Raw genomic sequence first — 94,378 nt, 5'->3', positions numbered from 1 at the left:
CTCGCCGGGGCCGCGGGCGCGGCCTGGGCCGGGGCGGCCGGGGTCACCGCGGGCGCGGTGCCCTCCATGGGATCGCCCGCCGTGCCGGGAGTGCCCGGCTTGTAGTCGGCGAAGAAGTCCCACCAGGCACGGTCGACCGAATTCGGGTCCTGGAGGTACTGCTGGTAGATCTCGTCGACGAGCCACTCATTGGCTCCGAAGGCAGCGGCAGGGTTCTTGCCCTGCCCGTCTTCGTCGGTCGAGATGCTCGCGTTACTGGGGGACTGAGACGACACGGCGTGAACCGCCCTCTTCCGCTTCACAAGGTGATGGACAGCGGGAATCAAGGCTACGCCTACCAGGGCTTCAGGTGCAGGCCGGGCGTGCCATCGTCGTGCAAGTCACATCCGAAGGCGGGTTTCGGCGGCTGAAATGGCGGGAAACAAGCGGGGTTCCATGGCGTCGGGCAGCCGTCGGGAAGCGTCACGGCACACAACGGCCGGATGACGGCAGGGCCACGACCCGGTGGCCGGCCTCCGTCGAGCTTCCTCCGGCCTCCGTCCGCGTCGCCGGACCTCCGTCGCCGGTCCGCCGACGGGCCTCCGGCCGGGCCGCGGACGGGCCTCCGGCCGGTCCGCCGTCGCCGGGCGTCCGTCCGTCTCCGCCGGTCTCCGCCGGGCCTCGCCCGGCTCGTGTCCCGGCGTTCCGGCGCGCGTCGCCCAGGCGTTCCGGCGCGCGTCTCGGAGATCGTGCGTCAACAGTGCGAAGCGTACGTCAACCGTGCGCTCGGGTTGTTCCTGGAAGAGTGACGCGTATCAGACATCCGCGAACCGATTCGGCCACCCCGATCCGGCCGCCGTGCAGATCGACCGCCCAGCGCGCGATCGCCAGTCCCAGGCCCGTACCGCCGTCGCTGCCGGGGCCGTGCGGGGACGGCGCGGTGCCCCGGTTGAAGCGCTCGAAGACCCGGTGCCGCTCCTGCTCCGGGATGCCGGGACCCTCGTCCTGCACCTCCAGTTCGAGCGACTCGGACCCGCCGCCGCGCCGGGCGCGTACGGTCACCCGGCCGTGCGGCGGGCTGTGTTTGACGGCGTTGTCGATGAGGTTGGCGACGACCTGGTGCAGCCGCTCCGTGTCCGCGTGCGCGGTCAGTTCGGGCGGCGAGACATCCAGATGCAGATGCACGTCCGTACGGGAGTGATTGCCGGAGCCGGAACTCGTCGAGCGCCGCGCGGCGGCCAGATTGGCCTCCTTGAGCACCCCGGAGAGATACGGCCACACCTCGAAACGCTGGGCCTTCAGCGGTACGACGCCGTTGTCCAGCCGGGACAGGTCGAGCAGTGTCTCCGTCAGCCGGCCGAGCCGCTCCGTCTGGCGCAGCGCCGTCAGCATCGTCTCGTTGTCGGCGGCGGACACCCCGTCCACGACGTTCTCCAGCACGGCCCGCAGAGCCGCGATCGGTGTGCGCAGCTCGTGCGAGACATTGGCGATCAGCTCCTTGCGGTGCCGGTCCTCCGCCTCCAGGTCGTCGGCCATGCGATTGATCGTGGAGGCGAGGTCGCCCAGCTCGTCCCTGCGGTCGGCGCCGCTGACCCGGCGGGTGTAGTCGCCGTGCGAGATGCCCTTGGCGACGGTGTTCATCTCGTCGAGGGGCGCGGTCAGCCCGTGGGCCACGAACTGGGTGATCAGCAGGGTGGCGATCACCGAGAAGACGGTGATGAAGCGCAGCTCGGTATCGGTGCGCAGGGCCACCATCAGCAGACCGGTGGTGATGAAGACGGAGACGACGACCAGGGTGCCGAGCTTGGCCTTGATGGAGAACGGGCGCAGGCCCGTGCTCCCGGGACCGCCGGGGTGCGGGTCCGTGTGATGCGTGCCGCGGCCCGGGTGCGTGCCTCTGCCCGAGCCGCCGGAGCCTGGCCGGCTCATGGCGCGGGGGTCTCCAGCGCGTATCCGACGCCGTGCACCGTACGGATCCGCTCGGCGCCGATCTTCCGGCGCAGCGCCTTGATGTGGCTGTCGACCGTACGGGTGCCGGAGGCGTCCGCCCAGTCCCACACCTCGGCGAGAAGCTGCTCCCGGGAGAGCACCGCGCGCGGGGTGTTCGCCAGGCAGACCAGCAGATCGAACTCGGTGGGGGTGAGATGCACATCCTCGCCCCGCACCCGCACCCGGCGCTGCGCGTGGTCGATCTCCAGCTCGCCCAGGCGCAGGATGCCGCTGCGCGGGGTCACCGCGGCGAGCGCCGCGCGCTCCACCCGGCGCAGCAGCACATGCACCCGGGCCGCCAGTTCCCGCATGGAGAACGGTTTGGTCATGTAGTCGTCGGCGCCGACCCCGAGGCCGACCAGCATGTCGGTCTCGTCGTCGCGGGCCGTCAGCATCAGCACCGGCACCGGGCGCTGCGACTGGACCCGGCGGCAGACCTCCAGGCCGTCGAAGCCGGGCAGCATCACATCGAGGACCATCACGTCCGGCTGCCAGGCCTCGGCCGCGTCGACGGCCGCCGGGCCGTCCACCGCCGTCTGCACCAGAAATCCCTCGGCCCTCAGCCGCGCGGCGATGGCGTCGACGATCGTGGCGTCGTCCTCGACGACCAGGACCCGGCGCTGGGCGCCGGGCGTGGCCGCGACTCCGTTGTGGCTGGTGTGTGTCTGCTCCATCGCCCCGCCCCTGGTACGCGTTCCGCGATCCTTGTTCCCGCGATCCACATTCCCGATGCGGATGTGGATCGATGTGTGTGGTGCAGCGTAGAGGCAGCGGGAGGTTTCCGGCTACGCAGTGCGAACACCGAGATGGACCACGTCGGGCAGGCCCCGGGCAACCCGGATCTCTTCCTCCCGTACCCCGGTGAAACCGGCATTCCGTAACGCTTCGCCGAAGACGGGCGACGGCCGGGCCGACCATACGGCGAGTACACCGCCGGGTTTCAGCCGCGCGCGGCAGGCGGCCAGCCCCTGCGCCGAGTACAGATTCCCGTTGCCCTCGGTCACGGTCCAGTCCGGTCCGTTGTCGATGTCCAGACAGAGCGCGTCGTAACGCTCCGTGGCGGTGTGCGCGTACTCCACCAGTTCGGTGTGGAGGATCACGGCCCGTGGATCGGCGAGCGCGGCGGCCGAGATCCGGTCGAGCGGACCCTCGCGATGCCAGTCGATGACGGCCTGCTCCCGCTCGACGACCACGATCCCGCCCCAGCGGGGATCGGCGGCGGCGTGCGCGAGGGAGAACCCCACCCCGAGCCCGCCGATGAGGACGGACGGCCGCGGGCCGGGCGTTCCCGGTCGCGGTGCGGAACGTGTACCGAGGAGCGTGGCCAGCGCGGCATCGATCAGCAGACGCTCGGACCGGCCGTCCGAGGTGTCCATCAGGAAGCATCCGTTGGCGATGATTTCCAGCCGTTCGCCGCGCTGTCGCAGCACGATCTCGCCGTACGGTCCGTCGCGGCGGTCGAGGGTGACGGGAGCGGAGTCCGGACCGGGGACCGAGAGGCGTACGGAAGTGGCGGATACAGGCATGCGGACCTCTCCGTCGGTGGAAGACTTGGCCAACATCCTGGTGCGGAGAACGGGACCGGGACAAATCGTTTGCGGCCCGCGAGGCCCGGCCCCGGCCCGGGACCCGGGACCCGGCCCCGGGACCTGGCCGCGGATTCAGCGCCCCTCGGTGTCACGGGACCGGTATGTCGTCGCAGTCGTCGGCGGCCAGATAGCGGGCGAGATAGGCGCGGCTCCGCTCGGCGTCCAGGGCCTCCAGCCGTTCGAGGAGGGCTTCGGCCTCAGGCCACCGGAAGTGCCGGCTCGGGGCGAGCCATTGATGTACGGCCGCGTCGACGGCGGCCCGCTCCTCTTCGGAGTGGTCGGATCCGCTCCAACCGCACTCCTCGCGGAAGTCCTCCAGGAGGAGCGCGCCGACCGCCCAGTTCGCGTAGTACGCGGGATCGGGCAGCCGGTCGCGTACGGCCAGGTCGGCGGGGGCCGGCAGCCGCACCTCCCCCGCCCGGAGCGCACGCGGGCCCTCGATCCAGCGGGCGGGCGCGCCGGGGACCCCGCGCAGTTCGGCGTTGGCACCGGCGAGCGCGGCCGAGACGGCGGGCAGCAGTTTTCGGTTTACCTCCGTCACACACACCCGCGGAACGCCGTCGTCGCAGACCAGCCGGGCCGCTTCCGGGTCCGGGTCCGGGCGCCACACGGAGTCGCCGGTCCGCGCGATCGGGACGGCCGCGAGGACGGCGAGGACGAGGGGTACCAGTGCGACGGCACGGCGCCGGGCCGCGTACGCCAGAAGCGCGGCCACCGCGAGACCACCGGTCCAGACCGCGCTCGCCGGTGCGAACCACCACACCGGCCGGTCCCAGAGAAAGGAGTGGTCGAGGCCCGGATCGAGCCACCGGGCGTCCGCGTCGGTGTACATCGGCAGGGCCAGACCGACATAGGTGACGACCGCGAGCGCCGGGGCGGCCAGGCGCCAGGGGACCAGCCGTCCGGCCACGAAGCCCAGCACACCGAGGGCGGCGATGGCCACCGCGTCGGCGACGACCAGTGAGACGAACGGAGGAGGCCCGCTCGCGTACGGCCAGGTCGCCAGCAGACACCCGCTCGCACCGATGAGGTATCCGATGAGCGGCCAGAGCGCGGCCGGCGCCAGGGCAGGCAGTGTCCGGCGCAGCCGGGTGCGGGGGAACGAGGTCCACAGGTCGCCGGTCCCGCGCCGCCGCTCCCGGCCGCCCTGCCAGCAGCCGGCGGCGGCGGCGACGGGCCCGCAGAGCAGCAGTCCCACGACACGCAGCAGATCAGTGGTGTCCGTCCAGTGCCCCTGCCATCGCGCCACCTTGGGATACATGGTGACCCAGATGGTCAGGGCGACCGCCGCCCCGGCCCAGGGACCGATGCCTCGCAGCAGTTCGGTGCGCACGGGCCGGACGGACCGCAGGCGTGCGGGGACGCGGTCCTCCCGGGTGTCCGGGGCGGCGTGACCGCGCGGGACGCGGGAGGTGTCGAGGGCGCTCATCGAGTGGCCTCCTGGGCGGTCCCGGAAGCGCCGGCCCCGGACGCGGCTGCGGAAGCGCCGGCCTCTGACGCGGATCCGGACACGGTCCCGGCCGGGGGTCCGGCCGGGGGTCCGGCCGTAATCCCTGACGCGGATCCCGCCGCGGCACGCCGCGCCCGGATCGCCCGTACCGCCGCCGTGTAGCCGCGCTCGATCGGGTTGTCGCCGGGCTCGCCCGTCCCGTCCCCCAGCGCGGTCAGCTCCGCCGTCGTACCGCGGAACGCGATCCGCCCCGATTCCAGCAGCACCACCTCCGAGCAGGCAGCCGCGACATCCTCCACGAGATGGGTGGAGACGATCACGGTGGAGTCGGCGCCCACGTCCCGGAGCAGTTCCCTGAACTCGACGCGCTGTTCCGGATCGAGTCCGGCGGTCGGCTCGTCGAGCAGCAGAAGACCGGGCTCGTTGACGATCGCCTGGGCGATTCCGACCCGGCGCACCATGCCTCCCGACAGGGTCTTCACCTTGGCGTCGATACGGTCCATCAGCCCCACCCGGTCGACCGCGCGCCGCACGGCCCCGGGCACCTGGGGCGCGGGCATCTCCTTGAGCCAGGCCACGTACGAGACGAACTCGCGGACCGTGAAGCCCGGGTAGTAGCCGAATTGCTGCGGGAGATAGCCGAGCCGCCGCCGTACCGCCGCGCGGGGCCCGTGCTCGGACACATCCCGGCCCAGCAGCTCCACCTGCCCCGCGGCGGGTGCGGCGACCGTCGCCAGCACCCTGATCAGGGAGGTCTTGCCCGCGCCGTTCGGACCGAGCAGTCCGTGCACGCCGATGCCCAGGCCGAGATCGACCGCGTCCAGGGCGACCGTCCTGCGGTGTCTGACGGTCAGCCCCCGTACCGCTACCGTGTCCGTCGCTTCCACGCCTGTTCCCCTCTCACTTCTGTCATTTCCATGGCGTCTGTCACTGCCATGGCGCTTCTCCGCTGTGCCTTCGCCGTGCCTCTGCCGTGCCTCTGCCGTGTTCCCGCCGTCTGTTTCCTGTGGTGTTCGCCCGTCCTCACGCGCGCCCCGGGGCACCGAGGGACGGGCGGTCGAAGGACCGCCGCCGCAGGACCAGCAATCCGGCGCACACCACGGCGCCGGCGGCCCAGCCCCCCTGCGCCTCGGCCCCGGCGAGACAGCGCGTCAGATACGCGGACAGCTCGGCCACCGGGAACGGCCCGACCTCCGCGCCGCCGTCCCGGCGCGCCGTCGCCAGCAGCGATCCGGCGATCGCCGCCCCCCACGCCGCCCCCACCGCCCCGGCCGCCGTGCGGCAGCCCACATAGGAGCCGAGCACCAGCGTGGCCAGCGTCAGCGCCAGGGCCGGCAGCAGCCAGGCCGCCGCGCCCGGCACCTCCATCGAGGGCACCGGGGACACCGAGGGCATCGAGGGCACCGAGGGCACCGAGGGCGCCGGGGACGCCGAGGACGGCAGCAGCACTCCAGCCAGGGTCAGCAGGGGCAGGCTCATGGCCAGGACCGCCGTCGTACGGGTCAGGAGCAGCCGCAGTCCGCCGCCGGGGGTGGACGCGCCGATCTCGTACATCGGGTCCGCGTGTTCCCCGTACGACACCGCCACCCCGGCCAGCGGCAGCAGCGGTGCCAGCGCCAGCAGGAGGGGGCGCGCCCCCGCGAAACCGGCTCCGTACGCCAGCGCGACCGCGCCTGCGGCCACCAGCACCACGGCCACCAGCCAGGAGCCGCGCAGCGCGGGCCCCGCGGCCCACAGGACACGGGCCGTCAGCCCGATCCGCGCGGCGGGCGGCGCGGACCTCACCGCCGCCGCCAGCACCGCTTCCCGTACACCGGCGAGCACCGGCCCCGCGGCCCCCCGCCGCACCGCCGCCGACACCAGGACGGCGCACGCGCCGCATGACTCGATGTGCTTCTCCAGCGACCAGGCGTCGGGTTCCGGTGCCGAACCCGTGGCATACCGGACGGCCAGCGCGTCGTCCACATGCCAGGCGCTTGTGCCGGGCTCGCCGCCATGCCCGCCGCCGCGTTTCCGGCCGTGGTTCCCGCCGTGCTTCCCGTCGTACTTCCCGTCGTGCTTCCCGATGGAATTCATGCCGTGCCTTCCGTGGGCGTGATCCGGTCCAGTGCGGCTCGTAGCTCCCTGCGGGCGCGCGTCGCACGGGACTTGACCGTGCCTTCCGGTATGCCGAGGAGCTGAGCGGTCTCGCGGGTGGTCAGTCCGTCGACGACCGTGGCGCGCAGCACCTCGCGCAGTTCGGGGGAGATCCGGTCGAGCGCGGTGCCGACGTCTCCGTACTCCAGTCCCGCCAGCACCCGCTCCTCGGCGGAGGGCGCGAGGGGGCGTGGCTCGTACGGCGGCTCCGCCCGGTCCCCTCGCCCGGCCCGTGCCTGTGCGCGCTGGGCGTCGACCAGACGCCGCGCGGCGATCACCCACAGCCAGCCGCCCGCCTCGCCGCCGTGATGGGCCGCGGCCGAGCGCCATACGGTCACGAAGGTGTCCTGGAGGACCTCCCTCACGGTCTCGGGGTCCTGACACCGCCGCGTCAGCCGGGCCAGCAGCCAGCCGGCGTGCCGGTCGTACAGCAGGGCCAGCGCTTCCGCGTCCCCTCCGGCGACGGCACGCAGCAGCGCGCCGTCGTCGCGGTCACCCTCCACGGGGCGGAACAGTCTCACGCCTCTCTATCGCCGGCACCGGCGCCGGCGGTTCACGGCCCGCCGGAACCGGATCGCGCGGGGAGGGATCCGCGGGTGAGGGGCCTGCGGGTGAGGGCCTGCGGGGAGGTCAGGAAGGGAGGGGTACGGCCGCGACGACGCGCTGGAGGGCGGGTACGGGCTCGGCGTCGGAGATCGCGACCTCGTGGTCCGCGTGGTTGATGGCGTAGACGAAGGCGTCGGGGGCGGGCCGGTCGAACATCACGCGCGGGAGCCGCTCCAGGCCGGACGCGTCGAGGGCCCGGCGCAGTTCGGTGAGTTCGGCGGGGCGCAGCTGACCCGAGCCGGTCGCACGGCCGGAGGACAGGACGGTGTACGCCCCGTCGTTGTTCACCTTGACACTGTCGTGACGGCCCGCGATGCCGCCGGACCTGGTGACGATGACGAGGGTCGCGTCGGGCGACGGGGAGGGGGAGCGGGCGGGCGTGCCCGACGCGGGAGGAGATGTGGGCGGTGCCGTGGACACCGACGCGGAGGGGGGCGCGGGGACCGTCGGGGCGGCCTGGCCGGTCGTAGCGGCAGGCGGGGTGTCCGCACGGTCCGTACCGTTCCCGCCGCATCCCACGAGCAGCAGAGCCGGCACCGCCGCCGTCAGCAGCGTGCCCGCCAGGACCCGTCCTGTCCGTCGCGATCCCAGTCGCAGCCGCATCTGGCCAACTCCCCGTCCGCCGCCCGTATCCCGGCCCCCCGGCGCCGAGCATGCCGAGGGTGTCCCTCCCGGCAAGCTCTGCCCCGTCGCGCGGCCCATCACGCACGCGCGGGCTTCCGCGCACGCGCGGCGACGGGCGATGGCCGCACTGACAGCCGAGGGTCGACGGGGCCGGGAAGCTGTGGCCGTCCCGGCGCGTTGAGCGCACACCACCCTTCGTCGGAGGCCGTTTCCCTGGGGTGGCAGGGCGATCGCTCAGAGCGAACGCGGCCGGGGGAACATCCTGGGACTCACAAGCATTGAGTCGGTATAGCTCAACTTGACTGCCGAAGGGGAGATCATGGCTGCCATGTCCACACCGCTCACGCTTCCCGTGCTGCCGCTCGACGACGAGGTCGTGCTGCCCGGCATGGTGGTGCCTCTCGACCTGTCCGACACCGAGGTCCGAGCCGCGGTGGAGGCCGCTCAGGCCGCCGCGCGCGCCGGCGACGGTGGTACGGGCAAGCCGAAGGTGCTGCTCGTGCCGCGCATCGACGGGGCCTACGCCGGGATCGGTGTGCTGGGGACCGTCGAGCAGGTCGGCCGGCTCTCCGACGGAGATCCCGGCGCGCTGATCCGCGGCCGTGGCCGTGTGAGGATCGGCGCCGGTACGACCGGGCCCGGCGCGGCCCTCTGGATCGAGGGCGTGAGTGTCGACGAAATCGTCCCCGACCCGCTGCCCGGCTCGGTCACCGAGCTGGTCAAGGAGTACAAGGCGCTCGCCACCGACTGGCTGAAGAAGCGTGGCGCCTGGCAGGTGGTGGACCGCGTCCAGCAGATCGAAGAGGTGTCCACCCTCGCCGACAATTCCGGTTACTCCCCCTTCCTCTCCACCGCCCAGAAGGTCGAGCTGCTGGAGACCACCGACCCGGTGGCCCGGCTGAAGCTCGCCACCGAGCAGCTCCGTCACCACCTCGCCGAGCAGGATGTCGCCGAGTCCATCGCCAAGGACGTCCAGGAGGGTGTCGACAAGCAGCAGCGCGAGTTCCTGCTCCGGCGCCAGCTCGACGCCGTACGCAAGGAACTGCGCGAGCTGAACGGCGAGGGCGACGAGGACGAGTCCGGCGACTACCGGACCCGTGTCGAGGCGGCCGATCTCCCCGAGAAGGTGCGGGAAGCCGCGCTCAAGGAGGTCGACAAGCTGGAGCGCGCCTCCGATCAGAGCCCCGAGGGCTCCTGGATCCGCACCTGGCTGGACACGGTGCTGGAGCTGCCCTGGAACGAGCGCACGGAGGACGAGTACGACATCCGGGGCGCGCAGACGGTCCTCGACGCCGAGCACGCGGGCCTGGAGGACGTGAAGGAACGGATCACCGAGTATCTGGCCGTGCGCAAGCGGCGCGCGGACCGCGGTCTCGGCGTGGTCGGCGGCCGTCGCGGCGGCGCCGTGCTGGCCCTGGTCGGACCGCCCGGGGTCGGCAAGACCTCGCTCGGCGAGAGCGTGGCGCACGCGATGGGCCGGAAGTTCGTCCGGGTCGCGCTCGGCGGCGTACGGGACGAGGCGGAGATCCGCGGCCACCGGCGTACCTACGTCGGCGCGCTGCCCGGCCGTATCGTCCGGGCGATCAAGGAGGCCGGTTCGATGAACCCGGTCGTCCTGCTCGACGAGATCGACAAGGTCGGCTCCGACTACCGCGGCGATCCGGCCGCGGCGCTGCTCGAAGTCCTGGACCCGGCGCAGAACCACACCTTCCGCGATCACTATCTGGAGGTCGAACTCGACCTGTCCGACGTGGTGTTCCTCGCCACGGCGAACGTCCTGGAGGCCATCCCGGAGGCGCTGCTCGACCGTATGGAGCTGGTCAGGCTCGACGGCTACACGGAGGACGAGAAGATCGTCATCGCCAGGGACCATCTGCTGCCCAGGCAGCTGGAGCGCGCGGGTCTGGAGCCCGGTGAGGTCACGCTGGCGGACGAGGCGCTGCGCAAGCTGGCGGGGGAGTACACCCGGGAGGCCGGCGTGCGGAATCTGGAGCGCGCGATCGCCAGGCTGCTGCGGAAGGTCGCGGCCGAGCACGAGCTGGGCGACCGCGAGCTGCCGTTCACCCTCGGCGCCGGCGATCTGCGCGGGCTGATCGGCCGGCCGCACCATGTGCCCGAGTCCGCGCAGGACCCGGCGGAGCGGCGTACGGCGGTGCCGGGCGTGGCGACGGGTCTCGCGGTGACCGGCGCGGGCGGTGACGTCCTCTATGTGGAGGCGTCGCTGGCCGACCCGGAGACGGGCGGATCGGGGCTGACCCTCACCGGACAGCTCGGTGACGTGATGAAGGAGTCGGCGCAGATCGCGCTCTCCTTCCTCCGCTCGCGCGGCGCGGAGCTGGAGCTGCCGGTGGCCGATCTCAAGGACCGGGGCGTGCACATCCACTTCCCGGCGGGCGCGGTCCCGAAGGACGGACCGAGCGCGGGCATCACGATGACGACGGCACTCGCCTCGCTGCTGAGCGGGCGCCTGGTCCGTACGGACGTCGCCATGACGGGCGAGGTCTCGCTGACCGGTCGTGTGCTGCCCATCGGCGGCCTCAAGCAGAAGCTGCTGGCGGCCCACCGCGCGGGCATCACGACGGTCGTGATCCCCAAGCGCAACGAGCCCGACCTCGACGACGTCCCGGCCGAGATCCTCGACAAGCTCGACGTCCACCCGGTCACCGACGTCCGCCAGGTCCTCGACCTGGCCCTGTCCCCGGCCGAGGTCCCGGTCGCGGCGGCCGCCTGACCGAAAACCGCCACGAACCCGCGACGAGTACGAACCCGCGACGAGCACCGCACAAGCGCCCACGGCCGGAACCCGCACCAGGGTTCCGGCCGCGGGCGTGCGATCCGCGCCTCGCAACGCGGCCGCTGACGGCGGGCCGCCGCGGGCTTCTCGCGAAAGGGGACACGGCGGCCCGCCGGCCGGTCCAGGGGCAGGACCGTATGGCCGGCCTTCAGGACCGGGTCCGTTCCTGCCTTGTTACGCTCGCGGGCATGAGCGTGGGGTTCGATGTCGGGGAAGCGCTGGCCGGGGTGCGGGGCAGGGGTGGGGCCTGGGGGTTTGTGCGGGGGTTCGCGCAGGGGTGGCGGGTGCCTCTGCGGACGGGGGACGGGTACGGGGAGGGGGAGATCGCCGATGCCGAGCGGCGGCTCGGGTTCGCGTTGCCCGTCGCGGTGCGGGAGGCGTACGGGCTGTTCGGGCGGCGGGGGGATCTGACGAGCAACCAGGACCGGCTGCTGGCTCCCGGGGAGCTGGTGGTCCGGGAGGGCGCGCTCGTGTACCGGGTCGAGAACCAGTACGCCGCCGAGTGGGGCGTCCTTCTCGCCGATCTCGACCAGGACGACCCACCGGTGCACGTCCGTGGGGCCGCGGGGTCTCCCGGCCGCTGGCTGCCGTTCCTGGACCGGTTCTCGCTCGCCTGTGTGGAGATGGTTCTCGCGGAGTCGGTCTTCGGCGCCCCGGACGGTCTCGGCGACAACCGCCATCTCGACGGCGTCGACGCCGGGGACATCGCGTCGCGCTACACCCGTGTGCCCCTGCCGGACTGTCCGCTGTGGGCGGTGGACGGCGGGGTGACGCGATGGTTCAGCGCGCCCGGCGTACTGCTGCGGGAGGACGCGGGACAGTGGCTCTGGGTGCTCGCCCGGACCGGGAGCGCCCTGGCGCGGGTACGGAACGAGCTGCCCGGCGACTGGCTGCTGTCGGTGCGGTCCTGACCGCGGCCGGTCCTGACAGCGGGCCGGGCATGACGGCAGGCCGCTCATGACAGCGGGCCGCTCATGACGGTGCGGTCCCGGCCGGCCTTCCGTTCCGGGCGGGACCGCGGACGGGACCGCGGGTGAGGCAGGGCGCGGGGTCAGCCGTTGGCCAGGGCCTGGACCCGGTCCAGGGCACCGTTGAACCTGTTGTGGTCGCCGACGATGGGGCCCGTCGAGGTGTACTGCCAGATCGTCTGGAAACCCCAGCCCGCGGGCAGTTCGCCGACCGAGCCGCCGTAGCGGGGGATCCAGAGCGGATTCGTGGAGGCGAAGCCCGGGTAGTTGCCGGTGCACGTCTTCCACCAGCTCGTGGCCGTGTAGATCAGCGCGTCGCGGCCGGTGCGGGAGCGGTAGGTCTCCAGGAAGTCGCCGATCCAGTCGACCATCTGGCCCCGTGTCTTGCCGTAGCAGGCCGCGCCGTACGGGTTCCGCTCGATGTCCAGCACACCCGGCAGCGTCTTGCCGTCGCGTGACCAGCCGCCGCCGTTGTCCACGAAGTAGTCGGCCTGGCTCGCGCCGCTCGAACCGTCGGGGGCGGCGAAGTGGTACGCGCCGCGGATCAGGCCCGCGTCGTACGCCCCGTTGTACTGCCGCGCGAAGTAGGGGTTCTTGTAGGAAGTCCCCTCGGTCGCCTTGGTGTAGGCCCAGTCCACCCCGCTGCTCCACAGGGCCACCCAGTTGACGTTGCCCTGGTGCCCGGAGACATCCACGCCCTCCGTCTGCGGGGCGCGGTCCGTACGGGGCGGATCGCCCTGGCCGTCGTGTTCGATGATGCCCATGCCCATGTAGGCCGTGCCTCGTGCGGGAGCAGAGGCGGGGGCGGGGGCGGGAGGCGGCGGATCCGCCGGGATGTCGGCCGCGCTCGCCCCATCCGGCCGGGCGAGGAGGAGCGCGGGAGTGGTGAGGAGGGCGGCGACCGCGGCGATGAGAGCGCGGCCGGCCGTTCCGGATCTGTGCACGGGCATTTCGTGCCTCCGAGGACCTCGTGGGGGAGGGCGTGAACCGGGTGACATGGGGTGGGGATGGACATGTCACTCATAACGCTACGCATGCGGGCCAGTTGACGGAAGCACGCCACGCGGCCGCTCCTGGAATAAACCTGCGAAATACTGGCCCGGCCGCGGCACGAGCTGTCGGCGAAAGAAACTTTCAGGGGCGGAAAAGCGCGCGATGGGTGCTGACGTGCACGGGAGTGGTACGGGAAATGAGCCGGAGCACGGCCGGTGGAGTGGTGTGGACCAGGAATTCCTGTCCCTGGAAAGGGAATTGGCGGTCTTTCTCCGCCGCGCCCGCGCCAGTTCCGGGGAGATGGCGCGCGAGGTCCATCCCGAGCTGGAGCCCGGGGCGTACGGACTGCTCGTACGGCTGGACGAGACCGGCAGCCAGCGGGCCACCGAACTGGCCGCGTACTTCGGGGTCGGCAAGGCCACGATGAGCCGTCAGCTCCGGGTGCTGGAGATGCTCGGCCTGGTCACGCGCGAGCCCGATCCGGCCGACGGGCGCGCCTGGCTCATCCGTATCACCGACGAGGGCGCGTCCCGCTTCCAGCGGGTCAGGAACGCCCGCCGTGAGCTGTACGTACAGAAGCTGGCGGACTGGGACCGCGCGGAGATCTCCGAGCTGGCCCGGCTGCTCCACCATTTCAACGAGCGCGCCGAGAGCTGAGACGCGCCAAGAGCTGAGACGCGCGGAGGCGTGCGGGGCGCTGACGGGCGCGGGGCGCGGAGGCGCTGGGACGCTGGGACGCGCGGGGCGCCGGCGGGCGCGGAGGCCGTGACGCGCCCCCCGGGCCGGGCCCCGGCCGTCCCTGTCCACCGGGCGGTCGGTCCGCGCGTGCCGCGTCGCCGCCCTTCCCGTCACAGCTCCACGTATGTCACCGTCGCGTCGTCGCTCGTCTTGCCCCTGCGGAACGTCACCCCGTCCGGGTCCGCCCACTCCGCCGCCCTGACCCGGTCGATCAGCTCCTGTGGGCCGTTCTTCCGTACGAGCGCCAGACAGTCCGCCCAGCCGCCCTCCTGGAACACCTCCACCCAGCGGGCCGCGCCGTCCGTGAGCGCGAGCAGGGACCGTACCTCCGCCGTCGGCGTACGGCCCGTCACCGCCTTCGCCGCGACCGCCGGGTCGGCCGCCGCCGTGAAGAAGCCGCCCTCCGCGTTGCGCAGGGCGTCCGCCGAGGCGACCGAGCGCAGGACCTCGCGCGGGACGCGGTCCAGCCGGTCGTCCAGCACCGCCCGCACCCCGCCGTCAGGCGACTCCAGCAGCAGTGTCGAGTCGGACAGGACCAGATGTTCGACCTCCTCCGCGCCCCAGCGCACCAGTACGACGGTGGCCTGAGGGGTGCGCACGTGAGAAAGGTCACATGTTTCGCGATGTGCGTCCGCCGTACGGGTGATCGATACGCCGAGGACCTCTGCCAGTGTCATATCCCGGCGGGAACCGGACAGTTCGGCGAGTGCTCCGCCGAGCCGTGAGGTGAACCAGGGCACACCATGTACACAACCGTCTTCCCCGGCCGGCGGGGTCACCCCGTCCAGGACGACCAGTGTTCCGCCCCGGCCGGCGGCGGGCAGAGCCACGGATGTCCAGTCCTCGTTGGGCCTCGCGGCGGCCCCCGGCACGCTGGCCAGTTCGATGCGCATGATGTCCAGTCTGCACGATTCCCCCGGCGGACCGCATGACTCCTTCACGGTCTCTGCACGCACTGTCGATGGACTCGTACGGCCTGGTCAACCACTGTCATTCGGTCAGAATGAACGCCGAACGGGACCGGGGTGGGATGAGAAAGAGCGCATCGGGAAGCTGCGGGCGCGCATCCTGCCAAACCATGCCCAGAAGGTCCACCCGGCACGCCAGGTTCCGGCTGGGCCCCGGCTGGGAAGAGTTGTTCGCCAACTCCTCCGTGATGTTCACTCGTTCAGGTGGCGGAGCGGCCGATACGTGCCCCCCTCGCACATGCGCTGGAATGGTCGGAAGCCGTACCAGGGGTGGGGGCTCTCTCGATGTGACCGGTCGTCACCTCCGCTTCATGGGTGAACGAGTCAAGAATGCGAGCACCGGTGCAGAAAAAGCGGCCTCGGGGTAACGGTGTCACGCGCGGCGGGGCGACCAAGGCTGAGACCGGCAAGGCCACGGTAGGCATGGCCGAGACGGGCAGTACGACGACGGACAGCGCCGGAACGGCAGGTTCCACGACCGGTCTGCCCGCTGCCGCCCCGGCCGGGGGCGGTACGGTCCGGGAAGGGCGCCGTGTGCGGGTGCGCAGCAGGCTGGTCGCCGGTGTCGCCGTCCTGGGCATCACCGTCGTCGCGGCGGGCGCCCCCGCCGTACTGAGCGCCTCCGCCGAGCTGAACGACGCCCAGCGTCTGGTCACCCTCGCCGAGCTGAACCAGCGGGCCGTGGTCCTGGCCCACTCCCTCGCGGACGAACGCGACGAGATCGTCGTCTTCATCGCCGCGGGCCGCGAGGAGCAGCCGGCCGGCACGGACTCCGGGTCCGGTTCGGCCGACGGTGACAGCGGTGACAGCGGTGGTGACACCAGCGGTGACAGCGACACCAGCGGTGGCGACAAGGGCAAGCACACGATCTCCGACGCCCGCAGCGTCCGTGTCGACCGCCAGATCGACGAGATACGTACCGCCGCCTCGGCCTCCCCCGGTCTGCTGCACGACCTCTCGACCGTCCCCTCCATCCGCCGTACCGCCCTCACCGGCAAGGGTTCGGCCATGGAGGCGTACCGCGCGTACTCCGACGTCATCGCCAAGCTCCAGGCGCTCGCCGACGAACTGGCCGAGAAGACCCCGCCCGAGGCCGCCGACGGCACCCGCGCCCCCGGCGCGCTCGGCCGCGCCGTGGAGCAGGCGTCCGCCTCCCGCGGTCTGCTGCTGGCCGCGCTCGCCGTGCCCGCGCCCACCGACACCGCACCGCAGTACGACCCGATCACCGGACTCCTCGTCGAGCCGCCGGCCGACTCGGACAGCAAGAAGAACGACCAGCTGCGCGACGAGCTGAGCGCCACCGCCCAGCAGTCGCGGGTCCGTGAACTCGCCGCGCTCGCCGACTTCGACCAGACCGCCGACAGCGAGGCGCGCGAGTCCCTGACCGCGACCGTCACCGGACCCGATGTCAAGACCGCCGAGGGGTATCTGACCCGGCTCACCGACCGGCCGGAACTCTCCGACTCCGACCGCGAGGCCGACCAGGAGAAGGTCGACTCCGCGCTCTCCGCCAGGATCGACCAGATGCGCGGCGTCGAGTCGGGACTCGGCTCCAGCCGGCTGGAGCGGCTCGAACTGCTCCGCGACGACGCCGTCACCGGTCTCGAACTGCGGATCGCGCTCCTCGGCGGCTGTCTGCTGATCGCCGTCGGGGTGTCCACCGCCGTCGCCCGTACGCTGACCAGGCCGCTCGCCGTCGTACGGATCGGCGCGGCCCGGCTCGCGGCGGCGCCGCAGACCGAGGAACCCGTCAGGTTCACCGGCCGCAACGACGAGTTCGCCCAGGTCGTACGGTCCCTCAACGGCCTGCACGGCAAGCTGCTCGATCTCTCCACCCGGGCCGAGACGCTCGACGGCGACCGCGCCGATCTGATCGCCGCGCGCGAGAAGGTCGTCGCGCAGCGCGCCGAACTCCAGGAGCGTACGGCCGAGATCGGCGCCCAGCTCCAGCGGCTGCGGCACACCGTCCACCACACCTTCGTCAATCTCTCGCTGCGCACGCTCGGCCTCGTGGAGCGCCAGCTCGCCGTGATCGAGGGGCTGGAGGAGCGCGAGCAGGAGCCGGAGCAGCTCGACACCCTCTACAAGCTCGACCACATGGCCACGGTCATGCGCCGGCACAGCGAGAATCTGCTGGTGCTGGCCGGCCACGAGCACGGCCACGGCTCCAACGGGCCCGTCCCGCTGGTCGATGTCCTGCGCGCCGCCGTCAGCGAGATCGAGCGGTACGAGCGGGTCACGATCCAGTCGCTGCCCCCGCACGCCCAGGTGGCCGGGTTCGCCGCGGACGACCTCAGCCATCTCGTGGCCGAACTGCTGGAGAACGCGACCTCCTTCTCCCCGCCGGACGCCGAGGTACAGCTCTCCGGCTGGCTGCTGGAGGGCGGCGAGGTGATGCTCTCCGTCCAGGACCAGGGCATCGGTATGTCCGCGGACCGGATCGCCGAGCTGAACGCGCGCCTCGCCGAGCCCGAGGACGCCAAGGACACCGGTGAGTCCGAGGGCGTCGAGGGCCGGGCGAGAAAGCGGTACGGCGGCGACATCGAGGGCGAGGGGCTCGGACTGCGGGTCGCCGCGCTGCTCGCGGCGCGTCATGGCGTACGGATCGAGCTGCGTGAGCATCAGCAGGGCGGTGTGGCCGCGGTCGTCGTACTCCCGCAGGCCCTGCTGCCCGCCTCGCCGCCGGCCGGCGCACCGCACCAGGCACGGACGGCGGGGGCGGCGCCCACGCTGCATCTGCCGGGGTCGGCCGCGGAGGCCAACTCCAACGCCCTTCCCGGGCGTTCGGCATCGGACCCGCTGGTCGCGGCGGCGGAGGCGGCGATCCGCAAGGCGGAGTCCGGCGGGACGGAGCCGGAGAGCTCCGGCGCCGAGCAGACGCCCGAGCCCCTGCCCGCGCCGGAGTCAGGCTCCGGGTCCGGCTCCGGGGCGGACGAGGTCACGGCGTCCGAGTCCGAGCTTGAGTCCGCACCCGAGTCCGGGCTTGAGTCCGAGCCCGCGTACGAGTCCGAGCTTGAGCCCGAGCGCGAGTCCGGGCGTGAGTCCGCGGCTGTGCTTGAGAGCGCGTACGAGCCCGAGCCCGAGCGGGGATTCGAGCCGGATCCGGAGCCGGAGAGCGGATACGAACCGGCCAAGGCCGTCGCCGTACCCGGGACCGCGCCGCTGCCCGGCCCGTACGCCATCGGCCCCGAGCGCCATGAGCGCGTCGCCGACGGTGAGCCCGGGACCGCCGGCACCGATCAGGACACGTTCACGATGCGGCTGCCGCACCGGCCCGGTGCGCCCAGGACCCCGGACGCGACAGCGGCCCCGGACCCGACAGCGGCCCCGGACCCGACAGCGATCCCGGGCGCGACAGCGGCCCCGGACGCCGTCGCGGACCCGGACAACGACTCCGACCCGGGCGACTTCCCCGCCCCCCGGCGGGAACGCATCACCGACAAGGGGCTGCCCAAGCGCACCCCCAGGACTGTCACACCCGCCGCCGCGCCCACCGGGCGCTCCGGCAGTGTCGACCCGGAAGCCCTGCGCCGCAGGCTCGGCGGCTTCCACCAAGGCGCGAAGGAAGGGCGACGCGATGTCGAGGCCGAACTCACGGAGCAGATAGCGCCCACGGCGTCGACCGAAGCACATACCGAAGAGGCGGGGGAAACAGTCGAGGAGGCACGCAGTTGACTGCGACCGGCACATTCGGACTGAGCAGCGAAGCCCGCAACCTGCAGTGGCTGTTGAGCAACCTCGTCGAGGAGGTGCCAGGAGTCCACTCGGTCGCCGTCGTCTCGTCCGACGGACTTCTGCTGCTCTCCTCCGACCCGGGGCAGAACACCGAGGCGGTCGCCACCGTGCGTCAGGAGGGCCCCCGGGGCTCCAGCGCGGATCTGGCCACCATCGTCTCGGGCATCGGCAGCCTGACCGTGGGAGCGGCGAAGCTGATGGACGGCGGCGGGGTCAAACAGACCATGGTTGCCATGGAGGAGGGCAGCGTTTTCGTCATGGCGATCAGCGACGGCTCGCTGCTGGGGGTGCACGCCACCCCCGACTGCGACATGAGTGTGGTCGCGTACCACATGGCGCTCTTCGTCGGCCGCGCCGGACATGTACTGACCCCCGAACTCCGCGACGAGCTGCGCAAGTCGATGGAGTCGACGGAGAGCGCCGAATGACGCCCCCCACCGAACCGGGCAGGCGGCTCCCCGTACGCGGCGGGGACCGCAGGCCGGCCCGGGTCCGTCCCTACTCCCTGACCGGCGGACGTACCCGTTTCGGGCATGTCCTGCTCGTCGAGACGTTCGTCGCCGCGATCGAAGCGGCCGACGAGCGCAAGGAGTTGACGGACGGCGGAGCGTCCTCCAAGGTCATGCCGGAGATACAGGCGATTGTCGAGCTCTGCCGGCGCATGCGTACAGTGGCAGAGGTGTCGGCGTTGCTCAAGATGCCGCTGGGGGTGGTCCGGGTGCTGCTCAGCGACCTGGCCGACCAGGGAAAGATCCGTGTGTACGGGACCGGGTACGGAACCGGCCAGCCCGACCACGCACTGCTGGAAAGGGTGCTGAGTGGACTCCGCCGTCTCTGACGCCACAGCTACCGCTGGTGTCACCGCTGCCACAGGCGTGACGAGCGCCTCGGGCGTCACCACCGCCGCCGGTGTGACCGCCGCCGGTATGACCGCCTCGGGTGCGACCGCTTCGCGTGTCATGCCCGCGCCGTTCGTGACCGAGCCCGAAGAAGAGCTCAAGGCGTGGCAGATGGACCGTACCCGCGCGCCCATCGCCACCAAGATCGTGGTCGCGGGCGGCTTCGGCGTCGGCAAGACGACCTTCGTCGGCGCGGTCTCGGAGATCCCCCCGCTCCAGACCGAGGCGCTGATGACCCAGGCCAGCGCGGAGACCGACGATCTCAGCGCCACGCCCGACAAGGTCACCACGACCGTGGCGATGGACTACGGCCGTATCACCCTCGACAACGACCTCGTGCTCTACGTCTTCGGCACCCCGGGCCAGGAGCGCTTCTGGTTCATGTGGGACGACCTGGTGCGCGGCGCGATCGGTGCCGTCATCCTCGTCGACACCCGGCGGGTCTCCGACTCCTTCCCGGCGCTCGACTACTTCGAGAGCTGCGGACTGCCCTATGTCGTCGCGGTCAACCACTTCGAGGGCTCCGAGCCGTTCGACATCGATGACGTACGGGACGCGCTGACCATCCCGGACGAAATCCCCGTACTGATCATGGACGCGCGCCAGCGGATCACGGTTGTCGAGTCGCTGCTCACGCTGGTGCGCCACGCGCTCGAATCCTCCCCCGAATAGCATCCGGCGGGCCGGCAGGCGCTCGGCGGGCCGCCGAGCGCCCGGCAGACCGATGGCGCCCGAACTCGCAGCACGTACGCAAACGGAGAACCCGCCATGCGGAAGATACTCGTCGTCGGAGCCGGCCAGTCCGGGCTTCAGCTCGCCCTCGGCCTCCAGTCGCGTGGGTACGAGATCACCCTGATGTCCAACCGCACGGCGGACGAGGTCCGGTCCGGCCGGGTCATGTCCACCCAGTGCATGTTCCACACCGCGCTCCAGCACGAGCGGGATCTCCAGCTCGGCTTCTGGGAGTCCCAGGCGCCGAGGATAGAGGGCCTCGGCGTCTCGGTCACCGCGCCCGACTCCAGCCGTGCCGTCGACTGGGTCGCCACGCTCGACGGATACGCCCAGTCCGTCGACCAGCGGGTCAAGATGGCCGGCTGGATGGAGACCTTCGCGCAGCGCGGCGGCCAGCTCGTGATACACGGCGCGGCCGTCTCCGACCTGGACTACTTCTCCCGTACCTACGATCTGGTGCTGGTCTCCGCGGGCAAGGGCGAACTGGTCTCGATGTTCGGCCGCGACGCCTCCCGCTCCCCGTTCGACGCTCCGCAGCGCGCGCTCGCGGTCGCGTATGTCCACGGTCTCGGTCCGCGCCCCGAGCACCCGCACTACGACGCCGTGCGCTGCAACCTGGTGCCGGGCGTCGGCGAACTCTTCGTGATGCCCACCCTCACCACCTCGGGCCGTGCGGACATCCTCTTCTGGGAGGGCATACCCGGCGGTCCGCTCGATGTCTTCCGGGGCGTCAAGGACCCCGCCGAGCATCTCTCGCTCACCCTGGAGCTGATGGAACGTTTCACGCCCTGGGAGTACGCGCGCGCCACGAAGGTCGAGCTGACGGACGCCAACGCCACGCTCGCGGGACGGTACGCGCCGACCGTGCGCCACCCGGTCGGACGGCTGCCCGGCGGCGGTCTCGTCCTCGGTGTCGCCGATGTCGTCGTCGCCAACGACCCGATCACCGGACAGGGCTCCAACTCGGCTTCCAAGTGCGCCGCCTCGTATCTGGAGTCGATCGTGGCGCACGGCGACCGGCCGTTCGACGAGGCATGGATGCGGTCGGCGTTCGACCGGTACTGGGAGACCGCGCGGCATGTCACGAAGTGGACGAACGCCATGCTGGGCGTACCGCCGGAGCATGTCCTCAACCTGATCGGCGCGGCGGGCGGGCTCCAGCCGGTGGCCGACCGGATCGCGAACGGCTTCAACGACCCGGCCGACTTCGAGAACTTCTTCTACGAGCCCGAGAAGGCGAACGCGTATCTGGCGGAGGTCGGGGCCGGGGCCGGAGCGGCCTGACCGCGCCCGCCCGTACTGCCCGCACGGCCCGTACTGCCCGTCCGCCCGCCCCGCTTGAGCCGCCTGGCGCCGCCCGTCCGTCCGTCCGCCCGTCCGTCTCCGCGCTGTTCCGTTTCTGCCGTCTCTGCCGTTCCTGCCGCGCGTCAGCCCTGGTTGTAGCCGGTGTCCGCGCCGTCCATGGCGCCCTCGGGCAGTTCGGGCGGTGAGTACGCCCCGGGGTTCAGGGAGCGGGCCTCGGGGTCCGGTCGTACGGCGCCCAGCAGCGGGTTCGCCGCGATCGGGGAGACCTTGACACGGGCGCCGGGGCGGGGCGCCTGGATCACCATCCCGTCGCCGAGATAGATCGCCACATGGGTGGCCTCAGGGAAGTAGATCACCAGATCGCCGGGGCGCAGCTCGCTCAGCGAGACCTGGGGGAGTTCGTGCCACTGCTCCTGGCTGGTACGGGGGATGGCCACCCCGGCGCGCGACCAGGCCTGCTGGGTCAGCCCCGAGCAGTCGAAGGTGTCCGGCCCCTCGGCGCCCCACTCGTACGGTTTGCCGATCTGCTCGGCGGCGTAGCGCAGGGCCTCGCCGCCCCTGGCCGACGGCGCTCTGCCCGCCTCGCCCCCGGGCGCTCCGGGCGCCCCGGACGCTCCCGGGGGCGAGGCGGCTCCTCTTCCGATGCCCTCACCGAGCGCGCCCGAGGCGAGCAGTTCGCGCTGGGCCTTGTCCGTACCGGCCTTCTCCAGCGCGGCCACCGCGGCGATCTGCCCGCCGCTGAGCGAGGCGAGCAGCTTCTCCACGTCCAGGAGCCTGGACCTGACCATGTCGCGTTGTTTGCGCTGCTTGGTGGCGAGCGACTGCTGCCTGCCGAGAGCCTCGCGGGAGGCCGCCGCCAAGGCGGCGGAGTGCTTCTCGGTGCTGGCGAGCCGCGCCATCGTACGGGCTCTGTCGCGTGCGGTGCGCTTGAGCAGATGGCTCTCGTCCAGGGCGTGCCGCGGGTCGGGGGCGAGCAGCAGCCGCAGATAGCCGGAGAGTTCGGACTGCCCCTGGTACTGCTGACGGGCCAGCCGGCCAGCCTCGCTGCGGCTCAGGGACAGGGCGGTACGGGCCCGTGCGAGGGCGGCGGTGAGCCGCTTGGTCTCGGCGCGCTGCTGGGCCAGTTCGCTCTCGGTGGCGTTGAAGGCCTCCGTCGCCCGCTCGGCCTGGCGGTAGAGGAGCTGGAGCCGGCTCAGCATCTCGGAGACGGTCCGGGGCGGGGAGGCGTCCAGGGCGGCGGCGTCGGCGGGGCCTCCGGCGCCGGCGGCTCCGTCCTCGGCGGGCAGCGGATCGCCGCCGCTCTCTGACGCTGCGTCAGGCGCGTCGGTCCCGCCCTCGGTCCTGGCCTTGCCCTTGGTCTTGCCTCTGTCCTTGTTCTGGGACGGGGAGGGGGACTCCGACGCGGAAGCCGAGGCGCCCGCCGCTTCGTCGCCCGGCTCCGCGACCGCGTGCGACGCGAAGGGCACCCCGGCGAGGACCGTCGCGGTGGCCAGTGCCGCCGTACAGACCGCGCGCACCAGTCTTCCTGACATGCCATCACCTCCGGTTGCGGAACGGAGAGTCCAGCACTAGGCGATGATGAGGTGAGATGACGTACGAATACCCCATAAATGGGCGGGGTGGCGCAACAGCATCACCCCCCTGAGGGACCACGGCGGGATCGTGCCACGGCTCCGAGTGCGAGTGCGAGTGAGGCTGCGGCTGCGGCTCGGGTTGCGGTTGAGACCGCCGGCGTGGTCGCGACCGTGCCCCCTACGGCGGGGCCCCTACGGCGCCCCGCCGCCCGGTTTCGACCAGGGCCATTTCAGCGTGCGGCGCTCACGGCCCGTGGAGACGTACTCGTACTTCCACCCGCGCTGGAGCCCAAGTCGCTTGCTGTAGCCCGCCGGTGCGCGCCGGTAGGTGTGCACGGTCGGCGGCCCGCCGTCCGCGTCGGGCACCGGGATCTCGTACCACTTGGGCGGATGCCCGGTCGGCCCCGTCAGCACGGGCAGTACGCGTCCGTCCATCGGACCGCCGACAAAGAGGGTGTCTTCGCTTCTCACGGGCCCAGTCTCGCTCAGCCCGGCGGAGAAGGGCTCCCGCGCCGCCCGCTCCCGCGCCGCCCACCACTCCGGACTCCGGCACCCCGGTGTCCCCCGAGGCGTCCGGGCGGGCCCAGCGACCGGCCGGTCCGGGTGTGTCCGGGAAGGGGATGGGTTTCGGTGACGTACCGCCGTCGGCCGTATGACGGACCCGGACGCTCCCGGGTTCATGGACGTCCGCCGGCGCCGGGAGAGGCGCCGGATTCCGTCCCCCGGCCGGCGCCGGGTCGGGCGGACGTCGGCTCCAGGCCCTGGGCGGCCCCGTTCACCCTGGGGATCACCCGGTGGGCCAGGGTGGCCACGGGGCCGTCCGGACGCTCGTACGACATCAGCGCGTCGACGGCCCCGGCGGTCTCCTCGTCCGTGGCCGCGGTGGTGACCAGGAGCGCGATGAGATGGTCGATCAGCCAGTCGCGCAGTTCGGCGGCCGGCGGCTGCTTGCCCTCGTCCAGCCATATCAGCGACGCCGATTCGACGGCCGCGATCCAGGTCCGCACCATCATCCGCAGCCGCGCGCCCGCCGGCTTCCGCGCCGGCCGGCCCGTGGCCGGTCCGCCCGCGGCCACCCGGCCCGTGCCGATGTGGAGCAGGATCTGCTCGGCCGCGGCCCGCCGTACCTCGTCGACCATCGCGGTCGTCCGGGACGTCTCACAGACGCTGCCGCCCTGGAGCAGCGCGCTGAATCCGGCGCCGTGCTGGTCGACGAAGGCGAGATAGCGGTCGAGCACACGCCCCAGCCGCTCGGTCGGCGGGCCCACCGGCGGTTCGGTGAAGCACAGTTCCAGCTCGTCGGCGGCGGAGCGGAGCGCCGCCTCGTACAACTCCTGCTTGCCGCCCCGGAAGTACCGGTAGACGAGCGGCCGCGAGACCCCGGCCGCCGCCGCGACATCATCGAGGGAGACGTCCTCGGGAGCCCGGTGCGCGAAGAGCGTGAGCGCCGTGTCGAGGAGCTGCGTACGGCGCTCCTCGACGCTCAGCCGTCGGTACGCGGGTGCTGCGGGGGCGGTCATGTCGGCAGCGTAACCGCCCCCGACGGCCGGTCGGGCCGCGGAGTGAGGCGGACGGAGAACACCGCGTCCATCAGTGCTCGGTCCGTCGGCGGCCATACGGACGAACCTCCGAATGCGGCGCATCACGCGCGTTCGGACGGCACGATGGTCCCTATGGCCACCCCACACACAGCTGTTGCCGACCGAGCGGCCGCCCGTCGCAGTCTCGAAGGGCTCGCACTGGGCGATGCCTTCGGCGAGCGCTGGTTCCCGCTCTTCCGCGAACGCCCGCGCGCCTACGCGGAGATCAAGGCGCGGCTCACGCCGCAGGAGCTGGAGTGGCACTGGACGGATGACACGGCGATGGCCCTCGCGATCCAGGGCGTCCTCCACGAGCACGGCGCCATCGTCCAGGACCGGCTGGCCAGTTGCTTCGCACTCACCTACGACGCGGATCCGGCCCGTGGCTACGGGCACGGTATGCATGTGCTGCTGCCCGCCCTGCTCCCCGAGCCGGAGAGCTGGCGCACCCTGGCCCCCGGCCTGTTCGAGGGCGGCAGTCTGGGCAATGGCGCGGCGATGCGGGTGGCGCCGCTCGGCGCCTGGTTCGCCGGTGACCTCGAACGCGTCGCCGAACAGGCCGTCCTCTCCGCCGAGGTGACCCACGCCCATCCGCAGGGGATCGCGGGCGCGGTGGCGGTCGCCGTGGCGGCGGCGCTGTCGGTACGGTCCGAACTGTCCGTGGCGGCGGTGGCCGAGGCCACGCCCGAGGGCCCGGTACGGGACGGTCTCGCGCGGGCGGCGGAACTGCCCTTCACCACCGAGCCGTGGAAGGCCGCCGATGTGCTCGGCAACGGCGGGCGGATCCGCGCGGACGACACCGTGCCGTTCGCGGTGTGGACGGCCGCCCGCCACCGTGACGATCTGCCGGCCGCGCTCTGGTCGACGGCCGAGGGCTTCGGGGACGTGGACACCACCTGCGCCATCACCGGGGGCATCGTCGCGGCCCGTACGGGGACGGGCTCGGTCCCGGCGCAGTGGCGGGAGCGCCGCGAGCCGCTGCCGTAGGGTCTAAGGGGCCGTGGGGGCCGGGAGGGCCTTGCGGGGCGCCGGGGGCGCCGGGGGCGCCGCGTGTTTCTCCGCCACGACAGCCATGTCGAGCAGGGACACATCCGCTCCCCGTGCCGCGACCAGTTGCAGCCCGACCGGGCAGCCGTCCGCCGTGAAACCGGCCGGAATGCTCGCGGCGGGATGCCCGCTCAGATTGAACGCCCAGGTCAGTGCCGTGGAGTAGAGCTCGCCCGGCCCCTCGTGCCCATGTGGCCGGTTCGGGGTGACCGGGGTGAGCAGCAACGGCGTACGCGCGAACAGGGCGTCGAGCCTGCGGTCGTTCTCCGCCCGCACCTCCGCGGCCCGTACCCCGGAGCCCCCGGACTGATCGCCGCCGCGCACGGTTGTCCAGGCCTCGCACGGATCGAGGAGTACGAACGGCTCGGTGAGCGCCGACGGCCCGTCCGGCGTGAGCGGGCCGCCCGGTCGTACGAGCCGTACCACCCCCGCCGCCACCAGCCGCTCCACCGCCGCCCCTACCACCCCCGCGACCTCCGGGTCCGGCCGCGCGTAGCCCAGATCGGGGGAGAAGACCGCCGGCACCGGCAGAGACACGGCAGCCGGTGCGTTGTACAGGGTGTCGTACGTGGCGTCGTACATGGCGGCGTACGTGCCGGGTATGCCGAGCACGCAGCGCAGGAACGGCCGTGCCTCCGCCGCCGACCGTGCCAGTACGCCCGCCGAGGCCAGCCCCGTACGGTCCGGCGACGGCAGCAGTCCGTTCGTCGTCTTCAGACCGAACACCCCGCACCAGGCGGCCGGGATCCGGACCGAGCCGGCTCCGTCGCTGCCCGTGGCCAGCGGCACCATGCCGGCCGCCACCGCCACCGCGGAGCCCGCCGAGGATCCGCCGGGGGTACGGTCGGCGCGGTACGGGTTGACCGTACGGCCGTGTCTGCCCTGCCCCCAGGTCTGCCAGTACGTGCCGGGCCCCGGCACCGCCGTCGAGCCCACCGGCACCGCCCCCGCCGCGATCAGGCGCTCCGCCGCGTACGACCGGATCCCGGACGGCCCCTTCACCGCGAACGGCACCCCGGCGAGGGGCAGCCGCCCGTCCACCGCGCGTGCCCGTGCCCGCGCTTCGTCGTCCCACACCTCGATGAACGCGCACAGCCGCGGATCGAGCCGTTCGATCCGTGCCAGCGACTCCCCGACCCTGTCCGTCATCGGCACGTCCTCAGGCACGTCCAGCGCCATGTCCAGCGCCATGTCCAGAGGCGCGTCCTCCGGCGTGTCCCCAGGTATGTCCACAGGCATGTCGCCCCCTTGTCCGTCGTCCCGCCCGGTCTCCTCAGTCTCGCAGCGCCTCCTCCATCACCGCGCGTGCGATCGGCGCCGCGGTCCCGCCGCCGCTGATGTCCGCGCGCCCGGCCGCCGCGTCCTCGACGACCACCGCGACCGCCACGGCGGGACGGACCGTGTCCTCGGCCTGCGCCCAGGCGATGAACCAGGCGTGCGGCAGAGCGGAGTTGTCCACCCCGTGCTGGGCCGTCCCCGTCTTCCCGCCGACCGTCACCCCGGGAATGCCCGCCTTCGTCCCCGTACCGTCCCTGACCGCCTCGACCATCATCTGCCGTAGCTGCTGCGCCGTGGCCGGGCTCATCGGCCGCCGGTACATCCGCTCGCCCGTACGGGACACGATGTCGCCGTCCGCGGTGGTGATCCGGTCCACCAGATAGGGGTGTCTGAGGTCCCCGCCGTTGGCGACCGCCGCCGCGACCATCGCCATCTGGAGCGGAGTGGCCCGGGTGTCGAACTGCCCGATGGAGGACAGCGCCAGCTCGTCGTCGCTCATCCGCGTGTCGAAGTGGGAGGCGGCGACCCGGGAGGGGATCGTGAGCCCGGCGTCGTTGAAGCCGAACCTCTCGGCGGTACGCACCATCCCGGCCAGCCCGACCTTCACCGAGAGCCCGGCCATCACCGTGTTGCAGGACCATTTGATCGCGTACGCGAGCGACGCCCCGCCGCAGCCGACCGCCTCGTTGGGCAGTCTGGTCCGCGTCCCCGGCAGGACGAACGGTTCCCCGATCCCGGTCGGGGCGTCGGCTTCCCTGACCGTCCCCGACTCCAGCGCGGCCGCCGCCGTCACGATCTTGAACGCGGAACCGGGCGGATAGGTCTGCCGGATCGCCCGGTTGAGCATCGGCTGGGTGTCCTGCCCGGTCAGCCGGGTCCACGCGCCGGTGACCCCGCTGCCGGTGCCCGACAGCCGCCCCGGATCGTACGAAGGACTGCTGACCAGCGCCAGGATCCGGCCCGTCGTCGGCTCGATCGCCGCGACCGCGCCCCGCCGCCCGGCGAGTCCGTCGTACGCGGCCCGCTGCATCGACTCCTTGATGGTGGTGACGACCGTGCCGCCGGGCTGCCGGCTGCGGGTGAGGTCGTTCCAGAAGGGGAGGGGCGCGAGCATCGGCTCCGTACCGGAGAGTACGTCGTCCTCGGCGCTCTCCAGCAGTGTCGTGCCGTACGTCTGGGATGCGTAGCCGGTGACGGGCGCGTACAGCGGTCCCTGGGTGTAGCCCTGCTCGTAGCGCAGCAGCTCCCGGGTGTCCTTGGGACGGGTGACCGTCTTGCCGTCGACGATGATGTCACCGCGCGGCTGGGCGTAACGGAGCACGGAGGCACGGCGGTTGGCGGGGTTCCTGTCGAGGGAGTCCGCCTCGATGATCTGGATCCTGACCGCGTTGAGCAGCAGGGCGACGAGGAGCAGCAGACAGAAGAGGGCGGTGCGCCGGATATGGCGGATCACTGGTCGTCCTCGCGGATCAGCGGGCGTCCTCCAGGGTCCAGGATCGCGGGTGCCACGACTCCCGTCTCCTCGGACTGGGACTGGGACGGGGACAGTTGCTGGGGATGGGGATGGGGCTGGGGTTCGGACAGGGACTGTGACTGTGACTTGGACTGTGACTCGGGCCCGGACCCGGGGCGCGGGCTGCGGGCCGAGTCACTGAGCCGGATGAGCAGCGCCACGATCACCCAGTTGGTGACGACCGACGAGCCGCCCTGGGCGAGGAACGGCATGGCCATACCGGTGAGCGGGATCAGCCCCATCACCCCGCCCGCGATGACGAACACCTGGAGGGCGAGGATCGAGGCGAGCCCGGTGGCGAGCAGTCGTCCGAACGGGTCGAGCAGCACCAGCCCCGTACGGTAGCCACGGGCGACCAGCAGCGCGTACAGCATGAAGATGGCGGCCAGTCCGACGAAGCCCAGCTCCTCGCCCGCGGTGGCGAGGATGAAGTCCGACTTGGCGGCGAAGCCGATCAGGATGGACTGGCCCTGGCCGAGCCCCGTACCGAACAGCCCGCCGGCCGCGAACGCGAAGAGCGACTGGGCGAGCTGGCCGGGTCCGCGCCCCTCCTCGATGGACGCGAACGGATGCAGCCAGTCCTCGACCCTGCTGTGCACATGCGGCTCCAGCGAGCCGACGGCGAAGGCGCCGACCCCGGCGAGCAGCAGCCCCACGGCGATCCAGCCGGTGCGTCCGGTCGCCACATAGAGCATGATCACGAAGAGCCCGAAGAAGAGCAGCGAGGTGCCCAGATCCCGTTCGAGGACGAGGACCATCACACTGATCAGCCAGATGGCGACGATCGGTCCGAGGACTCTGCCGGTGGGCAGATGGAGCTTGCGGATCCTGCGCCCGGTGTAGGCGAGGACATGGTGGTTGGCGGCGAGATACGCGGCGAAGTAGACCGCGAGCAGGATCTTGGCGAACTCACCGGGCTGGAAGGAGAGCCCGCCGAACCGGATCCAGATCTTGGCCCCGTTCACGGCGGGATAGAAGATCGGCACGATGAGCAGCACCAGCGCGGTGGCGACCGAGAGATACGCGTAGCGCTGGAGCGCGCGGTGGTCGCGCAGGAACACGACGACGGCGATGAACAGCGCGACGCCGAAGGTGGACCACACCAACTGGGTCGGCGCCGCGATGCCGTTCGGGGTCTCCAGGTCGAGCCGGTGGATCAGCGCCAGGCCGAGACCGTTGAGGAGCACCGCGATGGGGAGCAGCAGGGGGTCCGCGTACGGCGCGCGCAGCCGGACCGCGATATGGGCGAGGAGGGCGAGCACGCCCAGCCCGACGCCGTACCGGACCGCGCCGGGCGGCAGCGTGCCGTACTTGCCGAGGCCGACAGCGACATAGCCGAAGACGGAGATGAGGACGGCGCAGACGAGGAGGGAGAGTTCGACGCCGCGGCGCTTGTGGAGGCCGGGCTCGGGCGGGGGAGTGTCCCCCGTCGTTGCGGTCATGGATCGAAACGTAGCAAGGCGGCATGCCTTATGTCCGTTTATGCGGAGTCGTAAAGCATGCCGGGCTCACTTCGGGCGGATGCGGGTGTCAGCTCGGGGCGGGGTACGGGGGCGGGCGCGGGGCTGGAGGCGGGGCTGGTGGCGGGGCCGGGCGCGGAGCCCGTGGTGGTCCGTACGGCGCCGGTCGCGGCGAGGGGTGTGCGGGCGAGGAGGGTGCGGGCGAGGGGTGTGTGGGCAAGGGGTGTGCGGGCGAGAGGTGTGCGGCGGGGCGCGGTGTCAGCACCAGTGCGGTGTCTCGCCGAGGCTGCGGATGTACTTGGCCGATCCCCAGGCCCAGCTGCCGTCGGCGAGGAGGTACCAGCGGTTGTTGCCGTCCACGTTGCCGCCCTCCACCTTGCAGAAGATACGGACGATGTCGCCGTACTCCAGTTCGCCGACGACCCTGCTGCTGCGCGTCGGCTTGTCCCGGAGGAGGAGACCGGTCCTGGCGACGACCTTGCCTCTGTATCTGCCGCCCGCCTGGTCGCCGCCGCCTCCCTGGGCGCCCGTCTGAGGCTTCCCGGGCTCGGACTTCCCGGGCTCGGACTTCCCCGGCTCGGACTTTCCGGGTTCCGGATTCCCGGCCTCCGCCTTCCCGGGTGGATTGTCCGCAGGGTCGGTGGTCGCGGACACGGCGACGGTGGGCTCGGCGAACGCGGACGCGGCGAAGGCGGGTGTGGCGGAGACCGTGGCGAGAGTCGTGGCGGCGAGCGCGGAGACGGTGAGGACGGCGGCGGTACGGCCGAGCGAACGCACGGGCATGGTGACTCCTGGGACCTGAGGGCGAGGAGCCGGTGATTCCGGCATATGACTCGCGTGGTTCACGCTAGGTTCGCTACTCAATGTCCGCAATCGCTGACTCTGGGTGTTCGTACCATCCGGCTCCGACAGGACTCCCATGGGGTTCTCGACGCGTTCCCGATGGGTTACCGGTGGATCCCCGCCGGACTTGCCGCCGGCCTTGCCGCTGGGCTGCCGTGGGCTCCGGTGGGGCTCAGTGCTGGTGGGGGTTCCGCTGCGCCGTCCGGTCGTACGCGGCGTTGCCACCCGTCTGGCCGGTGCTCTGGGCGAGCAATTGGTCCGCCTGCTCCTTCGTCACCTGCTGCTCGGCGCCGCAGAACGTGCACTGGGTCGCGTACTTGGTGGAGAACGCGAAGAGCGGCACGAAGAACAGCGTGAACTTGGTGACGCGTTTCTTGAGCGTGTGCGCGGAGGGGTTGCCGCAATGGCCGCAGACCAGCGTCAGTATGGCCAGTTGGTAGAGATAGCCCTTGGTACCGAAGATGATCATCTGAGCGATTCCTTCCGCGAGAGACGCGCCCGGCGCGGGAGCGTCGGGGAGAGTCTGCTCCCTCTACCCAGATTGCCGTACGGAGATGACGGCGGCGGTGGCGGGCGGCGGGCGGTGCGGTGGCGGGAGCCGTGGCGGCACCCGGCGGGCGCAGCGGTGGCGGGCGGCGGGCGGGGTGACCTATTGCCTCCGCGGGCCCGTGACTGTTCCCATGGTGGCAGTGGGGGTGAGGTGGCATGACGATCCGATTACGGGTCACGCCGGTCCGTTTCCGGGGCCGCGACCGGCTCTTCGTGAGCAGGCCGGACGGCACGGCCGTCGCCTGGTACGACAGCGCGGCCGACGCGGGCGGCTCGGCCGACGCGGCCGGTGCGGACGGCTCGGCCGGTGGGCGGATCAGTGTGCTCCCCGGGGCGGCGCGCGAGGATGTGCTGGCCGCGCTCGCGCCGTACATCACCGGCGAGGTGGCCGTCGGGCCGCCGCCGATACCGACGCCGGCCGATCTGGACCGGCTCTCCCTCCACCCGGACGACGACCTCGCGCCCAACCGTCCGGGCGAGGCGCTCCACGCGGAACTGGACGCGTTTCCGGCGTCCGAGCCGCGTGGGTGGTTCCGCCGGGGCACCTGGCCGGCGGACCCGTATCACGGGGATCCGCGAGCCGGAGAGCTCCTCGCCCAGCGACTCCTCGGTGACCACCTCGACCGGCTGGAGGGCGCGGGCTGGCGGGTGCTGCACTCGATACCGCTTCCCGGGGCCGGCGCCGGCGCCCGTATCGATCATCTCGCGATCGGCCCGGCCGGCGTCCTGGCCGTACGTACCCTCGCCGCGCGCGGGCGGCGGGTCCGTATCGCCGACCCCATGGTCCGTACGGGCCGTGCCGAACCGCGGCCCGAACTCCGCTGGACCCGCCGCGCGGCCGAGCGCGCCTCGTTCGCCCTGGCGACCGCCGTACGTCCGGTCCTCGCGGTGGTCGAGCCGTCCCGGCGGGGCGCGCTGCCGTCCCCGCCGGACGTACGGATCCTGCGGGACGCCGAGATCCCGACGCTGGCGTCCCTCGGGGGCGTACTCAAACCGGCGGACATCGAGGCCCTGTACGCGACGGCCCGCGACCGCCGCACATGGCTGTCGGTGTAGCGGCGCGAGACAGTCAGGGGCTACGTCTACGTCCCCGCGTCCCTGAGGTCTCCTACATCCCTACATCCCTATTGTCCCTACGTCTCGGGCAGCGGTCCGGCGTGGCCGGGGTCGAGGAGCGGGGCGAGGAGGTCTCCGTACCGCTCCAGCCGCCCGGCGATGTCCGTGGACCGGAAGACGAGGTCCTCGGCCGCCGTGCAGTCCGTGATCTCGTCCCAGGTCACCGGGGTGGAGACGGTCGGCTCCCGCCGGGCCCGCAGGGTGTAGGGCGCGGCGGTCGTCTTCGCCGCGGCGTTCTGGCTGTGGTCTACGAAGACCTTCCCCGGGCGCAGCGAGCGGGCCATCCGGTGGACCACCCGCTCCGGCAGGGCCGCCTCCGCCTCGACGGCCAGGCCCTTCGCGTACGCCGAGACATCGGCCGACGGCGTCCGCTCCAGCGGTACGAGGAGATGGAGCCCCTTCGAGCCGGAGGTCTTCGCGTAGCTCTCCAGGCCGTCCTCGCCGAGCCGCTCGCGCAGCCAGCGCGCCACCGCGCAGCACTCCACGACGGTGGCGGGCGCACCCGGGTCCAGATCGAAGACCAGCCGGTCGGCGTGGCCGGGGGTATCGGCCTGCCACTGGTGCGTATGGAACTCCACGACCAGATTCGCCGCCCACATCAGCGACGGCAGATCCTCCACCACCACCTGCCGGCCGCTGTCCGCCGTCTTTCTGGGCACCTCGGCGACCCGTACCCAGTCGGGGGTCCCGGGCGGCGGGTTCTTGGTGAAGAAGACCGGGCCGCCCGGCCCGTCCGGGTAGCGCAGGAAGGAGACGGGGCGATGGGCGAGATGGGCCACGAGAGGGCCCGCCGTTTGGGCGTAATAGTGCAGGATCTCGCCCTTGGTGGTGCCGGTGGCGCCGTACAGCACCTTCTCCAGATTGCTGAGCGAGAGGCGCCGCCCCTCCACCACTGTGATCGGCGTCATACGATGAGAATCCCATAAATCTCACGATTCACGGATGAAAGGGATGGAACGTGCGATCGATATGGAACGGCGCGATCTCCTTCGGGCTGGTCAGCATTCCGATCAAGCTGGTGAACGCCACCGAGAACCACTCCATCTCCTTCCGTCAGATACACAAGGAGGACGGCGGCCGTATCCGCTACCGCAAGGTGTGCGAACTGGACGGCGAGGAGCTGTCGGCGGCGGAGATCGGCAAGGGGTACGAGGACGCGGACGGCTCCATCATCCCGATCACGGACGAGGACCTGGCGTCGCTGCCGCTGCCCACGGCGAAGACGATCGAGATCGTGGCGTTCGTCCCCGCGGACTCGATCGACCCGCTCCAGATGGACGCGGCGTACTACCTCGCCGCGAGCGGCGTCCCCGCCGCCAAGCCGTACACGCTGCTGCGCGAGGCGCTCAAACGCAGCAAGAAGGTCGCCATCGCCAAGTTCGCCCTGCGGGGACGTGAGCGGCTCGGCATGCTGCGGGTGGTCGACGATGTCATCGCGATGCACGGTCTACTCTGGCCGGACGAGATCCGGGTCCCCGAGGGCGTGGCGCCCGAGACCGGAGTGACCGTACGGGACGCCGAACTCGACCTGGCCGACGCCCTGATGGACACCCTCGGCTCGGTCGAACTCGACTCCCTGCACGACGACTACCGCGAGGCGGTCGAGGAGATGATCGCGGCCAAGGCGGAGGGCGAACCGGCACCGGCGCGCGAACGGGCGGAGGGCGGCGGCGGCAAGATCCTCGACCTGATGGCGGCACTGGAGAACAGCGTGCGCGCGGCGAAGGAGGCACGCGGGGACGGGGGCGCAGGCGACGTCGCGGAGGTCACCCAGCTGCCGGACCGCAAGCCGAAGGAGCCGAAGAAGGCCGCGGCGAAGAAGACCACCCCCGCGAAGAAGACGGCGGCCAAGAAGACCACGGCGAAGAAGACCCCCGCCAAGAAGACCGCACCCGCCAGAAGCAAGCGCTCCTCCGCCTGACCTCCCCGCCCGCCCCGCGTCCCCCCGGAAATACCTGTTCACGGCCACCCCGCGGAAGCTGGTAGGGTTTCACCCGTCGCCACCACAGCGATACGCCCCCGTAGCTCAGGGGATAGAGCAACGGCCTCCGGAGCCGTGTGCGCAGGTTCGAATCCTGCCGGGGGCACTCCGCAGCAACCAGGGTGATCAAGATCCTGACCTGCGCGGGTGCCTGATTCAGAGAGCCGGACTCAGTCCCACTGAGTCCGGCTCTCTGTCGTTGTCACGCACTGGTTGTGTGTGAGCGGCGTGTGAGCCACAGGCAGGTCACACGCGAGGCGAGCTCCAGCCCATTGCTTGCTCGATCTTCTTGTTGTTCAGCTCCTCGTGTCCGTCGATGCAGCCTTCGTAGCGGCGGTGGATGACCTCCGGGGAGTTCCCGGCTCGCCGGGCCACTTCGGCCACGGGAACCCCTGCGTTCAGCCAATTCGTGATGCAGGTATGCCGCAGGTCGTACGGGCGGCGACCGAGCAGGGACGACTCCTTGTCCGGCGGCAGGGCGAGCGGTCTCGCTTCCTGCCATACGCGCCAGTAGCTGGACGTTCCCAGCACGTCCCCGCGCTCATTGGCGAACAGTCGGCCGTCCTTGGCCGTACCGAATTCCTGGACGTGTGCGAGAAGCATCGCGACCAGGACCGGCGGGATGGGTACGGGGCGGTCTGCCTTGGCATCCCGTGACTTGAGTCCGCGCCTGTCGTGGCGCTTGCCCGTGTCGGTCCACTTCTTGCCCGAGACGGGGCGTGTCTCGCGCAGGGTGAGGGTGCCCCATCCCTGCTCTGGCAGGTGGCAGTCCTCGAACCGGAGCCCGACAGCTTCCGCCGGCCTCATCGCCGCGTAGAGCTGACAGGCGAAGAATGCGACCAGCCGTCGGCCACGGTTGCGGTGGACCGATCCGACGTAGGAGACCGCGGTGAGGAGTTGTGCGCCCTGCGCCTGGTTGACCAGGACCCGAGGGTCAACCACATCGTGGGTCTTGGAGCCGGAGCGCTTGATGCCGGCGAGAGGGTTGCTGTCCACATAGCCCGCTTCGATCGCGTACTCCATGGCAGTGTTGAATCCACGGCGGCGACGCTTATACGTCTCGCCTGCTGCTGGACTGTCGTCCAGCTTGAACGACAGCCGGTAGTTGACCTCTCGTATGACTTTGGCATCAGTGAGCGCGGACAGGGGCAACGAGTGCCGTCCCAGCCACGAACAGGCGGGCGACAGATACTCGGGAGGCTCTTCATCCTCGTGCGCAGGTACGACGTGCCACCGCATCGCCGCGCGCACGTCTTCCAGCGCGGGCGGTTTCGCCGCGTCACCCATCATGGCCAGCGCGACCGTGGCGAGACTGTCCGCCAAGCCTTCCCGCGTCTTGGCGGCTGTGGCGCGCCAACGTACTGACATGTACTCGCGGGAGAAGTCCCACCAGGACGGATCGGGACGGGCGTTCTTCTTTGCCTCGGCGGCTCGCAGCTCGGATTCCGGCAGGCCCGTGTCGACGTCGAATGCCTCCCCCTTGCGCATGGCCTTCCGTAGATCAGACTGGCGAGTCTCAGCTAGCGCCACGGTGGCGAAGGTCGCGTGCTTGACCTTCCCAGCGACCACCCAGCGGAGCTGGTACGGGGCCTTCTTGCTGGTGATCCTGCTGATCTTCCACACACGTACGTCGGTGGAAAGGGTGTGCTCTTGAGCCTCGGACGGGCCCTCAGAACTGTGAGAGCCCGTCCGATCGGTCTTGCGGTGGTTCACGCAGCTTCCTCCATGCCCGCGATCCACCGATCCAGTTCGGAGCGACGGATGCGAACGGCGCCGTTCGGGAGCTTGATGGCCTTCGGGCCCTTCCTGCACTGCCGCCAGCGGTAGAACGTCGCTCGCGGCACGCCAATCTCTTCAATGACTTCGGGGATGGTCAGCATCTCGTCGCGAGCTTTGGCCACGACTCCTCCTTGGGGAGAGTGACGGGGTCTTTGTGCTGTGGGCTTTCTGTGGCGCGCGCCTGTCCGAGGTGTGGATTTCTGCGTCACAGCGTCACGTGCGTCATGCGGGGCTTTGACCTGGGATTTTGTGTGACGCAGTGGTGTGTGGGTGCGTCACCGCTGCGTCACGGGCTGCGTCACGGCGTGACGCTGTGACGCAGCGGTGACGCAGGGGCTGCCGTCTGCGTCACGCTCGTTGCGGCAGGTCAGGGGGCCGTTTTCCGTCGGGCGTGACGCTGTGACGCAGAGCGTCCCTACTTAGGAAAAAGAAGGGGGTGTCTGTAGTAGTGCGGTGCCCCTTCAGGCGTGAAGAAGGAGCCGCTGCGCGGCACGACCTTGGCGAGGCGTTCCGCCGGACAAGCAAGAGGAGCACCCGGCGAGGCGTGCTCCTCTTGCTTGTCCCCGTGACCGGCGGTGCCAGTCAGAACGCTGTCGCCTGCTCGGGCGGTGGCGGTGCGCCCTGCCGGGTCATTTCGAGGTAGCGGCCTTCGCGGGTGCGACCGCTGTCGATGAGTACACCCCGGGCCGCGAGGGTGGGCTGGAGGCGTTTGAGGCGGTCGGAGAGGACTTTGCCGGTGGTCGGCCAGCCTTTGGGCAGGGCGCGGAGTTCGTCGCCGTTGTAGCGGCGGCTCAGGGCGTGCAGCCACTCGGTCGACGTCATCCGTTGCTCGCCGCCGGGGGACATGGTCTCGGCGTGCTGAAGAACGGTCTGTGCCAGCAGGTCGCCTTCGATGACGTCGTCGTTGAGGTCGTCCAGGCTGGCCCGGTACGCGGCGAGAGCTCCGAGGCCGGTAGCGGTGTCGAGCTGTGCGCACAGGTGGGCGAAGTCCGCCATCCGCAGATCGGTGGGAGTCTCCGCCTTGGCGGCCCGGACCTTGACCGTGAGGTCCAGGAGCGAGCCGAGGATGACGGGCAGAACCTCGGCGTACTCCGCCCACAGCTCCGCCTCGGTCCGCCGGATGCGGGGACGCTCCAAGCGCAGGGGCAGCAGCCGTTCGGCAAGGTCGGGGCGGATGACCCCGACGTCGATGCCGGTCAGGAGCAGGGGGCGGCGGTAGCGGGCGCGGTGGACGTCCCCGTCGGTGAACAGGGCGCGCTTGACGGACTCGGCTCCGGTGACGATGCAGCACATGGCGTCGGACAGGTCCGGCGTCATGTGGGACAGGTTGTCGAGCGCGGTGACCCATCCGGCGGCCACGGCCGCGATCAGGTTCTCCTCGTCCTTCGGAGCCCGCCGCAGGTCGCCGCTCATGCCTTCCACGATCCGCACCAGCATCCGCCCGCCGGTCGACTTCCCCGCCCCCTGGGGCCCGGTGAGGAACGGGGCCGGGACGGGCACACCCGGTCCGAGACAGCCGATGAGCCACGCGATGGCAAGGCACTCGGTTTCCGCATTGGCGAAGTTGCACAGCCGCATCAGCAGGTCGATGCCCTTGCCGTCGGTGTCCTTGGCCGGCAGGGGCAGTTCCCCGGTGAGCTGGGTGCGCCTCCAGCACACCTCACGCGGATCCGGGACAGCGATGTCCCACCCGTTGGGGTGAATACGCACGGACCGGCCGTCGTTGCGGCCCAGGTCGAGCCACGTCGCCCCGTCGAACCCCGGGGCGACCCGGATGTGGACGGCCTGGGTGGTCTCGGTCAGCGCGAGCGCTTCGATCAGGTCCAGCGCCTCTTTGAGCGCGGTTCCGTTGAAGACGCCGTGCCCGTCCTTGAACAGGCCGACCATGAGTTCCTGCCGGTGGCTGCCCGTGGTGCCCTGGGAGCGGATCGGACGGGCCACGGGGTGGCCGTTCTTCTGCGCGTACACGGTGCCGTCGGCGGTGCGGAAGTACCGGAAGTGTGCTTGCGCATAGTCGGTGATGACCTCGCGCCCCGGAGTCTTCTCGTCGTCGGCCACAGCCCTACACCCCCAACGCCGTACGAGCATTGGACCATGCGATGGTGCAGTGCCGCAGGGATTCGCCCTTGGCCTGAGCGGCGGTGAACAGCCGTGCGACGTGGGAGTCGGTGAGGCACCCGCACCGGCCATGGGTGGACAGGACAGCGAGGAAGGTCCGGTACACGGTCGTATGGATCGCGCTGCTCGCCTGGGTGATGCGTTGCTCGGCCATGGCGATGCCGCGTTCCAGGTAGGCGGGCACGCGGTGGCGGCACTCCCCGCCCCCGACGGGCGCGGGTACCGTGATGACGACCGGCGTAGACCGGGCCGCGGCGGGCTCCGTTACGGCCAGCGCGCGCACGGCGTCGGGCAGCTCGGTCATGCGGCCGGTGCCGGGTCCGAGCCAACGGGCGTAGGACATGCAGGATTTGATGTCGACGTCGGACCGGACCGCGTTGCGTGAGCGCATGGTGCCCTGGTAGATCCAGTGCTCGCCGCGCGTGGTCGGCACGGTGCGGGTGGCGGGCAGGGTTGCGCGGGCCCAGGCGACGGCCGCCGCGTTGTCCAGGTCCACCACGGCCAGGCCCGCACCACCCGGGTGGTAGGCGACGGCCCCCGCCTCCCGCCACGCCGGCGCCCACGGCCGGGAGGCCAGTACGGCAGTGTCGGCCGTTGCAGCGGCCCATCCGTGACACGGAGCAGGGCAGACGCACGCACCCGCGCGCTTCATGTGCGGCCGGTCGCCGCACGCGGAACCGGTGCACGCCGGGCAGTTCCCGAACGGCAGCTTTCCCGCCCGCAGAGGCAGCACGGGGACACCTCGGACCGCCAACTCCAGGGCGGCGGTCAGGAAGGGACTGCTCATGCGGCGGCGCTCCTCTCGTGGGTGAGGAACTGCACGGCGATCCACTGGGAGTAGGCGGGCGGTACGGCCTTGCGGGCCTCCTTGTTGGTCATCCAGGTGCAGCCCATGGCGTCCGCGTACGCCCGCTCTCCCTTGTGCTCGAACGCCAGCAGGTCCCGGCGGTGCCAGCACGGGGGCAGCAGGTCTCCGCCGCCGCCCCATGAGGTCTCGAACGCCCGGTGCCTGCGCACATTGAGGCCGAACTGAGAGCCGCACAGCAGGTAGTCGGGCCGCAACGGCGCTTCGGGGACGTTCTCCATGACGTGGGGCAGGCCGGACGCGGCTAGGCGCTCACGGCCGGCGGCCAGCAGGTCAGGGTGACTGTCCGGGTCGCCGCGCCAGGCGGTGACGCGGGCGTACCGCTCGCACGGCCAGGACGCGTGGACCAGGTCGAACCCGTCCAGCGGGAACATGAGCGCATCGGCCTGGTGGAAGGCGAACGGGTAGTTCGGCTGGGGCCGGCTGTCGACGCCCGTCACGTCGAATCCCGCGAGGTAGTAGCCCATCGACAGGCCGCCCGCACCGCAGCACAGATCCAGCACTCGCAGGCCGTTGGGCCTGCGCAGCGGCAGCACACGCGCACTCATGCCGCCACCCCCAGCCGGACCGTGAGGAACGCGGCGCCGACGTGCTGCGCGTAGGCCGGGGGGATGCATTCGCGGATGCCGTCGCGGTTCATCCACGGCACGCCCATGACGCGGCGGGCCTGGTCGACACCGGAGAAGTTCCCGACATACTGGCCGTACCAGCCGGGCGGGACGGGGCGTCCCATCTTGGCCTGCGGCACGGTGTGGACGGGGTGGTGCGGGGCGGTCAGGACGAGTCCGCCGCCGGGCTCGAAGTAGCGGTGCCTGTACGTCTCCAGGCCGAACATGGGCCCGCACAGCATCACCGGTCCGCGCAGTTTCGGCAGCGCGCCCCTGACGTTCTCCATCACCCACGGGCGCCCGGTTGATTCCAGGGCGGCACGGGTGGGTTCGATCAGGTCCGGGTGGGCGCGGCCCTGGATGCGCTGGCACTCGCTGTCGTGCTGGCACGGTGGAGACGCGTGAATGACGTCGAACTCTGCGCCGTGCTCACGGATGAACGCCACCGCGTCGGCCTGGATGAAGCGGAAGGGATAGCGCGGCTGGGGGGCGATATCGACGCCGGTCACGTCGAATCCGGCCCGCTCGTATCCCGCGCTCGCTCCGCCCTGGCAGCAGAACAGGTCAAGTAACCGCGGCTTGAGCCTTGTAGGGGGCCGGGTGTCAGTGGGGTGGGGCATGCTGGTCTTCTCCAGTTCTGTTGAGTGGGCTGGGGGTGTGGGGCAGCCGCGTCTTTGGCGAGATGGGCGGCTGCCCCGGCTCGTAGGCACAGGAGGGGCGCAGTGACGACGGCATGGCTGGTGCTGGCCGTGGGCGATGACGATCGCCAGCACGGGGGCAACGACGGGTACGACGACGACCCGTCGCAGCACTACAGCTGGGACGACACGGTCCCCAACCACGGTCGTATCGCCGTGGGAGACGTGATCGCTCTGTGGGACAAGAAGCAGCTGCTCGGCCTCGGGGTGATTTCCGGGATCGAGACCGGGAGCGAGATCAAGACGCTCTACTTCTGTCCGGAGTGCAAGAAGGCCGACTTCAAGCGGCGCAAGCGACTGAAGCCGACGTGGCGCTGCAACAAGTGCCCCGCCCTGTTCGAGGTACCGGGCAGCAAGACCAGGCAGGTAGTCACCTACCGGTCCCGCCACGGCGAGACATGGATGGACGGGCGGGGCCTGCTTGCCGGCAACCAGCTGAGGGCTCTGTGTGACTCGCCTGACTCCCAGCTGAGCATGCGCCCCGCCCGGTGGGAGAAGCTGCGTGACGCTCTCCTCGCGGTCGAGGGGATCGATTTCAGCGACCTGGACCTGGATGAGGGCGGTGGCAGCGGGAAGCCGACAGGCGGCAGGGAGCGCAGGAGGATCGCGGGCGGGCACCGTATGTCGAACGTCCGCACGCGCGTGGGCCAGGGGCCTTTCCGCCAGCAGTTGCTGGACGACCACGGCCAGGCGTGCGCGTTCACCGGACCGGCACCGGCCGGGGCCCTACAGGCGGCACACCTGTACAGCTTTGCCGAGGAGGACGAGCATCACGACTGGGGTGGCCTGCTCCTGCGCAACGACATCCACAGCCTCTTCGACCGCGGTCAGATCAGCGTCAACCCCGACAGCGGGCGCATCGAGGTCGACGATGAACTCCTCGGCTACCCGGCATACGCCGAGCTGCACGGCAGGCCCCCCCTGGCCAGCCTGCGGCCTGAGCATGAGGTATGGCTCGCTGCCCACTGGCGCAAGCACCGGACCGCACGCGCGAGCGTGCCCGCCAGCCGGGCTCCGGAGGCTGTGTCCTAGAGATACGGGATGGCGTCGAGGATGACCCGCTGCTATCTCGTTTGTTGGGTGGATGAGGGCGGCCCCCGCTCGCCATAGCCTGGGGCCGCCCTCAGCGGTTGTGTGCTAGGCGCGGGTGATGACGATGGCGGTGGCGTCGTCGCGGTAGCCGTCATTGTCCGGCCGTGCTGCGGTGACGAGAGCGGTGGCGAGTGCCTGCGGATCGTCCTGGTGACTGCGTACCAGGTCCGTCATGGCGTCGTGGCTGACCTGGTCATGGACGCCGTCGGACGTGAGGATGATCAGCGGTTCCTTGATTCCGGCCGTGTAGACGGTGCCGATGGAGGCGCGGGCGAGTGATGTTCGCAGCCAGTTGTCATGCGCTCGCGCGATCTCCAGCGCGACTCCGTTGGCGCGGAGTTGCTTGCCGACGGTGTGGTCGTCGGTGTAGAGCTCCAGTCGTGTGCCGTTCCACCCGTAGGCGCGGGCGTCGCCGGTCCAGTTGACGACGGCGATGCCGGGTTCGGGGTAGAGGCGTGCGGCGACTGCGACGGCGTCCGCTTCCTCTCCGTCGGCGCCGGGGTCGGCGATCAGTTCGGATGCGGTGAGGAGTCCGGCGAGCGGTCCGCGGCGGGCGGAGATGCGGGCGGCGGTCTCGGCAAGGAGGGGGACCGTGGCGGATGTGTGGGGGCCGTGGCCGATGCCGTCGATCACGGCCGCGCCGACCGTGCCGTCCGCGAGCACGTAGACGCGGGCGGAGTCGGCGTTGTCGGCCGCGGTTCCCTCACGGGTGGCGACGCCGGTCGAGATGGTCTGTTGGATCTGATCAGGCTGGTCAGGCATGAGTGCCTTCCTCGCAATGGGGCCGGGCTGTCCGGCTCCCCACCGCGCCCGGCACGGGGCCGGGCGCGTCTGGGCAGTCGTCAGGCGGCGAGCGCCGGTGGCCGCTGCGGGGACAGTGCGTCCAGGAAGCGGGTGCGCCACTGGAGTGCGTAGGGCAGGCAGTTGGCGCAGTTTTTGTGAGTGGTGTGGCCAGGCAGGGGCGGACGCCGACGCGCGTGGTAGCTCCAGGCAAGGGAGTCAGCGGTGGCCATGAGGTGGCCGACCTTCTCCAGGCCGAGCATCTTGAAGCCGAAGCCGTGCAACCGGAGCCCGTGAGCGGCGAGAGCGGTGACGATGTCAGCTCCCTCGCGGGTTGACTGGCGTCGGCAGACCGAGCCCAGGCCGACCAGAGGTTCGGATGCCAGGTTCACACCGGCGCGCTCGTACAGGTCGATGCAGCTTTCGTAGTCCGGGAGTTCCCAGCCCTGCAACACGGGGATGATCGGCAGATCGGGGGCCAGTTCGCGGAGTTCGAGATAGTTGGCCACGGTGCGGCGCTGATGTTCCGCGACGCTGAGATGGGTGCCGGCAAAGGCCAGGGGTCCTGCCGTGCCGCCGTGGATGATGAGCGGTTCGCACATCCAGTCCTGCGGGGCAGCCCAGTCGAACGGCCCGACGCCTTCCCAGATGCGGTACAGATCATCAATGTACTGGCGCGGGGTGCGGGTCCAGCGGCCGTGGTTCTGGAGCTCCGAGAAACCGCCGGAGTCGACCGCGTACCGGCCGAGCGCGACCGGCAGGGTGCGGGCGGCGATGAAGTGCTCGGACTTCAGGAACAGAGGCACGTCGGTGAGCTTCACCCAGTGACGTTTGTGGGTCGTCAGATAGAACAGCACTGGCTCTCCTGACTTGCGACGGGACCGGGCTGTCCGGCTCCCCACCGCGCCCGACGTTGGCCGGGCGCGTCTGGGCAGCCGTCAGAAGGGCGGTTCGTCGCTGTACAGATGCCGGTCCCTGCGGAAGCGCAGAGGCAGACGCGGAAGGGGCAGCAGGACCCAGTACCGGTTTTCGTTCCAGCAGGGGCAGGGCTCCCAGTCGGTGCCTGCGTACTCGCCGGTCTCGGGATCGCCGTAGTCGCGGTTGTGCCCGCCGTCGCCCTCGCAGCGAGGGCAGTCGGGGCGGGGGGTGTCGGTGAGGAGGAGGGCGGGACGGGGCAGGTCGGTGTGCTGGATGCGGAGTCGCATCAGGGGGTCTCCTCGGTGCTCAGGAGTGGTTGAGGTAGGCGGCGGCTGTGTCCACGAACCTGTCGTGGGCGTGCATCGCCGCCTCGCGGGCCGTGGTGAGTTCGGCGTCGCTGGTGTCCGCTCCTCGCATGGCGTAGGTGGCGGTCACCATGGCGTCTGCGGCGGTACGGACGGCCGGGTCCGTGATGAGCAGGCGCAGTGACACGAGCGGGCGGGCGACTGCGGAGCGGGTCATGTGGGATTCGCTGCGGAGTTCCTCGTACCGCGTGGCTGGCGCGCCCTTGAGCCGGGCCCGGCCGCGCATCCACATGGCGCGGCGGTGGGCGGATATGGCGGTGGCGAGTTCGGTGACCGCGTTGAGTCGGTCGCGGCGTAACTGCCCATCGCGTGCGACGCGTTCGGCGCGGCCGGCGGTACGGAGCGAAAACCACCCGGAGGTGGCGGCACCCAGCAGGGTTCCGAGGATGGCGAGGGTGGTGGCGAGCATCGTTCCTCTGTGTTGAGTTGTGCTGGATGAGGGCGGCGTTCGGTACGCTCTGGACTGGTGGGCCGACCCGGTTGCTGCGGGTCGGCCCACCGGCGTCAGGGAGCGTCAGGGCTGGTGTCACGGGCTGGTGTCAGGGGGCGTGACACGTGCTCCCGTCTAGGGGTTTGGGTGTCACGGGGCCGTGACGGTGTCAGGTGTCAGGCGGGTGTCAGGGCGGGGACGATCCGCCACCGGCCGGTCTGGTTGGTCGGGGCCAGTCGGCCTTCGGCGGCGGCGTCCCGGAGCCGTGCGGAGACCCACGGGCGGCTGTAGCCGTTGGCGTCGCACCAGTCCATGAAGTCCTTCGGGCCGACCACCATCTGTCCGGCCGTCTCGAACTCGTCCAGGGCGCGGGCGAACAGTTCCCGTGCTTCGTCGGGGCTGGGCTTGCGGCCGGTGTCCTGGCCGAACATCGGGACGTCGTCCCCGTCCTGGACGGTGGGGAGGTCGTTCTCCGGGTCCATGGCCGCATCCTCCGGATCCATCAGGGAGCCGGTCGCCATGTCGTCGTCCTGGTCCGCGGGCACCTGCTGCTCCGTCTCGTCGGTGTCGGCGCGACGGCCGGTGTACGCGCGGCCCACGGCCGCCTTGGCGGCGCCGGCGGTGACCGGGTCGGCGGTGGCGCCGTTGCGCACGGCCCACTGGGCGAGCGTTTCCATGAGCGAGACGGCCTGGGTGGTGAACTGGCGGGTGCGGCCCGGCGATGCGTACCGCTCGGGGTCGATCCCGCCGGCCACGATGTAGCAGTAGCCGGGTCGCCGGTTGCCCCATGCCCCGGGGTGGGCGCCCTGGTCGATCACGGACTCCGGGAGGGAGAACCCCTCGTCACGGGCGTCGCAGCCGAGTGCGATCACGGACGGCAGGGAGGCCCGGGTGCTGGTGGACATCTGGTCGAAGGAGGGGCGCTGCAACGAGACGACCAGCGACACACCGGCTGAGCGGGCTTCCTGTGCGATGCCGGTGAACGCGTCGTCGCCCAGGGCGCGCAGGGTGTTCGCGGCCTCTTCCATCCAGGCGACCATGTAGGGCATGCCGGGGCAGCCGCACGGGGTGCGGTCGGGGCGGCAGGAGTGCGCCGGGTCGGTCTGCGTCTCCGCGGCCTGCGTGGTCCACTGCCGGTAGGAGTGCTTCCCGAGCCACCCGGTACGGGCAGGGATGACGCGCTGGAGCGCCTCCACCATGGCCTCTGTCCCGGCGCCCTGCTCGACGGCCCAGTCGTAGGCGGGAAGCAGCGGCCGGAAGTCCTGGAACGCCTTGGGGTCGGACAGCCACAGGATGACGTCGCGGCGGGACAGGATCTCCGTCTGAAGATTCAGGGCGGCGTCGCCCTTGCCGGAGCCGGTCCCGCCCGCGATCAGGAAGTGGCTGGCGTTGCGGCCGGCCTCCGGGTCGCCGGGCAGCCACACCACGAGCGGGGATCCGTCGTCGTACTGGCCGAGGACCAGCGGATCGGTGATCGAGCCGCCCGGGAGGGAGGGGCCGTCCCACTCCTGTGCCTGGCCGAGCATGTCCTTGGGGACGATGACCAGTTCGCCGCGGCGGGCCGAGTTGGGGTCGGGCTGGTAGCGCACCGCGGACTGCGGAAGGTCCAGTGCCGACGCGATCCGCACCAGGGCACGGGCCACATCGTCGTTGGTCTGCTCCCCGCCCTCCAGCGCCAGGTTGGCCGTGACGCGGTTCGGCTCGACCTGCGTCCGGCCGATCATGGCCTTGGCCAGGCCGACCTTGGCCAACAGGCTCTTGTCGCCGGACTCCGTGACCGGGGCACCGTCCGACGTGCGCAGCGCCATGCGGACGTTCCACGACAGGGCGAGCACCGCACCGCCCATGAGGTAGGTGTCGGGCAGGATCCCGGACAGCGGCCCGGCGAGCGCCGCCCCGGTCATCCACGCCGACCCGGCCGCCACGGTGATCGCGGAGTGCAGGCGGCGCTGGGCGCTGGTCTCCCGCCCGGCCCACCATGTCGCGCCGGTCAGGGCGACAGCGGACAGGGTCAGCCCGACACCGGCACCCACCGAATCGGCCCACAGCAGATGGGCACCGGACCCGGCGACGCCGACGCCGGCGACACCCAGCCACGGCGGCAGGTGCGGCTTGGCCCGGTGCAGGAGGTACGTGCTGATGGTGCCCTTGCTCGGCCAGCCGGTGTACTCATCGTTCTTCATCTTCTTCTCCGTCCTCTCCATATCGGATCCGTCCTGGTCGGCCCACCGGTCGGTCACTGCTGTGCCCAGTCCATCCGCCGCGGCTGCTGCGCCTTGCGGGCACGGTGACGGACCGCGTTGATCTCGCCCTCGTACTCCTGCTGGAAAGCGGCGTAGGTCGCGGCGGCGAGCTTGGCCGCGTTGCGCAGCTCGTCGGCAGCGCGCTGCATCTTCCGTGCGACCTTGAACGCGCGGATCTTCGCGCCGCCCATCCGGCCCTCCGGGTCCGGCACCGTGCTGAGCACGGCCTTCAGAATCTCCGCGCCCATGGCCACCTCGAACGAGAGCATCACGGCGGACGCGCGCAGGGTGTTGCAGTAGTCGCGGATCTGCGCCGGAGAGGAGAACTCCGGGGCGGGAAGCAGGCTCTCCGCGTGTGCCCGCGCCGCGGGGACCGTCGGGCCCTTCCGGCTGTTGTTCACGGTGACGTTGATCGGGGGTACGAATCCGCCGGCCAGCCCGCCGACGAAACCGCCGGCCGCCGCACCGGCGTTCGTGAACTTGTTTCCCTTGGGATTGCTGCTTGCCGTCACTGGCCTGTCCTCCGACATGTGGTGGTGCGGGCCGGTCTGTCCGGTCCTCTGCCGCCCCCGGGCCCGTGAGCCGGTACCGGGGACGACAGAGCACGGACGGTCAGCGGTTGTTGCGGACCTTGAGCGCGATCGTCAGACCGCCGCCGACCGCGGGAGCGGACGCGGCCACCATGGCGGCGACCTGGGCGAGCTGGAGCAGTACGGCGGCGGTGACCCACACGACCGCGCCCACACCGAACGCGCCCGCCAGGACCAGCGCCAGCGGACCGACAAACGAGCGCTGCTGCGGGTGGACGTGGACGACGACCACGGTCCGTGGATCGCTGCCAGCAGGGATCAGGTCCGCCGGGATGTGACCCGCGCTGATCTGAGCGTCAGGAGTCGGGGCACGCACGACATCTCCTCTCAGGTTGTGGGGTGGTACAGGAGTGCCCCGGGCCGGAGTCGAACCGGCGCCCTCGCGGCGAGACTGCCGGGGCTGTTGGGGTGGCAGGGGAGTTCAGGCGGCGCGCTGTTCTTCGAGATACGCGCACGTCACGCACATGCCGAGGGACGTCGGGATGCAGTAGCCCGCGTCCGTCCGGCACTCGGGACAGGTGCGGCGGGTGAGCATCGCCTTGGCGAGTGCGGCGGCGCGGCCCGGGGTCATGGGCCGGACCGGCAGAGCGCGGTCGAGGCGGTAGAGGTAGGCCACCCGGATTGCGGGGGGACTGCCGGGACGCCTGTAGCGGTTGGAGAACCACAGGAGTTGCGCGGCGGCGTCCTGTCCGCCGGGACGGAGTCCTTGTGCGCGGAGCTGCCGACGGGTGGCCAGGCCGGGCGGGGCCATGCGGAACAGGTAGGTGGGGATGCCGTGCAGGTCCCCGTCGGGGTCCCAGAACCTGTCCGCCATCACGCGACCGCCACGGTGTCATCCTGACGAGAACCGGTAACGGCGTTGTCGGCGGTGTGGTCGTCGCGGGCTTCCTTGCAGCGGGCCGCGACCCAGCCGGCGGACCATCCGGTCGCGTCGACCATCTGCCGCTGCGTGACTCCCTCGGACAGGCCCACGACGATCAGCGCGCGGGCCTCTTCCTCGCTCATGCGCCGCTCGTCACGGCCGGTCTGCTCACCCGTGCTCACGGGCGAGTGCAGCCGCTCACGAAGCTGAGCGGTCTCCTTCTCCAGCCGCTCACGCTCCGCCCTTTCCGCGGCTTCCCGACGCTCGCGTGCGGACCTCCGCTCGGCCTCGGCGCGCTCGCGCTCACGGACTGCTCGCGCCTGCTCATCGAGCTTCAGCTGACGCTCACGTGCGACCCTCTGGCGCTCGCGCTCCTCTTCGCGTTCGGCCGTCTCACGGGCCATCCGCGCGGCGTGGTCGCGCTCCTCACGGGCGATCCGGGCCTTGTGCTCGCGCTCCTCCCGGGCCTCTCGAGCAGCCCGCTCACGTTCCTCGCGGGCGGCCTTTTCGGCCCGTTCCTGTGCTTCCTGCGCGGCCTGCCGTTCGGCTTCCCGCTCCTGCCGGGCGAGCTGTTCCCGCTCGCGGTGAGCGGCTTCCTGAGCGGCGTGAGCAGCGGCCTGCTCACGGGCGATCCGGTCCAGCGCCCGACCGATCGCACGCCGGTAGGCGAGCCCCGCCTCGGCGGTGACGATCAGCAGAAGCGGCGCCACGGCGTGCACCGCGACGCCGACCAGGTCCCGCTTGAGCGCGCTGTCCCCCACATTGAGCAGCAGAGTCATGGCGCCCGTGAGCCACCGCAGTACGGCCGGCCAGCGCCCACCGGACCCACCGAGCCGGGAGACGACGGAGTCCAGCCGGATCACGATGACCACGGCCGCGTCCACCACCAGCGGCAGGACCGGCGCCGTCAGCTCCCAGCCCTCCGGTGTCACCCGCTGAACCAGCGGCGTAACCGTCAGGACAGAGAAAAGGACAGCCCCGGCGGTGATGGCCCAGGTTCCCGCCGACAGGACCCGCTCCGCGGAACGGATCTGATCGTCAGTGACAGCGACGGGATTCATGCCAGCGCACCCCCCACCGCGATCACAGCGGCCACGATCAGCAGCGCACCGGCCACGCACGTCAGGTCGACCGCGCGGCGCAGACCGGCGAACTTGACGACCGCGATCCGCGACAGCTCCGCGATGTGCTGCGCCCGCCGCTCCTCGGCCAGGTCGCTGCGGACCTCATCGGCGGTGAGCGTCGCCCACCGGGGAAAACCCACCGGCCGGTCGCCACCCAGGTTCGGGCGGACCGCCCGCAGCAGAACCGCCGCGGCAGCGACCAGCAGCACCACGCCCGCCCCGCCCACCACGTATGCGGCGACCGGAAGGGGGATGTCCTTGGCGACAGTCCACACACTGGCCAGCAGGGCACCGACGAACGCCAGCAGTAAGCCGGTCTTGTTGTCGGTCCGGGCGATCTCCGCCTTCACCTCCGCATGAGCAGCGGTCAGGCGGGTGTCCAGGGCACTCACTCGGCACCCCCCACGTGGTCGGGGTGCGCGGTGTATCCGGTCAGACGGAGGCGGGCGCCGGCGTAGTCGCCCCACACGGTCAGGACCCGTGTCCGCCCGCCGCTCTGCTCGCCGTAGGCCACCGTGCCGGAGTCGATGCCGAGGGCCGACCGCCACGCCTCGAACGCGGCGAAGTCCCCGTGGAACGACAGCTCCAGCCGGTTGGGGAAGATGGTGGAGACCCCGACGCTCGCGGCGGGCAGGGTGGGGAAGTCCGCGGCGAGCAGCCGCAGGGCCGCGAGCGGCGCGGCGATATCGGTCATCGTCGGCGTGCTCATGCCGCTGCTCCGTTCCGCAGCGGCCGGCGCCGGGCCGTAGCCCGGGACAGCGGGACGACGTTGAACAGGTCCGGGGCGAACGCCTCGATCGCCTCAGCCGCGACCTGACTCACCCGGTCCGGGAGCTCCGGCTCATCCGCGAGGATGTCCCGGGCCGCGTCCATGCGCGCGGCCCGCTCCATCTCACTCTCACCCTCGACACCCAGCCACAAGTCCAGCGGGGTACCGAGCGCCAGTTCCACGAACTCTCCGGGCGTGACAGCCGTATGACCGGCAACAATGATCCTCATGGGTCGTGCACTCTCCTCAGAAGGTGGGAACGGCCCAGACCAGCGCCCCCGGAGTTGCAGCTCCGGGGGCGCACGCCGTTCGTGGGGTGGTTTCAGTTGGTTCCGGCGTTGTCCCGGCTCCGCTTGTTGGCCTCAGCGACCTTGCGCCGCATCTCGGCTGCCTCTGCTTCTGTCAGACTGCTGATCACAGGTCCCTCCAGTTCAGGTGCCTGTACTGCGCCGCCCGGAGTTACCGCTCCGGGCGGCGCGCTCGTTGGAACCAGCGAGATTGTCCGGCTCCCCTCAACCCCGCCCGTACGAGCCCCGCGAGGGACCCGGACGGGCGGAGGAGGCAACCGGCCGCAGCACTGCTGCGCAGGTAGACCCGACCCGCGACTCACCGGCTGTCCCGGTGCGCTAAGCGGCGGATCAGGTGATGACGCGATGGGCTTGCCGAAGTGCCGGTCCAGCACAGCGGCGCCTACCTATGTCGGCGGATCACGAGAACCTCCGGGATCAGGAGGGAAGAAGGGGCAGGGCTTCTACGGGCGGACCGTTGCCACGGCCGGCCAGTCCCGAGCCTCGAAGTCGGGCGCGCCATCGTCGCTGCTCTGGCGCGGTAGCAGGGCGGTCGTGCCGGGTGGCGCCCCCGAAGGGACGTTCTCCAGAGCCAGCACGTCAAGCACCGCCACGAACGTCACCCGGTCGTCACGGGGGGCGAACCTCACCCGGCCGCCCGCGGGGACAGGGACTCTCACCCCATCTTGATTCACTGTTCAGTTCTCAAAGAGCGACCGCTTCCTTCGGGCTCACTCCCGTTCGTTGCCGGGGCCCTCCGGGCGTTCGAAGCAGCCCAAAGAGGGCCTCTCCGGATGTGCATCTCGCTGTGGACTTCCGTCCGATGCGGTACCTGTATTACAGGTCCTACACAGTGTCCTCGTCAAGTCACGCAGCGAACTTCTCGGGATTCGCACCGGGACTTCCTGGCGCACAATCAGAATCGCCCCAGGTGAGGGGCGTTGTTCACCCCGTACGTGGACAGCTCGAAGTCATCTGGCTACCTTCAAGAGGTCCCTAGACGTCCCATCGGAGGTGGAGATGTCCAACGAGTGCTTACGGTCGGCCCTTCTCGCACAGGGCATGACCGTGCAGGATCTGGCAGACGCAATCGAGGTCAACCCCAAGACGGTTGAGCGCTGGATCACTCAGGGGAAGGTGCCGTACCGGCGGCATCAGTACGCCACCGCTTCCCTGCTCAAGGTCGACGTGACGACTCTCTGGAGCGACGACAGGGCGGTCGGCAGCGCGTCGGATCTGAGCAAAGCGGAGATCGTCACGGTCTACCCGCACCGGCACATGGTGCCGGCGGGACTGTGGCGAGACATCTACTCGCGTGCGGAAACACACCTTGACGTGCTCGTGTACTCCGGCCTCTGGCTGTCGGAGGATCCCCTGTTTCATGAGCTGCTTAAAGAGAAGGCGCAAGGCTCGGCCCAGGTCCGCATCCTGCTTGGCGAGCCCGGTTGCGCGGCGGTTGAGCAGCGGGGCATAGACGAAGGCCACCGCATCATGGACGGCAAGATCCGCAACGCCCTGGTGAACTATCGGCCGCTCTTCACCAGCCACCCCGATATTGGGTTCCGGCTCCATGATGCGACGCTCTACAACTCACTCTTCCGCTCCGATGACGAGATGCTCGTCAACACCCACGTCTACGGCGTCGGTGCGTACATGGCGCCCGTGCTCCACCTGCGACGACTCCCCGGCGGCGGGCTCTTCGACACGTACGCGAATAGCATCGAACAGACCTGGGCAGGCGCACGCCCGGTCGCACACCACGACATCACGGGAGCATGAGCATGGGCCGTATCGATTACCTCCACGATCCCGCCGCGCCGCCTGCCAACTCCGTCGTCCCGTCCGTCGTGGCGTTCGTCCAGAACGAGGCGGGCGAGGTGTTGGTGATCCGCCGTTCCGACAACGGCCGTTGGGCACTCCCGGGCGGTGGCCACGACACCGGGGAGTCCATCAGCGACACCGTGGTGCGCGAGGTGTGGGAAGAGACCGGGATCAAGGCTGAAGTCATTGACATGTCCGGGATCTACACCGACCCCGGGCACGTCATGCAGTACGACGACGGTGAGGTGCGCCAGCAGTTCAGCATCTGCTTCCGGGCCCGGCCGGTCGGCGGTGAGATCCGTACGAGCGACGAGACGACTGACGTCCGGTGGATCGCGCCGGAGGACCTATCGGGTTTCGACATCCACCCCACCATGCGCTTGAGGATCGACCACGCGATGGACCAGGCCCGGACTGCGCCCTACATCGGCTGACGGGCCGTACTGGCGAGCCGTACGAGCACCCGTGACGTGCTCGCCAGGATCTCCGGTTCGGCTCGCCGGATGAACGTACCAATGAGGCTGTCGGCGCCGTACCGCCCGGCGATTTCGTTCACCCGGTCCACGGGATTGGTGGGGGTGCCGTCGGGGGTGGTGTTCATGTCGCAGTAGCAGAGCGCATCGTTCAGATGCGCGCTCTCGCGAGGGAACTCGCTCTCCAGCTCATCCCGTAGCCCCCGGGCTTCCGCCTCCATCCATGAGCACGAGTGATGGGCGACCAGGCGAACGACCCGTTCGTCCGCGCGGGGCACCTCCCGGAGGTAGCGCGCACCATCGAGCGGGTGGAACCCGGTTTTGGCGACGTCGGGCGAGTAACCGATGTCGTGCAGCACAGCCGCGGCCTCCATGAGGTCGGCGTCCGTCCCGAGTACCGGGGCGATCGACCGCGCACGGTCGGCCACCCCCAGCGAATGGGCCCACCGGCGTGGCAGTGCCTCGGCAAGGAGTGACTCTGCGAGCGGGTAGGCCCATGCGGTCAGTTCGTTCGTGCTCAAGGTTCGGGACGCTCCTCTCGGTCGGGCAGGGCCCGTACGGTTCGCGGCTTCCCCTGCCGGGACTCCGACAGCAGACCCGCGGCTTCCAACTTGTTCAGTACCGTCGCCACCGTGGGGCGTGCCACTCCGAAGCGCTTGCTCAGCTCGGACGCGCTCGGGAACGGCTGGCCCACCTTCAGCTCGTCGCTCACGAACACCTCAGCGATCCGATCGGCCAACGGTCGGCGGTCGGTGTGGTCCGAGCCTCTGAGCACACGCCAGCGCCCCCCGGGAACGGGTTCGGCGACCCCCGCGTCCCGCAGCACGCCAAAGGCCCGGAGTGCCACCCCACGGGAGATCCCAAAGTCCCTCATGAGATCCGCGGCGGACGGTAGGTGCGTCATCCCTGTATCAACTTCGATCCGGGCCCTCATAGCGTCCGCGATCTTCAGGAAAGTGCCCCGAGGGCTGGCTTGTTGCGACACCCGCTCTCCTCTCTTTTGACCGCTTTTTCGGTCACGTCAAGCTCTTGACGTTGGCGTTCTCGGTCCCATCGACCGGTTAACTAGTCAAGCGTCCCATGCGTGACCACCTCAGCGTCTAGGCCCAACGGAGCGGGCTGGACCTGCCATGCCTTACTGCGCCGGGCTGTGCCCCCTACCACGCGCTGGCCAACCCCACCGACATTGAGTGACGAACCTGTCCGTTTGAATCGCCCGACAACGTGAGGGGTTGATCGTTCGTGGGGACCCAGTCCAAGTGCGGAGCGCCGACGAAGGCCGGAGGGAGCTGTCGACGGTTGGCGATGGTGGGCACGTCGCGCTGCCAACTGCATCAGGGGGAGTGGTCGGCATACGGCGTGGCCAAGCGCAAGGCTGACGAAGCCAAGAAGAAACTCAAGCAGCGACGGAAGAAGTAGGTGGCCACGGCCCGTACGCGCGGCCGTCTGTGGGCCGTACGAGGGTGACCGGCAACGGCCAATGAGGACGAACGACGACCAAGAGGGCTCGGTGACGGCCGAGCCTTCTTGGTACGTCTGGCCTGCTACACCCAGGTGTCGAACCGCATCCTGCTGCGCCCAGAGTCGATCGGGGTCGGGGTGCCGGTGTAGAAGCTCTCCGAGCCTCAGGGGGAGAGATCGTGTGAGCGGCGTGTGAGAACGACGGGCCACAGGTCATCGACACGCGTTTGCCAAGGTCAGAGAGGCATTGCCACGCTACGCGATCATGCCCTCCGGAGCCGTGTGCGCAGGTTCGAATCCTGCCGGGGGCACTCCGGAAAAAAAGCTCCTGACCTGCAGAAATACAGGTCGGGAGCTTTTGCATACCTGCCAAACGCACACAGTCTGTTGACCGTTGCCGTCCAGCGGGATGTCCGTGCCGGCCGGGATCTGGCCATCGAGGAACAGCGACAGTTCCTCACGCGTCGCCAGGCCGAAAAGTCTGTGAGGGGCCGTCAGTCCGGCTCATGTGTTCCCAGGGTGCCGGCCTTGCGTACCTGGGTCAGCCACCTCGTCAACTCGGATCGCGGTTCAGAGGTTTGATCCGTCTGTATGCGGCGACTGTAGCGGCGCGCGACCGTGGGGCGCCGTGGATCACAGCACCGGTCCGGTGACCTCCACTCTCCTCCCGGCCGAGCACCACCGCCCCGAAGCCGACGCGAGCTCCGTTCCGGGCCCGGGGGAGGATCGGCGGTAGGATGGATGGCATGAGCGAGCCTACCGGCAAGTATTCGATCACTATGCCTCGCGACATCGCGGAAGCGGCCAAGGCCCGCAGCGGCCCGTCCGGGCTGTCTGCCTATGTCGCCGCAGCTGTTGCCCGCCAGATCGAACGCGACAACCTCAACGAAATCATCACCGTCGCGGAAGCCGAGCACGGCCCCGTCACGGACGACGAGGTCCAGGCGCTGCGCGACCAGCTCCACCAGGCCCGCAGTCGGCAGACCGAGCAGATGCGCGGCGGGACGAGCGCCGCATGAGTCGCTCTCCCGCCGCCCCCGGCGGCACCCTCGTCCTGGACAGCGAGGGCCTGGCCAAGGCAGTCCTGCGGGACCGCACCGTTACCGGATGGCTTGCTCTGGCCCGCGCCGACGATCTGCGGGTGATCACCTCCGCGGCCACCCTGGTGGAGGCCGTCCACCCCCGGATCAACCGTCCCGCGCTGGAGTGGACCCTCTCCCGCCTCGTGGTGGAACCCGTCACCGAGCCGATCGCCCGCCACGCCGCCGCCCTCCTCGCCGACGCCGGTTTGCACGGCCATAAGTACGCCATCGACGCCATGCTCAGCGCCACCGCCCTCGCCGCCCCCGGACCGGTCACAGCCCTGACCTCCGATCCCGAGGATCTCACCGCGCTGTGCGGCGGACGTGTCACTGTGATCAAGATCTGACCTGGCGGACTCCTCGATCACATGACCGTTGGCCGCAACCCCTGGGGCGGCGCTGGTCCTCCGTCGGCATCTCCCCGGACGGGTCAACGGCGTCGGCCGGCGTATGGGTCAAGTCCATGGCGACGCGCGAGATATGGACCGAGCTTGTTGCGAAAACGACGGATCGTGCTCTTGAGCGGATTTTGCCTTATGTGAAACGGAATGCGGGAAAGGCTGGGGCGGAGAAGATGGTCGTAAGGTTCACCTTTTCCGGAATCGGGGACTGCTGTCTTGTGTTGTCCCTTCCTTGTACGGTCGTCGCGGGGATCCTTGGGGCGTAGGGGGGATCTCAGGGGTAGAGGCCGGCCCGGAAGGTGAACGAGACGAGTTGCGCTCGATCACGTGCGCCGACCTTTGTCATGGCCCGCACGGCGTGTGTCTTCACGGTGAACGGTGAGACGTGCAGCTGGGCCGCGATCTCGTCGTTGCCGAGACCGCTTGCGACGAGCACGATCACGTCCCGTTCCCTGGGGGTCAGAGCGTCGAAGCGGCGCAGTAGTTCCTGGTCGATCACCGGGGGCGGGCTGTCGGTCATGTGACCGATGAGCGCGGCCGTCGCGGCGGCGGACAGCGCGCCGCCACCGCCGACGACCTCGGTGATTCCGGCGACGAGTTCAGCGGGGCTCACGGTTTTGCTCAGGAAACCGTTGGCGCCCGCGCGGAGGGCGGCGAGAACGATGTCGTCCTGGTCGAAGGTGGTCAGCACGATCACCCGCACCTTTTCGGGTGGGTGCTCCTTGCGGATCCGGCGGGTGGCCTCGACACCGTCGATACCGGGCATCCGGATGTCCATCAGGACCAGGTCGACGGGGTGGGCTCGCAGGAAGGGGACGGCCTGGAGTCCATCGGAGAGATCACCCACGACAACGAGACCCGGGTCGAGCAGAAGCATCGCCCGGATGCCGGCCCTTATGTCGTCCTGGTCGTCGACGATCAGAATGCGCGTCATCGGACAACGGCTCCCAGGGGGCTGAACTCCGCACGGACCCGGAATCGCCCGCCGTCACTGTCGATCGTCAGCCGCCCGCTGGAGGACTCGACGCGTTCGCGCATTCCCACCAGTCCGAGTCCGCTGCCCGGGTCGGAGCCGCGTGGTGGATGACCGACGCCGTTCTCCACGGTGACGCAGATCCTGCCGTCGCGCTCGCGTATGTCCACCGTCGCCGTCCCCTCTCCGTGCCGGTAGGCGTTTGTGAGTGCTTCTTGAACGACCCGGTAGACCGTCACACCGACGCTGGGCTCCACGAAAACGGCGGGGATGTCGATGGAGGGCCGCACATCGAGACCGATGCTCTCGAAAGAGGCGATAAGTCCTTCGAGGCCGCTCAGCGCCGGGATCGGCCGGAGCGCCTCGTCGTCGGAGATGTCGTCCTCGCGACGCAGGAGGGTGAGGATCCGCTGCGTCTCGACAACGACGGTTCGGGCGCTGGACCTGGCCGAGACAAGGGCCTGGCGGGACGATTCGGAGCCTTCGGGAAGCCCGATCTCCGCGACACCGAGATGCAGGCTCAGCATCGCGACCTGGTGGCCGATGACATCGTGGAGATCCCGGGCGATACGGAGCCGTTCCTCGGTCACCCGCCGGGTGGCTTCGATCTCACGGGTCGCGATGGCGCTTTCGGCCCGTTCCTCCAGAATCCACCAGTGGTCTCGGTGGATACGGAGCGCGCCCCCGGTCGCCCCTCCGGCTATGGCCGAGAAGAGGGCGGCGGCGCCCACGACCGCTCCGCCACGGAATCCCCCCAGCGTCATGTACGCGCCTAGGAAAGACGCCGCCACGACGACGGTTCCGACCAGCGGCTGCTTTCCCCTGAAGGTGATCGAGAACAGCACGAGCACCGCCATCATCCACACCGACAGCGGATCCTGGCCCACCGCCGTGACGGCGAAGGACGCCCCGCTCGTCACGATCAGTCCTGCCCACGGCTTCCACCAGGAGAGGGCGACACCGCCACCGGCGAGCAGTACGGAGAGGACCGTCGGCCAATCCGATCCCCTCAGGATCGCCGCCACGATCTGACCGGTGAACACCAGCGCGGCCACCGCATAGGCGACGCGGTGGAGCAACTCGGGGCGGCGGATCCACAGGGGTGTCGCGGGCCCGCCCTGATCGTTCTGTGCCTTGACCATGACCTGATTCTCGTTCGCGCGTGCCGAGGCCGTGTACTTCGGACGATGTACATGGCGAACCTACTTCCACCGGGGAGCGGGAGAACTACTTCGTTCGAAGTACACGGCCCTGCCCGAGGACGCCGAGACTCCTCAGCGAGGCGACCGCCTCACACCATCACGCAGGGACACCCCATGACTCGGACCACCGCACCTTCGACGACCACGACGGCCCCTTCCCGGCGCCGGTCCTTCCGGCGCAGCGCCGTCATCGCGCTGTCGGCACTGACCCTCGCCGCGATCCCGATCGCCGCACACGCCGTGAATACCCGCCCAGCGGCGACCACCACAGCCGCCCACGCGGCGGGCGCCACGACCCACGACCGCCCGAAGCCGACGGTCGTGCTGGTGCACGGCGCGTTCGCGGACGCTTCCGGCTGGGACGGCGTCGTCACCCGGCTGACCCGCGCCGGCTACCCCGTCCGCGCTCTGCCCAACCCGCTGCGGGGACTGGCCTCCGACAGCGCTTACATCCACAGCTTCCTCGACACCATCCCGGGCCCGGTCGTGCTGGTCGGGCACTCGTACGGCGGCGCGGTCATCACCAACGCCGCGGCCGGCGAGAAGCAGGTGAAGGCTCTGGTGTACGTGGCCGCCTTCGCTCCGGACTCCGGCGAGGACCTCGCCGCCCTGAACGCCCGACCGGTCGCCCATCCGGCGCCGCCGCTGCCCGCACAGCCGGTCCCGTACACCCTTCCGGGCGGTGGTTCCGGTCTGGACCTCTACCTCGACCCCGCGAAGTTCCGGGCGGCGTTCGCGGCGGACGTCCCGGCGAAGACCGCCGTTCGGATGGCCGCCGGGCAGCGGCCGATCGATGCCACCGCGCTCGCCGGCGTCACTCCGGAAGCGGCCTGGCGCACGGTCCCGTCCTGGTACCTGGTGGCCAAGCAGGACCGCGCCATCTCTCCCGACCTCGAACGCTTCATGGCGGCGCGCGCCCATGCGCGGGTGACCGAGATCAACTCTTCGCACGCGGCGATGGTCAGCCACCCGGACGCCGTGACCAAGCTGATCGAGGCCGCCGCCCGCGCCACCGACTGACCTCACCCGGCCGCGACCTCACCCGGCCGCGCAATCCGGTCACGACCCCACCCAGCCAGCCACCCACCCCACCCACTCCACCCAGCCACGACTGCGCCCGGCCGGGCGCTCAGGCGCCCGGCCGCAGCTCGCGCGAGACACCAGCTCGGCCGCCACGTCCCCGATACGACGATTCGGGGCGACGATCACCAAGGGGAGACCCCATGACCCGGACCGCCATACCTTCGACCACGACCACGACCCCGATCACGACGACGCCCTCCGGGCTCCGATCGCTCTATCTGATCCGAGTCGTCTTCTCCCTGATCTGGGTGGCACTCGTCCTCGCGACCTCCGCCTCGCTCGTGTCGAAGGACGAACCCACGGTGATCGCGGCCGTGCTGCTCGTCATCTACCCCCTGTGGGACGCCATCGCCACGCTCCTCGAACGTCGCATGGCCGGCACCGGCACCGGCACCGGCACTGACATCGGCACCGGCTCCGGCTCCGGCTCCGGCTCCACGAGCCGTGTCACCGCCGTCAATATCGCTCTCGGCCTCGCCACCACCATCGGGATGATCGTCGCCGTCTTCTCCACCATCGGCTCGGCCCTTCTCGTCTTCGGTATCTGGGCCCTTCTGTCCGGAGCGATCCAGCTCGTCGTAGCGATCCGGCGCCGGCGCACCGTCGGCGCCCAGTGGCCCATGATCATCAGCGGTGGACAGTCCGTCCTCGCCGGCGCCGCCGTCGCCGCCATGTCCGCCTCGGCGACGAGCGGCCTGTCCACCGTCGCCGGATACTCGGCTTTCGGTGCCTTCTGGTTCCTCGTGTCCGTCATCGCCCTGGGTATCCGCGGCCGGAGCGGCCGCTGACGCGGGCCGAGCCGCGCGCCTGTCGCCAGGGAGGAAATCGGCGCCGGAGAGCGTGGTCGCGTCAGAGTCTGACGCGCGCGGCGACGGGCAGGTGGTCGCTTCCTGTGGCGGGCAGTGTCCAGACATGGGTGACGGACGCCGCTCGGGTCAGGATCTGGTCGATCCGTGCCAGGGGGAAGGACGCGGGCCAGCTGAGCGCGAATCCCGAAGCGGGCGGGGTCAGCCGTGAGGTGACCGGGGCCAGGCCGCGGTCGTCCACCGTGCTGTTGAGGTCCCCGAGCAGAATCACCTTCTCCAGTGGCTCGGCGGCCAGCGCCGCGCCGAGAAGATCGGCGCTCTCGTCCCGCCATGCCGAGCCGAATCCCGTGGTCAGGCCGAGGCGGACCGAGGGCAGGTGGGCGACGTATACGGCGATATCGCCCTGAGGCGTTCTGGCGGTCGCCCTCAGTCCCCGGTCCCAGCCGCTCCCGATTCCCTCCGGCTTGATGTCCACGCGCCGGATGTCGACGAGCGGATACCTCGACCACAGACCGACCGTTCCCATGGCCGTGTGGTGGGGATACTCCGGCGTCAGGACCGCTCCGAACTCGGGCCTGGCGGAGGGCGTCAGTTCCTCCAGGGCGATGAGATCAGCCCGGACCTCAAGCAGCTTTCTCGCGGTGCCCGACGGATCGGGATTCACATCGCTGACATTGTGCTGGAGCGCGGTGATGTCGTATTCCGGGCCGGACCGGGAGAGAAACAGACCGCCGAAGAGGCCGAACCACGCCACCACGGGCAGCAACAGCACAGGCAGTACGGCGGCGGCCGAACGGCGCACCAGCGCCAGCCCCATCAGTACGGGGACAGCCAGTCCGAGCCAGGGCAGAAAGGTCTCCAGGAGACTGCCCGCACGGCCGACCGTATTGGGTACGGCGGAAGGGAAGATCAGCAGGCAAGCCGTCAACAGGGAGAGGAGAACGAAAACGGGTCTCCAGATTCCGCCGCCGGGCGGGACTTCGCCGCCGGGCGACGGCCGACGGGACTCCGCCGCTCGCGCCCCCGATGCCGTACGGTCCGCCCGCCGCATCGTCCACTCCCGCACCCGCATCCGCACCCCATCGACCTCGTTCGGCATCGTTCGTGTCGCGGCCACCGGCACGATGGCGCACCTTGCGACGACGCGGGGGGCACTTGTCCGGTTCCCGGTCCGCGCCGCTCCTGACGGCCGCGGGCGAAAAGGCCCATTCCGCTCCCGCTACCAGGTGGTGAGGTCCACCAGGCGGGAGCAGTGGGGGTCGGTGCCGGCCGCCGTCATACGTTCCTCCTCGGTGATCAAGGACGGCAGAGCCGCGAGCAGGGCGGTGAGGGCGCCGGACGGGCGGACGTCGGCGGCGATCACGCCGGGGATGTCCTCGGTGTCGAGGTAGAGGCGCAGCAGGTCCTGCTGGAGGAACAGGAAACCGCGCAGGCGCGGGTCCGGCTGCTCCTCGGTGAAGGGGCAGGCGACGCCGCGCAGGATGGTCAGGGCGTTGTCGTCAGGGGTGGCAGCGGTCCCGTCCACGGCCGCCGGATTCACCCGGACGAGGGTCATACCCATCACGGTGCTGACGCTGTCGCCGGAATAGAGACGCGTGCCGGTGTGCAGGGTGCGCAGCATGCCGGTGATGTCGCCCGCGGTGACGGGATCGTCGTCCAGGCGCAGGGGGATCTCGTACGCGGTCAGCCGGTCCGGGGTGTGGTCGGGGCCGGCGCCGGTGACGACCCGGACGGCCTCGGCGGGCGGTGGTACGGGAAGGACGCCGCGGATGTACAGGGTGCCGGTGAACGGCGCGTGGATGTGGTGAAGCAGCAGCCGGGTGATGTCCGCCTGCTGCTCCGCGGTCTCTTCATCCATGGAGGTCACTCGTTGATCCAGTTGGGGCACTTGTTCGTGCCCTTGCAGTAGGCGGTGATGACGCCGATCTTCTGCCCGGCACCGGCGTCGTACCGTCCGTCGGATGTCCTGCGCGCGTACTGGGCGATGACGATGATCTTCACCTGGCGGCCGGAGCTGAGAGCGTAACCCCAGTATTCGAGCCGGGCGCCGTTCTTCTTGTCGACCTTGCCGGCGAGGGCCGCGTCGACGATCGCGCACTTTCTGATGTTGTGCTTGCCCGAGAAATGATTCCACCCGAGTTCATGATTGCCCACGCGGGTGGGAATGACCCTGCCCTCCGGGTCGGTCTGCTCGCACTTGGCGTTCTTGTTCCAGTACGGGGCCGCGTACGCGGGCGTGGCGGGGCCGGTGAGGAGAGCGGCCGCCGTGACGGTCGCCGAGACGAGAGCCGTGATCATCTTCATGACCCCACCATGGCACCTGGCGCGACGGTGCGTCACGGCCTGTCACACCAAGTAATGAACGGGAAGGGTTCCGGCCCGCTGGCCCGCTGCCCCCGTCTCATGCGCGGCACGGGACGGGGGCGGCGCGTCGGACCGTCCGTCACTCCTCGATGCGGATGGCGAGCGCGGGGCAGACGGCTGCGGCATGGCGGGTGTCGGCGGCCTGTTCGGCCGGGGGGTTGGGGTCGAGGAGAACGGCGATGCCGTCCTCGTCGCGTTGGTCGAATACATCCCCGGCGGCGACGACGCACTGTCCGGAGGCGACGCACTTGTCCTGGTCGAGGGTGACTTTCATGGGGTCTCCTTGGTGGTCCTGTTCCGCGTCGGCCGTCGGGCCGTCGGTCTGTCGGGCGGTCAGGGTGGCGGGGTGGTGCGGGGCCGGGGTGGTGCGGTGGGTCACCAGGTGACGGGGAGTTCGTAGACGCCGTAGACGGATCCGTCGTGTTTGAAGGGGATTTGGTCGAGGGTGGTGGCCAGCCGGAGGGTGGGGACGCGGCGGTAGAGGGTGCTGTAGACGATCTGGAGTTCGAGGCGGGCCAGGGGCTGGCCGAGACACTGGTGTACGCCGAAGCCGAAGGCGATGTGGTGGCGGGCGTCGCGTTCGATGTCGAGGCGGTCGGGTTCCGGGAAGGCGTCGGGGTCGCGGTTGGCGATGTCGTTGGCGATGATCAGGCCGTCGCCCGCGCGGATGCGCTCACCGGCGATGTCGATGTCCTCCAGTGCCACCCGGCGTCGGCCGTTGTGGACGATGTTGAGGTAGCGCAGCAGTTCCTCGACCGCCGAGGTGACGAGCGCGGGGTCGTCGGTGTCGCGCAGAAGGGCGAGCTGGTCGGGGTGTTCGAGGAGGGCGAGTGTGCCGAGCGCGATCATGTTCGCGGTGGTCTCGTGTCCGGCGATCAGCAGCAGCACGCCCATCTGGGCCGCTTCCTGCCGGGTCAGCTGCCCCTCCCGCACCCGCTCCGCCAGACCGGACAGCAGATCGTCGGCGGGGGCGGCGAGCTTCTCGCCCATGAGTTCGTCGAGATAGGCGTTGAGCGCGCGTATGGCGGTGAGTCGCTGCTCGGGTTCGGTGTCGCGGTTGATGACGATCTTGCTGTTGTCCTGGAAGAAGTCGTGGTCGGCGTAGGGGACTCCGAGCAGTTCGCAGATCACCAGGGAGGGCATGGGCAGGGCGAACGCTTCGACCAGGTCGGCCGGCTTCGGACCGGCCAGCATGGCGTCGATCAGCTCGTCGACGATCTTCTGGATGGCCGGCCGCATCGCCCGCACACGCTTGATCGCGAAGGGCGCCGTCACCATCCGCCGCAGCCGCGCGTGCTCGGGATCGTCCTTCAGGATGAAGCTGAGGGACGCGCCGTCGGGGGAGACCGGTCCTTGGCTCGGGTAGCCGGGGCGGGTGATGTCGGAGCTGACCCTGGGGTCGGCGAGCAGCGCCCGCTGTTCGGCGTACCGGGTCACCAGCCACGGGGTGCTGCCGTCCCACAGACCGACCTTGGTGAGCGGGGCCTTCTTCTGCTGGGCCATCGCGGTCGGGGGCGGATCGAAGGGGCAGCCCGCCGCCCTGGTCATCGGGAACTCCGGTGTCCCGGAGGGGCTTTCGCCGACGGGAAGATCGACCGTGTCGGTCATCATGCGCTCCAAGGGGCTGTCCGCGACTTTCTCGCGGTCGGTGGGGGTTGGTTGTCATGGGCAACTGTGGGCCGCGTGGGCGCTCGGCCGTAGGACAGTCGGCGCCCGTAGGTGTCTGTCAGCTCAGTGCGGGGGTGGGTGCTGACGGGGGTGTGGGTGCGTCGGTGGGGTTGGGGTGGGTGAGTGTGTCGTTGAGGTGCTGGCGGTGCTGGCGGGTTTGTTTGGGCATGTTCCAGCCGAGGAGGCCGGTGGTGCGGCCGTCGTGGGTGTAGCGGGCGACGAAGCGTCCGGTGGTGGGGTCGCCTTCGATGACGGTCATGCGGGCGTGGGCGGGGAGTGTGCCGTGGACCTGGATCTTCGTGCCGAACTGGTCGGTCCAGAAGTAGGGCACGGGGGTGTAGGGCTGTGCGGCGCCGAGGATGTTCGCGGCGACGGCGGCGGCCTGTTCGGCCGCGTTGGTACGGTTCTCCAGCCGTACCAGTGCGCCGAGGCCCTGGTGGTGCCAGCGTGCGACATCGCCAACCCCGTACACCCCGTCGGCGGCGCGGCAGTACGCGTCGCAGACCAGTCCGCGCTCCAGCCGCAGGCCGCTGTCCGCCAGCCAGCCGGTGACGGGATCGGCTCCGACCGCGACCACGACCAGGTCCGCGGGCACCTTCTCGCCGCTCTCCAGCACCACCCCGGCCACCCGGCCGCTAGCGCCGGTGAGTCCGCGCACGGCGTGGCCGGGCCGCAGCCGTACCCCCCGCTCTGCGTGGAGTGCCGACAGCAGCGTGGCCGCCTCGCCGCCGAGCTGGGGTGTCATCAGGGCCGGTCCGGGTCCCACGAGTGTGACGTCCAGGCCCATGTCCCGGGCGGTGGCGGCGATCTCGGCGCCGAGGACCCCGTCGCCCACCACCACCGGAGACACCGATTCCAGCAGTCCGGCGCGCAGTGCCGCCGCGTCGTCGAGGGTGCGCAGCACATGGACGCCGGCCAGGCCCGTCTGGCCCGGGAGGGTGCGGGGGGAGGTTCCCGTCGCGACGACCACCGTCCCGGCCCGCAGGGTCCGGCCCGAGGCCGTGCGCACCGCCCGCCCCGGCACGTCCAGGGCGAGGGCAGGATCACCGAGCACGAACTCCGCGTCCAGCGCGTCCAGTGCCTCCCGGGTCCGCAGCCGCGCCCGCTCCGGCTCCCAGACGCCCGAGAGCACCTGCTTCGACAACGGCGGCCGGTCGTAGGGCGGATGGGACTCCGCGCCCACCACCGTCACCGCCCCCGCGAAACCGAACCGCCGCAACGCCTCCACCGTGGCCAGACCCGCCACGGACGCCCCCACCACCAGCACACCCTCCGGCACACTCACCGACCCTCACCCAGCCCCGTCGCCCCGCCCACAGTTACCTTCATCGTCAGCACTCCTCCACGCGCGGTCCGGCAAAGAACATGGGGGTCCCGCCCTCATCAGGGGTGTGAGGGACCTCAGGGATCTCAGGGGTGCCAGGGGTGTGAGACGGGTGCCGGCCACAGCCCCACCAGCACGTTGATCAGACCCGTCGCCGCGCCGTGCCGGCTCGGTCTCGGGGCGGCGGTGCCCCGTGCGAACGAGCGCTCCCGCTCCGCGCACATGTGCACCATCAGCCGACGCGCCATGTCACCGCGCTCGGCCCGTACCTCGCCCGGAGCACCTGATCACTCTCGTCGTGACCCATCGCGCATCCTCCTGGAGGTCGGCCTTGAGCACGTGATCAGTTAACTGTCCTTGCTGGAGTAAAGCAAGCGACTGACTTAATTCCGACCTATGCCGATCCGCGTGCGTCCGCCCCCACCCACGTGTTCCCACCCGCGCCCGCTCCGACGGTCCGGCGGCTGGGCGATATGTACGGAGAACGGCGCATGCTTCCGGCCAGCCGGGGCCAGGGGCAGGCGCCAGCAGGGGCCAGGGGCCAGGGGCCACGGGCCCGGGGCCCGGCGGGACCTCGTGGTCCGCCGGGCCGCCGGACGGCCGCCGGTGTCAGGGCGTGGTCAGGGCGTGGTCAGGGCGCGGTCGGGGGGTGGGTGACCGGTTCGGTGATGAAACGGACCGAGGCGTCCAGCGCGCGGGCCAGTTTCTGCGCCTCGGCCGGGGTGTCGGCGCCCACGGCTATCAGCGCCACACGGTTCTCGACCGAGCGGTGGGGTTCGATGATGTCGCCGGGGGCGACGGCCAGTTCGGCGTGGAGCAGGGCGGGGTGGGCCAGGACCTCCTCCCAGCCCTCGATCGCCACCAGGCGCCCGGGTGGCGGTGTCGGGAAGCGGATGGCCGAGCCGCGCACCGGCCTGAGCGCCTCCTTGTCGATCGGGCGGCCGAGCACATCGTCGAAGACGAGGCCGAACCATTCGAGACCCGGGATGACATGGGCCAGCATCCGGTGGATCCAGCCGCCGGCGTTGCGCACATGGAACTCGCCCAGGACGACCCCGCGCTCCGTGAGCCACAGCTCCGCGTGGAACTGCCCGTAACGCAGCTCCAGTTCGGCGAAGGCCGCGACCACCTGCTTCTCGATGTCGAGCCGGGACGCCTCCGGCAGCAGCGCCGGGATCACATACTCCGTCTCGAAGAAGTTGGGCGGCGGGAGGAGTTCCTTGGAGGTGATGGCGAGGACATGCGGGACGCCGTCGATGAAGACCCCCTCGGCGCTGTACTCGGGTCCCTCGATGAACTCCTCGACGATGAAGGCGCCTTCGCCGGGCAGGAACGCCAGCGCGTCGTCCAGCTCCTCGCGGCTGTCGATCCTGGTGACGCCCTCACTGCCCATGGCGTCGCGCGGTTTGACCACCCAGGGGCCGGTCGAACCCGCCAGGAACTCCACGGCCGCCGCGGGGTCTTCGCACACCCGGAAGGCCGGCTGGAGGAAGCCCGCCGCGGCGAGCGCCGCGCGCGCCTCGTCCTTGGTGCGCACCCGGTGCACCGCGTGCGGGGGATTGCCGGGGCGGCCGAGCGCGTCGGCGACCTCGGCCACGGCCTCCTGGGCCATCTCCCGTACACCGAAGACGATGTCGAACTCGGCTCCGGCCGCGGCCTGTTCGCGCGCCCACGCGGCGCTCTCGCCAGGGCGTTCGAAGTCGACCGCCGACACCACGTCGGCCAGCGCGCCGATCGTGGGGGTGGCGGCGAGCGTCGCCTCCTGGTTGGTCACATGGATACGCAGACCACGTGCGCGTGCCTGTCTCATCGCGGTCTCGACGACATCGACGGCGAGGGTCGCGTTCCCCGCGCCGCCGACGAAGAGCAGGCAGGGGTCGGTGGGGTCGGTCATGCGGGCTCCTTCAAGGTGAGGGACGGCCAGGGCCTCTCGTTTGGATCGTGCTGGGCTCGCGTGCCCTGGCACCGCGCCTCGCCGCGTTGTCGTCGGTCGCCTACGCTCCGCGTGGACTCCCTCCTCCGCCTCGCGATCCACGGCACCACGACGACACCAGCCGCTGCCGCGGCGGGCGCTCCCTGATCCAGCCAGATCCAAACGAAAGACCCTAGGCCCTGTCCGGTGGATTCAGGACCTACGAGCGCTCGTCGGCCGGGGCGAGCAGCAGCTTTCCCTCCGTGGCGCGGCTCTCCAGCAGCCGGTGCGCCCCGGCCGCCTCCTGGAGCGGCAGTACGTCATGGAGCAGCGGCCGGATCACCCCCGCGGCCAGATACCCGAACACGGCTTCGCCCGCGGCCCGCAGGGTCTCGGCGTCGTACACGTAGTCCTTCATCGTCGGCCGTGTCAGGAACACCGAACCGGCCCCGCGCAGCAGCTCGATGTCCAGCGGCGGCACCTGGCCGCCGGAGAGTCCGCAGATGACGAGGGTGCCCCGGCGGCGCAGGGCGCGCAGACTGGAGAGATACGTCGGGGCGCCCACCGAGTCGTAGACGGCATGGGCGCCCAGGCCGTCGGTGAGGGACCGTACCGTCCCGTCGAACTCCTCGTACCCGATGGCGTGTTCGGCCCCCGCGTCGAGCGCGGTCTTCCGCTTCTCCGGGGTCGACGCCACGGCGATCACCCGCGCCCCGCGGTGCGCGGCGAGCTGCACCAGGAAGCGGCCCAGTCCGCCGGCGGCGGCGAGGACCACGACGGTCTCGCCCTCGGCGACCGGGTGCGTCTCATGGGTGAGGTAGTGGGCGGCGATCCCCTGGAGAGCGACGGCGGCGGCCTGCCTGAGGTCGACCCCGTCCGGCACGGGGATCAGCTTGGCCTCGGGGACCACCGTGAAGTCGGCGTACGCGCCGAGCTGACCCGTGTACGCGACCCGGGCCCCCGCCGCCAGTCCCGTCACGCCCTCGCCGACGGCCTCCACCACCCCGGCGCCTTCCTGCCCCGGGGTGAACGGGGCCTGGGCGGCGTAGGTCCCGTCGCGGTAGTAGACATCGATGAAGTTGACGCCGACGGCGGCGTTGCGCACCAGGACCTCACCGGGTCCCGGGGCCGGCCGGCCGATCCGCTCCGGGCGGAGCTCCTCCGGCCCGCCGGGCCGGGTCACACGGATGGCGTGCATGGACGGGCTGGACGGGGCGGACGGGCTGGACTCGCTGGACGGCATGTTCCGACTCCTGGGGCGTGCGCGCCCTGCCGGGCTCCGGGCAGGACGGGGGTACTGGTCACGGGTGTGCGGGTCACCGGGTACGGGTCACGGGGTACGGGTCGTACCGGTCATGACCGTGCGACGGGGCTCTCGCCGAAGACGTTCAGGAAGTAATTGATGTCGGTGGTCAGTCCCTTCACCATGTCACCGATCTTCGCGTCGTCACCGGCCGCGGCGAGGCCGCGTTCGTTGCGGCGCCGCGTGCGGTCGGAGAACGGGAGGGAACCTGAGGCGAAGTAGCGTATCGCCCCGTCGGGCGCGCGCCGCGGAATGATCTCGGAGAGCGCGTAACGGCTGGCGCTGAACGGGATGTCGAGCCGCCCGGCCGCGAACGCGGCGGCGATCTCCTTGTGCAGATCGGCGGCGGCCAGGACCGGTTCCACGATCTCGGCCACCTCCGCGAGGATCCACTCCAGCTCCTCGTCGATACGGGCCTCGTCGAGGGCGATGAAGCCGAGCAGCGGGGAGTTGGCGCGCGAGGCCAGCAGCAGTCCGTCGATATTGGCGCGGGTGTCCGGGATCCCGTACGCCTCCAGATAGGTCTTGGTGATCAGCTTGGTGGCACCGCCGAGCCGCGCGACCAGCGCGCCGTACAGGATCAGGTCCTCGGCGTTGCCGCGCTCCCGGGGGAAGACCCCCATGAACTCGTGCAGAACGGGGTGGACTTCGACGGACTCGGGCAGATAGCGGGCCCCGAGCAGGGGAATCGCCCGTAAGGCCGCCACGTCCTGCTCGAAGTGGCCGCCCTGCGGATAGGCCACCGAGATGCAGCGCACGCCCTGGCGCGCCGCCGCGACCGCCTCCAGCACACTGATGGCGAGACTGATGGACGGGGGTACGAGCACGGCGGTCAGCGTGCCGAACAGCTCACGGTCGACGACCAGGCCGCGCTCCGCGAGATCCCCGCAGAGCGCGTCGACCTCCTGCCAGGCGTCGAGCGACTCGCTGAGCGGAACCGCCTTGGAGTAGGGGAGGTTGTACGAGATCCCCCCGCCCTCGAACGAGGTGATCCCCGAGGCGACGGCGGTCCGGAACAGGAGCCGGGCGTCGGGGGAGCCGTGCCGTACCTCCAGGGGCGCGGACACGGCCTCGTTGAGCTGCCGTCCCCGCTGCCATCCGTGCGAGACGAGGGGGTACCCGTTCAGGTCCGCGGGATTCCTGATCAGGGCCGTCCTGGCCTGGTCGAACCGTTTGAGCCGGGTGTGCGAGTCGATGGTCAGGCTGAGGACGTCGGGTCCCGCGTGCCGCTCCAGGTCCTGGAGCAGGGTCGTCATCTGCGCGTGCGATCCGACCCCGCAGCGCGGTTGCAGCGCGACCCGCCCGTCGGCGCGGGCCGCGCGCAGCACCTCCGCGGCGGTGGGCTTGCCCAGTCCGTCCGCGTACAGGACGGACTCGGCGAGCGAGGGCAGCTCGGGAGGCTCCGACGGCCCGGCGGGGAGGGGTTCGTTCATGAGACGGCGGTGGGAGCCATCGCGGAAGCGGCGTTTCCGCGTGCCCGCAGCTCGTCCAGGACGGCGGGCAGCCGCTCCGGGTCGGAGACGATGGCGTCGACTCCCAGGGCGTACAGCCGGTCGACGGCGTCGGCCTCCTTGTGGCTGCCCACGGAGAGGTTCCCGCCGAGGACGACGGGGCAGGAGAGCAGCCCCCGGGCGCGGGCCGCGGGCAGATCCTGGAGATCCTCGTAGGCATGGCCGTTGAGACTGCCGATGAGGACGGCCTCGGCCCAGGGGTACTCGCGGTGGGCGTCGGCGAACTCGTCGACCGTGGTGCAGGTGCCGAGGTTGACGACATGGAAGCCCTGGGCGCGCAGGCCGTGGGCGATGAGGTGGTTGGCCACGACATGGCTGTCGCTCGCGGCCACACCGAGGATGACGGTGCGGGTTACGTTCTCGTGGCGCATGGAGGACCCCCGGGGAGACAGTGAGATGTGTGGACTGACCCTGTGCGGATGGCGCTGGCGCGTGGGAGCGGCCCGGAACCGGTCCGGTCCCGGACGGCCGTCAATCGTCGAACGCGGCGAAGAGTTCCCGTTTGCTGACTTCACGCAGGCGATCGATACTGAATTCCTCCGGGTCGGCGACGGACAGCGAATCGAAGACGAGATTGATCGCCGCCACCAGACCCCAGGCATGTTTGTAGGCGGGCCAGCCCGGACTTCCGGCGGCGTCGTCCGCCTCGCGCTCGAAGATGTAGTTCGCCCACCGCGGGGTGGACGGATACCGGTGGTGGAAGTCATGGACGACCGTGTCGCCGGTGAGCACGAGATAGCGCGACGGAGCGTGTACGAAGAGCATGCGTGCGGTCCAGGCGGTCCAGGCGGCCGTGCGCCGGACGAACGGCAGACCGGGTGACGGCGCCGCCTCGCCGATGAATATGGCATTGGTCAGGCTGCCGAAGTATTCCTTGCCGCGCCGCACTTCGAGTCCCGGAGCGGGAAAGGTGTGCTTCACACAGAGCCGCAGGGTATTGCTCAGCTGGAACAGCACGACCAGCGGGAGCAGCCACGCGACGAGCAGGAAGTGCCAGGTCCCGGTCCAGACGGTGACGGCCGTCGCCGTCCCGTACAGGGCGATCGAGGTGACCTTCTCGCTGACGGCGGAGGAGTGCCAGAAGGAACGGGCCCGCGCCACCGCGAAGTTGAGATGGAACCAGGGCGAGAACAGCTTGCCGAGCACGCGGTGCCACATCTGCCGGCGTGTCATCCCGGGGCGCAGACCCAGGCTGACCAGGAACGCCTGCACGGTGGGGTCGCGCAGCGTCATATGGTGCGCGGCGTGGTGGTCGCTGACGTGCTCGCGCCGGTAGCGGGCGAAGTTCTGGATGATGAGCAGGCTGGAGGTGGCACGCCCGATGACCGCGTCCAGCGTCTGTCTCCGGTACATGTTCCGGTGCGCGCACTGGTGGTAGATCATCATGCGCAGATTCCGCATACCGTGCAGGGTCACGGCCCAGCCCGGCAGCAGTAACAGGAGCCAGGCCCCCGATAAGGAGAGGCCGACGCAACTGACGGCGAGCCCCGCGGCCATCGAGAGGACGGCGGAGACAAGGTGGAAACCGGGCGTCCACCAGGACAGGGCCGACTGCCCCGCCAATGGTTTTCCGGTGAATACGGTGAGCGGGTACTGAGTGAACCGAGGCAGTGCGCGCATGGTTTCGCGAGGATCCGAGTAATCCGGGAAGCTTTCGCTTCGCAAGCCACTCTCCATGGCAGCCATCGCACTCCTAAAGGTCAGGGATCAAAAGGCGTCCGATGTCGTCCGGTTGGTCGCCGGGATATCGGCACACGTAAGGTCTGTGACAGGGTGCAGTGGTGATCCTTGCAGTGCTTGGTGCGGAGGTCAACCTTTTTGAATACGGACGGTCGGCCGGTGCGGGGCATTTATCAAATTCGCATGAATTGATGTCCGACGCTATTTGGGTTCGGGACGGGACTCGGCCGCGGGGGCGGGCGACTCGTCGGCCACCGCTTCCGGGGTCTTCTGTTCGGGCAGTTCGCGTCGGGTGCGGACGGGCGAGAGGAACACGGGCAGGAAGGCGGTCGCCAGGAAGACACCGCCCACCCAGAGGGTGGTGTGAACGGTCGTCAGCTCCCCGATCACGCCGGAGACCGCCGCGCCGACGGCGAGCGCGCCGGTGAGCAGGAAGCGGAAGGTGGCGTTCATGCGGCCGAGGAGTGAGTGCGCGGTCATCCGCTGGCGAAGACTTACTCCGAGCACGTTGTCCATGCCGACCTTGAACATGGCCAGCAGCCAGCCGGTCCCGGCCAGGACGAGCCAGGGGCCGCGGTCGACGAGCGGCACCAGCAGTCCGGCGGGCGCCAGACACAGCCCGGCGATACCGAGGGTGCGGCCGTAGCCGAGCCGGGCGGCGATGGGCCGGGCGCAGCGGGCGCCGAGCAGCAGGCCCGCTCCGCCCACGGCCCAGAACAGGCCCAGCGCGCCCGCGGAGTAGCCGAGTTCCCTGACGAAGACGACCGGCAGCATGGTGTTGACGATCTGGGAGCCGAAGTTGCCGAGGGCCGCGGTCAGCGCGAGGGCCCGCAGTTCGCTGTTGCCGAAGACATGCCGTACGCCCTCGGCGATCTGCGCCCTGAGCCGGGTGGCCTGGCCGGGTCCCGGCGGGGGCGGCGCCGGGGTCCTGCGGATACCGGTGAGCCTGAGGGCGGAGCCGAGGTAGGACACGGCGGTGAAGAGCACGGCCACCGGAGCGGTGAGCAGGGTGACGAGACCGCCGCCCGCGCTGCGGCCCGCGACATTGCCCGCGGCGATGAGCGTGTTGATGTCGGCGTTCGCCTGGACCAGGCCCTCACGTCCGACGAGCTGGGGAAGGACGCTCTGCGCGCCGACGTCGGAGAAGACGGTGGCGCAGCCGTTGAGCAGGACGACCAGATAGAGATGGCCGAGGGTGAGGCTGTCGAGCCACCAGGCCACCGGAACGGTCGCGAAGAGCAGGGCCCTGGTCAGATCCGCCACGATCAGTACCCGCCGATGGCGCATCCGGTCCACCCACGCTCCGGCCGGCAGACCGATGAGCAGGAAGGCGACGGTGCTCAGCGCGGCCAGCGCCCCGACCTGGCCGGGACTCGCGTCGAGCGCGGAGACGGCGATGAGGGGCACGGCCACATAGCTGACATTGGTGCCGAGCTGGCTGAGGGCCGCCGCGGTGAACAGCGCGCGGAAGTCGGGGATCCGCCATGGGGAGTTGGGTTGCATGGTCCGTTCATCCGGTGGGTGATCCGAAGCGCCGCCGTCGTGCGGCCACGGCTCCGTCGAGGGGAGGTACGGGGGTGGCGGGGGGCGGTGGATCACCCCCGAGTCGTACCGATCGTGTTGGCCTGATCGCATGGGTCGACCGGGCGGTCGGTCAGACGGGCCGATCACGCGGAACGGATGTCCGCGCGGGCCGGGGAACACCCGCCGGCGCAGGGGACCGGGGCGGCCGGAAAGTGTTTGCCGATCGATGGAACGTGATCCGACATCGCGGCCGGAAATCCGCGCGGACCTGGGGTTCGGTATGCGGCGGGGGCAGTGCGGCCGAAGTGTCCCCGTGGCTGGAATTCGCTGTCGGAATATCGGCGTCGAAGCCGAGGGGAACGGATGTTCCGCAACTCTCCTGCGATAAGTTTTCACCCGATAAAAACAAGCCAACCCCCGCCTCGTCGAGCACCTTGAAATCAGTCCGAGATGTCCGTTATTGCCTAGGTGCTTGCGCCTTTGCCTTGGCTTGAGAAAGGCCGCAATGGCCAGTTCTTGGCCTCGACTTTAGGGTCGGTGCCAGTGCGGATCAACGATAACCAGGCCGAGAGCGAAGTGACGTACGTCACATGGCATATCTCGGGTGCGATTGCGACGCTCACATGAACGGGCGTCCGAAACTCGTTGACAGCGACTGGGAGTTGCGTGATCGTCTATCCGGAGCCAAGGGCGCTTGGCCCGCACCGGCATGCGCCGCTCCATAAAAGGAACGGAATATTCCGCTCCTGTCAGGGGTGCTGGAAAAAAGGTCGGGCGTATGGAAAACAAGTCCCGTGCACGCGGTATGGCGATCCACTGAGTTTCCCTCGCCGGGGCTCCGTTCGCGCGGAGTCATCACATCCAGAGAAGCCAGGTGAATAGCAACGATGAACGCACGTACGGCGCTTTTGATCGGTGCCGCGGGTGGAATCCTCAAGGAGGTGGCCCGAGGGCTCGCCGAGGAAGGCCACTCGCTCGTACTCTTCGACAGGAACGAGGAAGCGGTACGGCGCCTCGGGGACGAACTCTCCCAGCGGACCAAGGTGGAAGTCGTCGTCGGGGACATCACCGAGATCGACGCGGCGGAGCGGCAGCTCACCGGGATCGTCGAGCGGCACGCGCCGTCGATCCTGGTCAACGGGGTGGGCGGGGACACCCGGGTCATCGGCTACGCGGACCTGACCAGGGACCACTTCGACCAGACGTATCTGGAGAACGTGGTCAGCACGTTCATCGCCGTCAAGGTGTGTGCCCCCCGGATGGCCCATGACGGCTACGGACGCATCGTCAACTTCGCCTCGGCCGGCGGGCGGACGTACAGCCATTTCAACAACGCCGCCTATGTCGGAGCCAAGGCGGCGGTCATCGGCATGACCAAGCAAATGGCGTACGAACTGGCGTCGACCGGTGTCGTGGTCAATGTCGTCGCGCACGGGCCCATCGCGACCGAGCGTGTGGCCGGCGCCTGGGAGCGCCGTGACGAGGAATCCAGGAACGCGGTTCTCTCCAAGCTGCCCATGCGGCGCATGGGGACGGTCGCCGAGGCCGTCGGCAGTGTGCTGCATCTCTGCTCGGAAAGCGCGGGATATTCCACCGGATCCGTGATCGACATCAACGGCGGCCTCTACATGTGACCTCTGTGCGGATGCAGGTGACGTCCATGCGGCGCGGATCATCACAAGGAGCTGGGTGTGGCGAAGTTTGTCGTGGAATTCGAGTACAACGTCGACAGGGCAGGGCGCCAGGATCTGCATCCCGCGCATGCCGAGAATCTCTACAGCCTCGCCGACCGCGGTGTGCTGCTGCTGGCGGGACCGCTGGTCGACGAGAATGCCGGGCTGCTTGTCTACGAGGTGGGCGACCGCGAGGAACTCCAGAAGATCCTTGACGACGAGCCCTATGTCAAGGGCGGAATCGTCGCCAGGACGCGCATTCAGCAATGGGCACCGGGCAAAGGCAGTTGGATCACGGCGCTGGACCGGTCCGAGCGGGACTCCGGGAGAGAAGGAACCCACTGAAAATGGTTTCGTTGAAGTATGAGTCGCTGCATGCCGGGATCGTCGATCCGGAGATGGATTCCATGCGGATCCTCAGTGAGACCGCGGGCAGGTTTCCCGATGCCCTGTCGTTCTCCTCGGGGGCTCCCTACGACGGAAATCACGATCTGGCCAATCTCTCCTTCTACATCGACCGCTATATCAAGCATCTCCGTGACCGGGGAATGCCGGAAGCGCGTATCACCCGGCTGCTCTTCCAGTACGGAGCGGTCAACGGCTTCATCCAGGACGAGGTCGCCCTGATGCTGAAGCGGGACGAGAACATCGACGTCCCCGCCGAGGCCATCATGATCACCCACGGCTTCCAGGAGGCGGCCCTGGTCGCCCTGCGCGGTCTGTTCGCCTCACCCGACGATGTGCTGCTCGCCGTCTCGCCGGCCTATGTGGGCATCCGGGGAGCCGCCCGGATGCTCGGCATCCCGGTGAAGGGCATCACCGAGGGCCCCGACGGGATGGACCCCGAGGACGTGGCCGCCGCGGCCCGCGCCGTACGGGCCGAGGGCAGGCGCGCCGTCGCCCTGTACGTCGTACCCGACTTCTCCAACCCGTCGGGAACGGTGCTCCCCCTCCGGGCCCGTGAGCGTCTGCTCGAAGTGGCCGCCGAGGAGGACCTCATCATCCTGGAGGACAATCCGTACGGCCTGTTCGCGCGGGAGGGCGAGTCGAAGCCCACCCTCAAGTCCCTGGACACCGGTCAACGGGTGGCCTATCTCGGCTCGTTCGCCAAGTCGGCCTTCCCGGGCGCGCGGCTGGGCTATCTGGTCGCCGATCAGCCCGTCACCGACGCCACCGGGTCGACCCGCACCCTGGCCCAGGTCCTCTCCAAGGCCAAGGCCATGTTCACCGTCGGATCGTCCACGCTCTCCCAGGCGGTCGTCGGCGGCATCCTCGTCGAGAACGACCACGACCTGCGCTCCGCCACCAGGGAACTCGCGGCCGTCTACATCGAGCGGCTCGACGCCACGCTGGCGGCGCTCGCCGGGCACTTCCCGCCCGAGCGGTCCGGGGAGCACGGCGTGCGCTGGAACACTCCGCGCGGCGGGTTCTTCCTGACCGTCACGGTCCCGTTCACCGCCGATCTGGCCGCCATGGAGCGCTCCGCCCGCGACTACGGGGTGAGCTGGGCTCCGATGAACATGTTCTACATCGACGGCGGCGGCGACCGGGAGATCCGGCTCGGCTTCAGCAATCTCACCCCGGAAGCCATCCGCGAAGGCATCGCGCGGTTCGCGCGCTTCATCAACGAGACCCCCCGCGACTGATCCACCGCCACCTGGCCGAAGACGCCACCCGGCCGAAGACGCCATCCGACCCCTTGCGTCAGAAGGACGAGTATGAGCAGCACCACTGACCAGCCGACCGCCGTAGTGATCGACGGCTACTCCGCCGGGAACTCCTATCCCGCGGCCTTCACCGCGGCGGGCGCGCGCGTGATCCACGTCCAGAGCACCGCCGAACTCATCCCCACGATGCTGGCGCCCAATCTGTCGGAGTACGCGGAGAACATCGTGTGCACCGAGCCGGAGGCGCTGGTCGAACTGCTCCGCCCGTACGCCCCCGTCTGTGTCGTACCCGGCCAGGAGTCCGCCGTCCGGCTCGCCGACCGGATCAGCGACGCGCTGGGCGTGGCGAGCAACGGTACGGAACTCTCGCCGGCCCGCCGGGACAAGTACGAGATGATCGAGGCACTGCGCAGGGCCGGGGTGCGCTGCGCCGAGCAGTTCAAGAGCGGCGACCCCGCGGCGGTGGTCAAGTGGGCCGAGGAGCGGGGCGCGTATCCCGTCGTCGTCAAACCGCTCAGCTCGGCCGCGTCGGACGGCGTCTTCGTCTGTGAGAGCGCCGACGACGTCCGTGTCGCCGCCGAGCGGGTCCTGACCACGAAGGACATCTTCGGCCACGCGAACACCGAGGCGCTCGTCCAGTCGTATCTCAAGGGCACCGAGTACGTGGTCGACACCGTCAGCGCCGACGGCCACCACTACACCAACGCCGTCTGGCAGTACAAGAAGAACCTGCTCTCGTCCGGCCACAACATCTACGACATGGACATCCTCCACCCCCAGGACAGCGATCCGGTCCCGGCCCTGATCGCGTACGTGCGTGAGGTACTGGCGGCCCTCAAGGTGACATGGGGCCCCAGCCACGCCGAGGTCATGGTCACGGCCGAGGGCCCGGTGCTGGTGGAGATCGCCACGCGGCTCAACGGAAACCTCAACGCCGCCTTCCAGGACGAGTGCCTGGGCAACAACCAGCCCTCGCTGGCCGCGCAGGCCTATACCGACCCCGAGGCGTTCATCGCGCGGTACAGCGGCGGTGTCTACCGCAAGCTGAAGTCCGGGATCATCTACAACTCGCCCACGGAACTCGACGGGGTCGTGGCCTCCGTCGACCAGACGGCCGTCGACGCGATCAACGCGCTCCCGAGCGTCTATCTGGCCGGGCTCAAGCTGGCACCCGGCTCCCGGATCCGTCCGACCACCGACCTCCTGTCGAGCTCGATGAAGATCTATCTGCTGTCGTCCAGCGAAGAGGAGATCCAGGCCGACTACGAGAAGATCCGCGCCCTGAAGGATTCGGTGTACCGGCTCGCCCAGTGAGCGTCCGGACCCCTCGCGCCCCCTGGCCCCTCACCCGCCCCGGCCTCTCACCCGTCCCACTTTCCCTGGAGGAAAGCTGTGCACAGCCGAATAGGCGTCTTCCTTTCGCCCGTCCATGAAACGGGGCAGGACCCGCATCTCGCGATCCAGCGGAATCTGGATCTGGTCGAGCACGCGGACCGGCTCAACTTCGACGAGGCGTGGTTCGGCGAGCACCACACCCTGGGCTGGGGCCTGGTCGGCGCCCCGGAGACCCTGATCGCCGCCGCCTCCCAGCGCACCCGCCAGATCAGGCTCGCGCACGGAGTCGTACCGCTCTCCGGCCACCACCCCTTCCATGTGGCCAGCCGCGCCGTGCATCTCGACCATCTCACCCGCGGCCGTTACATCCTCGGCGTGGGACCGGGCGTGCCCTTCGACGCGACCATGTTCGGTCTCAACGGCGGTGTCCAGCGCAAGCGGCTCGACGAGGCGCTGCCGACCGTACTGGAACTGGTCAACGGGGAGTCCCGGGTCACCCAGAAGACGGACTGGTACGAACTGAAGGACGCGAAGCTCCAGTTGCCCCGCTTCGGGCCGCGGCCGATCGAGGTGGCCATGGCGACCTCGGGCACCTCGGTGACCAGCCCGCGGCTCACGGGCCGGTACGGCCTGAGCATGACCTCCTTCGCGCTGCCCTTCGCGCTGCTGACACCGGGCGCGCCCGAGCACATCGGTCTGGCGCAGCAGTGGAAGCACGCGGAGGAGGCGGCCGAGGAGCACGGCCAGGTCCTCGACCGGAACAACTGGCGGGTCGCGCTGCCGGTCCATGTGGGGGAGACGAGCAAGCAGGCGTTCGACGAGGTCCGCGAGGGCTACGACCGCTGGCTGTTCGAGTACTTCGCCAAGGCGGCCGGCCGGGATGTGCTCAGCCCCGGCACCCCCAGGGAGAAGGCGCTCGAAGCGCGGGTCGAGGCCGGCGGCGCGCTGGTCGGCTCGGTCGACGAGGTGGTCTCGGGCATCCGCCGTATGCAGGAGGCCACCGGCGGGTTCGGCACGCTGCTGGTGTACGTCGCGGACTGGACCTCCTCGGAACGGACCGACCGCAGCCTGGAACTGCTCGCCCGCTATGTCGCTCCGCGGATCAACGGCGCGGTGGCCCGGCCGCAGGAAGCCGTCGACTGGGCGATCGCGAGCCGCGCCCGGTAGACGTGCCGACGGCCCGGCGTCCGTGCCGGGCCGTTCCCCGTATGTCCGCCCAGACCGTTCCGCCGGACCGAGTGGAAGAACCGAGTGGAAGAACAGATGCTGGATCAGCGTTCGTTTCGTACCGTTCTCGGACGATTCACCACGGGAGTCGTACTGGTCACCGCGCAGACGGATGACGGGCCCGTGGGCATGGCCGTCAACTCCTTCACCTCCGTGTCACTGGAGCCGCCGCTCATCGCCGTGTGCGCCGCGCACACATCGACCACCTGGCCGTCCATCCGGGCGGCCGGGAGTTTCGCCGTCAGCATCCTCGGTGACCGCCACGCGGATCTGTGCCGTCTCTTCAGCTCCCGGGGAGCCGACCGGTTCACCGGCCACGAGTGGGCCCTCACCCGGGCCGGACATCCCATCCCGGCCGACGGGCTCGGCTGGCTCGACTGCCGTATCTCCGTGATCCACCCGGCGGGCGACCATGAACTGGTCATCGCCTCGGCGAGGGAGGGGGAGGTGACGGAAGCGGTGGATCCACTGGTGTTCCACGCCGGCCGCTTCCGGGAGCTGGTGGTCTGAGGCGCCGCGAGCGGCCCCGGGCGGCTCCGTCCGGACCGGTCCGCTCTCCTCCGTCCCGGACCCTTCTCCCGCACCACCCCGCAACCCCGTACCTTCCCCGCTTTCCCGAGCTCAATTCCCGTATGCACATCCACCCGCACTACAGGTGAGAGATCAACTGAGGGAGAAGTCGAAGTCGTGGGCAGATCGCACTGGCAAGAGCACTGGAATGCGCGTCGTGTTCCCTTCTTACGGGAGTGTGCGGAGGCCCGTGCGGCTCTGCTGGCCGACCTCAAGGACCCAGGGGCGGCGCAGGAACGGGTCCTCGCGGACATCATCGGCGTCTGTGCCGGCTCGCTCCACTGGAAGGAGCGGGGGTACGACGTCCTCGCCGCCGACCCCGCGGCCTTCCGCTCGGTCCTGCCCGTGATGCGCTACGGCGACTTCGACGCGGAGATCGACCGGGAGACCCGCACCAAGGGCGGGGTGCTGTCGTGCAGTCCCGTGCTGCGCTGGCTCAAGACGAGCGGTACGACGGGTGTGCCCAAGCGGGTCCCGTACACCCTGCACTGGCTGCTGACCTACCGGATCGCCGCCATGCAGGCCATGTGGGGCACGTATGTCGAGCACCATCCCGAACTGCTCGCGCACCCCTACGCCACCCTCGACACCCAGACGGTCCACGAGAATGTGGACGACTATCTCTACGGGGTGCAGTACCAGGCGATCAGCAACCGGCATCCGCGGATCAACAGCCGGGACTGGAACCCGCCGTGGTCCGCGTCCCCGTGGTTCGGCACGGAAGCGCCCTCGTCGCACTCGGGCCGGATGTACCACCGCATCCGCCATCTCCTGGGCCGGGAGGTCCACTTCATCTCGGCGATCAATCCGAGCACCCTGATCTCGCTGCGCGATCTGATCGCGGAGCACGGCGCGGATCTCGTCCGTGATCTGCGCGCGGGCACCCTGGAGGGCGAGCCCTACGGCGAGCCGGACCACGAGGCGGCCCGGCAGCTCGAAGCGGTGCTGTCCCGGGGCCCGTTCACGCTCAAGGACGTCTGGCCGTCGCTGAGCTTCTACAGCTGCTGGCTCTCCTCCTCCGCCGGGCTCTACCAGGCCAGGCTGGACGCGGTCCTGCCGGGCGTCGCCAAGATGCCGTTCATGAGCTGCGGCACCGAGGGCGTGACCACCGTCCCGGTCGACGGCTCGCTCGACAGCCAGCCGCTCGCCGTCAACCAGGCGTTCTTCGAGTTCGTACCGGCCGAGGTGCCCCTCGGTGAACTCATCGACGCGGGGGAGCGACCCGACACCCTGCTGTTCGACGAGGTGGAGGCCGGGCGCGACTACCACCTGATCATGACGCAGGGCAATGGCCTCTACCGCCTCTGGAGCGGGGACATCTACCGGGTCGACCGCATTGTGGACGGCACCCCCTGGATCCACTTCGTCGAACGCGACGGGGTCTTCCACTCCTTCACCGGCGAGAAGATCACCGAGTCCCAGGTCACCCAGGCCATCGAGCAGGCCCTCGCCACCGGCGGCCTGGCCAACGGCCTCTATCTGTGCGGGCCGCAGTGGGGTGAGCCGCCGCACTACGTGGTCGTCGGCGAGGTGCCCGAGCCGCGCGCCGAACTGGACCGCGCGCTCTCCGGCTCCGTCGACCGGGAGCTGAGGACGATCAATATCGAGTACGCGTCCAAGCGCGACAGCGGACGGCTCGGTCCGCTCAGGTTCTTCACCGTCCCGCCCGACCGGATCGCCGCGTACACCGAGTCACGTCGCCAGCGGGGCAACGCGACCCAGTACAAGTACAAGCCGTTCCAGAAGGACACCGACTTCGTCGCCGAGCTCGTCGGCCACTCGGGAGGGTGACGGCATGATCGAGACCAAGAGGCCGCCGCAGAACGTACGGCGCGAGATCATCACGCTGCCGTCCGGCGGAGCCGAACTGGCCCTCCATCTCTGGCGGCCCCGCAAGGAGATCAAGGGCGCGGTCTTCTACTTCCACGGACTCCAGAGCCATGCCGGCTGGCTGTGGGAGGTCGGGCCGCGGTTCGCCGACAACGACATCGCCTTCTATGTCCTCGACCGGCGCGGCAGCGGCATCAGCTCCGGCGCGCGCGACGAACTGCCCGACGCCGCCACGGTCCTCGCCGACTACGGCCACGCCATCGCCCAGGTACGGGAGTCGATCGGCGACACCGTCCCGCTCTCCCTCTTCGGGCACTGCCTCGGCGGGTCGTTCCTGGCCGCCCTGCTGCACCACCCGGACTTCACCACCCGCTACGACGCCGCCATCTACTGCTCGACCTGGCTGGGCAGGCTCCACGCCACCCTCGGTGAGGAGGAGCGCGCGGCGCTCGCCGCCGACCGGAGCCGGGAGCTGTGGGACGCCGGCCTGAAGTCGTCCGACTTCACCGACGACGCCAAGTACCGGCAGTACATCGACCACGACGATCTCGCGGTACGGCGGCTCGTCCGCAGCTCACGGTCCACCCTGCTGGAGCTGGAGCGGCTCTATATGAATCCCCGGCACCGGCCCCCGGAGGTCCCGGCGGCGTTCGTGTCGGGCCTGACCGATCCCATCGTCGATCTCGACGCCACCCACCGGGTGTTCCACGAGATGGTGTCCGGCCGGGGCATGATCATCAAGTTCCCCACCGACAAGCACTATCTCTTCTACACCGATGTCAGCGACAGCCTGATCGACTGGGCCTCGGCCTACACCCTGCTCCAGGGAGTGGACCGCGATGTCTGAGGCGGGGACGTCCGAGGCGGGGATGTCCGAGGCACGGCTGTACCGGGTGGCCCTGCCCATGCGGATCGGCTTCGACCACCCGGCCGCCCGGCGCAGTACCAGCGACAGCCTCGTACTCCGTCTGGAGAGCGACGGCGCGAGCGGGATCGGGGAGTGCGCGCCCCGCGCCTATGTCACCGGCGAGACCAGCGACAGTGTCGTCGCGGCGCTGCGGCGGATCCCGATGGAGAAGCTGTTCGAGCGGATACGCTCCCAGCCCCCGGCGGAACTGCTCGGCCGGCTGCACGAGGACGGCTTCGCGGCGACGTTCGGCATCGACGGCGGCAACAATCTGATCTGTCTGCTGGAGACGGCCGTACTCGATCTGATCGGGCACCGGCTCGGCGTCGGCGCCGGGGAACTGCTTCCCGTCCCCGCCCGGCCCGCCCCCGGCCCGCCCGCGTCCCTGCCGGTCTCCCAGGTGCTCGATCTGAGTATCGGCGCCGAGGAGTTCCTGGACTCCCGGGGACCGTTCCACTTCGTGAAGATCAAGGCGTCCGACGACATCGAGCGGGACGTCCGTACGGTGACCGCGATCCGGGACCGGCTCGGCGACGGCGTCCCCCTCATGGTCGACGCCAATATGAGCTGGACGGAGGGGAACGCGGCGGCGAACGCCCGCCGGCTGCGCGCCTGCGGGGTGGACCAGGTCGAGGAGCCGCTGCCCCGGCGGTCCTGGGACGGGCTGCGCGCGCTGCGCCGCGCCACCGGTATCGGCGTCATGCTGGACGAGTCGGTGTGCACGCTGGACGACGCCCGTACCGCGATCGCGGCGCAGGCGTGCGACGCGGTCAACGTCCGGGTCGCCAAGAACGGCGGTCTGCTGAACGCCGCCCGGATCGTCGACCACGCGCGCGCCGGCGGGACCGCGTTCCAGATCGGGGTGCAGGTCGCCGAGACCGGTCCGCTGATCAACGCCGGCCGGGCCCTGGCCTTCCGCAGCCCCGACGCCCTGACCGTCGAGGCGGGCCAGTCCGACCGCTTCTTCCCCGAGATGATCGTCTCGCCCCGCCCGGTCGTGGACCGCCGGACCAACACCGTCGCGCCGGCCGGGGGCCACGGTTTCGGGATGCGCCTCAACGGCGCCGCCGAGCCCTGGGCCGTTCTCGTCCACCGCGAGGGGCGCCATCCCGGCTGGTACCCGGCACCCGCCGCCCCGCGCACGCCCGCCCCGGGCCCACCCCTCACCCCACGTTAGGGAGACACCACTGTGACCGTCCTCTTCGAATGCGTTCACCAGGGTGAACGGCACTTCGGCTGCGCGGTGCCCGTGGCCGGGGCCCCGCTCCACCTCTATCCGCTCGGCGACGAGGACCTGCGCGCCCGTCTGCTCGCGGCGGACATCTCCGCGGACCTCGCGGTGGACGGCGACCGCGCCGCGGCGCTGGTGGCCGCGCTGACGGAGGGCAGGGAGCGCAGGACCGTGCCCGCCGCCGAGCGCGACACCGTGGTCCTCCGTCCCCCGCTGCTGCCGGACTCCCTGGGGGACGCGGTGGTCAGCGGCTTCATGCAGACCCACAATGTGAAGGCCGACGAGACCACGCAGTCCCAGCCGAACTGGTTCTTCAAGGGCCTGGGGGAGACCCTGAAGGTCCCGGGCGAGCCCCTGGCCGTACCGCCGGGCGCCGTCGCCGTCTGCGAGGAGGCGGAGGTCGTCCTCGTGTACGTCACCGACGAGCGGGGCGTCCCGCGCTACGTGGGCTACACCTTCGGCAACGACCTCACCGACATCGGCCGCTTCAAGCGGCACAACGGCCATCTCTCCTACGCCAAGCTCTGTGACTCGGGGGTGGCGCCCTGGCTCTTCCTCGACGCGCCGCCCGAGTCGGTCACCGGCCGGGTGCGGATCGAACGGGACGGGGCCCAGGCCTGGGAGGGCGCCTTCACCACGGGGACGAAGGCCCTGTACTACGGTCTGCCGGACATGATGTCCGAACTGTTCTCGTACACCCCGCTGCTCCACCCGGGCCGGGTGCACTATGTCTACATCGGGGCCGACCGCAGCAGTTTTCACGCCGGTTTCCGGATGGCGGACCAGGACCGGGTGGAGATCGGTTTCGACACGCACGAGGTGACGCTGACGAACACGGTCACCTGGGGCTGACCGCCCTACGGGCGCCGTCCCGCGTCCCCGATCGCCGCACGGGCGCTGTGGCGTGTTCCCAAGTGTCCTTAAGTGTCCACAAATGTCCGCCCCTGAGCGGCCCCGGACCGGCCCGGTCCGTCCGGGGCCGGTCCGGGGCCGGTCCGGCCCGAGAGGCCCCCCCGCCCCGCTGCCTGCGCGGCCCCTGCACACCTCGTTCCCGTTTCAGATGTCCGGTGTTCATGCATGCGTGCCCGCCGCTCTTCCGCGCTCCGTGATGGTCAGGTCGGCCGGTGATGGGAATCGGCCAATATCTGCCGAACGCCGGAGGGCGTCCGGGAGGGGGGCTGGGCCATGAATCACCCGCGCTTTCTGTTCGTACCGAGAACCGACACCGAGACGGGAACCGTCTCGGTGGTGTGGCGTCTGCTCGGCGCCAACAACCGCGGTCTCGGTCAGGGCTGGGAGAGCCAGCCCGGACTGGTCGCCTGCCGTGCCGCCGTGGCGGCCCTGCGCGAGGGCGTGACCAGGGCCCGGCCGGTCGTCACCGTCTCCGAGACGACGGGGCTCTGGATCTGGCGGCTCGACCTCGACGGGCGTTCGGTCGCCCTCGCCGGGCGGTCGTACCAGCGCCAGCGCGAGTGCCACTACAGTCTCGCCAACTTCGTGAAGGCCGTGCCCGAGGCCCATCTCGCGCCGGGCCTGGTGTCTCTTTCGGCCAGGCGTATGCCGCACCCGCCCGGTGACCGGCCGCCGAGGCTCCTCGCGGACTTCCCGAAGACGCCTGCCGCCGGCGCGGGTGCGCGATGACGTTCACAGCACCCGCACCCGGTACGACGGACGAGCCACGGGCGATCAAGCGCTCCGCCGGCCTGCCCGACCAGCTCTTCCGCGGGCTGGCCCGGGGCAGCGGCGGTGTGGTGCTCGTCATCATGCTGCTCGTCGGCACCTTCCTCGGCTACCGCGCCTGGGAGGCCCTGCGGGTGGCGAAGGGCTCGTTCCTCACCACCTCGGCCTGGGAGCCCGACTCCCATCACTTCGGCATCGCCGCCGTACTCACCGGCACCGTGCTGATCGGGCTCGTCGCCATCGTCATCGCGCTGCCGCTCGCCATGGGCACGGCGCTGTACATCTCCGAGTACGCGCCCCGGCGCGTACGGCGGACCATGGTCAGCCTCATCGACCTGATGGCCGCGGTGCCCAGCGTGGTCTACGGGCTCTGGGGCGCGTTCTTCCTCCAGTCCCACATCGTCGGTCTGTCGCGGTGGATCGCCACCTACTTCTCCTGGATCCCGTTCTTCAAGGTCAACGGCGCCGACCCGGGCGACCCGCTGGCGACCACGACCGTCTACACCTCCTCGACGTTCATCGCCGGGATCGTGGTGGCGCTCATGGTCACGCCGATCGCCTGCTCGGTGATGCGCGAGACGTTCTTCCAGGCGCCCGTCGGCGAGCGCGAGGGCGCGTACGCGCTCGGCGCGACCCGGTGGGGAGTGATCAAAACGGTCGTCCTGCCCTTCGGCCGCGGCGGTGTCATCGGCGGCACGATGCTCGGTCTCGGCCGCGCGCTGGGCGAGACGATCGCCGTCTACATGATCATCTCGCCCGCCTTCGTGATCCAGCCGCGGATCCTGGAGAACGGCACCAACTCCGTCTCCTCGCTGATCGCCCTGCGGTACGGCTCCGCCAGCGACTTCGGTATGTCCGCGCTGATGGCGGCGGGGCTCGCCCTCTTCCTCATGACGCTCGTCGTCAACTTCGCCGCCTCCTCCATCGTGGCCCGCAGCCGCTCCGGGGCCGGGACCGAGGCCTGATATGAACCGGACCACCACCCCCGTGCTGCCCTCCGACACCACCACCGGCCCCGCCGCCGGCCCCCTCCCGCCCACCGTCCGTCCGGGCCCGCCCGACGGGAGTGGCGGGCCCGAGGCCCGCCGCTCCACCTCCACCGTGCGCGCGGGCGACGTCCGCGCGCTGCTCGGCGCCCTGGCCGGTGGCCTCGGACTGACCGTCGTGCTGTTCACCCGGATCGCCCCGTTCGACGGGCCGCTCGGCTTCGTCGTCGTCGCCTATCTGTTCTTCGTCGGTCTGTACGCCGTGCTGGTGTCCTTCGCCGAGAACGGCATGGCGGTACGGGACCGGGCCGCCGCGGTCGTCATCCACAGCCTGGCCGTGCTGGTGGTCTGCGCGCTCATCTTCGTCGTCGCGTACACCCTGTGGCGCGGCCGGTCCGCACTGCCGCATCTCAACTTCTTCACCGACGACATGTCGCGCACCGGGCCCGTCCAGCCGCTCACCAGCGGCGGCATGCTGCACGCCATCGCCGGCACGGTCGAGCACATGGCCATCTCGCTGGCCATCACCGTGCCGCTCGGACTGGCCTGCGCGATCTTCCTCAGCGAAGTCCCTGGCGCCTACGCCCGGTTCGTACGGACCATCGTGGAGGCGATGACCGCGCTGCCGTCGATCGTCTCCGGTCTGTTCATCTACGCCACCGTCATCCTCATCCTCGGACTGGAGAAGTCCGGACTCGCCGCGGCGCTCGCCCTCGGAGTGATGATGCTGCCGATCATCATCCGCGCGTCGGACGTGGTGATCAGGCTGGTGCCGGGCTCACTGCGCGAGGCGTCCCTCGCGCTCGGCGCCAGCCAGTGGCGGACCGTGTGGACCGTGGTGCTGCCCACCGCGCGCTCCGGGCTGACCACCGCCGTCATCCTCGGCACGGCGCGCGGTATCGGCGAGACCTCTCCGGTGCTGCTCACCGCCGGATACACCAGCGACATGAACCTCAACCCGCTGCACGGCCCGCAGGTGTCGCTGCCGCTGGCCACCTTCGAACTCGTACGGTCCCCGCAGCCGAGCTTCATCGCCCGCGGCTTCGGTTCCGCGGCGCTGCTGATGGGGCTGGTGCTGCTGCTCTTCGTCATCGCCAGGATCATCGGCGGACGCGGTCCCGGAGAGCTGACCAGGCGTCAGACCCACCGCAGGGTCCTCGCCTCCCGCCGCGACGCCGAGCGGATGGGCGCCCGGGGGAAGACCGGGCCGGGCGGCGGGACCTACGCGGAGCGGCCCGACGGGAGTACGTACACGGACCGGCCGCCCGGACCACCCGGGCCGATGGAGCAACTGAGCAACTGAGCCCCGGCCCGCACCCCGGGCCCCGGAGAGGCCGCCCCCGCACCACCGACCGCCGGGCCGGCCCACCCCGTACACGCGAGCCGTCGGGCCGCCGAGCCACCGAGAACCGCCCCGCCCCACCGACAGGAGTCGTCTCCCGATGTCCGGAACCCTTCCGGCGCCGCTGCCAGGCCCACGCGTACGCGCCGCCCTGGCGGCCCTCGCCCTTGTGACACTGGTGCTGCTGGCACTCGTCCAGCCCGTACCCGCCGCCGCCGCGACCTATGTCCCGATCTCCGGCGCGGGCTCCACCTGGAGCCAGAACGCGCTGGACCAGTGGCGGGCGAACGTCAAGCAGTACGGCATGACGGTCAACTACAACGGCACCGGCTCCTCCGACGGCCGCAACCAGTTCCGCAACGGCACCGTGGACTACGGCGTCTCCGAGATCCCGTACGGCATCACGGACTCGGGCGTGGTCGACGCGCCGCCTCCGCGCAAGTACGCGTACATGCCCATCGTGGCCGGTGGTACGTCGTTCATGTACAACCTGAAGATCGGCAACCAGCGGGTGACCAATCTGCGGCTGTCGGGCGAGGTCCTCGCCAAGATCTTCACCGGTGGCGTCAAGCTGTGGAACGACGCGGCGATCAAGGCCGACAACCCGGCCCTGGCCGCCTCGCTCCCGGCCCGCAGGATCGTCCCGGTGGTCCGCTCCGACGGCTCGGGTACGACGGCCCAGCTCACCACCTGGATGAGCAAGCAGTACCCGTCCATCTGGAACGGCTACTGCGCCAAGGCCGGACGGAGCACCCCCTGCGGCGCCACCTCCAACTACCCGCTGGTGCCGGGCGGCGGCTTCGTCGCCCAGTCCGGCTCCAACGGTGTCTCCGGCTATGTCGCCCAGGCGGGCAACATCGGCACGATCACCTATGTCGAGTACTCGTACGCCGTCTCGACCACCCTCTTCCCGGTGGTGAAGGTGCTCAACGCGGCCGGCTACTACACCGAGCCGACCGCCAAGAACGTCGCGGTGGCCCTGCTCAACGCGCGGATCGAGAACAACAGCTCGTCCCCGAAGTATCTGACCCAGATCCTCGACGGCGTCTACAACGGCAAGGACCGGCGCAACTACCCGCTGTCCAGCTACAGCTACATGATCGTGCCGACCAAGGTGGAGTCCAAGTTCAGCGAGCAGAAGGGCAAGACGCTCGGGGCGTTCGCGTACTACTTCCTCTGCCAGGGGCAGCAGCACGTCGACAACCTCGGCTACTCCCCGCTGCCGGTGAACCTCGTCCAGGCCGGGCTCGAACAGGTACGCAAGATCCCCGGTGTCAACGTCGAGAACATCAACATCAAGAACTGCCACAACCCGACCTTCTCCGCCGACGGCTCCAACACCCTCGCCAAGAGCGCGCCCTTCCCGCAGGCCTGTGACAAGAAGGGCGCCACCCAGTGCGCCACCGGCACCGGCGGCGACAAGCGGCCCACCGTCACCCAGGGCGGCGGCGGCTCGGGCGGCACCTCGGGCGGCAGCGGCGGCGGCACCTCCGGCGCCTCCGGCGGCGGTACGGCGGCCACGGGCGGTACGGGAACCTCCGGCACCTCGGGCACGGGCGGATCCGGCGACGGCGCCACCCCGGGCGCGGACACCGGAGGCAGCGCGGGAGCGGCCGTCGACCCGGACACCGGCCAGCCGATCGCGGCGGGCGCCCAGGCGGGCGGCGCCGGTGACGCGGCGGGCGCCGGCACGGGCGGCGACGCGTTCGCCGTGCCCGTCTCCACCTCGGGAACGATCAGCGGCGGAGTACGGCTCGCGCTGATGGTGCTGGCCGCCCTGCTGCTGGTGGCGGTCACGGTCGGGCCACCGCTGCTGTCCCGCTTTCTGACGGCGAGGAAGCAGACATCATGAGGATCCCCGGTACCGGCCCCCGCGCACCCCGCGCCAAGGCCGTTCGCGCACTCACCGTCGCCGTCCTCGCGCTCTGCTGCGCCCTGAGCGCGGGCGCCTTCGTCGGCGCGGGCGCCGACCTGGCCGGGGCGGCCGACAATCCCGCCTCGGGCGCCTCACCGGTGACCGTCACGGGCAAGGGCGACTTCGCGCAGCTCAAGGTCACCGTCGAGCAGACCAGGCACCTGGTCAACCAGGTCGTCAAGGTCTCCTGGTCAGGCGCGGCACCGACCGTCTCCGAGACCGCCTACGCCGCCGACTACCTCCAGATGATGCAGTGCTGGGGCGACGACAAGAGCGGACCCGACCCGGAGCAGTGCCAGTTCGGCGGCTCCTCGGCGCTCGGCCCCGGATCCGGCAACCAGTCCGCGGGCGCTTACACCAATACGCGGCAGCTCAGCTACGGCTCTCTCTCCGACGAGAACCAGACCATGCCGCCTCCGTCGCCCACCGGTATCTCGTATGTCGCGTTCCACTCGGTGGACGGCCAGATCACCCCGACCGGCAACTCCAACGACTTCTTCGACTCCAACACCAGCAACGAGGTCCCGTACGCCCGTACCAACCCCGACGGCACCGGCGAGGTGTACTTCGAGGCCCAGACATCCCTGGAGGCACCCGGTCTCGGCTGCGGCGAGGCCGCGTCCGGGGACACCCCCCAGACCGAGGGCCGGCAGTGCTGGCTGGTGGTCGTACCGCGCGGTGAGACCGAGGTCGACGGCGCCCGGTACACCGCCCAGTCCGGCGGCCTCCTCCAGTCCTCGCCGCTCTCGGCGACCAACTGGGCCCAGCGGCTGGTCGTCCCGCTGCACTTCGAGCCGATCGGCAACTTCTGTCCGCTCGGCGCCGACGAACGTCCCACCCTCGGCAACGAGATGATCGCCGAGGCGGTCGGCCGCTGGCAGCCCGCCCTGTGCCAGTCCGGCGGCAAGGCGATCTTCGGCTATGCCCAGGTGACCGACGAGACCGCGCGGCGCAAGCTCGGCTCGGGCACCCCGGGCATGGTGTTCCTGAACGAACCCGGCACCTCCGAGCAGATACCGCCCGACCAGGTCCCGGTGTACGCGCCGGTGGCGCTGTCCGGACTGACCATCGGCTTTCTCGTGGAGAGCCAGTCGTCCTTCTCCGCCCCGGACGAGGTCAAGGCGCGCAACGGCCGCAGACTCACCTCGCTCAAGCTCAACCAGCGACTGGTGGCCAAGCTGCTGACCGAGTCGTACCAGGACGGCAACTCCCGCTTCGCGCCGAGCACCGAGAAGAACCCGTTCAACCTCGGGCGCGACCCGGAGTTCACCCGGCTCAACCCGGAGTACGCGCATCTCGACTTCGGCGGCAAGCTCGGCGACGTCATCGTGCCCGAGGCGCTCTCGGACTCCGCGCGGCTGCTGTGGGACTGGGTGGACCAGGACCCGGCGGCGCGCGAGTTCCTCGACGGCACGGCCGACAACACGGGCAAGTACGGTGACGCGGCCAACTCCGGGATGACGGTCAATCCGCACTACCGCAAGCTCGATCTGCCGCTGGACCACTATCCCAAGAGTGATCCGTTCTGCCAGCAGTTCGAGGAGCACCCGGACACTCCGCTCTGTGTCCAGGACAAGCATCCGTACACCCTGGACATGCACGGCGCCGCCCGCGCCGCGGGCCGCGGCGACTCGCTGGCCCGTACCACCTGGGACATGACCACCACCCCGCCCGCGTACAAGAAGGACCCGCCGCAGCCGGCCGGGCAGCGGGCCATCCTCGCCCTGGCCGACAGCTCGACGGCCCTGCGCTACGGACTGATCCCGGCCCAGCTCCGCAACGGCGCCGGGCAGTATGTCGCGCCGACCACGGCGGGCCTGCTGGCGGGCCAGGCGGCGATGCGGCCGGGACCGGTCAAGTCGGTCGCCGAGGCCGCGCCCGCCACCAAGGCCAAGGGCGCCTATCCGCTCACCTCGCTCACCTACGCGGCGACCGTGCCGTCCCGGCTGACCGCCGCCGAGGGCAAGGACTACGCCGAGTTCCTCACCTACGCGGCGGGCGGCGGCCAGCGGCCCGGTGTCGCGGCGGGCGAGCTGCCCGAGGGATACGCGCCGCTGCCGAAGGCGCTGCGCGCCCAGACCGTCCAGGCCGCCGCCACCATCGCGGCCCAGGCCGGGAAGACCCCGTCGGAGGAGGACCCGGACTCCACGGGTACCGGGTCGGACCCGGACGGCGGCGGGGGAGCGGCGGGCGGCGGAGATGCCGCTTCCGGTACGGGCGGTGCGCCGGGCGGCGCCCCCGCGGGTGACGGCGCGGGGAGCGCCGAGCCCTCCGGCTCCCCGAAGCCCGCCCCGTCCGGCGGCGCCTCCACCGCGCCGCCGGAGCCGGCGGCGGCCGAGGCGAGTTCCCCGCCGACCCCGCCCTGGGCGCTGGGAGCCGTGCGCTATGTCGTGCTGATCGTCCTCATCACCGGGATCGCGGCGGCCATCGGCGGCCCGCTCCTGCCGAGGCTGGCACCGGTCGTCGCGGCCGGATGGCGGTCGCTGCGGCGGGAGGACGACACCACCTGAGACGACCGGCCGGGGGCGGCAGCCACCACCCCCGGCCGGTGGCCGGATGTTCCGGAACGGCCGGAACGCGGCCACCCGCGAGTGATCGCGGTTTCAACACCAGGCGCAAGCCTATCTGAGGGGTACACGAAGGTGAACAAGAAGAAGATCCTGACGGCCGCGGCCGGAGCCCTGCTGCTCGCGGCGACCGTCGGCACCGTCGCTTCCGCCGAGCCCAGTGGTACGCCCACCTACCGGCAGCTCTCCGGCGTGGGTTCCGACACCACGCAGGACGTGATGAACGGCCTCTCCCAGGTCGTCACCGTCAACGGCACCAAGGTGCTCGGTTCGTACAACGCCGTGGGTGGCGCGAGCATCACCACGAAGGACCCCGCGGTCAACAACAAGTGCACGATGACCCGCCCGAACGGTTCCGGCGCGGGCCGCACGGCGCTGCTGAACTCGCTCCAGGTCAACGACGGCTGTCTCGACTTCGCGCGCTCGTCCAGCCTGAGCCTGGGCGCGTCCAGCCCGGGTCTCACCTACGTCCCGTTCGCGGTCGACGGTGTCTCGTACGCCATCACGCCCTCCAGCGTGCTGCCGCGCAAGCTCACCCTGGCCGACCTGAAGGCGATCTACCACTGTGACCCCGCCTTCGTGGGCACCGGCCCGAACTACAACCTGAACGTCCTGCTGCCGCAGGCCGGCTCCGGCACCCGCAGCTTCTGGGAGGCCCAGGTCGGCATCGTCGACGCGGATGTCGTCGCCGGTGTGTACCCCTGCATCAAGGACAAGAAGAACAACACCCCGATCCAGGAGCACGACGGCCGCGTGCTGGACGACAAGTCCATCGTGCCGTTCTCCATCGCGCAGTACATCGCGCAGGCCTCGCAGACCGTGGCCGACGTGCGTGGCCGCGCGCTGCTCGGCTCCATCGACGGCAAGAGCGCCACGACGCTCAACAGCGACTTCTCCGTCAAGCGCGATGTCTACAACGTGATCCCCACCAGCAAGATCGGCACCGCTCCCTGGAGCACGGTCTTCGTCGGCAAGGACTCCCTGATCTGCAAGCAGCCCGGTGTGATCAACACCTACGGGTTCGCGACCAGCCCGGACTGTGGCGACACCTCCAAGCAGACCAACTGACCCCGACGCGGTTTTCCTGATTCCGGAGAAGGAGCTTTCCACCGTGTTTTCCCAGAGATCCGTGTCGCCGCGCAGAACCGTGCGGTCGCTCGCCGCGACGGTCGTAGGCGCCGTCGCGCTGTGCGCGGCCGGGCTGGTCATGGCGCCGTCCGCACAGGCCGCCGAGATCGGCACCATCGACATCAACCCGAAGACCGGAACCGACGAGTCGGGCATCGACTTCGCCACCTCCGGTGCCTGCCCCGACACCGCCTCGTACGTCATCGTGTCGGTCAAGGGCTCGGGCTTCCCGGCCGAGGGCCAGAACGTGGTCGGCAACGCGCCGATCGAGACGTACAACACCACGGCCGCCGGCGGCATGCTCATCCCGCTGTCCTCGACGATGCGCGACTACGCCAACATCGCCGGTTTCAGCACGCTCCAGGGCGAGTACGCGTTCACCGTCACCTGCCGCACCGCGTTCAACGGGACCAGCCTGGGTGACTTCAACGGGTCGATCTGGTTCACCTCGAACACGGCGTACCAGGCCAACGACCCGGACGTGAAGCTCGACACCACCACCGCTCTCGCGGTCTCGCCGTCCGGCACCACCGAGCAGGGCGACGAGGTCACGCTGACCGCCACCGTCTCCCCGGCGGGCGCGGCCGGTACGGTCCAGTTCCGTGACGGCTCCACCGCGCTGGGCAGCCCGGTGGCCGTCACCGGCGGTGCCGCCGCGCTGACCACGACCAACCTGGCGGCGGGCAGCCACTCGCTCACCGCCGAGTTCACGCCCTCCGGCGGCTCGTACAACGCCTCCGCCTCCACGGCCGTCACCCACCAGGTGAACGCCGCGGCGGCCAAGGCCACCACGACCGCGCTGGCCGTGTCCCCGGCGGACACCGCCGAGCAGTTCAGCCCGGTCTCGCTGACCGCGACCGTCACGCCCGCGGGCGCGGCGGGTTCGGTGAAGTTCACCGACACCGTGGGCGGTACGGCCACCACGCTCGGCACCGTCCCGGTGACGGGCGGCCAGGCCGCGCTCACCACGAGCAGCCTGGCTCCCGGCGACCACTCGTTCACGGCGACCTTCGTGCCGCAGAACAGTGCCGCGTACCTCGCCTCCGACTCGGGCAACGTCCCGTTCAAGGTCGGTGCCTTCGCGGGTGTCTCCACCTCCGAGGACATCACCACCACCGTCGAGTCCGGCGCGCTGGTCATCAGCGTCGAGGACCCGCACGTCACCCTGCCCTCGCCGCAGCTCGACGCCAACGGCGAACTGCTGACCACGGCGGGCGCGCTCAACCCGGTCACCCTGACCGACACCCGCGCCGGTAACCCGGGGTGGACCGTCAGCGGCCAGGTGGGCGACTTCTCCGACGGTGCCACGCACACCATCAACGGCCAGAACCTCGGCTGGACGCCCAGTGTCATCGACCATGTCTCCGGCCAGACCGTCACGGCCGGCGCGCAGGTCGGTGCCGCCGAGGGCGCCGAGTCCGCCGACAACGGCACGGCCGGACTGAAGTCCTCGCACACCCTCGCCAACGGCAAGGGCCTCGGCACCTCGCACCTCGGTGCCGATCTCAACCTCAACGTCCCGACCTCCACGGTGGCCGGCACCTACACCGCCACGCTCACCCTGACCGCCATCTGATAGCGGCCGGACCACTGTCCGGCCGCTGCCCGACCGTGCACCTCGCGGTCGCCGAGGCGGGCGGGACGGGTGGCCCCCCCCCCCCCCCCCCCCCCCCCCCCCCCCCCCCCCCCCCCCCCCCCCCCCCCCCCCAACCCCCCCCCCCCAACCCCCCCCCACCCCCCCCCCCCCCCCCCGCCCCC

90 protein-coding genes and 1 tRNA gene are annotated in these 94,378 nt (G+C 70.5%); 36 read left to right on the top strand and 55 right to left on the bottom strand.

The genetic code is table 11. The annotated features are described in order from the left end of the window. The 9 genes from ACWGDX_RS21625 to ACWGDX_RS21585 form a co-directional block, all read right to left on the bottom strand. A partial coding sequence (locus ACWGDX_RS21625) for a 2-oxoglutarate dehydrogenase E1 subunit family protein (protein WP_453627865.1) occupies window positions 1–275 on the bottom strand: 275 nt, incomplete at its 3' end. A gap of 478 nt (window positions 276–753) precedes the next feature. Further along, window positions 754–1,809, bottom strand: coding sequence for a HAMP domain-containing sensor histidine kinase (locus tag ACWGDX_RS21620; protein ID WP_453627875.1), 1,056 nt, complete (start codon window positions 1,807–1,809; stop codon window positions 754–756). Window positions 1,810–1,904: 95 nt separating this feature from the next. Further along, on the bottom strand, window positions 1,905–2,642 hold the full coding sequence (locus tag ACWGDX_RS21615) for a response regulator transcription factor (RefSeq protein ID WP_066948181.1): 738 nt from the start codon (window positions 2,640–2,642) through the stop codon (window positions 1,905–1,907). Window positions 2,643–2,753: 111 nt separating this feature from the next. Further along, entirely contained in the window at window positions 2,754–3,494 is a 741-nt protein-coding gene (locus ACWGDX_RS21610) for a spermidine synthase (protein ID WP_453627863.1), read from the bottom strand. Between the two features lie 151 nt (window positions 3,495–3,645). After that, the gene (locus ACWGDX_RS21605) at window positions 3,646–4,986 is read right to left on the bottom strand and encodes a hypothetical protein (RefSeq protein WP_453627861.1); all 1,341 of its coding nucleotides are present in this window, start codon (window positions 4,984–4,986) and stop codon (window positions 3,646–3,648) included. After that, on the bottom strand, window positions 4,983–5,894 hold the full coding sequence (locus ACWGDX_RS21600; protein WP_453627859.1) for an ABC transporter ATP-binding protein: 912 nt from the start codon (window positions 5,892–5,894) through the stop codon (window positions 4,983–4,985). The genes ACWGDX_RS21605 and ACWGDX_RS21600 overlap by 4 nt, the downstream gene beginning before the upstream one ends. A 136-nt stretch (window positions 5,895–6,030) precedes the next feature. Then, the gene (locus ACWGDX_RS21595; protein WP_453627857.1) at window positions 6,031–7,083 is read right to left on the bottom strand and encodes a zf-HC2 domain-containing protein; all 1,053 of its coding nucleotides are present in this window, start codon (window positions 7,081–7,083) and stop codon (window positions 6,031–6,033) included. Continuing rightward, window positions 7,080–7,664, bottom strand: coding sequence for an RNA polymerase sigma factor (locus ACWGDX_RS21590; protein ID WP_453627855.1), 585 nt, complete (start codon window positions 7,662–7,664; stop codon window positions 7,080–7,082). Before ACWGDX_RS21590 ends, ACWGDX_RS21595 begins: the two co-directional genes overlap by 4 nt. A gap of 109 nt (window positions 7,665–7,773) precedes the next feature. Beyond that, the gene (locus ACWGDX_RS21585; protein ID WP_453627854.1) at window positions 7,774–8,352 is read right to left on the bottom strand and encodes a hypothetical protein; all 579 of its coding nucleotides are present in this window, start codon (window positions 8,350–8,352) and stop codon (window positions 7,774–7,776) included. A gap of 340 nt (window positions 8,353–8,692) precedes the next feature. Between ACWGDX_RS21585 and lon the strand changes: the two genes are divergently transcribed. Further along, on the top strand, window positions 8,693–11,104 hold the full coding sequence (lon, locus tag ACWGDX_RS21580) for an endopeptidase La (protein ID WP_453627852.1): 2,412 nt from the start codon (window positions 8,693–8,695) through the stop codon (window positions 11,102–11,104). Between the two features lie 251 nt (window positions 11,105–11,355). Next, window positions 11,356–12,078, top strand: coding sequence for a hypothetical protein (locus ACWGDX_RS21575; protein WP_453627850.1), 723 nt, complete (start codon window positions 11,356–11,358; stop codon window positions 12,076–12,078). Between the two features lie 140 nt (window positions 12,079–12,218). Here ACWGDX_RS21575 and ACWGDX_RS21570 read toward each other — a convergent pair whose 3' ends face one another. Then, window positions 12,219–13,085 (bottom strand): lysozyme, encoded by an 867-nt coding sequence (locus tag ACWGDX_RS21570; RefSeq protein ID WP_453627849.1) that lies wholly within the window; start codon window positions 13,083–13,085, stop codon window positions 12,219–12,221. Between the two features lie 205 nt (window positions 13,086–13,290). Between ACWGDX_RS21570 and ACWGDX_RS21565 the strand changes: the two genes are divergently transcribed. Next, window positions 13,291–13,785: a MarR family winged helix-turn-helix transcriptional regulator gene (locus tag ACWGDX_RS21565; RefSeq protein ID WP_453627848.1), complete on the top strand. Its 495-nt coding sequence runs from the start codon at window positions 13,291–13,293 to the stop codon at window positions 13,783–13,785. A gap of 191 nt (window positions 13,786–13,976) precedes the next feature. On the opposite strand, the gene ACWGDX_RS21560 is transcribed toward ACWGDX_RS21565, so the two are convergent. Beyond that, window positions 13,977–14,759 carry a hypothetical protein gene (locus tag ACWGDX_RS21560; protein WP_453627846.1) on the bottom strand — a complete coding sequence of 261 codons (783 nt, stop codon included), beginning with the start codon at window positions 14,757–14,759 and terminating at the stop codon, window positions 13,977–13,979. A gap of 417 nt (window positions 14,760–15,176) precedes the next feature. Here ACWGDX_RS21560 and ACWGDX_RS21555 point away from each other — a divergent pair, with 417 nt between their 5' ends. From ACWGDX_RS21555 to ACWGDX_RS21535, 5 genes are all read left to right on the top strand, one after another. Next, window positions 15,177–18,509: a nitrate- and nitrite sensing domain-containing protein gene (locus ACWGDX_RS21555; protein WP_453627844.1), complete on the top strand. Its 3,333-nt coding sequence runs from the start codon at window positions 15,177–15,179 to the stop codon at window positions 18,507–18,509. Further along, window positions 18,506–18,997 carry a roadblock/LC7 domain-containing protein gene (locus tag ACWGDX_RS21550; protein WP_453627842.1) on the top strand — a complete coding sequence of 164 codons (492 nt, stop codon included), beginning with the start codon at window positions 18,506–18,508 and terminating at the stop codon, window positions 18,995–18,997. The genes ACWGDX_RS21555 and ACWGDX_RS21550 overlap by 4 nt, the downstream gene beginning before the upstream one ends. Beyond that, window positions 18,994–19,407: a DUF742 domain-containing protein gene (locus ACWGDX_RS21545; RefSeq protein WP_382863493.1), complete on the top strand. Its 414-nt coding sequence runs from the start codon at window positions 18,994–18,996 to the stop codon at window positions 19,405–19,407. The genes ACWGDX_RS21550 and ACWGDX_RS21545 overlap by 4 nt, the downstream gene beginning before the upstream one ends. Beyond that, a complete protein-coding gene (locus ACWGDX_RS21540; protein ID WP_453627840.1) occupies window positions 19,388–20,140 on the top strand; it encodes a GTP-binding protein in 753 nt (250 codons plus the stop codon). Before ACWGDX_RS21545 ends, ACWGDX_RS21540 begins: the two co-directional genes overlap by 20 nt. A 96-nt stretch (window positions 20,141–20,236) precedes the next feature. Further along, the gene (locus ACWGDX_RS21535; RefSeq protein ID WP_453627839.1) at window positions 20,237–21,484 is read left to right on the top strand and encodes a styrene monooxygenase/indole monooxygenase family protein; all 1,248 of its coding nucleotides are present in this window, start codon (window positions 20,237–20,239) and stop codon (window positions 21,482–21,484) included. Window positions 21,485–21,627: 143 nt separating this feature from the next. Here the strand turns inward: ACWGDX_RS21535 and ACWGDX_RS21530 are convergent, their stop codons facing one another. From ACWGDX_RS21530 to ACWGDX_RS21520, 3 genes are all read right to left on the bottom strand, one after another. Further along, on the bottom strand, window positions 21,628–23,037 hold the full coding sequence (locus ACWGDX_RS21530; protein ID WP_453627837.1) for an NlpC/P60 family protein: 1,410 nt from the start codon (window positions 23,035–23,037) through the stop codon (window positions 21,628–21,630). A 234-nt stretch (window positions 23,038–23,271) separates the two neighbouring features. Beyond that, on the bottom strand, window positions 23,272–23,550 hold the full coding sequence (locus tag ACWGDX_RS21525) for a hypothetical protein (protein ID WP_453627836.1): 279 nt from the start codon (window positions 23,548–23,550) through the stop codon (window positions 23,272–23,274). A 206-nt stretch (window positions 23,551–23,756) separates the two neighbouring features. Further along, window positions 23,757–24,599 (bottom strand): TetR/AcrR family transcriptional regulator, encoded by an 843-nt coding sequence (locus tag ACWGDX_RS21520; RefSeq protein WP_453627834.1) that lies wholly within the window; start codon window positions 24,597–24,599, stop codon window positions 23,757–23,759. Window positions 24,600–24,752: 153 nt separating this feature from the next. On the opposite strand from ACWGDX_RS21520, the gene ACWGDX_RS21515 reads away from it, so the two are divergent. Beyond that, window positions 24,753–25,646 carry an ADP-ribosylglycohydrolase family protein gene (locus tag ACWGDX_RS21515; RefSeq protein WP_453627832.1) on the top strand — a complete coding sequence of 298 codons (894 nt, stop codon included), beginning with the start codon at window positions 24,753–24,755 and terminating at the stop codon, window positions 25,644–25,646. 3 nt (window positions 25,647–25,649) lie between these two features. On the opposite strand, the gene ACWGDX_RS21510 is transcribed toward ACWGDX_RS21515, so the two are convergent. The 5 genes from ACWGDX_RS21510 to ACWGDX_RS21490 all read right to left on the bottom strand — a co-directional run bounded on the left by ACWGDX_RS21510 (window position 25,650) and on the right by ACWGDX_RS21490 (window position 31,269). Further along, window positions 25,650–26,855: an amidase gene (locus ACWGDX_RS21510; RefSeq protein ID WP_453627873.1), complete on the bottom strand. Its 1,206-nt coding sequence runs from the start codon at window positions 26,853–26,855 to the stop codon at window positions 25,650–25,652. A gap of 124 nt (window positions 26,856–26,979) precedes the next feature. Beyond that, on the bottom strand, window positions 26,980–28,437 hold the full coding sequence (locus tag ACWGDX_RS21505) for a penicillin-binding transpeptidase domain-containing protein (RefSeq protein ID WP_453627830.1): 1,458 nt from the start codon (window positions 28,435–28,437) through the stop codon (window positions 26,980–26,982). After that, window positions 28,434–29,939 carry an FtsW/RodA/SpoVE family cell cycle protein gene (locus ACWGDX_RS21500; RefSeq protein ID WP_453627828.1) on the bottom strand — a complete coding sequence of 502 codons (1,506 nt, stop codon included), beginning with the start codon at window positions 29,937–29,939 and terminating at the stop codon, window positions 28,434–28,436. The genes ACWGDX_RS21505 and ACWGDX_RS21500 overlap by 4 nt, the downstream gene beginning before the upstream one ends. 276 nt (window positions 29,940–30,215) lie before the next feature. Next, complete coding sequence (locus ACWGDX_RS21495) at window positions 30,216–30,740, bottom strand: SH3 domain-containing protein (RefSeq protein WP_453627826.1); 525 nt, start codon at window positions 30,738–30,740, stop codon at window positions 30,216–30,218. 232 nt (window positions 30,741–30,972) lie between these two features. Beyond that, on the bottom strand, window positions 30,973–31,269 hold the full coding sequence (locus ACWGDX_RS21490) for a zinc-ribbon domain-containing protein (RefSeq protein ID WP_453627824.1): 297 nt from the start codon (window positions 31,267–31,269) through the stop codon (window positions 30,973–30,975). 236 nt (window positions 31,270–31,505) lie between these two features. Here ACWGDX_RS21490 and ACWGDX_RS21485 point away from each other — a divergent pair, with 236 nt between their 5' ends. After that, window positions 31,506–32,405: a nuclease-related domain-containing protein gene (locus tag ACWGDX_RS21485; RefSeq protein ID WP_453627822.1), complete on the top strand. Its 900-nt coding sequence runs from the start codon at window positions 31,506–31,508 to the stop codon at window positions 32,403–32,405. Between the two features lie 77 nt (window positions 32,406–32,482). Here ACWGDX_RS21485 and ligD read toward each other — a convergent pair whose 3' ends face one another. Next, the gene (gene ligD, locus ACWGDX_RS21480; RefSeq protein ID WP_453627820.1) at window positions 32,483–33,373 is read right to left on the bottom strand and encodes a non-homologous end-joining DNA ligase; all 891 of its coding nucleotides are present in this window, start codon (window positions 33,371–33,373) and stop codon (window positions 32,483–32,485) included. A gap of 50 nt (window positions 33,374–33,423) precedes the next feature. Here ligD and ku point away from each other — a divergent pair, with 50 nt between their 5' ends. Continuing rightward, on the top strand, window positions 33,424–34,386 hold the full coding sequence (gene ku / locus ACWGDX_RS21475; RefSeq protein ID WP_453627818.1) for a non-homologous end joining protein Ku: 963 nt from the start codon (window positions 33,424–33,426) through the stop codon (window positions 34,384–34,386). Between the two features lie 94 nt (window positions 34,387–34,480). Next, window positions 34,481–34,552: transfer RNA gene (locus tag ACWGDX_RS21470), tRNA-Arg, on the top strand. A gap of 140 nt (window positions 34,553–34,692) precedes the next feature. On the opposite strand, the gene ACWGDX_RS21465 is transcribed toward ACWGDX_RS21470, so the two are convergent. From ACWGDX_RS21465 to ACWGDX_RS21440, 6 genes are all read right to left on the bottom strand, one after another. After that, window positions 34,693–36,159: a tyrosine-type recombinase/integrase gene (locus tag ACWGDX_RS21465; RefSeq protein ID WP_453627816.1), complete on the bottom strand. Its 1,467-nt coding sequence runs from the start codon at window positions 36,157–36,159 to the stop codon at window positions 34,693–34,695. Further along, the gene (locus ACWGDX_RS21460; protein ID WP_453627814.1) at window positions 36,156–36,347 is read right to left on the bottom strand and encodes a helix-turn-helix transcriptional regulator; all 192 of its coding nucleotides are present in this window, start codon (window positions 36,345–36,347) and stop codon (window positions 36,156–36,158) included. The genes ACWGDX_RS21465 and ACWGDX_RS21460 overlap by 4 nt, the downstream gene beginning before the upstream one ends. A 460-nt stretch (window positions 36,348–36,807) precedes the next feature. Continuing rightward, complete coding sequence (locus ACWGDX_RS21455; protein WP_453627812.1) at window positions 36,808–38,283, bottom strand: ATP-binding protein; 1,476 nt, start codon at window positions 38,281–38,283, stop codon at window positions 36,808–36,810. A 4-nt stretch (window positions 38,284–38,287) separates the two neighbouring features. Beyond that, window positions 38,288–39,130, bottom strand: coding sequence for a bifunctional DNA primase/polymerase (locus ACWGDX_RS21450; RefSeq protein WP_453627810.1), 843 nt, complete (start codon window positions 39,128–39,130; stop codon window positions 38,288–38,290). Then, entirely contained in the window at window positions 39,127–39,756 is a 630-nt protein-coding gene (locus tag ACWGDX_RS21445) for a DNA cytosine methyltransferase (protein WP_453627808.1), read from the bottom strand. The genes ACWGDX_RS21450 and ACWGDX_RS21445 overlap by 4 nt, the downstream gene beginning before the upstream one ends. Further along, entirely contained in the window at window positions 39,753–40,436 is a 684-nt protein-coding gene (locus ACWGDX_RS21440; RefSeq protein WP_453627806.1) for an SAM-dependent methyltransferase, read from the bottom strand. Before ACWGDX_RS21440 ends, ACWGDX_RS21445 begins: the two co-directional genes overlap by 4 nt. 102 nt (window positions 40,437–40,538) lie before the next feature. Between ACWGDX_RS21440 and ACWGDX_RS21435 the strand changes: the two genes are divergently transcribed. Further along, entirely contained in the window at window positions 40,539–41,546 is a 1,008-nt protein-coding gene (locus ACWGDX_RS21435; RefSeq protein WP_453627804.1) for an HNH endonuclease, read from the top strand. Between the two features lie 105 nt (window positions 41,547–41,651). Here ACWGDX_RS21435 and ACWGDX_RS21430 read toward each other — a convergent pair whose 3' ends face one another. The 12 genes from ACWGDX_RS21430 to ACWGDX_RS21375 all read right to left on the bottom strand — a co-directional run bounded on the left by ACWGDX_RS21430 (window position 41,652) and on the right by ACWGDX_RS21375 (window position 49,917). Further along, window positions 41,652–42,368, bottom strand: coding sequence for a hypothetical protein (locus ACWGDX_RS21430; RefSeq protein ID WP_453627802.1), 717 nt, complete (start codon window positions 42,366–42,368; stop codon window positions 41,652–41,654). Window positions 42,369–42,448: 80 nt separating this feature from the next. Beyond that, the gene (locus tag ACWGDX_RS21425; protein WP_453627800.1) at window positions 42,449–43,243 is read right to left on the bottom strand and encodes a deazapurine DNA modification protein DpdA family protein; all 795 of its coding nucleotides are present in this window, start codon (window positions 43,241–43,243) and stop codon (window positions 42,449–42,451) included. Window positions 43,244–43,324: 81 nt separating this feature from the next. Then, window positions 43,325–43,591, bottom strand: coding sequence for a hypothetical protein (locus ACWGDX_RS21420; RefSeq protein WP_453627798.1), 267 nt, complete (start codon window positions 43,589–43,591; stop codon window positions 43,325–43,327). 19 nt (window positions 43,592–43,610) lie between these two features. Then, window positions 43,611–44,078 (bottom strand): hypothetical protein, encoded by a 468-nt coding sequence (locus tag ACWGDX_RS21415; RefSeq protein ID WP_453627796.1) that lies wholly within the window; start codon window positions 44,076–44,078, stop codon window positions 43,611–43,613. Window positions 44,079–44,275: 197 nt separating this feature from the next. After that, window positions 44,276–46,282, bottom strand: a complete 2,007-nt coding sequence (traB, locus tag ACWGDX_RS21410; RefSeq protein WP_453627794.1) for a plasmid transfer protein TraB — start codon at window positions 46,280–46,282, stop codon at window positions 44,276–44,278. A 53-nt stretch (window positions 46,283–46,335) separates the two neighbouring features. Beyond that, window positions 46,336–46,872 (bottom strand): plasmid transfer protein TraA, encoded by a 537-nt coding sequence (gene traA, locus ACWGDX_RS21405; protein ID WP_453627792.1) that lies wholly within the window; start codon window positions 46,870–46,872, stop codon window positions 46,336–46,338. Window positions 46,873–46,954: 82 nt separating this feature from the next. Continuing rightward, window positions 46,955–47,248: a hypothetical protein gene (locus ACWGDX_RS21400; protein ID WP_453627790.1), complete on the bottom strand. Its 294-nt coding sequence runs from the start codon at window positions 47,246–47,248 to the stop codon at window positions 46,955–46,957. Between the two features lie 105 nt (window positions 47,249–47,353). Further along, window positions 47,354–47,746 (bottom strand): RRQRL motif-containing zinc-binding protein, encoded by a 393-nt coding sequence (locus tag ACWGDX_RS21395; RefSeq protein WP_453627788.1) that lies wholly within the window; start codon window positions 47,744–47,746, stop codon window positions 47,354–47,356. After that, window positions 47,746–48,855 (bottom strand): DUF2637 domain-containing protein, encoded by a 1,110-nt coding sequence (locus tag ACWGDX_RS21390; RefSeq protein ID WP_453627786.1) that lies wholly within the window; start codon window positions 48,853–48,855, stop codon window positions 47,746–47,748. The genes ACWGDX_RS21395 and ACWGDX_RS21390 overlap by 1 nt, the downstream gene beginning before the upstream one ends. Beyond that, window positions 48,852–49,310 carry a Pycsar system effector family protein gene (locus ACWGDX_RS21385; protein ID WP_453627784.1) on the bottom strand — a complete coding sequence of 153 codons (459 nt, stop codon included), beginning with the start codon at window positions 49,308–49,310 and terminating at the stop codon, window positions 48,852–48,854. The genes ACWGDX_RS21390 and ACWGDX_RS21385 overlap by 4 nt, the downstream gene beginning before the upstream one ends. Continuing rightward, window positions 49,307–49,627: a hypothetical protein gene (locus ACWGDX_RS21380; RefSeq protein ID WP_453627783.1), complete on the bottom strand. Its 321-nt coding sequence runs from the start codon at window positions 49,625–49,627 to the stop codon at window positions 49,307–49,309. The genes ACWGDX_RS21385 and ACWGDX_RS21380 overlap by 4 nt, the downstream gene beginning before the upstream one ends. Further along, window positions 49,624–49,917 carry a hypothetical protein gene (locus tag ACWGDX_RS21375; protein WP_453627781.1) on the bottom strand — a complete coding sequence of 98 codons (294 nt, stop codon included), beginning with the start codon at window positions 49,915–49,917 and terminating at the stop codon, window positions 49,624–49,626. Before ACWGDX_RS21375 ends, ACWGDX_RS21380 begins: the two co-directional genes overlap by 4 nt. Before the next feature lie 1,119 nt (window positions 49,918–51,036). Here ACWGDX_RS21375 and ACWGDX_RS21370 point away from each other — a divergent pair. Both ACWGDX_RS21370 and ACWGDX_RS21365 read left to right on the top strand, forming a co-directional pair. After that, entirely contained in the window at window positions 51,037–51,753 is a 717-nt protein-coding gene (locus ACWGDX_RS21370) for an XRE family transcriptional regulator (RefSeq protein ID WP_453627779.1), read from the top strand. Window positions 51,754–51,755: 2 nt separating this feature from the next. Beyond that, window positions 51,756–52,229, top strand: coding sequence for an NUDIX domain-containing protein (locus tag ACWGDX_RS21365; RefSeq protein ID WP_384976012.1), 474 nt, complete (start codon window positions 51,756–51,758; stop codon window positions 52,227–52,229). On the opposite strand, the gene ACWGDX_RS21360 is transcribed toward ACWGDX_RS21365, so the two are convergent. After that, a complete protein-coding gene (locus ACWGDX_RS21360; RefSeq protein WP_453627777.1) occupies window positions 52,217–52,789 on the bottom strand; it encodes an HD domain-containing protein in 573 nt (190 codons plus the stop codon). The genes ACWGDX_RS21365 and ACWGDX_RS21360 overlap by 13 nt on opposite strands. Then, window positions 52,786–53,142, bottom strand: coding sequence for a GntR family transcriptional regulator (locus tag ACWGDX_RS21355; RefSeq protein WP_384976272.1), 357 nt, complete (start codon window positions 53,140–53,142; stop codon window positions 52,786–52,788). Before ACWGDX_RS21355 ends, ACWGDX_RS21360 begins: the two co-directional genes overlap by 4 nt. 1,333 nt (window positions 53,143–54,475) lie before the next feature. On the opposite strand from ACWGDX_RS21355, the gene ACWGDX_RS21350 reads away from it, so the two are divergent. Both ACWGDX_RS21350 and ACWGDX_RS21345 read left to right on the top strand, forming a co-directional pair. Then, entirely contained in the window at window positions 54,476–54,748 is a 273-nt protein-coding gene (locus ACWGDX_RS21350) for a CopG family transcriptional regulator (protein WP_453627775.1), read from the top strand. Next, the gene (locus tag ACWGDX_RS21345; protein WP_453627773.1) at window positions 54,745–55,158 is read left to right on the top strand and encodes a DNA-binding protein; all 414 of its coding nucleotides are present in this window, start codon (window positions 54,745–54,747) and stop codon (window positions 55,156–55,158) included. Before ACWGDX_RS21350 ends, ACWGDX_RS21345 begins: the two co-directional genes overlap by 4 nt. Window positions 55,159–55,486: 328 nt before the next feature. Here the strand turns inward: ACWGDX_RS21345 and ACWGDX_RS21340 are convergent, their stop codons facing one another. Further along, on the bottom strand, window positions 55,487–56,146 hold the full coding sequence (locus ACWGDX_RS21340) for a response regulator transcription factor (protein WP_453627771.1): 660 nt from the start codon (window positions 56,144–56,146) through the stop codon (window positions 55,487–55,489). Next, entirely contained in the window at window positions 56,143–57,327 is a 1,185-nt protein-coding gene (locus ACWGDX_RS21335; RefSeq protein ID WP_453627769.1) for a sensor histidine kinase, read from the bottom strand. Before ACWGDX_RS21335 ends, ACWGDX_RS21340 begins: the two co-directional genes overlap by 4 nt. Window positions 57,328–57,501: 174 nt before the next feature. Here ACWGDX_RS21335 and ACWGDX_RS21330 point away from each other — a divergent pair, with 174 nt between their 5' ends. Continuing rightward, window positions 57,502–58,407, top strand: a complete 906-nt coding sequence (locus ACWGDX_RS21330; protein WP_453627767.1) for an alpha/beta fold hydrolase — start codon at window positions 57,502–57,504, stop codon at window positions 58,405–58,407. Between the two features lie 203 nt (window positions 58,408–58,610). Beyond that, window positions 58,611–59,258, top strand: coding sequence for a DUF308 domain-containing protein (locus ACWGDX_RS21325; protein WP_453627765.1), 648 nt, complete (start codon window positions 58,611–58,613; stop codon window positions 59,256–59,258). A 61-nt stretch (window positions 59,259–59,319) separates the two neighbouring features. Here ACWGDX_RS21325 and ACWGDX_RS21320 read toward each other — a convergent pair whose 3' ends face one another. From ACWGDX_RS21320 to ACWGDX_RS21260, 13 genes are all read right to left on the bottom strand, one after another. Then, window positions 59,320–60,327 carry an endonuclease/exonuclease/phosphatase family protein gene (locus ACWGDX_RS21320; protein ID WP_453627871.1) on the bottom strand — a complete coding sequence of 336 codons (1,008 nt, stop codon included), beginning with the start codon at window positions 60,325–60,327 and terminating at the stop codon, window positions 59,320–59,322. A gap of 168 nt (window positions 60,328–60,495) precedes the next feature. After that, complete coding sequence (locus ACWGDX_RS21315; protein ID WP_453627763.1) at window positions 60,496–61,134, bottom strand: hypothetical protein; 639 nt, start codon at window positions 61,132–61,134, stop codon at window positions 60,496–60,498. Between the two features lie 5 nt (window positions 61,135–61,139). Next, on the bottom strand, window positions 61,140–61,580 hold the full coding sequence (locus ACWGDX_RS21310; RefSeq protein ID WP_453627761.1) for a hypothetical protein: 441 nt from the start codon (window positions 61,578–61,580) through the stop codon (window positions 61,140–61,142). Window positions 61,581–61,719: 139 nt separating this feature from the next. After that, entirely contained in the window at window positions 61,720–61,914 is a 195-nt protein-coding gene (locus ACWGDX_RS21305; RefSeq protein ID WP_453627869.1) for a ferredoxin, read from the bottom strand. 101 nt (window positions 61,915–62,015) lie between these two features. Beyond that, the gene (locus tag ACWGDX_RS21300) at window positions 62,016–63,248 is read right to left on the bottom strand and encodes a cytochrome P450 (protein WP_453627867.1); all 1,233 of its coding nucleotides are present in this window, start codon (window positions 63,246–63,248) and stop codon (window positions 62,016–62,018) included. 118 nt (window positions 63,249–63,366) lie between these two features. After that, on the bottom strand, window positions 63,367–64,593 hold the full coding sequence (locus ACWGDX_RS21295; protein WP_453627759.1) for an NAD(P)/FAD-dependent oxidoreductase: 1,227 nt from the start codon (window positions 64,591–64,593) through the stop codon (window positions 63,367–63,369). Between the two features lie 125 nt (window positions 64,594–64,718). Further along, complete coding sequence (locus ACWGDX_RS21290) at window positions 64,719–64,880, bottom strand: hypothetical protein (protein WP_453627757.1); 162 nt, start codon at window positions 64,878–64,880, stop codon at window positions 64,719–64,721. 383 nt (window positions 64,881–65,263) lie between these two features. Continuing rightward, window positions 65,264–66,526: an ATP-grasp domain-containing protein gene (locus ACWGDX_RS21285; RefSeq protein ID WP_453627755.1), complete on the bottom strand. Its 1,263-nt coding sequence runs from the start codon at window positions 66,524–66,526 to the stop codon at window positions 65,264–65,266. A 238-nt stretch (window positions 66,527–66,764) separates the two neighbouring features. Beyond that, window positions 66,765–67,787 carry a quinone oxidoreductase family protein gene (locus ACWGDX_RS21280; RefSeq protein WP_453627753.1) on the bottom strand — a complete coding sequence of 341 codons (1,023 nt, stop codon included), beginning with the start codon at window positions 67,785–67,787 and terminating at the stop codon, window positions 66,765–66,767. A gap of 110 nt (window positions 67,788–67,897) precedes the next feature. After that, entirely contained in the window at window positions 67,898–69,280 is a 1,383-nt protein-coding gene (locus ACWGDX_RS21275) for a methylaspartate mutase (RefSeq protein WP_453627751.1), read from the bottom strand. Next, entirely contained in the window at window positions 69,277–69,729 is a 453-nt protein-coding gene (locus ACWGDX_RS21270; RefSeq protein WP_453627749.1) for a cobalamin-dependent protein, read from the bottom strand. Before ACWGDX_RS21270 ends, ACWGDX_RS21275 begins: the two co-directional genes overlap by 4 nt. A gap of 100 nt (window positions 69,730–69,829) precedes the next feature. Continuing rightward, window positions 69,830–70,978 (bottom strand): fatty acid desaturase, encoded by a 1,149-nt coding sequence (locus ACWGDX_RS21265; protein ID WP_453627747.1) that lies wholly within the window; start codon window positions 70,976–70,978, stop codon window positions 69,830–69,832. A gap of 261 nt (window positions 70,979–71,239) precedes the next feature. Continuing rightward, window positions 71,240–72,541 (bottom strand): MFS transporter, encoded by a 1,302-nt coding sequence (locus tag ACWGDX_RS21260; RefSeq protein ID WP_453627745.1) that lies wholly within the window; start codon window positions 72,539–72,541, stop codon window positions 71,240–71,242. A gap of 908 nt (window positions 72,542–73,449) precedes the next feature. Between ACWGDX_RS21260 and ACWGDX_RS21255 the strand changes: the two genes are divergently transcribed. The 17 genes from ACWGDX_RS21255 to ACWGDX_RS21175 all read left to right on the top strand — a co-directional run bounded on the left by ACWGDX_RS21255 (window position 73,450) and on the right by ACWGDX_RS21175 (window position 94,196). After that, window positions 73,450–74,196 (top strand): SDR family NAD(P)-dependent oxidoreductase, encoded by a 747-nt coding sequence (locus ACWGDX_RS21255; RefSeq protein ID WP_453627743.1) that lies wholly within the window; start codon window positions 73,450–73,452, stop codon window positions 74,194–74,196. A gap of 57 nt (window positions 74,197–74,253) precedes the next feature. Beyond that, window positions 74,254–74,580 carry a YciI family protein gene (locus tag ACWGDX_RS21250; protein WP_453627741.1) on the top strand — a complete coding sequence of 109 codons (327 nt, stop codon included), beginning with the start codon at window positions 74,254–74,256 and terminating at the stop codon, window positions 74,578–74,580. Window positions 74,581–74,582: 2 nt separating this feature from the next. Then, complete coding sequence (locus ACWGDX_RS21245) at window positions 74,583–75,881, top strand: aminotransferase-like domain-containing protein (RefSeq protein ID WP_453627739.1); 1,299 nt, start codon at window positions 74,583–74,585, stop codon at window positions 75,879–75,881. Window positions 75,882–75,953: 72 nt separating this feature from the next. Beyond that, window positions 75,954–77,216 (top strand): ATP-grasp domain-containing protein, encoded by a 1,263-nt coding sequence (locus tag ACWGDX_RS21240; protein ID WP_453627737.1) that lies wholly within the window; start codon window positions 75,954–75,956, stop codon window positions 77,214–77,216. A gap of 78 nt (window positions 77,217–77,294) precedes the next feature. Then, entirely contained in the window at window positions 77,295–78,404 is a 1,110-nt protein-coding gene (locus tag ACWGDX_RS21235) for an LLM class flavin-dependent oxidoreductase (protein WP_453627735.1), read from the top strand. Window positions 78,405–78,500: 96 nt separating this feature from the next. After that, the gene (locus ACWGDX_RS21230; protein WP_363081167.1) at window positions 78,501–78,974 is read left to right on the top strand and encodes a flavin reductase family protein; all 474 of its coding nucleotides are present in this window, start codon (window positions 78,501–78,503) and stop codon (window positions 78,972–78,974) included. A gap of 177 nt (window positions 78,975–79,151) precedes the next feature. Continuing rightward, the gene (locus ACWGDX_RS21225) at window positions 79,152–80,825 is read left to right on the top strand and encodes a GH3 family domain-containing protein (protein ID WP_453627733.1); all 1,674 of its coding nucleotides are present in this window, start codon (window positions 79,152–79,154) and stop codon (window positions 80,823–80,825) included. Window positions 80,826–80,829: 4 nt separating this feature from the next. Next, window positions 80,830–81,711: an alpha/beta hydrolase gene (locus tag ACWGDX_RS21220; RefSeq protein ID WP_453627731.1), complete on the top strand. Its 882-nt coding sequence runs from the start codon at window positions 80,830–80,832 to the stop codon at window positions 81,709–81,711. Next, window positions 81,704–82,948: an enolase C-terminal domain-like protein gene (locus ACWGDX_RS21215; RefSeq protein WP_453627729.1), complete on the top strand. Its 1,245-nt coding sequence runs from the start codon at window positions 81,704–81,706 to the stop codon at window positions 82,946–82,948. Before ACWGDX_RS21220 ends, ACWGDX_RS21215 begins: the two co-directional genes overlap by 8 nt. Window positions 82,949–82,960: 12 nt before the next feature. Next, a complete protein-coding gene (locus tag ACWGDX_RS21210) occupies window positions 82,961–83,854 on the top strand; it encodes a fumarylacetoacetate hydrolase family protein (protein WP_453627727.1) in 894 nt (297 codons plus the stop codon). Window positions 83,855–84,187: 333 nt separating this feature from the next. Next, entirely contained in the window at window positions 84,188–84,643 is a 456-nt protein-coding gene (locus tag ACWGDX_RS21205; protein WP_453627725.1) for a hypothetical protein, read from the top strand. Continuing rightward, window positions 84,640–85,647, top strand: a complete 1,008-nt coding sequence (gene pstC, locus ACWGDX_RS21200; RefSeq protein WP_453627723.1) for a phosphate ABC transporter permease subunit PstC — start codon at window positions 84,640–84,642, stop codon at window positions 85,645–85,647. Before ACWGDX_RS21205 ends, pstC begins: the two co-directional genes overlap by 4 nt. A 1-nt stretch (window position 85,648) precedes the next feature. Continuing rightward, entirely contained in the window at window positions 85,649–86,971 is a 1,323-nt protein-coding gene (pstA, locus tag ACWGDX_RS21195) for a phosphate ABC transporter permease PstA (protein ID WP_453627721.1), read from the top strand. A 139-nt stretch (window positions 86,972–87,110) separates the two neighbouring features. Beyond that, window positions 87,111–88,862: a phosphate ABC transporter substrate-binding protein PstS gene (locus ACWGDX_RS21190; protein ID WP_453627719.1), complete on the top strand. Its 1,752-nt coding sequence runs from the start codon at window positions 87,111–87,113 to the stop codon at window positions 88,860–88,862. Further along, the gene (locus tag ACWGDX_RS21185) at window positions 88,859–91,435 is read left to right on the top strand and encodes a hypothetical protein (protein WP_453627717.1); all 2,577 of its coding nucleotides are present in this window, start codon (window positions 88,859–88,861) and stop codon (window positions 91,433–91,435) included. The genes ACWGDX_RS21190 and ACWGDX_RS21185 overlap by 4 nt, the downstream gene beginning before the upstream one ends. A gap of 132 nt (window positions 91,436–91,567) precedes the next feature. Continuing rightward, window positions 91,568–92,560, top strand: coding sequence for a hypothetical protein (locus ACWGDX_RS21180; protein WP_453627715.1), 993 nt, complete (start codon window positions 91,568–91,570; stop codon window positions 92,558–92,560). A 43-nt stretch (window positions 92,561–92,603) separates the two neighbouring features. Continuing rightward, complete coding sequence (locus tag ACWGDX_RS21175; RefSeq protein WP_453627713.1) at window positions 92,604–94,196, top strand: Ig-like domain repeat protein; 1,593 nt, start codon at window positions 92,604–92,606, stop codon at window positions 94,194–94,196. Window positions 94,197–94,378 lie beyond the last annotated feature (182 nt).

The sequence above is a fragment of the Streptomyces sp. NPDC055025 genome (assembly GCF_053608565.1).
The sequence above is the reverse complement of the archived record's forward strand: the minus strand, read 5'-3'. Positions and strand labels throughout refer to the sequence as shown.

Bases quoted from the DNA above. Each gene is read 5' to 3' on its own strand.
- ACWGDX_RS21615 (WP_066948181.1), bottom strand. From the start codon at position 2,642: ATGGAGCAGACACACACCAGCCACAACGGAGTCGCGGCCACGCCCGGC.
- ACWGDX_RS21610 (WP_453627863.1), bottom strand. From the start codon at position 3,494: ATGCCTGTATCCGCCACTTCCGTACGCCTCTCGGTCCCCGGTCCGGAC.
- ACWGDX_RS21605 (WP_453627861.1), bottom strand. From the start codon at position 4,986: ATGAGCGCCCTCGACACCTCCCGCGTCCCGCGCGGTCACGCCGCCCCG.
- ACWGDX_RS21595 (WP_453627857.1), bottom strand. From the start codon at position 7,083: ATGAATTCCATCGGGAAGCACGACGGGAAGTACGACGGGAAGCACGGC.
- ACWGDX_RS21585 (WP_453627854.1), bottom strand. From the start codon at position 8,352: ATGCGGCTGCGACTGGGATCGCGACGGACAGGACGGGTCCTGGCGGGC.
- lon (WP_453627852.1), top strand. From the start codon at position 8,693: ATGGCTGCCATGTCCACACCGCTCACGCTTCCCGTGCTGCCGCTCGAC.
- ACWGDX_RS21575 (WP_453627850.1), top strand. From the start codon at position 11,356: ATGAGCGTGGGGTTCGATGTCGGGGAAGCGCTGGCCGGGGTGCGGGGC.
- ACWGDX_RS21570 (WP_453627849.1), bottom strand. From the start codon at position 13,085: ATGCCCGTGCACAGATCCGGAACGGCCGGCCGCGCTCTCATCGCCGCG.
- ACWGDX_RS21565 (WP_453627848.1), top strand. From the start codon at position 13,291: ATGGGTGCTGACGTGCACGGGAGTGGTACGGGAAATGAGCCGGAGCAC.
- ACWGDX_RS21560 (WP_453627846.1), bottom strand. From the start codon at position 14,759: ATGCGCATCGAACTGGCCAGCGTGCCGGGGGCCGCCGCGAGGCCCAAC.
- ACWGDX_RS21545 (WP_382863493.1), top strand. From the start codon at position 18,994: ATGACGCCCCCCACCGAACCGGGCAGGCGGCTCCCCGTACGCGGCGGG.
- ACWGDX_RS21535 (WP_453627839.1), top strand. From the start codon at position 20,237: ATGCGGAAGATACTCGTCGTCGGAGCCGGCCAGTCCGGGCTTCAGCTC.
- ACWGDX_RS21530 (WP_453627837.1), bottom strand. From the start codon at position 23,037: ATGTCAGGAAGACTGGTGCGCGCGGTCTGTACGGCGGCACTGGCCACC.
- ACWGDX_RS21520 (WP_453627834.1), bottom strand. From the start codon at position 24,599: ATGACCGCCCCCGCAGCACCCGCGTACCGACGGCTGAGCGTCGAGGAG.
- ACWGDX_RS21515 (WP_453627832.1), top strand. From the start codon at position 24,753: ATGGCCACCCCACACACAGCTGTTGCCGACCGAGCGGCCGCCCGTCGC.
- ACWGDX_RS21510 (WP_453627873.1), bottom strand. From the start codon at position 26,855: ATGACGGACAGGGTCGGGGAGTCGCTGGCACGGATCGAACGGCTCGAT.
- ACWGDX_RS21500 (WP_453627828.1), bottom strand. From the start codon at position 29,939: ATGACCGCAACGACGGGGGACACTCCCCCGCCCGAGCCCGGCCTCCAC.
- ACWGDX_RS21495 (WP_453627826.1), bottom strand. From the start codon at position 30,740: ATGCCCGTGCGTTCGCTCGGCCGTACCGCCGCCGTCCTCACCGTCTCC.
- ACWGDX_RS21490 (WP_453627824.1), bottom strand. From the start codon at position 31,269: ATGATCATCTTCGGTACCAAGGGCTATCTCTACCAACTGGCCATACTG.
- ACWGDX_RS21485 (WP_453627822.1), top strand. From the start codon at position 31,506: ATGACGATCCGATTACGGGTCACGCCGGTCCGTTTCCGGGGCCGCGAC.
- ligD (WP_453627820.1), bottom strand. From the start codon at position 33,373: ATGACGCCGATCACAGTGGTGGAGGGGCGGCGCCTCTCGCTCAGCAAT.
- ACWGDX_RS21450 (WP_453627810.1), bottom strand. From the start codon at position 39,130: ATGAGCAGTCCCTTCCTGACCGCCGCCCTGGAGTTGGCGGTCCGAGGT.
- ACWGDX_RS21445 (WP_453627808.1), bottom strand. From the start codon at position 39,756: ATGAGTGCGCGTGTGCTGCCGCTGCGCAGGCCCAACGGCCTGCGAGTG.
- ACWGDX_RS21440 (WP_453627806.1), bottom strand. From the start codon at position 40,436: ATGCCCCACCCCACTGACACCCGGCCCCCTACAAGGCTCAAGCCGCGG.
- ACWGDX_RS21430 (WP_453627802.1), bottom strand. From the start codon at position 42,368: ATGCCTGACCAGCCTGATCAGATCCAACAGACCATCTCGACCGGCGTC.
- ACWGDX_RS21420 (WP_453627798.1), bottom strand. From the start codon at position 43,591: ATGCGACTCCGCATCCAGCACACCGACCTGCCCCGTCCCGCCCTCCTC.
- ACWGDX_RS21415 (WP_453627796.1), bottom strand. From the start codon at position 44,078: ATGCTCGCCACCACCCTCGCCATCCTCGGAACCCTGCTGGGTGCCGCC.
- traB (WP_453627794.1), bottom strand. From the start codon at position 46,282: ATGAAGAACGATGAGTACACCGGCTGGCCGAGCAAGGGCACCATCAGC.
- traA (WP_453627792.1), bottom strand. From the start codon at position 46,872: ATGTCGGAGGACAGGCCAGTGACGGCAAGCAGCAATCCCAAGGGAAAC.
- ACWGDX_RS21395 (WP_453627788.1), bottom strand. From the start codon at position 47,746: ATGGCGGACAGGTTCTGGGACCCCGACGGGGACCTGCACGGCATCCCC.
- ACWGDX_RS21390 (WP_453627786.1), bottom strand. From the start codon at position 48,855: ATGAATCCCGTCGCTGTCACTGACGATCAGATCCGTTCCGCGGAGCGG.
- ACWGDX_RS21380 (WP_453627783.1), bottom strand. From the start codon at position 49,627: ATGAGCACGCCGACGATGACCGATATCGCCGCGCCGCTCGCGGCCCTG.
- ACWGDX_RS21375 (WP_453627781.1), bottom strand. From the start codon at position 49,917: ATGAGGATCATTGTTGCCGGTCATACGGCTGTCACGCCCGGAGAGTTC.
- ACWGDX_RS21370 (WP_453627779.1), top strand. From the start codon at position 51,037: ATGACCGTGCAGGATCTGGCAGACGCAATCGAGGTCAACCCCAAGACG.
- ACWGDX_RS21365 (WP_384976012.1), top strand. From the start codon at position 51,756: ATGGGCCGTATCGATTACCTCCACGATCCCGCCGCGCCGCCTGCCAAC.
- ACWGDX_RS21355 (WP_384976272.1), bottom strand. From the start codon at position 53,142: ATGAGGGACTTTGGGATCTCCCGTGGGGTGGCACTCCGGGCCTTTGGC.
- ACWGDX_RS21350 (WP_453627775.1), top strand. From the start codon at position 54,476: ATGAGCGAGCCTACCGGCAAGTATTCGATCACTATGCCTCGCGACATC.
- ACWGDX_RS21345 (WP_453627773.1), top strand. From the start codon at position 54,745: ATGAGTCGCTCTCCCGCCGCCCCCGGCGGCACCCTCGTCCTGGACAGC.
- ACWGDX_RS21340 (WP_453627771.1), bottom strand. From the start codon at position 56,146: ATGACGCGCATTCTGATCGTCGACGACCAGGACGACATAAGGGCCGGC.
- ACWGDX_RS21335 (WP_453627769.1), bottom strand. From the start codon at position 57,327: ATGGTCAAGGCACAGAACGATCAGGGCGGGCCCGCGACACCCCTGTGG.
- ACWGDX_RS21330 (WP_453627767.1), top strand. From the start codon at position 57,502: ATGACTCGGACCACCGCACCTTCGACGACCACGACGGCCCCTTCCCGG.
- ACWGDX_RS21325 (WP_453627765.1), top strand. From the start codon at position 58,611: ATGACCCGGACCGCCATACCTTCGACCACGACCACGACCCCGATCACG.
- ACWGDX_RS21320 (WP_453627871.1), bottom strand. From the start codon at position 60,327: ATGCGGCGGGCGGACCGTACGGCATCGGGGGCGCGAGCGGCGGAGTCC.
- ACWGDX_RS21315 (WP_453627763.1), bottom strand. From the start codon at position 61,134: ATGGATGAAGAGACCGCGGAGCAGCAGGCGGACATCACCCGGCTGCTG.
- ACWGDX_RS21310 (WP_453627761.1), bottom strand. From the start codon at position 61,580: ATGAAGATGATCACGGCTCTCGTCTCGGCGACCGTCACGGCGGCCGCT.
- ACWGDX_RS21305 (WP_453627869.1), bottom strand. From the start codon at position 61,914: ATGAAAGTCACCCTCGACCAGGACAAGTGCGTCGCCTCCGGACAGTGC.
- ACWGDX_RS21300 (WP_453627867.1), bottom strand. From the start codon at position 63,248: ATGACCGACACGGTCGATCTTCCCGTCGGCGAAAGCCCCTCCGGGACA.
- ACWGDX_RS21290 (WP_453627757.1), bottom strand. From the start codon at position 64,880: ATGGCGCGTCGGCTGATGGTGCACATGTGCGCGGAGCGGGAGCGCTCG.
- ACWGDX_RS21285 (WP_453627755.1), bottom strand. From the start codon at position 66,526: ATGACCGACCCCACCGACCCCTGCCTGCTCTTCGTCGGCGGCGCGGGG.
- ACWGDX_RS21280 (WP_453627753.1), bottom strand. From the start codon at position 67,787: ATGCCGTCCAGCGAGTCCAGCCCGTCCGCCCCGTCCAGCCCGTCCATG.
- ACWGDX_RS21275 (WP_453627751.1), bottom strand. From the start codon at position 69,280: ATGAACGAACCCCTCCCCGCCGGGCCGTCGGAGCCTCCCGAGCTGCCC.
- ACWGDX_RS21270 (WP_453627749.1), bottom strand. From the start codon at position 69,729: ATGCGCCACGAGAACGTAACCCGCACCGTCATCCTCGGTGTGGCCGCG.
- ACWGDX_RS21265 (WP_453627747.1), bottom strand. From the start codon at position 70,978: ATGCGCGCACTGCCTCGGTTCACTCAGTACCCGCTCACCGTATTCACC.
- ACWGDX_RS21260 (WP_453627745.1), bottom strand. From the start codon at position 72,541: ATGCAACCCAACTCCCCATGGCGGATCCCCGACTTCCGCGCGCTGTTC.
- ACWGDX_RS21255 (WP_453627743.1), top strand. From the start codon at position 73,450: ATGAACGCACGTACGGCGCTTTTGATCGGTGCCGCGGGTGGAATCCTC.
- ACWGDX_RS21245 (WP_453627739.1), top strand. From the start codon at position 74,583: ATGGTTTCGTTGAAGTATGAGTCGCTGCATGCCGGGATCGTCGATCCG.
- ACWGDX_RS21240 (WP_453627737.1), top strand. From the start codon at position 75,954: ATGAGCAGCACCACTGACCAGCCGACCGCCGTAGTGATCGACGGCTAC.
- ACWGDX_RS21230 (WP_363081167.1), top strand. From the start codon at position 78,501: ATGCTGGATCAGCGTTCGTTTCGTACCGTTCTCGGACGATTCACCACG.
- ACWGDX_RS21220 (WP_453627731.1), top strand. From the start codon at position 80,830: ATGATCGAGACCAAGAGGCCGCCGCAGAACGTACGGCGCGAGATCATC.
- ACWGDX_RS21215 (WP_453627729.1), top strand. From the start codon at position 81,704: ATGTCTGAGGCGGGGACGTCCGAGGCGGGGATGTCCGAGGCACGGCTG.
- ACWGDX_RS21205 (WP_453627725.1), top strand. From the start codon at position 84,188: ATGAATCACCCGCGCTTTCTGTTCGTACCGAGAACCGACACCGAGACG.
- pstC (WP_453627723.1), top strand. From the start codon at position 84,640: ATGACGTTCACAGCACCCGCACCCGGTACGACGGACGAGCCACGGGCG.
- pstA (WP_453627721.1), top strand. From the start codon at position 85,649: ATGAACCGGACCACCACCCCCGTGCTGCCCTCCGACACCACCACCGGC.
- ACWGDX_RS21190 (WP_453627719.1), top strand. From the start codon at position 87,111: ATGTCCGGAACCCTTCCGGCGCCGCTGCCAGGCCCACGCGTACGCGCC.
- ACWGDX_RS21185 (WP_453627717.1), top strand. From the start codon at position 88,859: ATGAGGATCCCCGGTACCGGCCCCCGCGCACCCCGCGCCAAGGCCGTT.